Origin of the sequence: Micromonospora sp. NPDC050980, from assembly GCF_040653835.1 — a bacterium.
Classification (GTDB): Bacteria; Actinomycetota; Actinomycetes; order Mycobacteriales; family Micromonosporaceae; genus Micromonospora.
Window position 1 is genome coordinate 1 of record NZ_JBFAGS010000012.1, and the last position, 114,040, is coordinate 114,040.

Consider the following 114,040-nt stretch of genomic DNA (forward strand, 5'->3'; position numbering starts at 1 on the left):
GCGAGGAACACATCCCAGTGCTCGTCACCGGTGGACGCCGGTTCCTGGTCCAGCAGACCGGCGCGCATCTCGGCTGGTTCCCATCGGTACTCCTCAAGGAACTCTGCCACCAGCCGCCACCGGCGCGTCTCGTCGGATCCAACGAGCAGAGCACCTAGGCGTGCCACCGTCAGTGGCTCATACCTCGCAGCGCGGTCCCTCATTCCCCCGACGCTAGTACATTCGGCGCCGGATGCGTGGCCAGCCGCAACCCGCGTCGAGCAGCCGCGCAGAGCGTCGCGACGCGCGGGGCCAGCGGGTTCGCACGAAAGATCAACAAAGTGGAGCCCAGGGGACTCGAACCCCTAACCCCTGCCTTGCAAAGGCAGTGCTCTGCCAGTTGAGCTAGGGCCCCGTGCCGGGCGGGCGACCCGCCCGGTGCCGCGCTCAGCGCAGGTCGGGCGCGGTGGTCGCCTCGTGCCACAGGGCACGCTCGTCGTTGGAGGCCTTGACCTTCTTGGCCACGACGGCGGCGACGCCGACGATGCCGGCAAGGATCAGGAGCTTCTTGACCATGGGCTTGACCCCTCGCGCTCGACTGGCGTCGGACGATGTGCGGTGGGGCTAGCTGGAATCGAACCAGCGACCTCAGAGTTATCAGCTCTGCGCTCTAACCGACTGAGCTATAGCCCCGCGTAGCGACGAGCAAGGTTAACCCATCGCCGCCAGCGCGCCCAAATCGGGGGGCCCGTGGCGGAAAAACCCTGTCGTCATCACGAACCTACCCGGACGCGCGACGCCGGGGCGACCGCTTTACGCGGCGCCCCGGCGTCGTCGACTCAGTCCCGCTCGGCGAGCGTCAGCTCGATCCCGCCGACCAGATCGGCGCAGACGTTGTAGACGAACGCGCTCAACGTGGCCAGCGCGGTGAACAGCACGACGTTGACCAGACCGATCAGCGCCGACGTCAGGATCACGCCCTTGGCCGTGACGCGGAAGCCACCGCCACCGCTCTGACCGCCGGCGTTCACCAGGTCGGTCAGGCTGTCGTTGACGCTCGCGAACACACCCATCGCGTCGAGCGCGAGGTAGAGCACCGAGGTGGCGACGACCACCACGATGAACAGCACTACCGACACCGCGAACGCGAACTTCATCACGGACCAGGGGTCGATCCGCTTCAGGTTCAGCCGGGCCCGGCGCGGTCCGCGCGACGCGGCCGAGCTGACCGAGGTACGCGCGGCGCGTACCGCCTCACCCACGCGCGCGGCACCGACCGCCGCCGCTCCGCTGATGCCCGGCGGCAGTCCCCCGCCGTTGGCGGGGCGGCCCTGGGGCGTGCCGACGCCGGTCGGGCGGGCGGCCTCGGGTGCCCCGTTCGGAGCGGTGCCCAGGCCGCCGCCGATGCGCGGCTGCGTGCCGGTCGTCCCGGTGGACGGGCGGGCGGCGGTCGCTGTCGCCGTGGTCGGCGCTGTGCTCGTGGCGGGCTTCGCCGCGGCCGGAGCCGCAAGGCCGTTGGCCGATGTCGGCGCGTCGACCTTGGTGTCGGTCGACTCGCGGGATCCCGAGCCCTCGGCCGGCTTGTCGGGGGGCGGGGCCATGCCGGGGGCCCTGGTGAACTTCGGGGCAGGCGCGTCGGCGGGGACCGTGGCCCGGCCCACAGCCGCGCGGCCGGTAGCTGGTGTACCGCCCTGCGCGGCCTCCTCCTCGACCGGGGTGGCCGAGGTCCCCGTGTTCCCCGACTTCGCCTGTGTCTCCGTCATCAACTAGTCCTGTTCGTCAGGCTCGTCGGCATTGCGAGCAATCGCCACGATAGTCACGCCGTCCGGGAGGTCCATCAGCTTGACCCCCATTGTGTTCCGGTCACGCGTACGGCGTACAGGCTTCACCGGAGTCCGGATGACGCCGCCGTTGCTCGTGATGGCGAACAGCTCGTCCTCCGGATCGATCACGACCGCGCCGACCAGACCACCGCGTCGCTCGGTGATCTTCGCAGTCAGCACGCCCTTACCTCCCCGGCCCTGGACCGGGTATTCCTCGATCGGGGTACGTTTCGCGTATCCCCCGTTCGTCGCGACGAGGACGTCCAGACCCTCCCGGACGACCTCGACGGCGAGCAACTCGTCCTCGCCGCTGAAGCGCATGCCGATCACCCCCGAGGTGGCCCGGCCCATCGGGCGCAGCGCCTCGTCGGTGGCGTTGAAGCGGATCGCCTGCGCGTTCTTGGAAACCAGCAACAGATCATCCTCCGGCGCCACCAGGACCGCACCGACCAGTTCGTCCTCATCACGCAGGTTGACCGCGATGATGCCGCCGGAACGGTTGGAGTCGAACTCCTCGAGCCGCGTCTTCTTCACCAGGCCGTTCTTCGTGGCCAGTACCAGGTAGGGCGCCACCTGGTAGTTCGGAATTTCGATGATCTGCGCGATCTGCTCGTCCGGTTGGAACGCGAGCAGGTTGGCCACGTGCTGGCCCTTGGCCACCCTACTGGCCTCGGGAAGCTCGTACGCCTTCGCCCGGTAGACCCGACCCTTGTTCGTGAAGAACAGGATCCAGTCGTGGGTAGAGCATACGAAGAAGTGGCTCACGATGTCGTCCTGCCGGAGCGTCGCCCCGCTCACGCCCTTGCCACCACGGCGCTGCGACCGGTAGAGGTCGGCCTTGGTCCGCTTCGCGTACCCGGTGCGGGTGATCGTCACGACCACGTCCTCGCGGGCGATGAGGTCCTCCATCGAGACCTCACCGTCGAACGGCACGATCTTGGTGCGGCGCTCGTCACCCCACTTCGCGACGATCTCGCCCAGCTCGTCCGAGACGATCTTCCGCTGCCGCTCCGGCTTGGCCAGGATGTCCTTCAGGTCGGCGATCTCCACCTCGAGCTTGGCCAGGTCGTCAAGGATCCGCTGCCGCTCCAGCGCGGCCAGCCGGCGCAGCTGCATGTCGAGGATCGCGGTCGCCTGGACCTCGTCGATCTCCAGCAGCCGGATCAGGCCCTGCCGCGCGTCCTCCACGGTGGGCGAGCGCCGGATCAGGGCGATCACCTCGTCCAGCGCGTCCAGCGCCTTGGCCAGACCGCGCAGGATGTGCGCCCGCTCCTCCGCCTTGCGCAGCCGGAACGCGGTCCGCCGGCGGATCACCTCGATCTGGTGCTCCACGTAGTAGCGGATGAACTGCGCCAGGTTGAGCGTGCGCGGCACCCCGTCGACAAGCGCCAGCATGTTGGCGCCGAACGTCTCCTGGAGCTGCGTGTGCTTGTAGAGGTTGTTCAACACCACCTTGGCGACCGCGTCGCGCTTGAGCACCAGCACGATCCGCATGCCGGTACGCCCGGAGGACTCGTCGCGGATGTCGGCGATCCCGGCGAGCTTGCCCTCCTTGATCAGCTCGGCGATCCGCTCGGCGAGATTGTCCGGGTTGACCTGGTAGGGCAGCTCGCTGACCACCAGCGCCGGCCGGCCCCGCTTGTCCTCCTCCACCTCGACCACGGCGCGCATCCGGATCGAGCCGCGCCCGGTCCGGTAGGCGTCCTGGATCGCCTGCTGCCCGACGATCAGACCGTGGGTCGGGAAGTCCGGACCCTTGACGATCTCCAGCAGGGCTTCCAGCGTGGTCGCCTCGTCGGCCTCCGGGTGCTCCAGGCACCACTGCACCGCCGCGCCGATCTCGCGCAGGTTGTGCGGCGGGATCTTGGTGGCCATGCCGACCGCGATGCCCTCGGAGCCGTTGATCAGCAGGTTCGGGATCCGCGACGGCAGGATGGTGGGCTCCTTGGCCCGGCCGTCGTAGTTGTCCTGGAGGTCGACGGTGTCCTCGTCGATGTCCCGCAGCATTTCCATCGCCAGCGGGTCGAGCTTGCACTCGGTGTTGTGGCTGACGAAGCCGTCGGAGATGAAGGAGTGGTCGTCGGTGTCGACCCGGATGCTGTAGACCGGCTGGACCCCCGCGTCGGTGACGTCGGTCACCTCGGCGTAGTAGAACCGACCGTCGACCAACGGCTCGACCACGTCGAGGATCCCCGGCTCGGTGATCCGGGCCGCGATCTCGTCGCGGTCCCGCTCCCACCGCTCCACCCGGTCGACGTTGTGCCGACGCAGCCAGTCGCGCTCGGTCCAGCGCGTCGCAGCGTGCTCCCGGATGAAGTCACCGACGAACGGCACGAAGTCGCCGGCGAGCGCCCGGTTGGTCGCTGGCACCTGGGCCAGCTCCGACTCCAGCTTGGTCTGCTTACGACCAAGGAAGCCGACGTGGGCGGCGAAGATACGCGCGTCCCGGCGGTTGGTCACGACGACCTTGATCTCGCCGTCGTCGTACCGGCACTGCTTGCTGACGACGCCGAACTCCAGCAGGAGTTGCTGCACCTCGCGGGCCAGGCGCTCACTGCGGGTGGAGTACGAGACCTGGATGGTGTGGCGCGGCAGCAACGACGAGGAGCCGTCGCCCTCGAACAGCGCCTGGAGGAAGGCTCGTTTCACCGCGGCCGGCCCGCGCCACACGAACTCCGGCACGAACTTGGCGGCGCTGCGCGCACCCACCATCTCGCCCAGCACGCTCGCCCGCAGCGCGGAGAGGTTCTGCACGTCGAGTTCATGCAGCGTGCTGCCAGAGGCGATGCCCCGCTCGGCGACATACCGGGGACCGCCAACCACGAGGTCGTAGGCGGCGAGGACTCGGACGAAGAACTCCCGGTCCACGTTGTTGAAGCCGGCCCGATCCTCGGAGACCCAGCCCTCGCTAACGAGCGCGCCGGCCAGCACGGCCGCCTCGACGTGCTCCAGCATCGGGTAGCCGATCTCGTCCGGCACGCTGCGCTGGAGGACCACGCGGTCGCCGGGAGAGATCTCGGCGAGCAGCTTCCACAGCAGGGTCGGCACGCCGGCCACGTTCACCAGGCAGAGCACCGGGTGGTTGTGGGTGCCGGTCAGCTCGTACCCCTCGCGGGTGCGCAGCCGCAGCGTGGGGTGTTCGCCGGAGTGGAAGAACTTGGAGGCGCGGACCAGGTCGCCGTTGCGGTCGCGGACCTTCAGCTCGACGTCGGTCTCGCTGCTCGGCGTCGCATCCGGGACTATGTCGGCAATCCGCACGCTGCCATCAATGGTACGAATCCGGGCATCTGCGGTCAGACAATATCTCATGGCGGCGGCCGGATCGTTTCCGGGCGAACCGAAGTTGCCGTTGCCGTCGACCAGCGGATAGCGCAGCGACCACGGCTGGGCCATCCGGACCAGGGCGTCGTAGATGGCCGAGTCGCCGTGCGGGTGGAACTGACCCATCACGTCGCCGACGACGCGGGAGCACTTGACGTAGCCGCGGTCCGGCCGGTAGCCGGAGTCGAACATGGCGTAGAGGATCTTGCGGTGGACCGGCTTGAGCCCGTCCCGGACGTCCGGCAGGGCCCGCCCGACGATGACGCTCATCGCGTAGTCGAGATACGAGCGCTGCATCTCGACCTCGAGGCCGACCGGCTCGATCCGGTCGTGCTGGACGACCGCGGCCAGTGCCTCCGGGGTCTCCGGCTCGGTCGGGGTGGACTCGGGAGTATCGGTCACTGTTAACCCTTATCAGACTCTTCAGTCGTGGTCTCGCTGTGGATAACGGCTGTGGAAAGCGTTCAGGCTGTGGATAACTCTGTGGACCGCCGGGCCGGCCGGTGGATCTCCGACCGGCCCGGGCGCGCGTCCGTCAGATGTCCAGGAACCGCACGTCCTTGGCGTTGCGCTGGATGAACGACCGGCGGGCCTCGACGTCCTCACCCATCAGCACGCTGAACAGCTCGTCCGCGGTGGCGGCGTCGTCCAGCGTGACCTGACGCAGCGTGCGGGTGGCCGGGTTCATCGTGGTCTCCCAGAGCTCGGGGTAGTTCATCTCGCCGAGGCCCTTGAACCGCTGGATGTCGTCCGGCTTGGCGTTGGGCTTCTTCTGCTGGCGCAGCGTGATCAGCCCGTCGCGCTCCCGGTCGGAGTACGCGTACTGGGCGTCGTCGCCCTTCCGGTTCCACTTGATCTTGTAGAGCGGCGGGGCGGCCAGGTAGACGTGGCCCAACTCCACCAGCGGTCGCATGAAGCGGAACAGCAGGGTGAGCAGCAGCGTCTGGATGTGCTGGCCGTCCACGTCGGCGTCGGCCATCAGCACGATCTTGTGGTAGCGCAGCTTCTCGATGTCGAAGTCGTCGTGGATGCCGGTGCCGAGCGCGGTGATCAGCGCCTGCACCTCGTTGTTCTTCAGCACCCGGTCGATCCGGGCCTTCTCCACGTTGAGGATCTTGCCGCGGATCGGCAGGATCGCCTGGGTCCGCGGGTCGCGCCCCTGCTTGGCCGAGCCGCCGGCCGAGTCGCCCTCGACGATGAAGACCTCGGACTCGCGCGGGTCGGTGGACTGGCAGTCGGCCAGCTTGCCCGGCATCGAGCCGGACTCCAGCAGCGACTTGCGCCGGGCCAGCTTGCGCGCCTGCTGGGCGGCGATGCGGGCGCGGGCGGCCTGGGACGCCTTGGTAATGATGATCTTCGCCTCGGCCGGGTTCCGGTCGAACCAGTCGACCAGCGACTCGTTGCAGACCCGCTGGACGAAGCCCTTGACCGGGGTGTTGCCCAGCTTGGTCTTGGTCTGCCCCTCGAACTGCGGGTCGGTCAGCTTCACCGAGATGATCGCGGCCAGGCCCTCGCGGATGTCCTCCCCGGAGAGCCGCTCGTCGCCCTTGAGCAGCTTGCGGTCGGTGCCGTAGCGGTTCACCACGCTGGTCAGCGCCGCCCGGAAGCCCTCCTCGTGGGTGCCGCCCTCGTGGGTGTTGATGTTGTTGGCGAAGGTGTAGACCGACTCGCCGTAGGACTCGTTCCACTGCATGGCGATCTCGACCGACATGCTCGTCTCCTCGGCACCGAACTCGACCACCGTCTTGTGGATCGGGCTCTTCGAGGCGTTGAGGTGCCGCACGAAGTCGGCGATGCCGCCCTCGTAGTGGAAGGTGACCTCGCGGGGCTTGCCCTCCTCGTCCTCCGGCACCCGCTCGTCGAGCAGGTGGATGGTGAGGCCGCGGGTGAGGAAGGCCATCTCCTGGAGGCGCCGGTAGATGGTGTGGAAGTCGAAGTCGACGGTCTCGAAGACGTTCGGGTCGGGCCAGAAGGAGACCGCGGAGCCGGTGCGGTCGGTCGGCTCACCCTTCTCCAACGGGGTCGGCTTGGAGTGGTCGTAGCGCTGCCGCCAGACGAAGCCGTCCTTGTGGATCTCCACGGCCATCCGGGTGGAGAGCGCGTTGACCACGGAGACGCCGACGCCGTGCAGGCCGCCGGAGACCGCGTACGCCTTGCCGTCGAACTTGCCGCCCGCGTGCAGTACGGTCAGCGCGACCTCGACACCCGGCTTCTTCAGCTTGGGGTGCAGGTCGACCGGGAAGCCTCGGCCGTTGTCGGTGACCCGGACGCCCCCGTCGGCCAGCAGCACCACGTCGATGGTGTCGCAGTGTCCGGCCAGCGCCTCGTCCACCGCGTTGTCGACGACCTCCCACACCAGGTGGTGCAGGCCGCGCTCGCCGGTGGACCCGATGTACATACCGGGCCGCTTCCGGACCGCTTCCAGGCCCTCGAGCACGGTGATGGACTCGGCACCGTACTTCTTGTTGTCCTCCGCTGCCACGCTCGGCCACTTTCTCGCACCGGCCGCGCGTGGGCGCGGGGCGCGGGTTCGGCGGACAGGACGCGACGTCGGCGTGCACGGTCCGCCCCCGGGATCGCCAGGTCACGGATCGTGTGCGTCGGGCGCCGCGGTTGCCCGCGGATCGCGATCGGCTCGGACCCGATGCGGGACAATGATCAAGGGCCCGGGGGCCCGTGTCCGTCGCTCCGTGTCGGGTCTTTCGTCTCGCCTCCAATCTTACTGTGCGCAGCCGACCAAACCGCCACTCGGCACCCCTTGAGGGCGGCTGAGAATGCCGTAGCCGCGCGAACCTCGCTGCCTGCGACTCCCCCTACACGCCAACGACGCCGCGCCGCGCCATCGGCCCCAGTGAGCGGTGGACGTCCGGCCGCCCACGATCGCCGGACGTCCCGCCCGGGGGTCGCGGTGGAACGCGACGTGCCGTACCTTTTGCGGCGTCGCCGTTGCGGTCTTGATCTTTTGCGCCCGGACCGGGGACCATCGGCGGAGATGGTCCGACAGACGCTTGGTGAGAGGTGACGCAGATGGGGCTGGACAACGTCGCGGTGCACTGGCCGCGGACCGGCCGCTTCTACGATCCGGTCGCGCCGGCCGAGTTCGTGGACTTCGGCGAGATCGTGGACGTGCCACGCATCTCCCCCCCCACGGCCGCGCTCGCCGAGCTGATCGCGAAGACCGGCACGGTGCGCGCGACCGCCTACACCGAGCTGGTCGACCTGATCCTCGGGCTGGAAAATGTGCTCTACGCCACGGAGAACGCCGCCGAGGACGAGGATCCGGTGATCGATCCGGACGGCTGCTCCTGGATCGCCGAGGGCGTGGAGAAGTTCGTCGCCCGGCACCGGCCCCACGGCGAGGCGGTGACGTTCGAGTCGGTCAGCGAGGTGCTGCGCGCGCTGCTCGGCGACGGGCGCCTGGCCGAGCAGCAGCTCCGCTGGCTGGACAGCCGGCTGGACAAGCTGCGCGACGACAGCGGCGATCCGCCGCAGTGGAACTTCACCTGCGCCGAGCTGAGCGTGCTGGCCGCGTTCTACCGGCGCTGCGCGGAGCGCGGCTTCGCCGTCTACGCGGACGTGTGAGGCCCGCTCAGCCGTAGGTGTCACGCGGGCCGCGCCCGCGTACCCGCCGGGGGCCGCGCGACCACGACGGCGCGGCCGGGCCGTGGATGTGCAGCTTGCGCACCACGTTGTGGCCGACCTCGCTGGCGATCTGCTTGAGCAGCGAGCCGGCCAGCAGCCGCAACTGGGTGGCCCAGGCCGTCGACCTGGCCTCCACGGTCAGCTCGCCGTTCTCCAGCTTCACCGGGCGGCTGTGCTGGGCGACCTCCGGGCCGACCACCTTCTCCCAGGCGCCGAAGACGGTCGCCTCGGCCGCCGGCTGCTGCCAGCCCCGCGCCTTGACCAGCTTGTCGAGCACCGCGCCGAGCGGCTGCGGGTCACGCGGGTCCGGGCCCGCGCCGGAATAGCCGCGCAGCCGCCGCTCACCGTCACCGCGGACCGCGCTGCGCCGCCGGGTGCCGGCCGCCGCCTGACGTTTGGCCTTCGCCGCGTCCAGCACCGCCCGGGCCAGCTCCGGCCCGGCCGCGCCGTCCGGCGCCGCCGGTCCCGGCTCGCCGTCCGCCGGCTTCCCCTGCCGCGCCGCGGCCCGCTCGCCGTCGGCGGGCTTCCCGGGGGTACGCGCCGCAGTCCGCTCGCCGTCCGCCGGCTTCCCGGGGGTACGCGGCGCGGGTCCGCCGCGGCCGGCTCGTGCGGCCGGCCCGCCGTCGCGTCCCGGCCCGAGCCGGGCGGGCGGCAGTCGCACCCCGTCGTCATCCGGCACGTCGTACCGTCCCTTCGCCGACCGTCCAGTGGGTGCCGCGCAGCCTCGCCGGCACGTCGTCGTCCACCGCGCAGGTGACCAGGAGCTGGCTGGCCCCGCCGACCAGCTCGGCCAGGCGGTCCCGCCGGCCGGTGTCCAGCTCGGCGAAGACGTCATCCAGCACCAGCACCGGTTCGATCCCGTCGGCGCGCAGCAGGTCGTACCCGGCCAGCCGCAGGGCCAGCGCGTACGACCAGGACTCGCCGTGGCTGGCGTACCCCTTGGCGGGCAGCGGGCCGAGGGTGAGGGCCAGGTCGTCGCGGTGCGGGCCGACCAGCGTGGTGCCCCGTTCGATCTCCGCGGTGCGGTTCGCGGCGAGCGCGGCGGCCAGCGCCTCGGCCAACGCCGACCGGTCGGTCGTCGTTTCGGGCAGGTCCACCGAGGGCCGGTAGGAGATGCCGGCCGCGCCACGACCGGCCGCCACCGCGTCGTACGCCTTCGCCACGTGCGGGGTGAGCGCGGCGACCAACTCCAGCCGGCCGGCGAGCAGGTCGGCCCCGTGCTGCGCCAGGTGGGTGTCCCAGACCGCGAGCGTGGACAGGTCGCCGCCGCGCGAACCGCCGGTCTTGCGGGCGAGGTACGAGGTGCGCAGCAGCGCGTTGCGCTGCTTGACCACGCGCTCGTAGTCCGCGCGCACACCGGCGTAGCGGGGCTGGCGGTTGACCAACAGGTCGTCGAGGTAGCGGCGCCGTTCGGCCGGGTCGCCGCGGACGAGTTCCAGATCCTCCGGAGCGAACAGCACCAGCCGCAGCGCGCCGAGCACGTCGCGGGCGCGGCGGGCCGGGGAGCGCCCGAGCCGGGCCCGGTTGGCCTTGCCCGGGACGATCTCCAGCTCGACGAGCAGCTCCCGCCCCTCGTGCACCACGGCGCAGCGGATCACCGCCGACATGGCGCCCATCCGGACCAGCGGGGCGTCCGTGGCGACCCGGTGCGAGTCCAGGGTCGCCACGTAGCCCAGCGCCTCGACCAGGTTGGTCTTGCCGACGCCGTTCGCGCCGACCAGCACGTTCGGGCCGGGCTCCAGGTCGACGCCGACCCGCTCGTAGGAGCGGAAGTCGACCAGTTCGAGCCGGCGGACGTACACAGGCGCGTGGATCCGTCAGCGCTTGTGGACGGCGTGGCCGCCGAACTGCTGGCGCAGCGCGGCGACGGCCTTCATGGCGGGCGAGTCGTCCTGCCGGGAGGCGAACCGGGCGAAGAGCGAGGCGCTGATGACGTTGAGCGGCACGGCGAGCCGGACCGCCTCGTCGACAGTCCACCGGCCCTCGCCGGTGTCGTCGGTGTATTCGCTCAGCTCGGCCAGCTCCGGGTCCTCGTCGAGTGCCCGGTCGAGCAGGTCGAGCAGCCAGGACCGGACGACCGTGCCCTCACGCCAGGACTTGAACACGCCGGGGACGTTGGTGACGATCTCGGACTTCGACAGCAGCTCGAAGCCCTCGGCGTAGGCGTGCATCAGGCCGTACTCGATGCCGTTGTGCACCATCTTCGCGTAGTGGCCGGCGCCGACCGGGCCGGCGTGCACGAGGCCGAACTCGCCGGCCGGCTTGAGTGCCTCCAGGATCGGCATGAGCCGGTCCACGTGCTGCTGGGCGCCGCCGACCATCAGCCCGTAGCCGTTCTCCCGGCCCCAGACGCCGCCGGAGACGCCGACGTCGACGTAGCCGATGCCCCGCTCGTTGAGGCGCTCGGCGCGGGGTGCGTCGTCGCTGAACCGGGAGTTGCCGCCGTCGATGATGATGTCGCCCTCGCCGAGCACGCCGGCGAGTTCGTCGATGGTGGCGTCGGTGACGCCGGCCGGGACCATGACCCAGACGGCGCGGGGCGAATCGAGCTTCTCGGCCAGCTCCGCGAGACTCGCGGCGTCGCTGAGTTCCGGGTTGCGGTCGTAGCCGACCACCTCGTGCCCGGCGGCGCGCAACCGTTCGCGCATGTTGCCGCCCATCCGGCCGAGTCCTACCAGGCCGAGCTGCATGTGCTGCTACCTCCGTACGTCAGGGTGGTGCTGCCTGCGATCAGCGGGAGACGCGGATCGGCATGATGAGGTACCGGTACCCCGGAATGACCTCGCCATCCTCGCCGGCCGGAGAAAGGACCGCGGGCTTGAAGGCGTCGACGAAGCGCAGCAGGGCGTATTGCGCGCCCAGGTTGGTCAGGCCGTCGATCAGATACTGCGGGTTGAAGCCGATGGTGAGCGGGTCACCGGTGAAGGTGGCCTCCATGGCCTCGCTGGCCCGGGCCTCCTCGGTGCCGCCGGCCTCCACCACGAGACCGTCCGAGCTGAAGCTGAGCAGCACCGGCGTGGTGCGTTCAGCGACCAGCGCCACCCGCTTGACCACCTCGACGAGGGTGGCGACCGCGACCCGGGCCTCGGCGTTGTGGTCGGCCGGGAACAGCGAGCGCACCGGCGGGTAGTTGGCGCCGTCGAGCAGCCGGCTGGTGGTCCGGCGGGTGCCGCCGGAGAAGCCGATCATGCCCTCACCCGCGCCGCCGGCGGAGAGCGCCATGGTCACGTGGCCGCCGAGCGGGCCGAGCGCCTTGGCGGTGTCGTTGAGCGTGCGGGCCGGCACCAGCGCGTTGAGGCTGATCTCCGGGTCGTCCGGGTGCCACTCCATCTCCCGCAGCGCGAGGCGGTAGCGGTCGGTGGCGAGCATGGCCATGGTGCTGCCGGACAGCTCGATCCGCACGCCGGTCATCATCGGCAGCGTCTCGTCCCGGCCGGCGGCCACGGCGACCTGGGCCACGGCGGCGGCGAAGGCGGCGGCGTCGACGGTGCCGGCGCTCTCCGGCATCTCCGGCAGGGTCGGATAGTCCTCCACCGGCATGGTGGGGAGGGTGAACCGGGCGCTGCCGCAGACCAGCTCCAGGTGGGCGCCGACGGCGGCGATGTCGACCGGCTTGGCCGGCAGCGCCTTGGTGATCTCGGCGAGCAGCCGGCCGGAGACCAGGGCGGCGCCGTCCGCGTCACCCTGCACCTCGACGGTCACCTGGCTGGAGACCTCGTAGTCGAAGCCGGAGACCTGGAGGTTGCCGTCGGTCACCCGGAGCATCACCCCGGCCAGCACCGGCACGGAGGGTCGGTTGGGCAGGCTCTTGGCGGTCCACGCGACCGCCTCGGCGAGCGCGTCGCGCTCCACTCGGAACTTCATCAATGCCTCCGCGTCGACGTCAGCGACAACTCTCTCATGCCGACCGCTGCCACCCGCCCCGCCCGACCGTGCGGGTACCCCTCGCACCTTAGGGCGCGAGGGCATCGGCTGTGCGCCCGACCCCGTTGGATCCAGGTGCCCGGGCGACTGCCGACGGCAGTGCTTCGGCCCGATCCACAGGAAGTCCAACGGTGATGATTGGTTTTTGTTGTTTAGAAGAGATAACTCATCGTCTTCATCGCACCTGTGCAAACTGTGGAGAACCCGCGTCTGCCCAGGTCAGACACCTTATCTACAGGTGGGTTGGCTGTGGAGAACCAGGGGTACAACTCGTGCCCCGGTCCACAGCCGTCGCCGGCCGCCGGGTTTTCCACCGCTGTCCACCGGTTGTCCACCGGTTATCCACGGGGTTTCTCCCCAAGGTTGTGGACGACGCGGGCGTGGTCGATCGCCGTCATCCCCAGAACCTTCAACAGGTTGCCCACAGGCGGACCGTCGTCGGTGGACAACGCGGCCGTCGTCCCCAGGCGTCCACAGGGTCGTCCCCAGGAGTTGTCCACAGTCTGTGGGTAACCGGCCAAGTGCAGACGGTGTTATCCACTGCCTGTGACACAGGGGGTGTGGACAAGTGGCGCGAGCTGTGGATGAACACGACACCGATCCTGCGCCCTGCACCGGGTCGAGGGTCAACCGGAGCGCCTGCAGGGTGCCGTCCGCCGTCCGCCGCGCCCCGCCGTGGAGACGAAAAAGCCCGGCCGGAAGCATCCGGCCGGGCTTTCGTGACGACGTACGGGAGACGAGCGTCTCAGGTGTTCTGCTTGATCCGGTTGGTCAGCTCGGCGATCTGGTTGTAGAGCGAGCGCCGCTCCGCCATCTGCTGACGGATCTTGCGGTCGGCGTGCATCACGGTGGTGTGGTCGCGACCGCCGAACGCCTGCCCGATCCGGGGCAGCGACAGGTCGGTCAACTCGCGGCACAGGTACATGGCCACCTGGCGGGCGTTGACCAGCACCCGGGACCGGGAGTGCCCCCGCAGGTCCTCCAGGCTCACCCCGAAGTACTCGGACGTCGAGGCCATGATCTGGTCAGCGTTGATCTCCGGGCCGGCGCCGTCCGGCATGAAGTCCCGCAGCACCTCCTCGGCCAGCGACAACTCGACCGAGGAACGGGTGAGGCTGGCGAACGCGGTGACCCGGATCAGCGCGCCCTCAAGCTCGCGGATCGAGTTCGACACCCGGGACGCGATGAACTCCAGCACGTCCGGCGGGGCGTACATCCGCTCCTGCGCCGCCTTCTTCTGCAGGATCGCGATCCGGGTCTCCAGGTCCGGCGGCTGGATGTCCGCCAGCAGCCCCCACTCGAACCGGGTCCGCATCCGGTCCTCCAGCGTGGCGAGCTGACGCGGCGACCGGTCGGAGGTGATCACGATCTGTTTGTTGGCGTTGTGCAGCGTGTTGAAGGTGTGGAAGAACTCCTCCTGCGTCCGCTCCCGGTTCTCCAGGAACTGGATGTCGTCGATCAGGAGGATGTCCACGTCGCGGTAGCGGCGCTGGAAGGCGCTGGTCTTGTCGTCCCGCAGCGAGTTGATGAAGTCGTTGGTGAACTCCTCGGTCGAGACGTACCGGACCGAGCGGGCGTTGCCGAGCGTGGTGGCGTAGTGCCCGATGGCGTGCAGCAGGTGGGTCTTGCCCAGCCCGGAGTGGCCGTAGATGAACAGCGGGTTGTACGCCTTGGCCGGCGACTCGGCCACCGCCACGCTGGCCGCGTGGGCGAAGCGGTTGGACGAGCCGATGACGAACGTCTCGAACATGTACTTCGGGTTGAGCCGGTTGCCGCCGCTCTCCGTGCCGCCGGGCAGCCGACGCTCGCCCGGTCCGGGGCGGTGGTGGTCGAGCCCGCCGCGCCCCGGGCCGTTGTCCGTCGCGCCTTCGCGGGGCAGGCCGCGCAGGGGCGGGGTGTCGGCCGGCCCGGGCGCCTCCCGGTAGCGCGGCTCGTAGCCGCCGGCGGGGGCGGCCTGCTCGCTGCCGGGGCGTTCGTCGAAGGTGCGGCGTTCGGGCGCGGCCCGAAGCGGCTCGGCGAAGGCGGCGCCGAAGAGCGTGTCCTGCGCGTCCCGGCCGGCCGGGATCAGGTGCGGCCGGCCGCCGTCGGTGCTCCGCTGGCGCGGGGCGGGTTCCTCCGCCTCGCGCTCGGGCCGCGGGTCGGCGTACCCCGGTTCGCCACGGGAGGTGGGGAAGTCGTGCGGGTGGCCGACCCGGTCGAACCCCGGCAGCAGGTCGGTCGGTCCGTTCGGGTCGGGTGGCGCCTCCGGACCGCTGCGGTAGACCGTGCCGGCCGGCCGGCCGGCCGGGTCCTCGGCCACCCGCACCGTGACGGCCACCTGGATGTCGCGGCCGAGCCGGCGGCTCAACGCCTCGGTGATGGCCGGGCGGAGCCTCGACTCGATCACGTCCCGGGTGAACGCGTCCGGCACGGAGAGCAGTGCGGTGTCCTCGACGATCGCCCGCAGCCGGGTGAGGCGCAGGTACGCGCGTTGCTGCGCGGAGATGATCTCGTCGGCGAGTTCCTCGGTGGCCGCCGCCCACACCGCGGCAAGGTCTGTCGCTCCGGTCACGTCGTGCCACCCCCTCGCCTGGTCCTCACGCCCGCCCGGACGGCTGACCGGTCGTCATCCACAAGTTATCCACAGCCTGTGTGTACCGACCGATTGTGGCCGCCCACCGGACGTGGGTCGGACCTGCCCCCTGGATCTGGATTCGTGGAGGCGCTGAAGCGGGTTCACCGTGCCGAACGATTCAACAGCTTGTCCGGTCTTGCCGGCCGGCGACAAACCCGGACCCCCGACGCCGACCGCAATCGCGCACGCTAACAGCGGGGACCCCACGCCATCAACCGTCGACACCCGCCCGGTGCCGACGACATCGGGGAAATCCGCCGCTGCGGTCCGGGTGGCGGCGCAGGTCGGGGACCGAAGTGGGAGGTTTGACGGTCATTGCGCCCCTGCGTAGGCTGGAGCGGATGCTCTCTCGCCCTCTGCTAGGGTGATAGATGTTCGCTGTCCGTGGCCACTCGCCGGGGCAGCGCCGATCGGAGGTCACCGTCGAGGTGATCTGGACCAGCACAGGACCCCGGGCGATCCGCCGCGCGGGGCGTACCACAACGGAGAGCCTGACGTGAGCAAGCGCACCTACCAGCCGAACAACCGCCGGCGCGCGAAGACCCACGGCTTCCGGCTGCGCATGCGCACCCGTGCCGGCCGCGCCATCCTGTCGACCCGTCGCGCCAAGGGCCGCACCCGCCTGGCGGCCTGAGGCCGTCCGGTCCGGTACGGGGACGTGGGCTGTCGTGCTGGCCGCCGCACAGCGACTGCGGCGCAGTAGCGACTTCGCCGCAGCGGTTCGCGGTGGCCGGCGTGTCGGCCGCGGCGCCATCGTGGTGCACCTGACGCTCCCGGAGCCGACCGACACCGTGACACCCTCGCCGGAGCCGGCGCGGAGCAGGGGCGCGGAGAATTCCGCACCCCGCCGCGCCGGCTTCGTCGTGTCCAAGGCCGTCGGCGGCGCGGTGGTCCGCAACAAGGTCCGCCGTCGGCTCCGGCACCTGGTCCGGGACCGGCTGGCCGAACTGCCCGCCGGGACCACCCTTGTCGTACGCGCCCTGCCGCCGGCCGCCGACGCGACGTACGCGCGGCTCGGGGCCGACCTGGACGCCGCCCTGACCGCCGCGCGCGCATCCCGGGGACGGCGGTCGCGATGACCGGCGGGACCGCGACTCCGTCGCCGACTACCGGTGCCCGCATGCTGCTGGCACCCATCATCGCGTACCGTCGGTGGATAAGTCCGGCTCTGCCGGCCCGCTGCCGGTTCTACCCGTCGTGCAGTGCCTACGCCGTCGAGGCGGTGTCCCGGCACGGTGCGATGCGGGGGGCCTGGCTGACGGTCCGGCGGCTGTCGCGCTGCCACCCCTTTCACCCAGGTGGACACGACCCGGTGCCGGAGCCGGGCGGTCACCGCCGTGCCGACGTGACTGGAGTCTGAGAATTGAGTCTCGACTGGATCTACTACGCGATCTCGTGGATCCTGCTGACCTGGCACTCGGCCTGGGACGCCATCGGGGTGCCGGTCGGCGCGGTCATCGGGACGAACTGGGCCTGGATCCTCGCCATCATCTTCCTGGTGGTGACCGTCCGGGTGATCCTGTTCCCGGTCTTCGTCAAGCAGATCAAGTCCCAGCGGGCCATGCAGGCGCTCCAGCCGAAGGTGAAGGAGCTCCAGGAGAAGCACAAGGGTGACCGGGAAACGCTCCAGAAGGAGATGATGGAGCTCTACCGGAAGGAAAAAGCCAACCCCCTGATGGGCTGCCTTCCGATGTTCCTCCAGATTCCCGTCTTCCTGGGCCTGTTCCACACGCTCAAGCGGCTCAACCCGGAGAACGGCGGCAAGACCCTCTACGGCTGGACCGTCGACCAGTTCAACAGCGCCTCCAGCGCGAAGCTCTTCACCGCCCCCATCTCCGGCCGGTTCGGCTCCACCGCCGCGGAACTGGCCCCGCTGGGCGCCAACACCGGCACGGTGAAGGCGATCGCCGGCGTCCTGGTGCTCATCATGATCGCCACGACCTATCTGACCAGCCGGCAGATGATCCTCAAGACCGGCTGGGCGGAGGACCCGCAGCAGCGCATGGTGCAGCGGCTGATGCTCTACGGCATCCCGCTCTCGCTGCTGGTCTCCGGCTCGATCTTCCCGATCGGCGTGATCATCTACTGGGTCACCAACAACCTCTTCACGCTCGGCCAGCAGCAGTGGGTGCTGCGGAAGTTCCCGCCGCTGGTGCCGCCGAAGAAGGCCGCCACCACCGGTGGCAAGAGCCCGGTCCAGCCGGCGAAGACCGGCCTGCTCGGCCGCAAGACGGCCCAGCCGGTGGCCAAGGCGCCGGCCGCGCCGAAGGTGGCCGGGCCGAAGCCGGGCGCCAAGCCGGTCAACCCGAAGAAGGCCGGCAACCGCCCCGCCAAGCGGCAGGGCTGACCCCACCCCGTCCGGCCACCGAGCCGCCACCCGAGGGGTAGGCGCCGGGCCGGAACCGCCGCGCACCGCGCGGTCGCGGGCGAAACTGGCCCGTACGGACGTGCCCGAGAGGCATCCGGCGAACCTCCCGCCGGCTCCCGGGAGACCAGCGGACCTCGACGGTCCGGCCGAGCGAGTACGGAGATGAGACCGTGACCGACACCAGCATCCCCAGCGCCGACCAGTCCGTGGACGAGGAGACCCCGGCCGCCACCGAGAGCGGGGCGGGCACGTCCGAGACGCGGGAGAAGAAGGGCTCGGCCGACAGCGACCTGTTCCGGCAGAGCGAGATCGCCGCCGACTACGTCGAGGGCCTGCTCGACATCCTCGACTACGACGGCGACATCGACGAGCTGGTCTCCGCCGGCCGCCCGGTCGTCGAGGTGGTCGGCTCCCGCCTGCAGAACCTGGTCGGCCAGCGCGGCGCCACCCTGGAGGCGCTGCAGGAACTCACCCGACTGGCGGTGTTCCGGCAGACCGGGACGCCCAGCCGCCTGTTGCTCGACGTCGGCGGTTACCGGGCCGCCCGGCGCAAGGAACTGGCCGCGGTCGCCAAGAACGCGGTGGAGAAGGTCAAGGAGCACGGCGAGGCGGTGCGCCTGGAGCCGATGTCCGCGTTCGAGCGCAAGTGCGTGCACGACGTGGTCAACGCGATGAGCGGCGTGGAGAGCGAGTCGGAGGGCGTCGAGCCCAACCGCCGCATCGTCGTCCGGCCGGTGGGTGACTGAGGTCAGTGACTTCCGACGACACGGCGGCGGACGCCGTTGCCGGCCCGGGCGGTACGCCGCCCGGGCCGTCGGCTGTACGCCCCGAACCGATCTTCTCGAACGAGGAGCCGCCGGCCGACCCGTACCCGGCCGGGACCGCTGCCGAGCCCGACTTCTCCGACGAGCTGCCGGCCGACCCGAGCGCTGTCGAGCCGGCCGCGACGCCGGTGACGCCGGCGTTCTCCGGCGAGCCGACGGCGGACGCCGGGCCGGTCGAGCCCGAGGTGCCGGCCGGCGCGGCCGAGCCGGTCTTCGCCGAGCCGGACGCCGTGGCCGAGCCGGCGTTCGCCGGGCCGGAGGCTGTCGCTGACCTGTCCGGCGTGGACGGTGTGCGTGCGTCGGCACCCGGTGCCGGGCCCGATCCGGCCGAGGCATCCCTGCCGACGGAGTTGGCCGAGGCCGCGCGGACGCTCTTCGGTGACCGACTCGACCTCGCCGCCGCGTACGCCGAACTCCTGGCTACGGAGGGCGTCGTGCGCGGTCTGATCGGGCCCCGCGAGGCGCCCCGACTCTGGGACCGGCATCTGCTCAACTGCGCGGTGGCGGCGGAGCGGATCCCGGAGGGTGCCAGTGTGATCGACGTCGGCTCCGGGGCCGGGCTGCCCGGCCTGGTGCTGGCGATCGCGCGACCCGACCTCTCCGTGACGCTCGTCGAACCCCTCGCCCGCCGGGTCGCCTTCCTGGTCGAGGCGGTGCAACGGCTCGGTCTGACCCGCTCGGTGCGGGTATTCCGCGGGCGGGCCGAGGAAGCGGCTGCCGGGTCCCGGGACCGGGACCCGCTGGCCGCCGACATCGTCACGGCGCGAGCCGTGGCCCCGCTGGACCGGCTCGCCACCTGGTGCCTGCCGCTGACGAGGCCGGGCGGGCGGTTGCTGGCGTTCAAGGGCGCGTCCGCGGCCGAGGAGATCGCCGAGCACGGCGATGCCGTGGGCCGGCTCGGTGGTGGGGTGCCGGAGGTGCACCGGTGCGGCGTCGGGGTGATCGAGCCCGCCGCCACAGTGGTCGAGGTGGTCCGGGAGCGGGTGGTCAACCAGCGCAAGCCGAAGGGCCCGAAGCGCTCACGCGGTGGTCGCCGTCGAGGCGGCCGGAACCGGGATCGCTGACCCGGTAAGGCTTCCGGACGCTCCGCCGGTCGTTGGACCGGACGGGGCGTGACCGGATCGATCGCAACCCGACATGGACCCGCCGCGCCCGTCGGCCGTAGGCTGACCGCGCGTCGATAGTGTGGAGCGGCGGTGCCGGGTGGCACCCGACCCCGACCGTTCCCGCCGGGCCGGTGACGCCGCGCGAGTGCGGGGCCCGACTGACGGGTGCGGACCGACCATCCGGAGCGGGTAGGGATGACAGGTGCATGACGACGGCAGGTACGACGATCCACGGCTGACCGGGGCCGGCGGGCGACCACCCGGCGATCCCGTTTCACGTGAAACCAGCTACCAGGAGTGGGCGGTGGACGATCCCCGTGACGCATCCCCGCACCATCCGGATCCGGCCCCGCGGCCGGAGACGTCGTCGACAGGTGCCGTGCGGCCGGTCTCTTCCGCACCGGCCAACGTGCCGCCGCTGCGGGACCCGCACGACCCGAGCGACGGCCCGGTGAACGCCCCGACCCCCCGGCCGGCGGCGGCGCGCGCGAACGTGGCGGTTTCCGCCCGCTTCGAGCCGCAGGCACCGGTCTCCGCCGTTCCGCACCAGCCCGGTGCGGCCGCCGTCGAGACGCCGGCCGACACGCCACCGGCGGCCGGGTACCCGGAGGAGACCGACCCCGACACGTACGTTTCACGTGAAACCCCGACGCGCGAAGAGGATGACCCACCGTTGGCTATGGAGGCGATGCGCGCCGTGCAGATCCTTAATCCCAGTGGCGAGGTCTCCATGCCCCGCCCCGACCGGACCCGGGTGATGTGCGTCGCCAACCAGAAGGGTGGCGTGGGCAAGACCACCACCACCGTGAACCTCGCGGTGGCGCTCGCGCTGCATGGCAATCGAGTGCTCGTGGTCGACCTCGACCCGCAGGGCAACGCGTCCACCGGGCTCAACGTGCCGCACCACACCGGGGTGCCGGACGTCTACGACTGCCTGATCGACAGCGTGCCGCTCGCGGAGGTGGCCCAGACGGTCGAAGGCATCCCCAACCTGTGGTGCGTTCCGGCGACCATAGACCTGGCCGGCGCGGAGATCGAGCTGGTCTCGGTGGTCGCCCGCGAATCTCGCCTGTCGCGTGCCATCGAGGCTTACCCGGGTCACTTCGACTACGTCTTCATCGACTGCCCGCCCTCGCTGGGGCTGCTGACCGTCAACGCGCTGGTCGCCGCGCAGGAGGTGCTGATTCCCATCCAGTGCGAGTACTACGCGCTGGAAGGGCTCAACCAGTTGATAAACAACATCAACCTGGTACGCCAGCACCTGAACCCGAAGCTGGAGGTCTCCACCATCCTGCTGACCATGTACGACCGGCGTACCCGGCTGGCCGACGCGGTGGAGCAGGACGTGCGGAACCACTTCGGCGACAAGGTGCTCCAAGCCGTCATCCCGCGCAACGTGCGAGTCTCCGAGGCACCGAGCTACGGCCAGTCGGTGATGACCTACGATCCCGGTTCGCGGGGCGCCACGAGCTACTTCGAGGCCGCCCAGGAGATCGCTGAGCGCGGGGTCAAGGAGCCGGTGAGCCGGAATGCGTAGCACGGAGAAGTTGCTGGGAGGCGTCGCATGAAGAACCGTCCCCGCGGCGGCCTGGGTCGAGGGCTCGGCGCCCTCATCCCCACCGGCCCCCCGCCGGACGCGGTACCGGCGGGCGTCGAGACGGAAGCCGCGCCGACGGTGCCCTCGCCGGCTCCGCCCGCGACCGGCGCGACCGCTGCCGTGGCCGGCGGGCTCGGCAGCGGCACGGCGCCGGTCGCCGAGCCCGAGATCGAGCTGAGCCCGGTGCCCGGTGCCCGCTTCGCCGAGATTTCGGTCGACGCGATCGTGCCGAACCCGAAACAGCCCCGGCACGTCTTCGACGAGGAGGCGCTGGAGGAGCTGAAGACCTCGATCCAGGAGGTCGGCTTCCTCCAGCCGATCGTCGTGCGGCAGCTCGACAGCGAGAAGTACGAACTCGTCATGGGTGAACGGCGTTGGCGCGCCGCCCAGGCGGTGGGCCGGGAGAGCATCCCCGCCATCGTCCGGGACACCAAGGACGACGCGATGCTCCGGGACGCGCTGCTGGAGAACATCCACCGCGCCAACCTGAATCCGCTCGAAGAGGCGGCGGCCTACCAGCAGTTGCTGGAGGAGTTCGGCGCCACCCACGAGGAGTTGGCGCGGCGGATCGGGCGCAGTCGTCCGCAGATCTCCAACACCATCCGGCTGATGAACCTCCCCGCGGTCGTGCAACGGCGTGTCGCCGCCGGGGTGCTCTCCGCCGGTCACGCCCGGGCGCTGTTGAGCCTCGACGACACCGAGGCCCAGGAGCAGCTCGCCACGCGGATCGTCGCCGAGGGCATCTCCGTACGCGGCACCGAGGAACTCGTGGCGCTGGCGCTCGCTGACGGGCCGGCGAAGGCCCCTGCCGCGAAGCGCCGCACCAAGGCCCACGCACCGGCGCTCACCGACCTCGCCGATCGGCTCTCCGATCGGTTCGACACCCGGGTGAAGGTCGACATCGGTCGGAGCAAGGGGAAGATCACGATCGAGTTCGCCACGGTCGACGACCTGGAGCGGATCGTCGGCATCATCGGGGTGAGCGAAGAGGAACAGCTTCAGGAGTGACCCCGGCATCGGATCCGCCCCGGCCGCACCGCCTTCGGATGGTGCGGCCGGCGTCGTTCTCGGGGTCAGGCGCTCGGCGGGTGTACCCGGGAGGTATACCGGGGGCCGTCGGTTTCACGTGAAACAGGCCGACCCGGCTCGGTCATGTGACCTCACCAGGCCCGTCGCGGTCGCACCGACCCGCCATCACCCGCCCCGCTGCTCCGCGTTGCGGTGGCCTCCTGGGGGGCCGTTGCGCGGCAGGATGGCGCGTCCGTCGACGCAGACGGATTCCGGCCACGCCGGGCGAGGGCGTCAGCCGAGCCGCAGCGAGGCCGGTGCCGGGGTGCGGCACCGGAGCCGCAGCCTCGACCCCGATCAACAGGAGCATGCCCGCACCGACGGACGACATCGCCAGTGCCACGCTCCCGAGGTGCGCCTCCGGAACCCGGCCGGCTCCGACGCCTCTTGCCTGACGCCGGTAGGAGGGCTCATGCGCGTCACTGAGCCACCGGGGCGGTCGAGCGGCTCCGGCTCTACCCCGGTGTGGTCCCGGCGGCTCACGGCGGATCTGCGGGGGTCGCCCCGCCCCGTGAGGGAGCGTGTCGGCCTGACTGTCGACGCGATCCGGCAGCTCCCTCGGCGAGGAAGCCAGCCGCTGCTTCGCCGAACCGCTCTGAGGGGGCGGCGGGAGTGGGCCAGTGGGCAGGACGAAACCACCGGCCGGTGCGGCCTTCCCGGCAGCGGACTCGACGGACCGAGGTGTCCGAGTGGCGGGATCGCCCATGTCCGCCAACCACGGAGCCGAGCGGTTTCACGTGAAACGAGGCCGGACAGCCCCGCTGGCGCTCCGTTTCACGTGAAACGCGCCGGACCGGTTCGGCAGCGGATCGACCGCGGGTCGGTGGTGCGGACCACGGGACATTCGAGGGCTCGACCCGGTGCGGTAGCGACGACTCGATCGTTGGGAGGAAGGGGCCGGCGAACCCCGGAGTTATCCACAGCGGTTGTCCACAGGGTCGCACTGTTTCACGTGAAACAAGCGGCGAAAACCCTTACTGAGCTGTGGATGACGCGCTGTGGTGGTGATCTCGGCACCCTGTGGACAACGCGGTGGACAACACGTTGTGGATCATTTGGCGTCGGTGGATCTGCGGCGGACACAGGTAGGGACAGGCGTCGCCAACTCGGTTAGGGTCAGCGTCGTGCAGGACACCCCTCCCTCAGTCCCGGACTTCACCCAGTGGCCCTCCTTCCCGTTCGAGGGCGAGATCCGCGTCAAGCAGCTCGACGATCCCGTTCCGGTCGAGCCTCCCCGTCGGGGTGAGGCGGACCGGGAGTGCACCGCCTGCAACGCGCCCGACGAGGCGTACATCTGGGTCGGTGAGCGATGGCGGGTCCGCACCATGGACCGGCCCACCGGGCTACCCATGGTCCTGATTCTGGAGTCCCGCTCCCACCTCGACCTCGGCGACCTGCCGAACCTGCTCGCCGCCGAGCTGGGTGTGATGACCGTCCGCTTGGAGCGGGCCATCCGCTCGCTGGACGGTGTGGCCCGCGTGCACGTCAACCGATGGGGCGACGGCTCCGCGCACCTGCACATGTGGTTCCTGGCCCGGCCGTACGGGCGACTGCAACTGCGTGGCACGTTCCTGTCGCTCTGGGACTCGATCCTGCCGCCGATCAGCGAGGAGCAGTGGCGGGAGAATCTGGCCATGGTGGCCGCGTGGCTCGCCGAGTTCGGCGGTCGCCCGCTCGCCGAGCCCCCGCGCATCCGGTGGCAGGCGCCGTCGAGTCTCTCCTCGCCGTCACCGGCGAGCGCGGCCGAGGAGCCCGAGGAGGAGGTCGCGTCGGTGATCGAGGCGGCGGACGAGATCCCGGAAGCCGCCCCGACGGAGGAGGACACGGCGGGTGCCGAGCCGGGCCAGGTGACTACCGGGCCGGGCAACGCAGCCACGCGCGCTGCCGCGCAGGGCGGAACCGTGGGCGACGGCGATGGCGACGCCGCGGCGAGCGACGACGGAGGCGCAACCCGCGCCAGGCGCTCGACCAGCGGCGCGGTGCCGGATCCCGGCGCGGGCGCGCCCGGGAACGCGATGCCGACCGGGAACGCCGACTCGACCGGGAGCGCGATGCCGACCGGGAACGCGATGCCGACCGGGAACGCGGGCTCGGCCGGGGACGCGGGCTCGGCCGGGGACGCGGGCTCGGCCGGGGACAGGGAACCGGTCGGGGACAGGGAACCGGTCGGTGGCGGCGGCCCCGCCGGAACCGGCGGGACCGGGGCGGAGCGGGTCGGCGACCGGACTGAGCGCACCGCCGGACCGGGAGGTGCGCCGTCGAACGGTGCGGGTAGCGCGGTGCCCCGGACGAACCCCGCCGGCTGAGTCAGCTCGGCCGGCGGCGACCGGCGGCCCGACTCACCAGCGTGCCCAGGACCCGACCGAAGTCGAGGCCGGCCGCCTGGATCGCCAGCGGCAGCAGCGAGGTCTCGGTCATCCCGGGGGAGACATTGACCTCCAGCACGTGCGGTTGGCCCTCCGCGTCGACGATCAGGTCGACCCGGGACACGTCGCGCAGGCCGAGCGCGGTGTGCGCGGCCAACGCCACCTCGGTCACCCGCGCGGTGGCCGAGGCGTCCAGCCGGGCCGGCGCGTGCCAGGTGGTGCGCCCGGCCGTGTAGCGGGCGGCGTAGTCGTAGACGCCGTTACGGGGCACGATCTCGACCGGGGGCATAGCCTGCGGGCCCTCGCCCAGGTCGAGCACGGAGACCGCCACGTCCATCCCGGGCACGTAGCGTTCCACGAGCGCCGTCTGGTCGTACGCGAAACAGCCGACCATCGCGGCCGGCAGCGACGCGGCCTCCCGGACCACGGCGGCGCCCAACCCGGACCCGCCCTGTGCCGGCTTGACCATCAGCGGCAGGCCGAGGCGGTCGACGATCCGGTCCAGGACCGCGACCGCGCCCAGCTCGGAGAAGCGGTCGTGGGGCAGCGCCACCCAGTCGGGCGTGGGAATGCCGGCCTCGCGCAGCACGGCCTTGGCCGACGGCTTGTCCCAGGCGAGCCGGGAGGAGCGGGCGTCGCAGCCGACGTACGGCACATCGCAGAGGTCGAGCACCCCGCGCAGCGAGCCGTCCTCGCCTGTCGCACCGTGCAGCGCGATCACCACCGCGTCCGGCGGGTCAGCGGTCAACGCGGGCAGCAGCGCGACGTCGGCGTCCCGCAGCTCCGCCTCGACGCCGACCGCACGCAACGCGTCGAGCACCCGGCGGCCTGACCGGAGCGAGACGTCCCGCTCGTAGGAGAGACCGCCGGCGAGCACCAGCACGTGCAGCTCGTCGGTGGAGGATCCGGTCACGGGTGTCGGTGCGGCAGGGCTGACGGCCATGCGGGCATCATGCCAAGTCGGGGCCGGGCGTGTCCGAGCCGCCCTGGCGACGGCGCGGCCCGGTGCCGCCGATCGCCCCGAAGACCTTCCGCATGGCGATCTCCTGCTCCATCACCCCGGCCAGCCGGCGCACCCCCTCGCGGATCCGCTCCGGCGACGGGAAGGAGAAGTTGAGCCGCATGTTGCCGGTGCCCGTCCCGTCGGCGTAGAAGCCGGTGCCCGGCACGTACGCCACCCGGGCGGCGACCGCCCGCGGCATCATCGCCTTGGCGTCGAGCCCCTCCGGCAGGGTCGCCCAGACGAAGAGCCCGCCGGCGGGCGTGGTCCAGGTCGTCCCCTCGGGCATCAGGTCGGCCATCGCGTCGAGCAGCGCGTCCCGGCGCTCGCGGTAGACCTCCCGGTAGATCTTGAGCTGCTCCCGCCAGGGCATGGTGGCGAGGTACGTCGAGACGGCGGACTGGGCGAAGACGCTGGGGCAGAGGATCTGCGCCTCGCTGGCGATGACCAGCTTGTCGCGGACCGCGTGCGGGGCGAGGATCCAGCCCACCCGCAGGCCGGGCGCGAACGTCTTGGAGAACGTGCTCAGGTAGAAGACCCCGTCGCGGCGCCGGGCCCGCAGCGGCGCGGGCGCCTCGCCGGAGAACCCGAGCTGACCGTACGGGTCGTCCTCCACCACGAGCAGCCCGGCGCGCTCGCAGATGTCGAGCACCCGCTCCCGCCGCTCCTCGCTCAGCGTCACGCCGGCCGGGTTCTGGTAGGTCGGGATGGTGTAGAGGAACTTCACCCGCCGGCCGGCCCGGGCCAGGTCGGCGATGGCGACCTCCAGCGCCTCCGGAATGAGACCCTCGTCGTCCATCGGCACATGGGCCACCTGGGCCTGGGCGGCCTGGAACACCCCGAGCGCGCCGACGTACGTCGGGCCCTCGGCGAGCACCACGTCACCCGGATCCAGGAAGAGGCGGGCCACCAGGTCGAGCGCCTGCTGGCCGCCGACGGTCACCACCACGTCCTCCGGGGACGCGCCGCAGGCCGCGTCGATCCCGGAGAGGGCCATCACCTCGCAGATCCGCTCCCGCAGCTCCAGGGTGCCCTGGCCGATGCCGTACTGGAGGGTGGTGGCGCCGTGCTCGGCGCCGAGCCGGCCGAGCATCTCGCCGACCGCGTCGAGCGGCAGCGCGGCGATGTACGGAGCCCCGCCGGCGAGTGACACGACCTCCGGCCGGCTGGCCACCGCGAAGAGCGCCCGGATCTCGGAGGCGGTCATCCCCCGCACACGCCGGGCGTACCGGTCGGTGTAGTCGTCGAGCGTCGTGCCGGTCATGACATCACCTCGATCGGGTGTCGGCGGGGCTGCCGCCCGGTGTGGTACCCGCGATGCCGGCGTCCAATGGCGGCACGCGGCCGATTGGTCGATCGTAGTCCCTGGTGACCGGCGCGGAACCCGCCGAGTGGACACGTCCATATCCCGGACCGTCGGTCCGCCGTCCGGGTGGGCGTTCGCGCGTCCTCTCCCGCGCCGCCGGGCGGGAGCGTACGATCGCTCGTCGGGAGCAGGAGGGCGGCGGGTCACCGCGGTGGCCGACGCTCCGAGACTGTTTGGTGGGTGCGCTCATGTCGCGACGTCTGGTCAGCCTGACCCTGGACACCCTGGAGGACCTCCCTCGATCCTGCCGCGACTGCGTCTACTGGGAGCTGGATCCGGTCTCCGCCGAGCGGGCCTGCGCGGCGGGCGACCCCGGCCTGGAAAAGGAGGCATGGGTCTCCCAGACGCTGCTGGAGTGGGGCTCCTGCGGCAAGTTGGTCTACGTCGACGGGATGCCGGCCGGTTACGTCATGTACGCCCCGCCGGCGTACGTTCCGCGTTCGATGGCGTTTCCCACCTCGCCGGTCTCGGCGGACGCGGCGCTGCTGACGACGGCGCACGTGGTGCCCGCGTTCGCCGACGGGGGCCTGGGTCGGATGCTGGTGCAGGGCGTCGCCCGCGACCTGACCAAGCGGGGCATCAAGGCGATCGAGGCGTTCGGTGACGCCAAGTTCGGCGACGACGCCGACGCTCCGAACCGGGCCTGCCTCGCGCCGGCCGACTTCTTCCTGTCGGTGGGCTTCAAGACGGTCCGGCCGCATCCCCGCTACCCGCGCCTGCGCCTGGAGCTGCGCACGGCGCTGAGCTGGAAGTCCGACGTCGAGTACGCGCTGGAGAAGCTGCTCGGCTCGATGAGCCCGGAGACGCTGCTGCGCCCGGTCCGGCCGGCGCCGGCCACCCGCTCGGCGATCTGACCGGCTCAGTCGACAACGGTGCCGGCGGCCACGATCGCCCGCAGTTCGCGCACGTCGATCGAGCCGGTCGGCACGTCCCGCTCGATCGGCAGGTACATCCGCTGCACCCCGGCCACTATCGCCTCGACCACCCGGTCCCGGAACCGGGGGTCGACCAGCCGGCTGCGGTCCCGCGGTGAGGTCAGGTAGCCCAGCTCGACGCGGACCGCCGGCATCCGGGTGAGCCGGAGCAGGTCCCACGCCTTGGCGTGGGTGCGGCAGTCGCGTAGCCCGGTGCGGGCCACGATCTCCCGCTGCACCAGCCCGGCCAGGCGCTCCCCGGTGGCCGAGGTGACGCCGTTGTCGGTGCCGTAGTGGTAGGTGGCGACCCCGTCGGCCTCCGGATTGGCGTACCCGTCGGTGTGCAGGGAGATGAACACGTCGGCGCCGAGCGAGTTGGCGAGCTGGGCCCGGTCCGCGTCCGGCAGGCAGGTCAGCGGCGCCGGGCCGCGGGTCAGCTGCACCCGGACGCCGGCCGCCGCGAGCCGGCCCTCCAGCCGGCTGGCCAGGTCGTGCACGAGGTCGGCCTCGCTCCAGCGCAGCGCACCGTCGGGCACCACCACGCCCGGGTCGGTGCCGCCGTGGCCCGGGTCGATCACCACCGTGCGGCCGACAAGCGCCGGCCCGGCCTGGCGGATGGCGTCGGACTCGCGCAGCCACTGCGGCCGGCCACCGACCACCTTGCGGCCGAGGCGGCGCAGCGCGTTGACGGTGTGCGGGCCACACGAACCGTCCGGCTTCAGCCCCATCTCGCGTTGGAACTGGGCCACCGCGCGGGAGGTGCGGATGCCGTAGACGGCGTCGGCGCGGCCCACGTCGTACCCCATCTCGAGCAGGCGTTCCTGGAGTGCGCGCACGTCCTCGCCGGTCAGCGGCTCGCCGATGGCGTGGTAGAGGGCGCGGGCGCCGAACCGCCAGCGGGCCGCGTCCAGCGCCCGCCAGGTCTCCGCACCGACGCGTCCGTCGACGCTCAGGCCGCGCGACTGTTGGAAGGCGCGGACCGCGCGTTCCGTCTGGGCGTCGTAGTCGTCGGCCCGGCCGTCGGCGGCAAGGAGTTCCAGGCCGGCGAGGACGGTGCGGATCTCGGCCACCGCGGGGCCCCGGTCACCGGGTCGGATCGGACGCACGACGACCCCCTCTGCTCGGAAGCTGGTGGACCGGAACTCCGACGGACGCCTACGGAGCGTACCGTGACCGGTCACTCCCCGGATCGGGTTCGCGCAGGTCAGGAAGCCCGGAACCCCCGTCACCCGGGCGGGGTGACGGGGGTTCCGGCGGTGTCGGGGTACGGCCTCAGAGCGCCGATTCGATGAGCTTGACCAGCTCGCCCTTCGGCTTGGCGCCGGCGATCGACTGCACCGGCTCGCCGTTCTTGAAGATGGTGAGCGTCGGCACGGACATCACCCGGTAGGTGCGCGCGGTCTCGGGGTTCTCGTCGATGTTGAGCTTCACGATGGTGACCTGGTCGCTCATCTCGCCGGCGATCTCCTCCAGCAGCGGCGAGACCTTGCGGCACGGACCGCACCACTCCGCCCAGAAGTCGACCAGGACCGGCTTGTCGGACTTCAGCACGTCGCTCGCGAAGCTCGCGTCCGTGACCGCCTTGGTTGCTCCCACTGTGACCCCTTCTCCTCGTGAAAATTCTCAGCCGTGCAGGGTGGCGATGAACCGCTCGGCGTCCAGCGCCGCGGCGCATCCGGTGCCGGCGGCCGTGATGGCCTGCCGGTAGGTGTGGTCGACCACGTCGCCGGCGGCGAACACGCCCGGCACGTTGGTGCGGGTGCTCGGCGCCTGGACCTTGACGTAACCCTCGTCGTCCATCTCGACCTGGCCACGGAACAGCTCGCTGCGCGGGTCGTGGCCGATCGCCACGAAGACGCCGGTGACGTCGAGAACCTTGTTCTCGCCGGTGTGCACGTTACGCACCCGTACGCCGCTGACCTTGCCGTCGTCGCCGAGGATCTCCTCGACGGTGGTGTTCCACTCGACCTTGATCTTCTCGTTGCCCAGCGCCCGCTCCGCCATGATCTTGCTGGCCCGGAACGAGTCGCGGCGGTGGATGATCGTCACCGACTCGGCGAAACGGGTGAGGAAGCTCGCCTCCTCCATGGCCGAGTCGCCGCCGCCGACCACCACGATGTGCTGGTTGCGGAAGAAGAAGCCGTCACAGGTGGCGCAGGACGACACCCCGTGGCCGAGGTATTCCTGCTCGCCCGGCACCCCGAGCGGACGCCAGGCAGAGCCGGTGGAGAGGATCACGGCGTGCGCCCGGTAGGCGGTCTCGCCCACCCAGACGGTGCTCACCGCGTCGGAACCGATCTCGCCGGTGTCCTTCAACTCGACCCGCGTCGCGTCGTCGGTGAGGAACTCGGCGCCGAACCGCTCGGCCTGCTTGCGCATGTTGTCCATCAGCTCGGGGCCGAGGATGCCGTCGGCGAAGCCGGGGAAGTTCTCCACCTCGGTCGTGGTCATCAGCGCGCCACCGGACTGCACTCCCTCGATCACCAGCGGCTTGAGGTTGGCGCGTGCCGCGTAGACCGCGGCGGTGTAGCCGGCCGGCCCGGAGCCGATGATGATCAGGTTGCGGACCTCGTCCACTGCCGTCTCCCGATGTGTGTGTTCGTCACCGGCGCGCACCGATGTCGATCCCGTGCCGGCGGCTCGCGAGGCGCCGGCGCCTGACTTGCTGAACGTCATCGTACGAAGCGGGGATTCCCGAGCCGGTCCTGCGGTGGGTCAGGTCACGCGGCGGGACGGGCCCCGATGACCGCGGTTTCACCCTACCCGCGTGCGGAACCGGGTGTCCGCGCCGGACCCGGGTACGCCGCATTCGGGGCCGCTCACCCAGCCCCAGCGGGTGCCGCCGGCGTCGGAGAACGTGACCACCAGCGCGGGTTCGCCCCGGAACCGGGCGTAGTCGATCAGGTCGATGGTGAGCGGCGTGGCACCGTGCTCGACGCCGATCGCCGTCAGGCAGGCGGCCAGCGCCTCGGGCCGGTCGAGTCGGTCCAGCCGGGGGGCGCTCAGGCGGTTCTTCTGGGAGGTGGCGAAGGGGGTTTCCAGGTCTCGGCCCGCCGCACCCGACGGCCCGGCCATGTCCGGCCGGATCGAGCCCTTCGTGGGAGCGCCCGAGGCGAACCGTTCCGGCGTCCAGTCCGTGCCGCTGCGCACGGCCGGCCCGGTGGTCCGGTACGGGGCGCCGGCGGCCGGTGCGGCCCCGCCGGCCGGCTGATCGGCCGTGCTGCTGCCCCGGTCGCCCGCGTTCGTCAACCAGCCGACGCCGAGGCCCGCCGCGGCGACCGAGGCGGCGGCCAGCGCCACCGGCCCGGCGACCCTTGCCCAGCGCCGCGACCGCCGTCCCGGCCCGGTGCGGTGCTCGGGGCGGGACGAGGGGCGGGTCGACCGGGTGGGTTGCGCCGGCACGGCGGCCCTGGTCGCCTCCCGGCCGGTCGGGTCGGGCACCTGGTCGGCGGTCGGAGCGGGACCGGCGCCGGCGAGCGCGGCCACGATCCGGTCGGCGACCGCCACCGGCAGCTCCGGTGCGGGTTCCGCCGCCCAGGCGGCCAGATCGGTGTGGACCAGGTCCAGCGCGCGGGACAGGGCGTCGTGCGCCTCGCCCCAGGCCGGGTCCTGGTCGATCAGCCGGGCCACGGTGGCCTGCTCGGGGGTGCCGTCCAGCGCACCGCCGAGATAGTCGGCGAGCAGGTCGTGGTCGACCTCGCTGAACTGGCGGGAACTCACGGCTCCTCCTGGCTGGCGTCCGGTCGGGCACGCCCCGACGAGGATCCGACGCCCTCGGGCGGTCGGCGGTTCCCGGCCGTGACCCGGGGCACGTCCGTCGGTTCGTCCGAGCCGGTACGCAGGTGCCCGAGGACCACGGCGAGCCGGGCCCTCCCGCGGGCGCACCGGCTCTTCACCGTCCCCTCGGCGACGCCGAGGATCCGGGCCACCTCGGCCACCGGGTAGCCCTGCACGTCCACCAGGACCAGCGCCGCGCGCTGCTCCGCCGGCAGGGCCGCGAGGGCCTGCCGGACCACGAGCGCGGTGTCATGGTCACGGACCGGTGCGGCCGGTTCCACCCCGCCGGTGTGCCCTGCGTCGTCGTGCACCCCGTCGGGGAGCGGGACGGTGGCGTGGGTCTGGCGCCGCCGCATCCGGTCCAGGCACGCGTTCACCACGATCCGGTGCATCCAGGTGGTGACCGCCGAGTCACCGCGGAAGCGGGCCGCGGCGCGGTGCGCCGACAGCATCGCGTCCTGGAGCGCGTCGGCCGCCTCCTCGCGGTCGGCTATGGTCCGCAGGGCCACCGCCCAGAGCCGGTCGCGGTGCCGATGGAACAGCTCGGTGAAGGCGTCCCGGTCGCCGTCGACGTGGGCCCGCAGCAGTTCCAGGTCGGACCGGGCCGGCGGCCCGTCGCCGGCCGCCGGTCCGGAGGTACGCGCGCCGGGACCCGCCATCACCACGTCCGGGGGAGGTGGCGCGGGGGGTACGGCGGGCGGCTCACGAGCCCTGGACCGTGATCTCCTGGACACCGAGCTTCCACCCGCCGCTGTCCTTCTCCGGCAGCTCGGTGATCCAGAAAAGCAGGTACTGATAACTCTTGTCCGGGTCGAACCCGCTGAAGGTCACGACCGAACCGGAGTCGTCGGAGGGCTGACCGATGACCGTGCCGTAGGCCGCGAGGAGATCCTTGTCGCCCTTCGAGGTGGACGGGAACTCCTTGGTGCCGGCGCGCACTTCGCACGAGGCGCCGCTGGACGACAGCGTGGCCTGGACCGACTTCACCGTGTGCGGGGAGCCCAGGTCGATCCAGACGCCCATGCCCTGCTTGAAGTTGCCGAACTTGGCCGTCGTGTAGGTGTCGGTTTCCCAACCTTTGTCGGGGTCGCCGTCGATCACCTTCTCGACGCCGTCCAGTTCGTCCCGCTTGCTGCTGTCCGGGTCGACGATCCGGACGTCCTGGATGGTGAGCTTGCGGGCCACCGGCGGGGCGGGCTCGGCGCTGCCGCCGCCGGTGGTGGGGGCGGTGGACGGTTGGGACACCGGCTCCTTGTCACCGTCGCCGCCACCACCGAGCACGTTGATCCCGATGAACAGCCCGACCAGGGCCACCGCCAGCAGACCGGCAATGCCCAACGCCACCTTGCGGCCACCGGCCGCGGCCAGCGGCGACGGCTCCTCGCCGGGGTCGGCGGTGAAGCGCAGCGGGCCGGCCTGCTCCAGGAACTGCTCGTCGGCCGGGATGTCGAGCCGGCTCAACTCGGCGGACAGCACGTCCGACGAGGGCGGGGCGATCTCCGGGTCGAGCAGGTCCATGGTGAGGTCGTCGAGGTAGGCCGGCACGCCGGCGCGCACCTGTCGGGGCGCCGCGATGCCGCCCGCGGAGTCCCGGACGGCATCGGGCAGGGCGGCCCGGCCGTGCCCGGCGGTGGCGCCGTGCAGCGGCGCCTCCCCGTGCGGCCAGTGCCCGGTCAGGGCGTAGTAGAGCACCCCGCCGACGGCCCGCAGGTCGCTCTCCTGGCTGTCCGCACCGTCGGTGCGCGCGTCGGCCACCACCACCCGGCCGTCGTCGCTGATCATCACGGTGCCGGGGTGGAGATTGCCGTGCACCATGCCGGTGGCGTGCACGGCGGCCAGGGCGCTGGCGACGGCGTTGCCGATCGCGGTGGCGCGGGCGGGGTCGAGCGGGCCGTCGGCGGCCACCATCTCCCGCAGCGACTGGCCGTCGACCCACTCGCGGACCACGTAGGCCCGGTCGTCCTCGTCGATGGCGTCGTAGACGCCGACCAGGTTGGGGTGGATGACCCGGCTCGCGGCGACCGCGGCCTGGAGCATCTCGGTGGCGGAGTCGCCACCCGGATAGCGGAGGACCACCGCGACGGGCCGGCGCAGCACCACGTCGACGCCGCGCCAGACCAGCCGGCCGGCGCTGTCGTTGTTGATGTGCTCGACCAGCTCGTAGCGCTCGGCAAGGAGCTCACCGACGGTGGGAGCACCGAGGGTCACGACCGCCGGAGAGGTTTCCTCCGCTTCCTGACCCTCGCCGACCTGGGTCACCCGTCCTCCCTCGGTGATCGTGTCGATCGATGAACCCGTGTTGCTGGGCATGTCGTTTCCCGCTCTGGCTTCGGTGGAACCGGCACGGTCGACGTCGACGCCGGACGTACCCGTCGAGTGCGACCTTACCCGGGATGCCCGGTTCTCCGACATGTCATCTTCCCGCCGCAGCCGGCGGGTAGCCAGTCACCGCGGACACGCACCGCCAATCTAGAGGTTGACGGCAAGTGCTCGGCGCACCGGCGTGCCGGTGCGCCGCGCCGGTGCTTTCCCCGTCCCGGCCTGGGCACCCTCGTCCGTACGGTTGGTTGTCCACAGGCCGAGAGGCCCACTGGACGGCGGAATCCCGAGTTATCCACAGCCGTATCCCCAGCCTGGTGATCCTCGTTCACCGTCGGTCACGAGGGACCCGGCGCCGGTTCAGCGCCCGAGCCGCCGCCGCACCATCCCCACCACCTCGGTGATCTCGCCGATCCGCAGCAGCATGGCCAGCCCGAGGTAGGTCCCGCCGATCGCCGCGCCGCCGATCACCAGTTGGACCGCCGCGGCCGGCCGGCTCAGGCCCTCCGGGTCGCCGGGAAGCACCGCCACCACCAGCGCGCCGACCAGCGCGGCGCCCAGCGCGGCGACCACCACCCGACCGAGGGTCTTCATGATCCGACCCAGCCCGATCCGGCCCACCCGGGGCCGCAGCAGCATCGCCGAGATGATCGCCGCGGCCAGGTACGACACGGCGTTGCCGAGCATCATCCCGGCCGCCGCGAACGTGTTCGAGAAGATCAGGAAGAGGCCCACCTGGAGCAGCACCCGCAGGATCACCACCGGGATGTTGACCAGCGCGGGGGTGCGGGTGTCCGGCAGCGCGTAGAAGGCGAACGTGAAGAGCTGGCTGACTGCGAACGGCACCAGGCCGAGCGCCGCCACCAGCAGCACCGTCGAGGTGGCCACCGCGTTGTCGCCGTTGAACGCGCCGTAGCGGAACACCATCACGGAGATCGGCCCGGCCAGCACCGCGTAGCAGACCGCGATCGGGGCGAGCACCGCGGTGACCATCCGGGTGCCCCGGGACAGGTCGGCGGTGACGTCGGCGAAGCGGCCCTCGGCGGCGGCGGCGCTCATCCGGGGCATCAGCGCGGTGATGATCGAAACCGCGATGATGCCGTGCGCCATCATCAGCAGCAGGAAGACGTTGTTGTAGATCAGCAGGCCGGCGTTGTTGCCACCGGCGGCGCGGGTGAGCAGGTTGACCACCACGAAGAGGCCGAGCTGGTTGACCCCGACGTAGCAGAACATCCAGCCTCCGAGCCGGGCCAGCTCGCGTAGCCCGAGCGCCCGGAAGTCGAACCGCCACTTCCAGCGGAAGCCGACCTTGCGCAGCGCCGGCAGCAGGCCGGCGGTCTGCACCGCGACGCCGAGCAGCGTGCCGCCGCCGATCAGCAGGATCCGTTCCCCGCTCATTTCGCCGGGCTGGATGATGTTGGCGCCGAAGACCGCGATGTAGATGCCGCAGACCGCGATGACCACGAGGTTGTTCAGGATCGGCGCCCACATCGGGGCGGCGAAGTGCCCGCGGGTGTTCAGCACCGCGGCGATCAGCGCGCTCACGCCGGTGAAGAACAGCATCGGCAGCATCAGGTAGGACAGGCCGGTGACCAGGTCCTGGTAGTTCTGGTCCTTGCCGCCCGCGTAGATGGCGGTCAACACCGACGCCCCGGCCATGGCGATCAGCGCCACGGCGGCCAGCGCCAGCACGGCCAGGGTGAGCAGCCGCTGGGAGTATGCCTCGCCCCGGTCCGGGTCGGCCTTGCGCCGCCGAACCAGCACCGGGATCAGCACGCTGGTGAGCACGCCGCCGAGCAGGAACTCGTAGACCTGGTTCGGCAGGAAGATCGCCGTGGTGTAGGCGTCACCGACCAGCGCGCCGCCCAGCGCCGCGCCGATCATCAGGTTGCGGATGAAGCCCGTACCCCGGCTGACCAGGCTGCCGATCGCCATCACCGCGCTGTTCGCCGCGGCGCTGGTCTCGCCGACCACCTCCTGGGGCGGCGCGACCGCCTCGACGCCGGGCTGGTTCAGCGGCTCGGCCGAGATGAAGGTGGCACCGTCGTCCGGCGGCCGGCCGCCGCCGTGCGCGTTCGCGCTGCGGTAGAGCCCGCCGCCGCTCATCTGCCAGCCTCCAAGGGGGTACGCCGGAACCGGGCCCGCCGGCCCCGCCAACCGGAACCTTAGTCACCCCGGGCCCGTTACCCGCGCCCGGCGCGGTCGATCCACCCTCGGCCCGATAGGCTGGCGCTCCCATGTCCGAAGCCTCCGCCTCCGCGTCCGCCGCCGAACGCCACGAGCTGACCGCCGCGCAGCGCAACGCCGTCGCCGAACTGCTCCGCGTCTCCCCGGTCGCCGACGAGCTGGGTCGGCGCTTTGCCCGCGCCGGTCACGAACTGCACCTGGTGGGCGGGTCCGTCCGGGACGCGCTGCTCGGTCGGCTCGGCAACGACCTCGACTTCTGCACCGACGCCCACCCGGACGAGACCGTGCGGGTGGTCCGGGGTTGGGCCGAGTCGATCTGGGAGACCGGGCGCGAGTTCGGCACCATCGCCTGCCAGCGCGACGGGCTCACCCTGGAGATCACCACCTTCCGGGCGGAGGTCTACGACCAGGTCAGCCGCAACCCGGTGGTGCGGTACGGGACCAGCCTCGTCGAGGACCTGAAGCGGCGCGACTTCACCGTCAACGCGATGGCGGTGAGCCTTCCCGAGCACGGGTTCACCGACCCGTACGGCGGCCTGGCCGACCTGGCCGCCAAGATCATCCGTACCCCGGGGACGCCGCAGGAGTCGTTCCGCGACGACCCGCTGCGGATGCTGCGGGCGGCCCGGTTCGCCGCCCAGCTCCGCTTCGCCGTCCACCCCGACGTCCGTGCGGCGATGACCGCGATGGCCGCCGACCTCGACCGGATCACCGCCGAGCGGATCCGGGACGAGTTCACCAAGCTGCTGTGCGGCGCCGACCCGGTGACCGGGCTGCGGCTGCTCGTCGACACTGGCCTGGCCGAGCGTTTCCTGCCGGAGCTGACCGGCCTCAAGCTCACCATCGACGAGCACGCCCAGCACAAGGACGTCTACGAGCACACGCTCACCGTGGTCACCAACGCCATGTCGATGGAGCCCGACGGCTGCGACTTCGTGCTGCGGATGGCCGCGTTGATGCACGACGTCGGCAAGCCCGACACCAAGGCGGTCGGCGCGGACGGCCGGGTCAGCTTCCACCACCACGAGGTGGTGGGCGCCCGGCTCACCAAGGCCCGGATGAAGGCGCTGCGCTATCCCAAGGACGTCACCTCCCAGGTGGTCAAGCTGGTCGGGCTGCACCTGCGCTTCTACGGGTACGGGCGGGGCGAGTGGACCGACTCGGCGGTGCGCCGGTACGTCACCGATGCCGGTGACCTGCTGTCCCGGCTGCACAAGTTGACCCGCTCCGACTGCACCACCCGCAACCGGCGCAAGGCGGCCCAGCTCGCCGCCGACTACGACGCGCTGGAGGAGCGGATCGCCCGGATCGCGGCCGAGGAGGACCTGGCCCGGGTCCGGCCGGACCTGGACGGCAACGCGATCATGGAGCTGCTCGGCGTGCCGCCGGGGCCGGTGGTCGGCCGCGCCTGGGCGCACCTCAAGGAGCTGCGCCTGGAGCGCGGGCCGCTGGACCGCGACGAGGCCGAGGCGGAGCTGCTGCGCTGGGCGCGCGCCGAGGGCATCGTCGGCTGACCGCCCGGTCCCGGCGAAAAGTTGACGACGATACGCCGGCGTGTCGACCGAACGGATGACGTGTTCCGGTCGATCTCTCCCGCATGATGTTGGTCATCACCAGCCCCCCGACCCGACGGGCGCGGCTGTCCTGATCGCATCCGCCCGTCCACCCCGGACGGCCGCTGGACACGGGGAGACCATTCAGTGTCACGTCACGGCGCCCTGCGCCGCTCCGCGCTCGTGGGGCTCGCCCTCACCTCCGCCACCTCCATCCTCTGCGCCGCCACCGGCGGACCCGCCCTGGCCGCGCCGGACGGGCCGAGGCGTGCCCCGGTCCGGGGCGCCGACACGGCCCAGGCGGTGCCCGGCCGCTACATCGTCGTCCTCAAGGACGGCAAGGCCAGCCCGGCCAAGGTGAAGTCCGCCGCGTCGGCCCTCGCCGGCGAGCACGGCGGCTCCGTCCGCCGGGTGTTCGGCAGGGCGCTGCACGGCTACTCCGCCAGCATGGACCGCCGGCAGGCCGAGCGACTCGCCGCGGACCCCGACGTCGCGTACGTCGAGCAGGTCCAGCGGGCGACGGCCACCGGCAGCCAGACCACCCCGCCGTGGGGCCTGGACCGGATCGACCAGGCCAAGCCGAAAGCCGACGGTCGCTACACCTACCCGGCGACCGGTGCCGGGGTGACCGCGTACGTCATCGACACCGGCATCGACGTCGACCATCAGGACTTCGGCGGGCGGGCCGTCAACGGCTACGACGCGATCGAGTCCGACGACGTCGCGCAGGACTGCGACGGGCACGGCACGCACGTGGCCGGCACCATCGGCGGCACGAAGTACGGCGTGGCCAAGGACGTCAAGCTGGTCGCGGTCCGGGTGCTCGACTGCACCGGCAGCGGCGACAGCGAGCAGGTGATCGCCGGCATCGACTGGGTCACCGCGCACGCCACCGGGCCGTCCGTGGCCAACATGAGCCTGGGCTTCCCCGGTGTTAACCAGGCGGTCGACGACGCGGTCGAGCGTTCCGTCGCCGCCGGCGTCACCTACACGCTCGCAGCCGGCAACGACTGGAAGAACGCCTGCTCCTCCTCGCCGGCACGAGTGCCGGCCGCCATCACCGTCGGCGCCACCGACCGGATCGACCTGCGGGCCTGGTTCTCCAACTTCGGCCCGTGCCTGGACACCTACGCGCCGGGCACCGGCATCGTGTCGGCGAAGGCCGGCACCGCCGCCGGCACGGAGTCGATGAGCGGCACCTCGATGGCCTCCCCGCACGTCGCGGGCGCCGCCGCGCTGCTGCTCGAAGCGCATCCGGGCTGGACCCCGCAGCAGGTCCGCGACTCGATCGTGGACACCAGCATCGCCGGCGCGGTGCACGACACCATGGGCTCGGTCGACCGGCTCCTGCACGTCGGCGACGCCGTGGTCGCCCGCGAGTCCTACGGGCTCAAGGCCCGGGGCAACGGCCGCTACGTGACGGCGGAGAGCAGTGGCACCAAGCCGTTGGTCGCCCGCGGCACCGAGGCCGGCGCCTGGGAGAGGTACGACGTGGTGGACGCCGGCAGCGGCTTCTACGCGCTGCGCGCGAAGGCCAACAACAAGTACGTGACCGCCGAGAGCAGCGGCACCAAGCCGCTGATCGCCCGGTCCGCCGCGATCGGCGCCTGGGAGAAGTTCCAGATCGTCGCCAACAACGACGGCAGTATCAGCCTGAAGGCCGCGGTCAACGGCCGGTACGTCACCGCACCGAGCACCACCAGCCCGCTGATCGCCAGCAAGACCGCCATCGGCACGGCGGAGAAGTTCGACTTCGACGCCGCCGCCCCGGTGGTCGGCATCAGGGCGGTGGCCAACGGCAGGTACGTGACCGCGGAGTCCAGTGGCACGAAGCCGCTGATCGCCCGGTCCGCGACCGTCGGCGCCTGGGAGAAGTACGAGGTCGTCAGCGTGGGCGACGGCTACTTCGCACTACGTGCCCTGGTCAACAAGAAGTTCGTCACCGCCGAGAGCGGCGGCGGCAAGCCGCTGATCGCCCGGGCCGCTACGGCCGGCGCCTGGGAGGTCTTCGACTTCCTCGACTACAACGCCGACGGCTCGGTCTACCTGCGGGCGAACGCCAACGGCAAGGCGGTCACCGCCGGCAGCACCGGGGGCAGCCAGCTCATCGCCGGCCGCGTCGTCAATTGGAACAGCGCGAACCTGGGCCTGGGCAACGGCGAGAAGTTCGTCGTCGCCGCGCTCTGAGCCGCACCACCCACATAACGGCGCCCGCCGGCTCCCCGAGGGGAGACCGGCGGGCGCCGTCGTTGGTCACGAGTTGACCGTGCTGCCGTCCACAGTGCTCTTGCCGTTGGTGTGCGCGCTGCCCAGCCGGGCGAGCAGACCGGCCAGGTCGATGCCGGTCAGGTCGCTGCCGAGCTGGAGACCCTGGGCGACGTTGCCGGCGACCGACTTGGTCAGCGACGAGGCACCGTCGGTGGAGATGACGGTCATCTTGTCGATCGCGCCGATCGGGGCGCTCGCCGCGCCGACCACCTCGGGTAGCACCTTGACCAGCAGGTCCAGCACCGCCGCCTCGCCGTACGCGGCGAACGCCTCGGCCTTGCGGGCCATCGCGTCGGCCTCCGCCTCACCCTTGGCCAGGATGGCCGCGGCCTCGGCCTGACCTTCCCGCTCGACCGCCTCGGCGATCGCAGACCGCCGGCGCTGCTCCGCCTCGCCCTCCTTGGCGCCCTCGATCGCGTTCGCCTCGGCCAGCGCGGCCCGGCGGGCCCGCTCACCCTCACCGGTGAGCCGGGACTGCTCGGCGACCGCCTGGGCGGCGGCGATGGTGGCCTGCCGCTCGGCGTCGGCGCGCAGCACCGCCGCGTTGCGGGCGGCCTCGGCCTCCTGCTCCACCTTGTACCGCTGGGCGTCGGCCGGCTTGCGCACCTCGGTGTCGAGCTGCCGCTGCTTCAGCTCGGCGTTGCGCTCGGCCACCTTCTGCTGCTCGGAGAGGATCGCCTGGTCCCGCTCGGCCTGGGCGAGCGGCCCGGCCGCGGCCGAGCGTGCCTTCGCCGCGTCGATCTCGGCCTGGATGCCGGCCTGCTTGAGCGACAGGTTCCGGTTCGCCTCGGCGATCGCCTCCTCGGCGAGCAGCCGCTCCTGTTCGGCGGCCTGCCGGGCGCGGGCTTCGGCGATGGCGGCGTCCTTGAGCACCCGGGCGGCCTCCGGCCGGCCCAGGTCGGCCAGGTAGGAGCCTTCGGCCAGGATGTCCTGGAGCTGGAACGTGTCCAGCACCAGCCCCTGGTTGGTCATCGAGTGCTCGGCCTCCTCGGCGACCGCGCTGGCGAACGCGGCGCGGTCCCGGATGACCTCCTCGACGGTGAGCCGGCCGACGATCGAGCGCAGCGCGCCGGCCAGCACCTCCCGGGTGAAGTTGTCGATCTCGTCCTGCTGGTGCAGGAAGCGCTGGGCGGCGGCCCGGATCGCGTCCTCGGTGCCGCCCACCTTGACGATGGCGACACCGTGCAGGTCGGCGCGGATGCCCTGCTTGCTCACCGCGCCGCGGATCCCGACGTCGATGCGGCGGCTGGACAGGTCGAGGGACTGCAGTTTCTGCACGACCGGCAGCACGAAGACCGAGGCGCCGAGCACGACCTTCTGGCCGGACATGTCGGTGGATCGGATGCCGTCGGCGGTCTGGGTGGTCCGGCCCTTGCGGCCGGTGACGATGAACGCCTCGTTCGGCCCGGCCACCTTGATCCGGGAGAGCACGAACAGGACGAGCAGGACGGCGAGGAGGACCGCGCCGCCGATGGCGACGAGCAGGGGCATGGGGGTTCCCGTCTGTTGTGGAGGAAGTCAGTAGGTTTCGACGTGCACGCTGGTCTCGCTGAGCGCTTCGACCACGAAGATGCGGGCGCCGATTCCGATGGGCCGGTCGGCCCGGGCGTTGAGCTTGACCGGCTGGCCGGCGAGACGCACCCGGACCTCGCCGTAGCCGCCGTTGGGGATCGGGGTCACCACCAGGCCGATCGCGCCGGTCAGGTGGTCCCGGGTGGGGGTGGCGTCGGTGCGCATGTTGCGGGCCGCGCGGCTCAACCGGGTCGCCAGCCAGCCGGTGGGCACGGCGGCGAGAACACCGCCGGCCGCCGCCGCCGCGATCACCCCGGGGGTACGCCCCCCGAGCATTTCGTTGACGATCGCGGCGCCGAAGCCGAACGCGCCGGTGAACCCGGCCACCGCCTCCAGCGACACCGGCCCGTCGACGTCCGGATGGCCGAGGTGCAGCACTCCCGAGCCGAGCAGGGCGAGCGTCAGCACACCGACACCGACCCCACCGATGATCAGGAAGATGAGCGTCCCGGTGGCCACGACCTGCACGGTAGCGGTGTCGCGCAACATCGACTACGTGCAGCGAACCGCCAGCTTCCGCCGGGCGACCGCTCAGCGCGGCACGATCGTCAGCTCGAAGCTGACCAGTTGCCTCGGTAGCGGCTGGCGGACCAGTTCCCGGCCGGTGGTGTCGGCGAGCACGAAGTCGCGCGCGCCGAGCGGCCGGCGGTAGAGCAACCGGTCGGCGGTGACCCAGGCGACGTCGGCGGTGGGCAGCGGGTTCACCACCCGGCCGGTCGTGGTCTCCACGAGCAACGGCTCCTGCTGGCCCTGGACCACCACCAGCGTCCCGTCCGGCGACCAGGCGTTCGGGCCGACCGGCGTCCCCGGCATGTCGATCAGGCGGGTGGGTCGGCCGTCGTCGGCCGACAGGAGCTGCACGCCCTTGGGGAGGTCCCGGGGCCAGGCCTCCGACTTCTGTTTGCTCAGCGCCAGGGCCACCTCCCGGCCGCTGCGCGTCCAGGTGAACTCGCACCGGTCTGCGCACGGCCAGCCGAGTTCGCCCACCGGATGCGTCTTCCTCGTGCCGTCGAGATCGAGCACGACGAAGCCGAAGTGGTCGACCTGCCTGGTGGTGAACAGCAGCCGCCGGCCGTCCGGCGACCAGCGTGGGGCGGTCAGCGCACGGCCCACCTCGTACCAGCGGGTCTTCCCGGTGGCGAGGTCGAACAGACCGATCTCCCGGGGCCGGCCGTCGTCCCGGACCGCGACGAGGGAGCCGGTCGGCGCCGGGAAGATGCCGTCGTAGCGGTCGGTGGCGAAGTACCGGCCGCGTCCACGGTCGAGCAGGAACCCGCTCCCGGAGCCATCCGCCGTCTGGGCCCGGGTGACCACCCAGTCGCCGGGGAGCACCAGTGGCCGTTCCGCCCAGTCCGGGCCGGGTGCGGCGCGGAGCGCGGGCGAGGGGGTGGCGGAGAGCCGCGGCGTCGTGGGCGTGGTGGGCGGCGGAGCCGGGCGGGGGCGCAGCAGCACGAACGGCAGGGTCACCGCGACCACCGCGACCAGCGCGGCGACGGTCGTGCCGATCCGCCGTCGGCGGCGCAGCCGCCGGCCCCGGCCGAGCGCCCGCGACGCCAGGTCCGGCGCGGGCGCGGCGTCGCTGGCGAGGTCGCGCACCGCCGTCCGCAGCGTCTCGTCCAGCGAGGTGCTCATCGGGTCACCTCCGTCGTGGTGGTCAGCTCGTCGAGCGCCGGCACGAGTTGCCGGAGCCGGGCCAGCGCCTTCGCGCTCTGGCTGGCCACGGTGCCGGGCCGGCAGCCGAGCATCGCCGCGGTCCGCTCGACGCTCAGGTCCTCCAGGTAGCGCAGCGTCAGCACGGCGCGCTGGCGGGGCGGCAGCGCGCGCAGCGCGTCGCGCAGCAGCAGCCGCAGGTCGCTGTCGTCACCCGCCGCCGGCCGTTCCGGCAGGTCCGCCACCGGCACCTCCGCGCGCCGCGCGCGCCGCCGCCAGCCGGAGACCTGGTCGTGGTAGAGGATCCGTTTCACGTACGGCTCCGCGTCGCCGCGGATCCGCGGCCACCGGGCGTACGCCTTGGCCAGCGCGTTCTGCAGCAGGTCCTCCGCCGCGTGCTGATTGCCCGCCAGCGCGTACGCGACCCGCAGCAGGACCGCTCCCCGTTCGTTGACGAACGCGGTGAACTCCCCGTCGACCTCGGCCACCGTCCACCTCCGTCTCTCCGACGCCCGGGGCGGGGGAAACTTTGCCCGCCGCGCGACAATGGGCGGCATGCGCTGGACCGTGCTCGACTCGCCGATCGGGGAGTTCTCCGTCGGCACCGACGCCGACGCCGTGCGCGGCGCGCACTTCGGCCGGGTGGCCTCGGCCGACGAAGAGCCCGGCGACGACCTGGCCCGGCGGGCCGTGGCGGAGTTGCGGGCCTACTTCGCCGGCGAGCTGACCGAGTTCGGCGTGCCGGTGTCGGCGCCCCGGGGGTCGGAGTTCGAGCGTGCGGTCTGGCGGGAGATGACCCGCATCCCCCACGGAGAGACGACCACCTACGGCGAGGTGGCCCGGGCGCTCGGTGACCCGGGCGCGGCCCGGGCGGTCGGGGTGGCCTGCAACCGCAACCCGGTGCCGGTGATCGTGCCCTGTCACCGGATCGTCGGGGCGGGCGGCAAGCTGGTCGGCTTCGGCGGCGGGCTGCCGCGCAAGGTGACCCTGCTGGAGTTGGAGGCGGCCGTGGCGCTGCGCCGTGCCTGGTCCTGACCTACCCGAGCGAGGAAGGCCGGGTCCGCGCGGACCCGGCCTTCCTGCATCTTTCTGCTCGGCGCGTCAGCGCTCGACCTCACCGGCGATGAACGCCTCGACGGCGGCGTGCGCGTCGTGGTCGGCGTACTGCTGCGGCGGGGACTTCATGAAGTAGGAGGAGGCGGAGAGGATCGGGCCGCCGATCTTCCGGTCCAGCGCGATCTTCGCGGCCCGGACGGCGTCGATGATGACGCCGGCCGAGTTCGGCGAGTCCCACACCTCGAGCTTCAGCTCCGCGTTGAGCGGGGTGTCGCCGAAGGAGCGGCCCTCCAGGCGGATGTACGCCCACTTGCGGTCGTCGAGCCACGGCACGTGGTCGGACGGCCCGATGTGCACGTCGCTCTTCTGCATCTCGTGCGGGATCTGGGAGGTCACCGACTGGGTCTTCGAGATCTTCTTGGAGACCAGGCGGTTGCGCTCCAGCATGTTCATGAAGTCCATGTTGCCGCCGAAGTTGAGTTGGTACGTGCGCAGCAGCTCGACCCCGCGGTCCTCGAAGAGCTTCGCCAGCGCGCGGTGCACGATGGTGGCGCCGACCTGGCTCTTGATGTCGTCACCGACGATCGGCAGGCCGGCGTCGGTGAACTTCTGCGCCCACTCCGGGTCCGAGGCGATGAAGACCGGCAGGGCGTTGACGAACGCGCAGCCGGCGTCGATCGCGGCCTGGGCGTAGAACTTGTCGGCCTGCTCGGAGCCCACCGGCAGGTAGGAGACGACCACGTCGACCTGCGCGTCGCGCAGCGCCTGGGCCACGTCGACCGGCTCGGCGTCCGACTCCTCGACGATCTCGCGGTAGTACTGGCCCAGACCGTCGAAGGTCGGGCCGCGCTGCACGCTGACGCCGGTCGGCGGCACGTCGCAGAGCTTGATGGTGTTGTTCTCGCTGGCGACGATCGCCTCCGCGAGGTCCATGCCCACCTTCTTGGCGTCCACGTCGAACGCCGCGACGAACTCCACGTCCGAGACGTGGTAGTCGCCGAAGGTGACGTGCATGAGACCCGGGACGCGGTCGTTCGGGTCGGCGTTCCGGTAGTACTCCACGCCCTGCACGAGGGACGAGGCGCAGTTACCCACACCGACGATGGCGACGCGGACGGAGCCCATAGCGTCTGCCTCCTTCTTCTTCATCACGGCCGCTCTGTCCTGGACGGGCCAGGCGTGGGCGGGCTGTCGTTGTCTCCTCGGCCACCGGCCGCACCGGGTTGCGGAGCGGTCGGGGCCCGGCCGGAGCGCTCGTTGGCGATGAGCTCCTCCAGCCAGCGGACCTCGCGCTCACAGGCGTCGAGCCCGTGGCGTTGCAGTTCCAGGGTGTACGCGTCGAGGCGCTCGGCTGCCCGGCCGAGCACGTCACGAAGACCCTCGCGACGTTCCTCGATCTTGCGACGACGACCTTCCAGGATCCGGAGCCGGGTGGCCTGGTCGGTCCGGGCGAAGAACGCGAAGTGCACGCCGAAGCCCGTGTCGTCGTACGTCTCGGGTCCAGCCTGCGCTATCAGCTGGGCGAAGCGTTCCTTGCCCTCCGCGGTAATGGTGTAGACCACCCGACCACGTCGGCTGGTCAGCGCGGGAACCTCCTCGGCGGTCGCGGGTGTCTCGGCGGCCTCGGTGATCCACCCCGCCGCCTGCAACCTGCGCAGGGTCGGGTAGAGCGAGCCGTAGCTGATCGCCGCCCGGATGGCGCCGAGCTTGGCGGTCAACTCCTTGCGCAGCTCGTAGCCGTGCATCGGAGCCTCCTGGAGGAGGCCCAGGATGGCGAATTCGAGCACGGGCGCGCCATCCCTTCTTTCCCCCTGCGCGGAGCGCTAACCACCGCGATGTATCGGGCCGATACATCGCACGTTAGCGGACGGGGGTGGCCAGGGCAAACCCCCGGTTACGCGACGCGGTCATCACCGATCGTGACCGTGGTCGCCTCGGTTCGCCGGAGCGCGTACCCTTTGCCGCATGCGTACGCAGCGCCAGATGGTCGACTACTCGCTCCAGAAGCGAGCGGTGCTGCGTGAACTCCTCGCCGGGCGGATCGGCACGTACGACGTCTGCGACGCCTCGCCGTACCTGAAGAACGCCGCCCGCTTCCACGGCGAGCCGACCGACCACCGTTGCCCGATCTGCCGTAGCGAGAACCTGATCCACGTCCACTACATTTACGGTGACGAACTCAAGCAGTCGGCCGGCCAGGCGCGTACCCGGGCGGAGCTGCCCGTCCTGGCCATGACGCTGCGTGAGTTCCAGGTGTTCGTGGTGGAGGTCTGCCCCGGCTGCGACTGGAACCATCTCGTCGAGCAGTTCCTGCTCGGTCGGGACGGCCTCGCGGGCGAGGCGGCGGACGCGGCCGGGGCGGCCGTGGCCGACGGCTCCACCCCTCGGCGAAGGCGAGAGGCGCAACGGTGAACGCGGCTGTCCCGATCGTCGCCGGCCCGTTGTCCGGGCGGCGCGAGTGGCAGCCGTTAAGCGTTATTGGTCCGAATAGGTCGGATTTGACGGACGCGCGCCGGCACGGCCGGCAGATGGCGTCCCGTGTTTCAGCTCACGGCAACCCGGTGGCGACGCCCCCGCGTCCCACCGCGACCGGCAGGGTGTGAGGAATGAACTACGGCGATTCCAGTTCTTCGCGTGGGCGGGCCCAGATCCCGGGCCCGAACGGCGACCCCGGCTCCGAGCGGAGCCCGCGCGGGAACGGCTGGTCCGGCGCCCCGGAGGGCGGTGCCTCGGCGAGGGCCTCGGTCACGCCGCGCGGCACCAGCGGCCGAGCCCCGGTCAGCGGCGTCCCGCCGGCCCCCCGCGCAGCCGCGGGCGCGGTCCCGGTCGGCCGGGCCGGCGCGGGCCGGGCCTCGGTACCCGTCTCGCCGGCCCCCGGCGTCTCCGGACGCGCGGGCACCGGGCGGGCGTCGGTCCCGGTCTCCCCGGCCGGCCCGGCGGGGCGTGCCTCGGTGGGCGCGGCCCGGGTCGGCGCGGCGAGCGTGGGCGGCGCCGGCCGGGCGAGCGTCGGCGCGGCGCCGGCCGGTGGCCGTGCCGCGGTGGCCCGGGCCGGCGTGCCCGGCTTCAACGGCGGCGGTCCCGGCGGCCCGGGCGGCCCGCCCGGCCCCGGGCGGGGTGGCCGCGGTGACGGCTCGGCCCGGGCGAAGAAGCGCCGGCGGCTCAACATGCTGATCGCCGGCTTCGCCGTGTTCATCATGCTCGCCGGCATCGGCGTGGTGAGCTTCACCTGGTACTCGCAGAAGGTGCTGCTCCCGGAGGACACCATTCCGCCGCTGTCCACCACCATCTACGACCGGACCGGCAAGACGCCCATCGCCCGGATCGGCGACCAGAACCGGCAACTGGTCACCATCGAGCAGATCCCGGTGTGGGTCCAGCACGCGGTCGCCGCGGCGGAGGACCGGAACTTCTACCGCCACTCCGGTGTGGACTACAAGGGCATCGCGCGGGCCGCCTGGAACAACGTCAGCGGCGGCGACAAGCAGGGTGCCTCGACCATCACCCAGCAGTACGCGCGCAACGCGTTCGACAACCTGAACCAGGACACGTACGGCCGCAAGGTGAAGGAGGCGATCCTCGCCTCCAAGCTGAACGACAAGTACGACAAGAGCGTGATCATGCAGCACTACCTGAACGTGATCTACTTCGGCCGCGGCGCGTACGGCATCCAGGCGGCGGCGCGGACCTACTTCGGCAAGGACGTCGCCAAGCTGACCGTGGCCGAGGGCGCGGTGCTGGCCGCGCTGATCAAGCAGCCCGAGCCGAGCGCGACGCACCAGGGCTACGACCCGGCGATCAACCAGCAGGCCGCGGTGGACCGGTGGAACTACGTCATCAACGGCATGATCACCGAGAAGTGGCTCGACGCGCCGAACATGCCGCCGCACCCCACCGAATATCCCCTCAAGTCGCTCCAGAAGCCGTCAAAGAACAGCGCCGGCGGCTTCGGCATCGACACGCCGTACGGCAACGTCGTCAACTACGTCTCGCAGGAGTTGCGCGAGATGGACCTCTGCACCGACGACGAGGCCGAGGCGACCGACGCCAGGCCGCTCTGCTCGAAGGCGTTGAGCCGCGGTGGTTACAAGATCACCACCACCATCGACCGGAAGATGCAGGAGGCGGCGCTCGACGCGGCCCAGCGGGCCAAGAAGGGCTCCGAACTCAACGGGCAGCCGAAGAACCTGATGGCCGCCGTGGTGTCGATCGAGCCGAAGACCGGGGCGGTGCGGGCCTACTACGGCGGGGACAACGGCACCGGCACCGACTACGCCGGCAAGAACGTCGACAACGGTGTGATCAGCGGCGGGCACTCGCCGGGTTCGACCTTCAAGATCTACACGCTGGCGGCGGCACTGAAGGAAGGCATCTCGATCAAGTCCCGCTGGAAGGGCTCGGCGTTCACCCCGAAGGGCACCAAGTTCAAGGTGAGCAACGCCGGCGCGGACAAGGTCTCCTGCGGCGACTCCTGCACGCTCGAGGTGTCGACGCTCAAATCGCTGAACGTGCCGTTCTACTACATCACCGAGAAGATCGGCCCGGACAAGGTGCTCGACATGGCCAAGCAGGCCGGCGTCACCACCATGTGGCGGACCGACACCAACCCGGCCCAGGCGTACGACCTCACCAAGGTGAAGGACATGAACGAGGTCGCGCCCGATCCGTTCTTCAATGTGGTCGGCTACGGCCAGTACCCGATCACGGTGCTCGACCACGCCAACGGCGTCGCCACGTTCGCCAACCAGGGCGTCTACAACAAGGCGCACTTCGTGAAGCTGGTGCAGAAGCAGAACCCGAACACCGGCAAGTGGGACACCGTCGGCGGCGAGAAGCTCAAGCCGCAGCCGAGGATCGACAAGGACGTCGTCGCCGACGTCACCTCCGTGCTGGAGAAATACCCCGCCGCGGTGGGTCACCGGCTCGACGACGGGCGCCAGGCCGCCGAGAAGACCGGCACCTGGGAGCTCGGCGACGGCAGCACCGACAACGGTGACGCCTGGATGATCGGTTACACGCCGCAGCTCGCCACCGCCGTCTGGGTCGGCAACGTCGGAGACCGCAAGGCGATCAAGTACAAGGGCGGCGGGAGCATCAGCGGCGCCAAGATGCCCGGTGACATCTTCGAGCGCGTCATGAACGACGCGCTCAAGGGCGAGGAGAAGGAGGAGTTCCCGCCGGCCGCGAACATCGGCAAGGACGACGTCGGTAACGGCGAGATGCCGGCCGCGCCGCCCCCGCCGACCGGCCAGAACTGCGACCCGCTCGGCCTGTTCTGCCCCGACGGCAACCAGGGCGGCGGGAACCCCGGTGGCGGGAACCCCGGTGGCGGGAACCCCGGCGGCGGCAACCCCGGCGGCGGAGGTGACCAGGGCGGCGGTCTTCCCGGCTTCCCCGGTAACGGCGGCCGGGGCGGTGGCGTGTTGCCCACCACGCCGCCGACCAGACAGGCGAACTGACGCGCGTAGCACCTGACGGCGGCGGCCGGACCCGAGCGGTCCGGCCGCCGCCGCGTTTCGCGGACCGGAATTTCTCCGCGCGGGGCGGGACGGACACCCCCGACGTACGGCAGGATGCCTCTCCATGAGCACCCAGTCGACCGCAGGCATCGATGAGCCCGGCTCGTCCGGGGAGGCGCCCCCGCCCGCGGTGGCCGCCGACCACCCGTCCCGTTCGGACTGGTTCGTACGCGGCACGTCCGGCCTGATCGGCGGACCGCTCGGGGACCACGCCGCCGCCCTGGACCGGCCGGCCGGCCGCGACGGTCGGTTCCGGACCGCCGCGCGGATCGTGCTGGCCCTGGTCTGCCTCACGCTCGCCCTGCACTGGGTGCAGAAGTCACCCTGCCAGGACGGCGCCTGGCAGGACAACGTGCAGTACACCCGGATGTGCTACACCGACGTGCTGGCGCTCTATTACGCCGAAGGGCTCAACGAGGGCAAGGTCCCCTACGCCGACCACCCGGTGGAATATCCGGTGCTGACCGGCTACTTCATGGGTGCGATCGGCCTGCCGGTGCACGCCGTCGGCGTCGACACCCCCGGCATGAACCAGGGGCAGTGGTTCTACAACCTGACCGCGCTGGTGCTCGGCGCGCTCGCGGTCGCCACCGTCGCGGTCATCCTCAACCTCCGGCGCCGACGACCCTGGGACGCGGCGCTGTTCGCGCTCTCCCCGGCGCTGGTGCTCACCGCCACCGTCAACTGGGACCTGCTCGCCGTCGGCCTGGCCGCGTTCGGGCTGCTGGCCTGGGCGCGCACCCGACCCGAGCGGTACGGCATGCTGCTGCCCGGGCTGGCCGGCGTGCTGCTCGGGCTCGGCGGCGCGGCGAAGATGTGGCCGCTGTTCCTCCTCGGCCCGATCCTGGTGCTCACGCTGCGGGCCGGTCGGCTGGTGGCCGGGCTCGTCACCACGGCCACCGCACTGGTGACACTGGTCGCGGTGAACCTGCCGGCGGCGATCCGATACCCGGAGAGCTGGGGCCGGTTCTTCGACCTGAACACCACCCGGCCCATCGACTGGGGCACGCTCTGGTACATCGGCCGCTACCTCGACGGCCGGATCAGCCCGTCCGCCCCCGGCGAACTCGGCCCGGTCGAGTGGCTCAACGCCAACATCTCCACCCTCAACTGGGTGTCGTACCTGCTCTTCGGGCTGGCCTGCCTCGGCGTGGCCGCGCTCGCGCTGCTCGCCCCGCGCCGGCCCCGGCTGGCCCAGCTCGCCTTCCTGATCGTCGCCGCCTTTCTGATCTTCAGCAAGGTCTGGTCGCAGCAGTTCGTGCTCTGGCTGCTGCCGCTCGCGGTGCTCGCCCGCCCGCGCTGGGGCGCGTTCCTCGCTTGGCAGTTCGCCGAGGTCTGCTACTTCGCCGCCTTCTACGGCGAACTGCTCGGCACCGCCACCTCCCGGCCGGTCTTCCCCGAGGGCGTCTTCGTGTTGGCATCCACCCTGCGCCTGGTCACCGTGGCGGTGCTCTGCGGGTTCGTGATCCGGGACATCCTGCGACCGGAGCAGGACGCGGTGCGCCAGACCTACGCCGACGATCCCGACGGCGGGCTGCTCGACGGCGCACCCGACGCGCCCTGGCACCAACGATGGCGCTCCGGCTCCGCCGCCGACCGCCCCGTCGAGCCGGTGCCCGCCTGACCGGAGCGGGTCGGCGCTACAGGCGGTAGACGACCGCCTCGCCGACCTGTTCCCGGGTCACGCCCAGCCCTTCCACCGGCCGGTCGAGCATCCCCTCCCACGGGGTGCCGCCGAGTTGGTCGCGGAGCACCACCACGTTCTTGACCCCGATCCGCCGCAGGTAGTCGACGCTGGCGTAGTCGGGGAAGCTGACCGTGGCCTCGCGGACCTGGGCCTGGGAGTCCGGGGTGAAGCCGCTGCCACCGTTGACCATCCGCTGGAACCGGTCGGTCGACCAGAGCATCACCGGCTGGTCCAGGTTCTGGCTGCTGGGCAGCACCAGCATCGGGCCGTCGACGGTGCGCATCGCCGCCGGCTGCAACGGCACCACCGGGTGCGGGGTGACGTTCAAGCCCTCGGCCAGCACCAGCAGCAGCGGCACCAGCGTGGCCAGCCGCAGCCACGGACCCGGCCACGGCGGGACCCGTTCGGCGGCGAGTTCACGCACGCGCATGCAGAACGCGGTGACCGCGCCGGCCGCGAGCAGGCCGAGCAGCAGCGTGGTCCACAGCATCATCCGGCCCGGCGTCCGCAGCCCGTTCCAGCCCGGCAGGTAGTCGAAGAGCGGCACGTAGGTGAACCGGCCCTCGAAGAACCGGGTGCCCATCGCCAGGGCCATCGTCACCAGCACCCCGGCGAGCAGGTAGAGCCGGTGACGGACCCGCCAGACCGAGAAGAACAACCCGCCGGCGGCCAGCGCGTAGAGCGCGAAGCCCGGCAGCAAGGTCATCTCCGGGTGCCAGGGCAGCACCGCCCGCGCCCCCTCGTGCAGTTCCCCCCAGACCAGGGACTCGGCCGGCGCGGTGAAGAAACCACTGGCCGGCGGCGAGTAGAGCTGGATCTCACCGAGCGTGCGTGCCGCGTTCGGGTGCAGCTCGGCGACCTTGAAGAACGGAATCGCCAGCGCCCCGCCCACCGCGGCGAAGACGAACGCGCCGACCAGGTCGGCCAGCAGCAGTCGCCGGCCGAACGGGCGCTTCACCCGCCGCCGCCGGACGAACCACCGCACCACCGCGACCAGCCCGACGCCGGCCAGCAGGTAGGCGAACGGCAACCCGATGCCGAAGCCGAGGCTGAGCTGCCAGGCGGCCACCAGCCAACCGGCCAACGCCCAGCCCGCGTGCCGGCGACGCGGACGGTAGCCGTAGCGCAGCGACCAGCCGTGCCCACGGGCGAGCATGGCCAGCGCCAGCGGGATGCCGCCGTTGGAGATGATGTGCAGGTGCCCGGCCTGGGCCAGCAGCCACGGCGCGTAGGCGAAGCTCGCGCCGGCCACCGCGCCGCCGATCCGGCCCGCACCGAGCTGCCGGGCCAGCGCGTACGCCCCGAACGCGGCGAGCGCGTGCGCCAGCACGAACATGATGTTGTAGCGGAGCATGGCGTGCTCCGGGCCGACCCCGATCAGGCCGGCCGGGGCGTAGCCGAGCAGGGTGTCGGAGAAGGCGAAGCTCCAGTTCTCCGGGAAGAACGTGTTGGCGTGCCAGAGCATCGCCGGGTCGGTGCGCAGGATGTGCCCGGACCACGCCATCTGCCACGCCTGCAGGCTCGGGTCCCAGTAGTCCTGCGGCAGCGTGTAGCGCGGGTAGCGCAGCGTGGGCCAGGTCATCGCCGCGGCCACCACCAGCGTCGCGACGGCGGCGAGCGTCCACTCGTGCACCAGGAACCGGCTCACCGCGCGGGTGGCGCGGCGGGCCCGGCTCAGTACCGGCTCGGGTGCCGGCCCGAACGCCGACCATGGGTCAGCGGGCTCGCCCTCGCCCGTACCGGCGGGCTTGTCCTTGCCGTCGTCGGCCGTACCGGCGGGCTTGTCCTTGCCGTCGTCGCCGGCCGCGTCGGACTTGTTCCTGTGCTCGGTACCGACCTTGTCGCCGGGTCCGCGCTTCTCGTCGGCGCCGCCCTCGTTCCGGCCGCCGTCGACGTCGGCCACGGCGCCACCCGCCGGAGGTTCGCCGTCGGCCCGGCCCGGGTCGGTGCCGGACCGGCCGCCGGTCGTGCCGGACTGCTCCGTGGTCATGCCGCGGCGCCCAGCTGGCTGCGCAGGAACGCGATGTCGGACGCCTGGCCCTCGACGCCGCCCGGGGTCTCGACGATCACCGGCGCGCCGGCCGCCCGGATCACCGCCACCAGCAACTCCGGGTCGATCGTGCCGCCGGTGAGGTTGTCGTGGCGGTCCTGGCCCGAGTTGAAGGCGCCCTTGGAGTTGTTGGCGTGGATCAGGTCGATCCGGCCGGTGATCGCCTTCACCCGGTCGACCAGGCCGAGCAGTTCCTCGCCACCGGCGTGCGCGTGGCAGGTGTCCAGGCAGAAGCCGACCTCGTGGTCGCCGAGCGCGTCCCAGAGCCGGGCCAGCGCGTCGAGGTGCCGGGCACAGGCGTTGTCGCCACCGGCGGTGTTCTCGATCAGCACCGGCAGCGGGAAACCACCGGAGTCGGCAGCGTAGGCGAACGTCTTGCGCCAGTTGTCGAAACCCTTGGCGAGGTCGTCCCCGGCGTTGACGTGGCCGCCGTGCACGATCAGCCCCTTGGCGCCGACGGTCGCCGCCGCGGTGGCGTGACCGAGGAGCAGCTTGCGGCTGGGGATGCGGATCCGGTTGTTGAGCGTGGCCACGTTGATCACGTACGGCGCGTGGACGTAGAGGTCGACGTCGGCGTCGCGCAGGCGTTCGGCGTCCTCGCGCGGTTTCGGCGCCTTCCAACCCTGCGGGTCGGCGAGGAAGAACTGCACCGCGTCCGCCTCCCGGGCGGTCGCCTCGGCCAGCGGGTCGGCCGGATCGACGTGGGCTCCGATTCGCATGCAGGGCAGCCTACGTCGCGGCTGCGACGCGCGCGGCATGCGCGCGGGGTAGGGCTCCGGATGCGCGTCACCACCCGGCCTGGCGGTCGTTGTCCGAGGTGGGATCGATGGTCGACGCTCCGCCCGGACGTGGTCCACAGCACGGACGGGTGAGGCAAGGCCCCCGGCAACGGGACGCCCCGCCGTGCGGCCCGGCACGACGGGGCGCGATCCGCTCACACCGGCACCACGATCGGCCAGCGGGACTAATTCCAGCATTTACCCCAAGCGGTGACGAGAGCCGCTGTATGGTCAGACCAGGTAACAACATGATAAAGCTCCGCGGGGCGTCTTCGATCCAACCTCATCGGTGTGGTCGTTCCTCCCCAGGTCCCACCCAAGGAATGCGGACGGGACGCCCCGCGGCCCCGTGGACAGGGGTCCACCTTCTCGGCGCCCGCCGCTGGAGGTGGGCCCCTGTCGTCGCCCTCCGGGACCGCCCGGACCACCGGTCCCGGCATGATCGTCGGGACCGGCTATCCTGGTCCGGTTGTCCGCGTCCGGCCGGGTTCCCCCGGCACCGGGCTGGCAACGACGCACGACCTCCTGCCACGGAAGGACCGTGGCCGCCTAGCCCACAGGAGGTGAGCACGTCTTGCGTCACTATGAAGTCATGGTGATCCTCGATCCCAGCCTCGAGGAGCGCACCGTCGCCCCGTCTCTCGACACGTACCTGAACGTGATCCGGACCGCGGGTGGCTCGGTGGAGAAGACCGACGTGTGGGGCCGCCGGCGCCTCGCGTACGAGATCAACAAGAAGGCCGAGGGCATCTACGCCGTCGTCGACCTCCAGGCGACGCCGGAGGCCGTGGCCGAGCTGGACCGTCAGCTCCGACTCAACGAGTCGGTGCTGCGCACCAAGGTCATTCGCCCGGAGATGCGCTGAGCATCTAGACCCGGCACGTCCGGATCAAGCCTCATCCGCGCTGTCGGAGGGCTCTGAGAGCCTGTACGACACAACGATGAGTGCGCGAGGAGATGGTCATGGCAGGAGACACCACCATCACGGTCATCGGCAACCTGACCGATGACCCCGAGTTGCGGTTCACCCCCTCCGGTGCCGCGGTCGCCAAGTTCCGGGTCGCCTCGACGCCCCGGTTCATGGACAAGGCGTCCGGCGAGTGGAAGGACGGCGAGCCGCTGTTCCTCTCGTGCACGGTCTGGCGCCAGGCCGCCGAGAACGTCGCCGAGTCGCTGCAACGCGGCGCCCGGGTGATCGTGTCCGGCCGGCTGCGTCAGCGGTCGTACGAGACCCGCGAGGGTGAGAAGCGCACCGTCATCGAGCTGGAGGTCGACGAGATCGGCCCGTCCCTGCGCTACGCCACGGCGAAGGTGCAGAAGATGTCCCGCTCCGGTGGCGGAGGCGGCGGCTTCGGCGGTGGTGGCGGTGGTGGCCAGGGTGGCGGCGGAGGCAACTTCGACGACCCCTGGGCCTCGGCTGCCCCGGCCCCCTCCCGCGCTGGTTCGGGCGGCGGAAACTTCGACGAGGAGCCCCCGTTCTGATGGCGCCGAGCGCCCGCGATCGCAAACCAGGAGCAAGAGCAATGGCGAAGGCTGCGGCACTGCGCAAGCCGAAGAAGAAGGTGAACCCGCTCGACAAGGACGGGATCACCTATATCGATTACAAGGACACCGCGCTGCTGCGCAAGTTCATCTCCGACCGCGGCAAGATCCGCGCTCGACGGGTGACCGGCGTGACCTCGCAGCAGCAGCGGCAGATCGCCCGTGCGGTCAAGAACGCCCGTGAGATGGCGCTCCTGCCCTACACGGCCACGGCGCGCTGAGGGGAGGCACGGACATGAAGATCATCCTTACCCAGGAGGTGTCCGGCCTCGGCTCTCCGGGCGACATCGTCGAGGTGAAGGACGGCTTCGGCCGTAACTACCTGCTGCCGCAGGGCTTCGCGATCGCCTGGACCAAGGGCGCCGAGAAGCAGGTCACGGTCATCAAGCGGGCCCGCTCGGCCCGCGAGGTCCGCGACCTCGACCACGCCAACGAGATCAAGGGCCAGCTCGAGGGCCTGAAGGTCAACCTGAAGGCGCGCGCCGGCGACGGCGGCCGGCTCTTCGGCTCGGTCACCCCGGCCGAGATCGTCGACGCCGTCAAGGCCGCCGGCGGTCCGACCCTGGACCGCCGCCGGCTGGAGACGCCCGGCCACATCAAGTCGCTCGGCGCCTACCCGGTCAGCATCCGGCTGCACCCCGAGGTGACCGCCAAGTTCGACCTGCACGTGGTCAACGGCTGACACCCACCGCACCACGGAAGGGCCCGCACCGGTCGACCGGTGCGGGCCCTTCCCGCTTCCCGTCGACCGAACCCCGCACGAGCGTCAGCCGATCGCCTGACCGGTCACCGCGCTGATCACCACCGTGGACAACCCGCCACCCACCACGGCCGCCGCCAACGCCACCGTCGCCGAGCGCCACGTCGTCCCGACCTGCCGCAGCAGCACCGCCACCACGAGACTGCTCACCAACGCGAGCCCGAACCGCGGCGCCGCCGTCGACAACGACGCGAACGCGTGCGCCCGGGGCGAGTCGCAGCCACCGCCGCTGATGTCGGTCACGCACCCCGGCGGCGGCTGCCCGTCGAGGAACACCAGACCGAAGAAGAGCAGCACCGCCGGCACCAGGTAGCAGGCCGCCGTGTAGACCAACGGTCGCAGCGGACCACCCGGGTCCGGGTCCAGCAGGTCGTCCTCCAGCCGCCGGCCCCACGAGCCGCCGACCGTGTCCCTCCCCCGCCGCAACGCGGCGCCGCCCGACCCGACCGGCTCCACCGGCCGGCGACGGGGCGCGGGCCGCGGACGCGGAGCGGGATACGCCACCATCGGCGACCGTGGCGCCGACGTCGGCGTCTCCATCCAGCGGGGATCGTCACCCGCCAGGCGGGTGCCCGACCAGAACTCCTCCATCCGCTCCGGCGACGCCCAACCCTCCCGGACCGGGGGCGTCGTACGGTCCCACGAGTCGACCTCCGGGTAGCGGTCGCCGGCGTCCCGCACCCGGTCGAGGTGACCGGTGTCGGTGAAGCGGTCCCACTCGCCGGTGTGCTCCGTCCGGTCCCACCGGTCCTCCGGCCGCTCCCACCCGTTGCCGGTGGCGGCCCGACCCCAGGCGTGCACGCCCGACGCGTCCCACGGGTCGACCGCAGGCTGCTCCACCGGCGCCGGCTCGACCGCCCGGCCCCGCTCCCACGGGTCGACCGCGGGCGGGGGCCAGGAGGAACCCGACGTCGACCGCCCGGTCCGCCGGGTCGGCCGTTCGGCCTGCCACCCGCCGGCCGCACCGTCCGGGCTCGCCTCCTCCGGCAGCCCCGACCAGGTCACCTCCGGCCTGCGGGTCGCCGCCCGGCGAGGACGGCTCCGTGGCGCCGTGCCCGACACCGGCTCGTCCTCGCCCTCGGCCCGCCTGCTCCCGACGTACCCCCGCTCCTGCGGTGCGTCCAGGGTCCACTCGGCGGTGTGGTCCGACACCGGCCCGGCGCCGATCGCCCGCAGCTCGCGGCGGTCGTCGTCGCGACGACGACCGCCGGCGGACCGCCGACCACCGCCCGAGGACGGCGACCCGACCTCGTCGCCGTCGTCGTCCGGCGCGGCGTGCCGACCACCGCCGTCGGCCCGGCTGATCCCCGATTCGACCGCCCACCGTGGCAGGTAGGCGTCCACCGGCTCCTCCTGGCCACGCTCGATCGCCCGCCGCCGGCTCGGAGTGCGGTGGCGCTCCGGCGCATACGAGTCGACCCGACGCGGAGCGGCGGAGGTGTCCCAGGAACCGCCCGGCCGGCGCTCGCGCGGGGTGTCCTCCCCGCCTGCCCAGTCCCGGTGTCTCACGGCCGGAGCGTGACCCTTCTCAACCCGAAAGTGCAATCCGCTGGCCAGGTGCAGCCGTTCGCAGCGATAGTACGGGACGAACGGCGACAAGGCTCGACCTGAAATCTTCCGTCCACAGGGTGGGGATGGGAAAAGCCCAGGTCAGGAGCGAGAGCGTCGGAATTCCCCATCACTTTTCCACACCCTGTGCACACCCTGCGCACATGCCGCTCCCCCTGCGTCCACAGGTTGTCCCGAGGCTCGTCCACCGGCCCGGTTGGTGGCTGACCTCGGGTTCCGTATCGTGGCCAGCGACCGCCGGGCGATGACCCCCGATCGACCGGAGGGGTCGGCGGAAGTTGTCACACCCCGGCGATAGAGCTGGACTCGATCCGACGCAGCAAGGGGGGAACCCGTGTCGGTCACCGACGAGACGCGCGCGGAACGGACTGGGGGGCAACCGTCCGAGCCGCCGCACCGGGACGCCTCCTTCGAGAAGACCCCACCCCAGGACGTCGCCGCCGAGCAGTGCGTCCTCGGCGGGATGCTGCTCTCCAAGGACGCCATCGCGGATGTCGTGGAGATCCTCAAGACCAACGACTTCTACCGCCCGGTGCACGCCACCATCTTCGACGCGATCCTCGACATCTACGGCCGGGGCGAGCCCGCCGACCCGATCACCGTGGCGGCGGCGCTCGCCGACTCCGGCGATCTCGCCCGGATTGGCGGCGCGCCCTACCTGCACACCCTGATCGCGAGCGTGCCCACCGCCGCCAACGCCGCCTACTACGCCCGCATCGTCGGCGAGCGGGCCGTGCTCCGCCGGCTGGTCGAGGCGGGCACCCGGATCGTGCAGCTCGGCTACGGCACCGGGCCGAGCGGCAGCCGCGACGTGGACGACATCGTCGACCTCGCCCAGCAGGCCGTCTACGAGATCACCGAGAAGCGGGTCAGCGAGGACTTCGCCGTCCTGGCCGACATGCTCCAGCCGACACTCGACGAGATCGAGGCGGTCGGCGCCCAGGGCGGCGTGATGACCGGCGTGCCGACCGGCTTCACCGACCTCGACCGCCTGCTCAACGGCCTGCACGCGGGGCAATTGATCATTGTGGCCGGCCGGCCTGGTTTGGGCAAGGCGCTCGCCCTCGACACCCCCCTGCCCACGCCGGAAGGCTGGACCACCATGGGCACGGTACGCGCGGGCGACCGGCTGCTCGCGGCGGACGGCACGCCGACCACCATCACCGACGTCTTCGACGTGATGTACGACCGCCCCTGCTACGAGGTCGAGTTCTCCGACGGCTCCGTCATCGTGGCGGACGCCGAGCACCTGTGGAAGACCACCACCCGAGCCAGTCGCCGGCAGCCCGAGTCGGGTCCCCGCCGACACTGGCCCGAGGCGGCGCTGTCGAGAGTGCGTGCGGTCGAAGCGGCGGCGTCCGTCGAGCCGCAGCGCCTGGTCACTCTCGCGGAGACGTTGCAGCAGGTCGGCCCCGAGTTCCGAAACGTGCTGCACACCGTGGCCCGCCAGGTCGGCCCGAACGGCCGGGTCGCCCGGCCGGTGACCCGGGCCGGCAAGGTACGCAACCGGACAGCGCCCGGCTACCCGGTGGGTGCGCTCGTCCCTGGACTCCGCCAGCGGGCCGAGAAGCAGGTGGACGACGGCTCCCGGACGGTGCACGGCGGAGTCGTCACGACTGCGCAGATCGCCGCCACACTTCGCACGGACACTGCGGACCGACGCCTCAACCATGCTGTGGAGAACTGCGCCCCCCTCCAACTTCCGGAACGCGAGCTGGTGGTTCCCCCGTACACCCTCGGGGTGTGGCTCGGCGACGGCCACACCGGCGCCAGCCGGTTCACCAGCGCGGACGCCGAGATGGTCGACCTGGTGGCCCGGGACGGCTTCCTGGTGCGGCCGAGTGGCCCGATGGTCTACACGGTCCTGCTGTCCACCGTCGCGCCCACGACGGACCGCACCTGTGTCGACTGCGGCGGCTCCACCCGAGCGCTGCGCGAGAACGGGACGGTCCGCCGCTGCGCTGAGTGCCACGACCGGGGCGGCTCGTTCCTGGCACTGCTCCGCCGGGTCGGGGTGGCCTTCGACAAGCACATCCCGCAGGACTATCTACGAGCCTCCGAGGCTCAGCGTCGGGCGCTCCTCGCCGGGCTGATGGACACCGACGGCACCGTGGCACCGACCGGGAACCTCCAGTACACGTCCACCTCGAAGCGGTTGATCGAGGGGGTGCGGGAGCTCGTGGTCAGTCTGGGCTACCGATGCACGCTCGCCGAGCGGAGGGTGCCTGGCCGAACCGAGGACTCGTCGATCGCCTACACGGTCAACTTCGCGACCCCGGAGCCGGTCTTCCGGCTGGAACGGAAGCGGGCTGCGCACCTGGCCCGGCGACGGACGTCCTCGGACGTGTGTTCCCACTCCCGCTTTGTCGTGGCCGTCCGACCGGTAGCCAGTGTTCCGGTGCGTTGCGTGACCGTCGACAATCCCGCCCATCTCTACCTGGCGGGCCGGTCGATGATCCCGACCCACAACAGCACGGCGAGCATGGACTTCGCCCGGAACGCAGCGATTCGCGCCAACCAGGCCGCGGCCATCTTCTCGCTGGAGATGAGCAAGGTCGAGATCGTCATGCGACTCCTCTCGGCCGAGGCGCGGGTGCCGCTGCACGTGCTGCGCAGTGGGCAGCTCTCCGACGACGACTGGACCAAGCTGGCCCGCTGCATGGGAGAGATCAGCGAGGCGCCGCTCTTCGTCGACGACACCCCGAGCATGAACCTGATGGAGATCCGGGCGAAGGCGCGCCGGCTCAAGCAGAAGCACGACCTGAAGCTGATCGTCGTCGACTATCTCCAGCTGATGACCTCGCCGAAGCGCACCGAGAGCCGGCAGCAGGAGGTCGCGGACCTGTCCCGTGGCTTGAAGCTGCTGGCCAAGGAGGTCGAGTGCCCGGTGATCGCGGTGAGTCAGCTGAACCGTGGCCCCGAGCAGCGTACCGACAAACGACCGCAACTGTCCGATTTGCGGGAATCGGGCTGCCTCACGGCGGAGACGAGACTGATCAGGGCCGACAACAACTCTGAGGTGACGCTCGGTGAGCTCCTAGCCGACAAGACGAAGGAAATCCCGGTATGGGCCTTGGACGACAGTCTCCGTTACACAGCTCGAACACTGACCCACGCTTTCCCCAGTGGAACGCGGGAGGTGTTCCGGATGACCCTCGCTTCCGGCAAGCAGATCGAGGCCACCGCGAATCACCCCTTCCTCACGTTCGGCGGGTGGACGCCGTTGGCTGAGCTCGCGGCGGGGTCGCGGATCGCCGCTCCCCGGCACATCCCGCCGCCCTTGGCCGTCCAGCCCTGGAACGAATCCGAGGTGGTCCTGCTGGCTCACCTGCTGGGGGACGGCTCGTTCGTCCGACGTCAGCCGATCCGTTACGCCAGTTGCGACGAGACCAACCTGACGGCCGTGACGGAGGCCGCCCGGCGCTTCGGGATCACGGCCGTACGTGACGACTACGCGGCTGCCCGAGTAACCACCCTCCGCCTACCAGCTCCTTTCCGACTCGCCCGAGGGCGGCGGAATCCGATCGCCGAGTGGCTGGACGGGTTGGGTCTGTTCGGGCTTCGGTCCCACGAGAAGTTCGTACCCGCAGCGGTGTTCGGCCTGCCGAAGGAGCAGATCACTCTCTTCCTGAAGCACCTGTGGGCCACTGACGGGTCGGTGACCGTGAACAAGTCCGGTCGAGGCGGACGCATCTACTTCTCCTCCACCTCACGGCGAATGCTGGAGGACATCTCACGCCTGTTGCTCCGCTTCGGGATCTCATCGCGACTCAGGGAGGTTCCGGTAGCACGGCACCGGCCGCAGTACACGCTCGACGTCTCCGGTCGCGATGACCAGCTCCGTTTCCTTCGTGAGATCGGCGTGCGCGGTGAGCGCGCCAACGGTTGCGCCGCGTTGCTGGCAAGCCTCGAGGTCATGGTGAGCAATCCGAACGTGGACACCGTGCCCAGGGAGGTGTGGACGCGGGTACGAGAGGTGCTGACCGAGCGGAAGATGAGCCACCGGCAGTTCGCGGCTGCTGTCGGCACCAAGTTCTGCGGCAGCACGATGTGGAAGCGCGCACCCAGCCGATCACGCCTAGCCAGGATCGCGACGGTGTTGGACTCGGCCGACCTCGATCTGCACGCGACGAACGACGTCTTCTGGGACGAGATCGTCTCGATCGAGCCGGTTGGTGAAAAGGATGTCTTCGACGCGACGGTGCTGGGCACGCACAACTTCATCGCCAACGGCATCGCCGCTCACAACTCGATCGAGCAGGATGCCGACGTGGTGATTCTGCTGCACCGTGACGACTACTACGACAAGGAGTCGCCCCGAGCGGGCGAGGCGGACTTCATCGTCGCCAAGCACCGGAACGGGCCGACCGACACGGTGACGGTCGCGGCTCAGCTGCACCTGTCGCGATTCGTGGACATGGCCATCGTCTGACCGACGTCGGTCACCGACCCACTCCTACCCAACGGCTCGATCTGAACCCGGGCCGGTCAGCCGAGCAGCGGGAACCAGCCCGCCGCCTCGCCCAGCTCGAACCGGTCCCGGTCGGTCAGCGGCACCCGCCCGGTGGCCTTGAGCAGATACTCGTGTTCGTCCCAGCCGACCGGGCGTACCGCCTCGTCGGGCAGCAGACCGTCCATCGTGGTCACTGCCACCCGGGTCGGGCCGGCCGCCGGCCGCGGCGCGCCCGGCAGATCCACCACCAGGTCGAGGTGGTGCACGACCGCCTCGGTGGTCAGGGTGGCGAGCAGATCGGGTACGCGCAGCACGTGCCCCTGGGTGGTGACGTGCCCGTCCGGGTCCGCGGCTGCGGCCGCGCGCGCGGCGGCCGGGGCGGTGTCGGACCAGATCCGCACCACACCGGTGGGCCGGTCGAAGGCGGCGGCCGACCGGCGGGCCCACCACGCGTGCTTCGCGTCGGCCCCGTCGTCGCCGCCGGGCGTGAACGACCGCCAGTAGCTGACGTCGTCCACGTCGGCCGGGCCGGGTGCCGGGCTGGCCAGGGCGACAAGCGCGCGCTGGGCGTCGCACAGCACGTGGAAGAGCAGGTCGGCGACGAGCCAGCCCCGGCAGCGGGTGGGTCGTTGCAGACCGGCGTCGTCGAGCGGGGCGACGGTCGCGGTGATGCCGTCGTACGCCTGGGCCAGCGCCTCGTGCTGCCGGATCGGGCTCATGCGGTGCAGCCTGCCACGACGCGCGACGGTCGGCACCGTGAGAAGGGGCCCCTTCTAGCGCCCAGGCGTTAACAGGGGGCCCCTCCTTACTCGCTCAGTCGAACAGCTCGCCGAGGAAGCCGTGCTTCTTCTTCTTGCGGTAGTGGCCGTGGTAGCCGTAGTGCTGCTGCCCGTGGCCGTACGCGGGCTGCGGGTAGCCGTGGCCGGGCGGCGGCGGAGGCGGCGGGGGAACGGCGCCGTAGCCGGGCTGCTGCGGGGCGGGCGGGGGCGGGTAGCCGGCTCCGGCGGGGGCGGCCTGCGGGGCGCCGCCGTGCTGCCGGTTCCAGTTCGCCTCGGCCTCGAACAGCTTCTCGAGTTCGCCGCGGTCGAGGAAGATGCCGCGGCACTCGCCGCACTGGTCGATGATCACTCCGCTGCGCTCGTACTGGCGCATCTCTCCGTGGCATTTGGGACAAGTGAGCTGCATGGCATCGACGGTACCGGGTGTTCTCACGCGGTGGCGGTCAGCGCGTGCGTCACCTCGTCGTCGGAGACCTCGTGGAAGTCGTCGTAGTAGGCCCCGACGGCGGCGAAGTCGGGCGGGAGTTGGCTGCTCACCACCGTGTCGGCGGTGGCGGCCAGCATCTCGTACGCCGGTGGGGAGCCGACCGGGACGGCGACGAGCACCCGGACGGCCCCGAGGCGGCGGGCGACCTGGACGGCGGCGCGGGCGGTGGCGCCGGTGGCGAGCCCGTCGTCGACGACGACCGCGGTGCGGCCGGTCAGGTCCAGCGGCGGCCGGCCCTGCCGGTAGCGCTGTTCGCGGCGTTCCAGCTCGGCCTGTTCGCGACGGCGCACCTGGGCACGGTCGTTCTCGCTGATCCGGCCGGCGACCGCGTCGTTGAGGACCTGCACGCCGCCGGGGCCCAGCGCGCCGTAGGCGACCTCGGGCGCCCACGGCACCCCGAGCTTGCGCACGACCAGCACGTCGAGGGGGGCGTGGAGGCGGTCGGCGATCACCCGGGCGACCGGTACGCCGCCGCGGACCAGACCGAGCACGATGACGTCGGGCCGGCCGACGAGGTCGGTGAGTCGCTCGGCGAGGTCCCGTCCCGCTTCGGTCCGGTCACGATAGGTGGTCATCCCTCAGGTGTACGCCTTCCCGCCGGGTCCCGCCGGGCGGTTGCCGCTAATGCCGGCCGCCCGGTTTTCCCCGGTCGAGGTCTCGGCGAGCGCCAGCGCCGGGGCGAGCACCAGCAGGGCGACCGGGTAGAGCAGGTAGCCGAAGCGGGTGGAGGGCATCAGACCGATCGCGGCGAGCAGCCCGTACCCGCAGATGAGGGCGGTGGCGGCGGCGGTGCGGGGCGGGCGGCGCAGCAGCCGGACGGCGATCGCCAGGCCGACCGCGACGAGCAGCGCGGCGGCGACCGCCCGCCCGGCGGGCAGCGTCTCGGCGATCAGGTGCCCGGGGAGCGGGGACTGGGCCGGGCTGGTGACCAGGCCGTGGCCGAGCGGGAAGCGCAGCACGTTCTCGACAAGCGCGTCGGAGTCGACGAGCAGCACCGGGAGCAGGGCGAGGACGGGCAGGCCGAGGGCGCCGAGCGCGGTGCGGGTGCCGGCCCGTCGGGTGGCGGCCCAGCAGACCAGCACGAGCGCGACCGGCCAGGCGAAGAGTTTCAGGGCGCCGGCGGCTCCGACCGCGAGGCCGGCGCGGCCGGGCCGGCCGGCGGCGGCGAGCGCGAGGGCGAGCAGGCAGAGCGCGAGTACGGGGAGGTCGTCGCCGCCGGTCGCGAGCGTGAGCGCGCTGACGGGCAGGACGGTGGCGGCCTGGACGGCGCGCAGCACGGCGGCGCGGCGGCGCGGCGTGGTCGCACCCCCGTCGGCGCGCAGCGTGGCGACCAGAGTGGCGAGGGCGAGCGCGGTGGCCACGGCGAACCAGACGCGGGCGTCGGTCCACCAGGCGTCGGCGGCGGCCCGGGGCAGCCCGAACAGCGCCATGCCCGGCTGGTAGGGGGTGTAGCCGAGGAGCTGCTCACCGGGGGGCAGGGCGGTGATCGCGTCTGGCCCGAGGTAGGGCGTGCCGTGTTCGGCGAGGCGGATGCCCGCGTGTTCGACCACGATCACCTCCTCCTGGGCCCGGTCGGTGCGGCCGGCCGCCCGCTGGACGCTCTGCACGACGACCGGCAGCAGCGCGGTGGTGGCCCAGGTGAGACCGGTGACCGCCCAGCGGGCGGGCAGCCCGGCCAACGGTGTGCGAGGGTCGCGGTGGCGGGCGAGGAGCTGGGCGGTCGCGGCGAGCGTGGCGAGGGCGTACCCGACGGTCGCGACCGCGCCCCAGGCGCGGTGCGGGGACAGCGTGGAGGTGGCGGCGGTGACCGCGGCGAAGGCGGCGGCGGTGGCGTAGAGGGCCAGGTCGAGGGCGAGCCCATCGGCGGCGGTGTCGAGCCTCGACAGGCGGCGGGTGGCGGGGCTGGCCGGCTCGGCCTTGGCGGTCACGCGGGCCAGTCTGGCAGACCGGCGGGCTGGCCCGGCCGGGTCGTCAGGGGTGGCGGGCGTCGGTCGCGGCGGGCGGGCCGGGGCGGTTGCGGGCGTTGCCGGCGCGGCGGCCGGGCAGGCGGATGACGGCGCCGGCGTCGTGCAGCGGCCGGGCAAGCGCGCCCGGGCGACCGCCGGCGCCGCGCTGGAGCGCGGCGAGCAGCGCACCGGCGGACAGCGGCCGGGCGAACAGGTGGCCCTGCCCGGCCGCGCAGCCCAGTTCCCACAACGCGCGGCGTTGCGGCTCGCTCTCCACGCCCTCGGCGACCACCGTGAGGTCGAGGCTGCGGCCCAGGTCGAGGGTGGAGCGGATGACGGCGGCGGCCTCGGGCGCGGCCTCCATGGCGGTGACGAAACTGCGGTCGATCTTGAGTTCGTGGACCGGGATGCGGGAGAGCAGCGACAGCGACGAGTAGCCGGTGCCGAAGTCGTCGAGGGCCAGCCGGACGCCGGAGTCGCGCAGCCGGCTGAGCACCCGGTCGACCACGTCGAGCTGGCTGAGGGTGAGCGTCTCGGTGAGTTCCAGCACCAGCCGGTCCGGAGGGATGTCGTGGGCCCGCAGCCGGGCCAGCACCGCGCCGGGGAAGCGGGCGTCGAGGAGGCTGCGAGGTGACACGTTCACCGAGACGGGCAGGTCGAAACCGGCGTCGCGCCACGAGCCGGCGGCGATCAGCGCCTGGTCGAGGATGGCTTCGGCGAACGCGGGCAGCAGCCCGGAGCGTTCCACCGCTTCGAGGAAGCGCAGCGGGTCGATCAGACCGTGGGTGGGATGGTGCCAGCGGGCCAGCGCCTCGGCGCCGACGACCTGGCCGCTGCCCAACTCGACGATGGGCTGGAAATTGACAGTGAACTCGTGGTCGGCGACGGCCCGGGGCAGTTCCCCGCCGAGGGTGAGCCGGTTCAGGTCGGCGGTGTCGCGCGTCGCCGCGTACGTGGCGGTCCGCTGGCCGGCGCGTTTGGCCTGGTACATCGCCACGTCCGCGCGGCGGAGCAGTTCCGGCATCCCGCCGGTGGCGGGGGCGGCGGCGATACCGCCGCTGGCTTCCACACTGATCCGCATGCCGTCCAGGTCGAGCGGGTCGTGCAGGGTGGCGAGCAGGGCCTCGGCGCGGTGCGCGGCGACCGCCGGGGCGGGCAGGCCACGCAGGAGCACGGCGAACTCGTCGCCGCCGAGCCGGGCGACCAGGTCGTCCGGGCGGGCCGCGTCGCGCAGCCGGCCGGCGACCTGGATGAGCACCTGGTCGCCGGCACCGTGCCCCAGGGTGTCGTTGACCTCCTTGAAATGGTTGAGGTCGATCAGCACCAGAGCGGTGACGCCCTCGGCGTGCCGGGTGGTGAGCTGCGCGGTGCCCTCGTCGAGCAGGTGGCGGCGGTTGGACAGGCCGGTGAGGGCGTCGTGGGTGGCGGCGTAGGCGTTGTCGGCGGCGATGCGGGCGAGTTCGGCGTACGCCTGGGCGTTGCGGACCGCCGTGCACAGGGCGGAGGCGAAGGTACGCAGGGTGTACTGCTCCCGCTCGGAGAGCTCGACCGGCCCGGCGAAGCGGAGCCGCAGCTCGCCGGTGTTCTCGGTGCGGTCGTGGCCCTCCAGCGAGACCGGCACGATCCGGCCGGCCGTCTCGCTGGGCCGCGGCGCGGTCCCGTCGTAGGTGATCCCGGCCGCGCCGCCCCGCACGGTGCGTCCGCCCTCGCGCAGCTCGATCTCCACCTCGTCGGCGGAGAAGAGTTCGGCCGCCTCGGTGACGGCGGTGGTCAGCACCTGGTCGAGGTCGACCACGTTGAGCGCGTCGGTGGTGCGGGCGAGCCGCTGCCAGGCCTGCTGCTCGGTGCGGGTGCGAATCCGGGTGGAGTAGGCCAGGTGCAGGCTGAGCACCAGGGGCGGCACGGCGAGCAGTAGCCGGGGGTCGATCGACAGGATCGCCAAAGTGCATACGGCGACTACGAAGCGCACCACGAAGCCGGCTATGCGCAGGTCGAGATTCGTGAGGAACTGCCGGCGCACGTGGGTGCCGGAGGCAAGCGCGATGACCGGGATGGCGAGCAGGTCGTCGATGACCGCGACGGCCAGGTAGGCGATGGCGAGCGGTGCGAGCATGCCGAACGGGTGAAGCGGAGGCCACGTCCATTGCAGGAGTGTGAGGGTGAGACCTGCGCCGAAGGCCACCAGGACGTTCTTGCCGATCCCGAAGGCGATCTTGATCGGCGAGAGTTGGAGCGAGGCGAGCGCGATTCCGACGACGGTGCACAGCACCACCCAGGGCAGCGGGATGACCGCGGCACCGATGACGATGGCGGTCTCGTTCCAACTGATGGACTGCGTGGTGGATCGGATCCGGATGCGGGCCTTCACCAGAGTGCCGACCGCGATCATGAAGGTCAGCATCACCAGGATGGCGACGTCGTAAGCCGAGGCGGGAATCGAGTCGACGAGTGCGCCGGGAAGTGATGTCAGCACCACCACTGCTGCCGCCACGACGACGAGACCGACTAGCAGCCGTAGCCGCCTGTCGGTCTCGATCTCGCGTCGCTGGGAAGAATTCACGCCGCTCCCAGGTGCTGCGCCGGCTGTGGCAAGAGCCTACCTCGGACGCCCTGTGATGCTGGTTCTGCTTTCAGTTCCAGTCGGTCCCACGCATGTTCCTGCCTCCTCCGATCGTCGGCGCCCGGGATTTTCCGGCGCGGCTTCTGACGAAGAAAGATTAAGTCAGGAACGTGGTGTTTAGAAAAAAATATGTAACTATATGCAATATGCGCAAATAGGTTGGCTTGTCGCAACTATCCGTTTGCAGAAGAGTGCGGAGCGCGTCTAATCCTTTCCTTTCCGTACCGACTCCATCGCGGACCGCAACTGTCCCTACCTGCCCCGCCGTTGGGCTTCATCAGTCTCACCGCAATGCGTCGACATCTCATCCGCACTTCAGCCGGGTTTGACTCCGGTTCAGGGGAAGGTACCCCGTGCATGGCCGGTCGGCGGGCAGGCGTAGGGGTGGGCCTAGGGGCCGCGAGGAGATTCGTGGCGGAGCCGGAAATCAGCGCAATCCCTTTCCGCTGGGCCAGGTCGAGATGCCAGTCGAGCGGCGCTAATCGGGCCTGCTCCGTCCGAATGGCCCGGGCGCACAGCCGGTATGCTGCTTGCGTCGTACCCGCCGGATAGGGTCGGGCGGTGACCGAACCCGCGCAGCTCACCCACGTCGATCCGGCCGGCGCGGCCCGGATGGTCGATGTCTCCGCCAAGCCGGTCTCCGGCCGGCTCGCGGTCGCCGCTGGCCGGCTCCGCACCACCGCCGAGGTGGTCGACCTGTTGCGCCGCGACGGCCTGCCCAAGGGCGACGCGCTCGCGGTCGGCCGGCTCGCCGGGATCATGGGGGCGAAGCGCACCCCCGACCTGATCCCGCTCTGCCACCCGATCGCACTGCACGGCGTCACCGTCGACCTGCACCTCACCGACGACACCGTGGAGATCACCGCGACCGCGCGGACGGCCGACCGCACCGGGGTGGAGATGGAGGCGCTGACCGCCGTGGCCGTCGCCGGGCTGGCCCTGGTCGACATGGTCAAGGCGGTCGACCCGGCCGCCTCGGTGGACGCCGTCCGGGTGCTCCGCAAGTCCGGCGGCAAGACCGGCGAGTGGGCCCGGCCGGAGGACCGGCCGTGATCCGGGCGCGGGTGGTCGTGGCGTCGAACCGGGCCGCCGCCGGGGTCTACGAGGACACCAGTGGCCCGCTGCTCGTCGCCGGCCTGCGGGAGTTCGGTTGCACGGTGGACGCGCCGGTGGTGGTGCCCGACGGCGACCCGGTCGGCGACGCTCTGCGCGCCGCCCGGGACGAGGGTGTCGACGTGGTGTTGACCAGCGGTGGCACCGGCATCACCCCGACCGACCGCACCCCCGAGGTGACCGGTGCGCTGCTCGACTACGAGATCCCCGGCATCGCCGAGGCGATCCGGGCGCACAGCCGCGACGCGGTGCCCACCGCCGCGCTGTCCCGTGGCCTGGCCGGGGTCTGCGGTCGGATGCTCGTGGTCAACCTGCCGGGCTCGCGCGGCGGGGCGCGGGACGGGCTGGCCGTGCTCGGGCCGATCCTGCGGCACGCGGTCGACCAGCTTCGCGGCGGCGACCACTGAACCCCCGAGCGGCGTGCCCCGGCGTTAGGCTCGCCGGATGAGCACGGAAACCGAAGCCGCCGCGGCCGAGGTGGGCGCGCCCCCGCCGGCCGGGTGGGAGGAGGCCCGCTCCCGGGTGTACGCGGTAGGTCTCTCCGCCGCGCTCCCGGCGGTCGCCCGGCCGCTGGCCGACACCGACGGGCAGACCCTGGCCGAGCCGCTGACCACGCGGACCGACCTGCCGGCGTTCCCCACCTCCAGCGTGGATGGCTGGGCGGTGCGCGGGGCGGGGCCGTGGCAGGTGGTCGGCCGCGTGCTCGCCGGGCACACCGCGCCCCCGCTGGCGGCGGACGGCACCACCGTGGAGATCGCCACCGGCGCGATGGTCCCCGCCGGCACGACCGCGATCCTGCGGATCGAGGAGTCGACCCGGGCGGCGGACGGCCGGGTGGCGGGCACGCCCCGGCCGCATCCGGAGTGGCGCGAGCCGGGCGAGGAGGCACACCTCGGCGAGGAGCTGTTGCCCGCCGGCACACCTGTCGACCCGGCGGTGATCGGCCTGGCCGCGTCCTGCGGGCACGACACCCTGCGGGTCCGCCGTGCCCCCCGGGCCGCGCTGCTGGTCTTCGGCGACGAGCTGCTCACCTCGGGCACGCCGGGCGCCGGCCGGGTTCGTGACGCGCTCGGCCCGTCGGTGCCCGCCTGGCTGCGCCGCTACGGCTGCCAGGTGCGGGCCGGCGACGTGGTGGGGCCGGTCGCCGACACCCTGCCCGCGCACGTCGCGGCGTTGCGCGGCGCGCTCGCCAACGCCGACCTGGTCTGCACCACCGGCGGCACCATGCACGGCCCGGTCGACCACCTGCACCCGACGCTGGAGGCGCTCGGCGCGGACTACGTGGTCAACACCGTGGCGGTGCGCCCCGGCTTCCCGATGCTGCTCGCCCGGCTGGTCGACGGCGACGGCCGGGTGCGCTTCGTCGCCGGCCTGCCGGGCAACCCGCAGTCGGCGGTGGTGGCCCTGGTTTCCCTCGTCGCCCCCCTGCTGGCCGGTCTCACCGGCCGGCCGATGCCGGTGCTGCCGCAGGTCACCCTGGCGGAGCCGATCCCCGGGCGCGGGGACCACACCCACCTCGCGCTGGCCCGCTGGGACCGGGTCGCCGGCACCGCCCACCCGGTGCGGCACGTCGGCTCGGCGATGCTGCGCGGCCTGGCCGGCGCGGACGGCTTCGCGGTGATCCGGCCCGGCACCAGCGGCGCGGTGGGCGACCGGGTTCCGCTCGTGCCACTGCCGTTGACCTCGGGGGAGCGCTCATGACCGTGGAGGCTCGCGTGGTGCTCGGCACGGTCACCGACCGGCCGCTCGACCTGGCCGCGCACGAGGCGGCGGTCGCCGACCGCCGCGCCGGTGCGGTGGTCTCCTTCCAGGGCGTGGTCCGCGACCACGACCACGGGCGGGCGGTCACCCGACTGGAATACGAGGGTCACCCCTCCGCGGAGGCGGTGCTGCGTGAGGTGGCGGCCGAGATCGCCGCCGACCCGGCGGTCCACGCGGTGGCGGTGTCGCACCGGGTCGGCCCGCTGGAGATCGGGGACGTAGCCCTGGCCGCGGCCGTCAGCACCGCGCACCGGGCGGCGGCGTTCGCGGCCTGCGCCCGGCTTGTCGACGAGGTGAAGGCGCGGCTGCCGATCTGGAAACGGCAGGTCTTCGACGACGGCACCGAGGAATGGGTGAACTGCCCCTGAGTCGGGCCGCCGCTCAGCGCCGGGCGGCGGGCTGGGCGGTGCGGGGCAGCCGGTCGGCATGGAAGGCCGGTTCGGCGCCGGGGCGCCAGGGCAGCGCCGCGACCAGCAGGATCAGCGCGATGGCCAGGGAGTTCTCCATCAACGCGCCGAACAGGCCGTCCTGATAGTGGGACACCTCGGGGAGTTGGTGCTCGTACGGCCAGATCGGCGAGATCAGGAACAGCAGGTAGAGCCCGAGCGCGCCGGCCGCGTGCCGGAGCCCGGTCAGCGTGGGATACCAGATCGGCGGGCGTAGCGCGGGTACACCGTTCGTCACCGGCGGCGCGTTGCCGCGCAGCGGCAGGCCACGGCTGGCGTCGCGGCGGCGTACCGCGGCGTCGGCCAGCACCACGACCGCCGGGATCACCCAGACCAGATGGTGCGACCAGGAGATCGGGCTGATCACGTTGGCTGTGAGCCCGACCAGCGTGAACGCGGTCAGCTCGTCGCCGTCGGCGCGGGCGCTGATCGCCCGGGACAGACCCAGCGCCAGCACCAGCACCGAGAACGCGAGCCAGAGCAGCCCGGGCGTCTCGATCGAGTCGTAGAGCCGGGCCAGCAGGCCGGCGAGGGACTGGTTGGCGGTCATGTCGGCGGCGCCGACCCGCTCGGTCTGCCACAGCACGTCGGTGAAGTAGGTGCGGGACTCCGCGCCGACCACGCCGAACGTCCCGAGTGTCACGCCGACCGCGGTGGCGACCGCGATCCACGCCGCCCGCCACTGGCGGGTGAGCATCAGGTAGCCGATGAACAGCGCCGGGGTGAGCTTGACGGCGGTGGCGAGCCCGATGCCGACCCCGGCCCAGGCGCCGCTGTAGACGAAGCGGGCCAGCGGCGTCTGGGCGGTCTCGTGGTGGGTGCCGCGCCTGGCCCGCCAGCGCAGACCCACGAGGTCCGCCATGATCAGTGCGAACAGCAGCAGGTTGACCTGGCCGTAGCCGAGGGTCTCCCGGGACGGCTCGATGGCCACGGCGAGCGGGGTGGCGATGCCGACGGTGAACCAGAGCGACCAGCCGAGCCGGTCCACGATGGGACGCAGCAACGCCGCCAGCACGACGGCGAGCACACCGATGCTGGCCAGCGCGTTGACGAACCCGGCGGCGTCCACCGGCAGCCAGGACATCGGCAGCATGACCAGGCCGGCGAACGGCGGGTAGGTGAAGCCGAGGGTGGTCGAGGGCGCGACGAAGTCGTACAGCTCGTTGCCGTTCGCCCACCACACCACAGCGCCGTGGTAGATCTTCATGTCGAAGAAGTTGTACGGCCGGCCGAAGGCGCCGATGGCGAGCCAGGCGGCGTACGCCACGGCGGCCACGACGCCGGCGCGTACGGCGATCCGTTGGTCGACCCCGAGGACGACGCGGGGGGCCGGTGTGAGGCGGTTGGTCCGTCTACCGACTGTCGTCGGCATGGCGTGGCCACCCCCGTACCAAGGTCGTCGTGCCCGTCCAGGTCCGGAACGGAGCCTAGAACGGTGCCTCACGATGCTGCCTCCCGCGTTACGCGACCGTGTCCGATCCCACACGTGTTTGCGACATTTCCGCCGCGTTAACGGGTCTCGGACGGTTCAGGTGATTGGTGGCCTTGCGGGGGGTGGTGGCCGTGCGGGTGCAGGTCAGCCGGGCATCCGGCGCGCGGTTGCCGCGGAGCGTACGGCGATCTTCGCCTCGCGGCGGGCGGTGCGGACCGCGCGCTTGACCGACCGGCGCGAGTGGTCGATCCGGTGGCCGGCGCGCCAGCGCAGGCCCGGCCTGCCCTCGGTGTCCGCGGCGGCGAGGAGGAGCCCACCGAGCAGGCCGAGGTTCTTCAGGAAGTGGATCTGGTTGTTGTTGCGCGCGCTCGGGTCGTCGTCGTTCCAGAACGGATGGCCGGCGGCGGTCGTCGGCAGCAGGGTGCCGGCGAGCACGAGCGCGGCCGGGCGGCTGAACCGGCCGGTGGCCAGCATCAGACCGCCGACCAGTTGCGTCGCGGCGTTGGCCCGGATCAGCGTCTCGGTGTCGGTCGGGATGCGCGGGTGCAGGTTCCGGATCAGCGGGGCGATCTTGTCGGTGACCGGTTCGGAGGCGGGCACCAGCCGTTCCGGGTTGCGCAGGTTGCGGGCGCCGCTGACCACGAAGATGCCGCTCAACATGACTCGGGCGAGGGAGCGCACGGGCTTCATGCTTTCAGTCATACCCCGTCGTCGGCCCCGTCACCCCTGCAACACACGAAAGGAATCGACGTCCGTCCGGCATCGATTTCAGCGACCGTCGCTGATGGGCCGGCCGTGTTCGGTAAGGTCGCGCGGGTGACGACGCTGCGACTACGCCCGGAGGACCCGGCGGACGAGGCGCCGGTGGCCCGGGTGCTCGCTGCCGCGTTCGCCCGACCCGACGTGGCCACCCCGCCGGAGGTGGGCCTGGTCGAGGAGTTGCGGCACAGCGCCGCGTGGATCCCGGAACTGGCCATGATCGCCGAGTACGGTGGCGAGGTGGTGGGGTTCGCGCTGCTCAGCCGCGTGCGGGTCCGCACCGAGGCGGGCGGCTGGCCGGCGCTGGCGCTCGGTCCGGTGGCGGTGGCCCCGCACCGCCGCCGCGTCGGGCACGGCACCGCCGTGGTGCAGGCGGCGCTCGACGCCGCCACCGAGCTGGGCGAGCGGCTGGTGGTGGTGCTGGGCGACCCGGCATACTACCGGCGGTTCGGCTTCGGCCCGGCGGACCGGCTGGGGCTGACCAGCCCCTGGTCCGGGCTGGGCGAGCCGTGGCAGGCGCTGGTGCTGCCGCCGTCGGTCGCCGAGGAGCCACCGCCCCCGGCCGGCGAGGTGGTCTTCCCGCCGCCCTGGTCGCGGGTCTGACAGGGTGACACCGCCGACGCTCAGGCCGGTTGGGTGCGCAGGTAGCGGCCGAAGTGCGGCACGGTGAAGGCGACCGTCCCCCGCTCACCCGAATAGATCAGGCCCTTCTTGATCAGCGCGTCCCGGGCCGGGGAGAGGCTGGCCGGCTTGCGGCCGAGCGCCCGCGCGATCTCGGCGGTGGGCACCGCGGCGTCCATGTCGTCCCGGACGCCCTCCTCGCCGTCCACCAGCGCCAACGTGGCCATGGCGCGCATGTATTCGCGTTCGGCCGGGGTGGCCCGCTCGAACCGGGAGCCGAAGAAGCCCACCGCCAGCTCGGCTTCCGCCTCCGGAGCGGCGACCCGGACGTCGGCCGCCGTGATCGGTGAGCGGGGCGCGTGGTCCCAGGTGGCCTTCCCGTACGCCTGGACGAAGTAGGGGTAGCCGCCGGACTTCTCGTAGAGCAGGTCGAGCGCCTTCTGCTCGTACTCGACCTCCTCCCGCTCGGCCGGCGCGCAGAGCGCCTGGTCGGCGGCGATCCGGTCCAGCCGGTCGATCCGCTGGTAGCGGTAGAGCCGTTCGGAGTACGACTTCGCGGCGCTGAGCACGGCCGGCAGGTGCGGCAGGCCGGCGCCCACCACGATCAGGGGCGCGCCGAGCTGGGACAGCTCGTGGCAGGCGGCGCACAGCGCGGAGACGTCCTCGGCGCCGACGTCCTGCATCTCGTCGATGAAGATCGCGATGCCGGTGCCGACGTCGGTGGCGACCGCCGCCGCGTCGCTGAGCAGCTCGACCAGGTCGATCTCGATGTCGCCGGAGTCGGCCCGGCCGCTGGCGGCGGGCACGTCGATGCCGGGCTGCCACCGGTCGCGCAGTTTCGGCGCCGCGCCGGCACGCCCGGTCGGCGTGGAGCGCTGGGCGAACGCCTTGAGCACGCCGAGGAAGCCGTCGATGCGGTCCGGCGCGCGGTGTCGCGGGGCCAGCTCCCGGACCGCCATGTGCAGTGCGGCGGCGATCGGTCGGCGCAGGGACTGGTCCGGCCGGGCCTCGATCTTGCCGGTGCCCCAGAGGTGGTTGATCGCCTCCGAGCGGAGCGTGTTGAGCAGGACCGTCTTGCCCACCCCGCGCAGCCCGGTGAGCATCAGGCTGCGTTCCGGCCGGCCCCGGGCGATGCGTTCCAACACCACGTCGAAGACGTCCAGCTCCCGCCCCCGCCCGGCAAGTTCGGGCGGGCGCTGGCCGGCGCCCGGGGCGTACGGGTTGCGGACGGGATCCACGAATCGCACAGTATCGGCTCGTCTAGCGGTCAGGCTAGACATGCGTAGAGGCGGCTACCGCGTGTCGGCCTCGACCTTAAGCTAGGGCTGTCTAGCGTGGATGCTAGACAGCCCTAGTTTTACCTACCGTCGCTTGAGGCAGAGCACGAAGTCGAGCGTGTCCAGCTCACTGTCGAAGAAGTACCAGTCGGTGTAGCCGGCCACCTTGCCGCACTTCGCCTCGGCGTCCTTCTTGCCGCTGGTCGCGCCGTCGATCCGGCGCAGCACCTCGTAGGTCTTCGGGGCACAGTCGGCGATCACCAGCTTCGGCTGGCCGCTCCCGCCCTCGTTGGCCACGCACTGACCCGCCTTGACGAAGCGCGGATCGGTCGACGAGGCCGGGGCCGCCGCCGTGGGCGTCGCCTCCGCCGCGTCGCTCGGCGCCGCCGTCGGATCCGCGGCCGGCGCGGTGGCGGCCGTCGTCCCGGCCGGCGGGCTCTCCCCGTCCCGGCCGAGCAGCCAGTATGCCCCGGCACCGCCGAGCAGCAGCACCGCCAGCACGATCACCACCACCAGTAACGGGCCCCGGCCCCGCTTGGGCGGCGTCGGCTCGTCGTAGGGCCCCGGCCCGGCGAGATACGGCGGTGGGCCGCCCGGGTACGGCGACTGCCCTCCGGCGTACGGCAACTGTCCGCCCGGGTACGTGGGCTGCCCGGCGTACGTGGGCTGCCCGGCGTCGTACCCGGGCTGCCCGGCATACGTGGGCTGCCCGGCGTCGTACGCCGGTTGTCCGGCGGGGTGGCCGGGGCCGGCCGGGTAGCCCTGGTGCGGCGGCGCGTCGGCCCACTCCGGCGCCGGCCCGTACTGCTGGGGTGGGCCGTACTGCTGCGGTGGGCCGCCGTACTGCGGGCCGCCCGGCCCCGGCCCGCGATGCGGGTCGTGGGCGTAGCCGTCATCGGGGCGTCGTGCTCCCCACGGCTCGGGTGCTCCGCCGCCCGGTGGTCCGAAGTTCGACATGAACGCCTCCTGCGTACGCCAGTGCTGAGCGGCCGGCCACCGAAGGGCAACGCCGACGCCGTGGCCACCGTAGCGTGGTCCACCGATGAGCTCACGCCCCACGAGTGCGACGGACGCCACCGGAACCCCGGCGCCGCCGGCCCGCACCGCCCTGATCTGGACCGCACTGGCACTGGTCTACCTGTTCTGGGGCTCGACCTACCTGGGCATCCGGATCGCGGTCGAGTCGCTGCCACCCCTCACCTCCGCCGCGATGCGGTTCGCCGCCGCCGCCGGAGTGCTCGCACTGGTGCTGCGACTGCGGCGCGGGCCCGGGTCGCTGCGCGTGCCGCCCCGCCGCCTCGGCTCGGCCGCGCTGGTCGGCGTCCTGCTGCTGGCCGGGGGCAACGGGCTGGTGGTGGTCGCCGAGTCCGGCCCGCCCGGCGACGCGGTGCCCTCCGGCGTCGCCGCGCTGCTGGTCGCCACCGTTCCGCTCCTCGTGGTGGTGCTGCGCACCGCCGGCGGGGACCGCCCCCGCCCGTGGACCTTCGCCGGGGTGGCGCTCGGCTTCGCCGGTCTCGTCCTGCTCGTGCTGCCCCGCGACGGTGTCGACGGCGTGCCGCTGGCCGGCGCGCTGACCGTCGTCACGGGCGCGGTCAGCTGGTCGGTCGGCTCGTACCTGGCCGGCCGGATCCGGATGCCGGCCGACCCGTTCGTGGCGACCGTCTACGAGATGGTGGCCGGCGCGGTGGCGCTCACCGGGATCGCCGCCGCCCGCGGCGAACTGCGCGACTTCAGCCCGGCCGAGGTGACCGGACGGTCCTGGGCGGCGCTGGCGTACCTGATGGTGGCCGGCTCCCTGATCGCCTTCACCGCGTACGTCTGGCTGCTCGCCCACGCGCCGATCTCCCTGGTCTCCACGTACGCGTACGTGAACCCGGCGGTCGCGGTGGCGCTCGGCGCCCTGTTCGTCGCCGAGCCGGTCACCGCGCAGGTGCTGCTCGGCGGCGTGGTGATCGTGGCCGGCGTGGCGGTGGTGGTGCGCACCGAACGTCCGCGCCGGACCACGCCGGCAGCCGGGAACGGGGCGACCCGGAGGGCGGCCGGGCGGTAGCGTCCCGGCCCGTGTCGGTGGCGTCGGTGGCGGGGGCGGCGCTCCTGGGCGCGCCGGCCGGCCTGGTCGCGGTGCCGCTCGGCCGCCTCCTCGTCGGCCCCTCGCCCGACGGCACCGTTGGCGGTGGCGCTTCCTGCGGTGGGGCCGCGGTCGGCGGTGGCGTGCCTCCCGACGGCACCGTCGGCGGTGGCGCTCCTTGCGGTGGGGCCGCGGTCGGCGGTGGCGTGGGTCCCGAACGGGCGACGCGAGCGTGCGCCGCCCCGAGCCGGGGCGGCGTGAGCGGGGTCGGAGCCGTGGTGTTCGGCGGGCTGGCCGCCACGCACGGCACCGGGCCCGCGCTGCCGGTGCTGCTGCTGATCGCGGCTGCCGGCCTGGTTCTCCTGGTGACCGACCTGGTGGCGTTACGACTGCCCGATGCGCTGGTCGGCGCGGTGGCGCTCGGCGGGCTGGGCCTGGTCGCGACCACGCCGATCACCGGCGACACGAGCCGTGCGGCAACCGCGCTGGCCGGTGCCGGCCTGTCCCTGGGCGGATACGCGCTGCTCGCGCTGCTGCCGGGCGCCCGGCTCGGCTTCGGCGACGTGAAGCTCGCCGCCGCCCTCGGACTCCCGCTGGGTTGGCTCGGCTGGCCGACGCTCCGGCTCGGGCTGCTTCTCCCGCACGTGCTCGCCGGGCTGACGGTGCTCGTGCTGCTCGCCGCCGGCCGGATACGCCGGGACACCCCGCTGCCGTTCGGCCCGGCGATCCTCGCCGGCGCGTGGCTCGCCGCCGTGCTCACCTGAGCATGCGGTTGTTAATAGGGGGCCCCTCCTATACCGAATGCGTTAACAGGGGGCCCCTCCTTTCACATCAAGCGGAGCTGGTGATCGCGCGGGCGGCGGGGTTCGGTGGCGCCGAGGCGGTCGAACAGGGCCGGGTCGATCACGTCGAGGAACGGCGTCGGCCGGGTCTCCCGCTCGGTGCCGTGCCGGCTGCGCCGGGCGGCGTGGCTGACGTAGAGCCGGTCCTGCGCCCGGGTCAGCCCGACGAAGAAGAGCCGGCGCTCCTCGGCCACCGCGTCCTCGTCCGGCTCGGTGCCCGGCCAGCGCAGCGGCAACAGGCCGTCCTCCGCCCCGACCAGGAACACCACCGGGAACTCCAGGCCCTTCGCCGCGTGCAGGGTGAGCAGCGTGACCGCCTCGGCGCGCGGGTCCAGCGCGTCCACCTCGGCGCCGGTGGCGAGCTGGCTGAGGAAGGACCCGAGGTCGTCGTCGCAGCGTCGGGCCAGCGGCGTGAGCAGGTCCACCGCCGTGCGGACGTCCTCGGGGCGTACCGCGCCGGAGCCGTCGAGCGTCGGCACGGCGAAGCGTTCCGCCACGATCCGGCCGGCTTCGCGTACCCGGGTGGTCAGCGGACCGTCGAGGCCGGCGTGGCGCAATTCGCGGGCGATGGCGGCCACACCGGGACGGTCGCGCAGCCGGTCGTGCGAGCGCTTCTGCACCGGGATGTTCGCCCGGGCCAGCGCGTCCACGATCGGCGCGGCCTGCGAGTCGGTGCGGTAGAGCACGGCGATGTCGGAGAAGGAGAGCGAGGTCGCCCGCCCGTCGACCCGACCGGAGTCGAACGACCGGTGGGACAGGCCGCCGACCAGCTCGTCGACGGTGCGGACCACGAAGTCGGCCTCGTCGGCGACCGTGGACGCGGCGTACCGGCCGACAAGCGGGGCCTCCGGGTCGAGCCGGGCCGGGTCGAGCCGGCGACCCCGGACCAGCGACGACGGCGCGATCGCCTGCACGGCGGCGGCCAGGATCGGCGCGGAGGAGCGGTAGTTGCGGTTCAGCCGGACCAGCCGGGCGTCGGTGAAATCCTGCGAGAAGCGCAGGAAGTAGCCGACGTCGGCGCCGCGGAACGAGTAGATCGCCTGGTCCGGGTCGCCGATCGCGCACAGGTTGCCGTCGGCGGGGCTGAGCAGCCGCAGCAGCTCGTACTGGACCGCGTCGACGTCCTGGTACTCGTCGACGAAGATCCACTTCCACCGCTCCCGGTAGTCCCGGACCAGCTTCCGGTCGCCCTTCAGCAACGCCACCGGCAGCGTGAGCAGTTCGTCCAGGTCCACCAGGTCCCGCTTGCGCAGCAGCGCGGCATACCGCTCGTCGTCGTCGCCGGCCTCCGCGCGGGCCGCCGCCCGCTCGGCGTCGTCGGCGATCCGGAAGTCCGCCGGCAGCCCGGCCGCCGCCGCGTTCTCCCGCAGCACGGTCAGGCCGAGCGCGTGGAACGTGCCCACCGTGACGTCCTCGGCGACCGGCCCGAGCAGCCCGTCCAGACGGTGCCGCAGCTCCTCCGCCGCCCGGCGGGTGAACGTGATCGCCAGACACTGGTCCGGGAAGACGTTCAACTCCGCGCACAGGTAGGCGATCCGGTGGGTCAGCGTCCGGGTCTTCCCGGTGCCCGGCCCGGCCACGATGAGCAGCGGACCACCCGGCGCCGACGCGGCCACCCGCTGCATCGCGTCCAGGCGGTCGAGCAGGCCGGTGCCCACCTCCTCCATGCCGGCCAGCATCGGCTCGAACGGCTCGTGCGGGGACGGCGGCGGTGCGAGCGGGGGCGCGGGCGGCTTGCGCGCGGGCTCCGGCCGCGCCTCCGCCGGGCGCCTGGCCTTCGGCTTCGCCGCCGCCTCCGCGGGCCGCCGCGGCGCGGGCACGGGTACGTCGAAGAGCGCCTCCTGCCCGCCGCCACCCGATCCGTCCAGTTCCGCCGGATCGAACAGCGTGATCACCCCGTACTCACCGTCGTAACCCGGCACCCGGCGCACCTCGCCGCGGCGCAGCCGGCCGATGCCCTCCGCGAGCAGCTCGCCGCCGACGCGGCCGATCTCCTCCACCGGGGTACGGGTCAGGATCTCCAGCTCCGGGCCGAGCGCCGCGACCAGCTCGTTGAGCTTGCCCTCGACCTTCTTCGACCGCGCTCCCACCCGGTTCAGCTCACCGAGTATCTCGGCCAGCGGCACCAGGTGGGCCACCTCGCGGGCGTGCGCCGGCCGGTGCCCCGCCGGCCGGTCGGCGAGCGCCTCGACCCGGCTGAGCACACCGACGGTCAGCGGCTTGCCGCACTCCGGGCAGCGCCCGCCCGCCTCGCGGGTCCGCTCCGGCGACCAGTTCACCCCGCAGAGGCGGTGGCCGTCGGCGTGGTACTTGCCCTCCTCGGGAAAGAACTCGACGGTGCCGGCCAGCCCGTCCCCGGTGCGCAGCGCCTCGCGGATCGCGAAGTAGTCGCGCGCCGCGGTGAGGACGGTCGCCTCCCGGGCCAGCGCCGGCGGCGAGTGGGCGTCCGAGTTCGACACCAACTGGTAGCGGTCCAGGCTGCCGACCCGCCAGTTCATCTCCGGGTCGGAGGAGAGCCCGGTCTCCACCGCGAAGATGTGCTCGGCCAGGTCGGCGTAGCAGTCGGCGATCGCGTCGAAGCCGGACTTCGAGCCGAGCGCGGAGAACCAGGGCGTCCAGATGTGCGCCGGCACGAGGTAGCCGTCTCCGCTGGCCTCAAGGGTGATCTCCAGCAGGTCGCGGGAGTCCAGCCCGAGGATCGGCCGCCCGTCCGAGCCGAGGTTGCCGATCCGGCCCAACGCGGCGTTGAACCGGCCCACCGCGTCCAGGTCCGGGAGGTAGATCAGGTGGTGCACCTTGCGGGTCCGGTCGTCCCGCTTGTAGATGGTGGAGATCTCCACGCTCAGCATGAACCGGACCGGGTCCGCCTCCGCCTCGCTGGCCAGCCGGGGCGGGAGTCGCCGGGCGATGTCCCGTTCCGCCTCCGGCGACAGCCGGTAGAGGCCGGGCTCGGCCGGGTGCAGCGTCTCGCGCAGGTGGTCGTACCAGGCGGGATGGGTGAAGTCGCCGGTGCCGAGCACCCCGATGCCCTTGCGCCGGGCCCACCAGCCGAGGTTCGGCAGGGTCAGGTCACGGCTGCACGCGCGCGAGTATTTCGAGTGGATGTGCAGATCCGCGACGTAGGGCGGGAGGCCACCGGGGGGTGCGGCGCTGAACGGAGGCACGCCGCATCCTGTCATGCCCGGTTGGCTACCCGCCCGCCGCCACGCGTACTCGTGACCTGAGCAATGCGGTGCCGGACGCGGCAGCCCTCACCCGCTACGGGGCGCGCAGCTCGACCAGCGTCACCTGCGGCGGAGCGCCGACCCGCACCGGTGGGCCCCAGAAGCCGGCGCCGTTGGTGACGTAGACCTTGGTGCCGTCCACCTCGCCCAGACCGGAGACCACCGGTTGCTGGAGCTTCACCGCCAGGTTGAACGGTGCCATCTGGCCGCCGTGGGTGTGCCCGGACAGTTGCAGGTCGACGCCGAACTTCGCCGCCTCGTGCGCGGCCACCGGCTGATGGGCCAGCAGCACCACCGGGCGGCTCGGGTCGCGGTCGGCGAGCGCGGCGGCGTAGTCGGCGGGTGCGGCCAGCCCGGTGCCGGCGGCGGTCACGTCGTTGACGCCGGCCAGGTCCAGCACCCCGCCCCGGGCCCGGATCTCCTGCCGCTCGTTCTGGAGCACCCGCAGGCCGAGCCGGTCCACCTCGCGGACCCACTCCTCGACGCCGGAGTAGTACTCGTGGTTGCCGGTGACGAAGAAGCTGCCGTACCGGGAGCGCAGGTCGCGCAGCGGCTCCGCCGCGGCGCCCAGCTCCGCCACCGAGCCGTCCACCAGGTCACCGACCACCGCGACCAGGTCGGCGTCCAGCCGATTGATCATCGCGACGATCCGTTCGGTGTGCGCCCGGCCGCGCAGCGGCCCGAGGTGGATGTCGGAGACGGTCGCGATCCGCAACCCGTCCATGCTGCGGGGCAGCTTCGCGAGCGGGATCCGCACCCGGTCCAGCCGGGGTGGCCCCATCGCGGTGCGGACGCCGTACCCGGTCACGCCGGCGGCGGTGAGCCCGGCGAAGATCGCCGCGCCGCGCGCGAGCAGCAACCGGCGGGACGGGTCGTGGTCCGCCGCAGCCGTCGGCCCGGCGGCGTCGCCGATGCGGGCCGGCGGGCGGGCGCCGCCGGACCGGGCCGGGGTGCCGGTGCCGACAAGCGCCGGCTCGCGCTCCGGCCCCGCGGTCGTGGCCCGGCGGGCGCGCCGGCGCAGGACCAACCGGAGCACCGCGGTCGGCGCCTCCAGCACCAGCAGCAGCACCAGCAGGTAGAACATCACAGCCAGCCAGAGGTAGCCCGGCCAGGCCAGCCAGTAGAAGCCGTTCTGGGTGCCGGCCATGGTCGCCGGCACGAGCAGCGCGAGCAGGATCGCTGCCGCCGCCCCCACCCGGCGCACCCGCCCCGGGCGGGTGGTGTCCCGGACCATCCGCTTCCACAGGTAGAAGTGGATCAGGCCGATGACGAGCACGACGAAACCCACGAATGTCGCCATCGCCAGCACGTCGGCCTCCCTCAGCCGCCCGCGAAGGGTGGCAGCACGTCCACCGTCACCCCGGCCGGCAACGGCGTCTGACGATCATGACAGGCGACGCCGTCGACCAGGAAACTCGCCGCCTTGAGCACCACGGCCAGCCGGTCGCCGTGCCGGGCGGCCAGGTCGTCGAGAAGTTCGTCCAGCGACCGGCCGGCGGATGCGGTCTCCTCGGCACGACCGGCGGCGGCCCGGGCGCCGGCGAAATAGCGGACGGTCAACTCCACCGTCAACCGCCGATCGCGGACATCGGCCGGACGGGTTGCAGGAACGCCGGGTCGTCGATGCCGTGCCCGGCGCGCTTGCCCCACATCGCGACGCGCCAGCGGCGGGCCAGTTCCTCGTCGTCGACGCCGGCCCGTAGCGCGGCCCGCAGGTCGGACTCGTCGGTGGCGAAGAGACAGTTGCGCACCTGGCCGTCGGCGGTGAGCCGGGTGCGGTCACAGTCACCGCAGAACGGCCGGGTCACGCTCGCGATCACCCCCACCCGGGCCGGCCCGTCGTCCACCAGCCAGGTCTCCGCCGGCGCGGCGCCCCGGTCGGCCGGGTCGGGCCGCAGCGCGAACTCGGCACGCAGGGCGGCCAGGATCTCGTCGGCGGTGACCATTGTCGACCGGTCCCAGCCGTGCTGGGCGTCCAGCGGCATCTGCTCGATGAACCGCAGCTCGTAGGCGTGGGCCAGGGCGAACCGCAGCAGGGCCGGCGCCTCGTCGTCGTTGACGCCGCGCATCAGCACAGCGTTGATCTTCACCGGGGTCAGCCCGGCGGTCGCCGCGCCGGCCAGCCCGGCGAGCACGTCGTCGTGCCGGTCCCGCCGGGTCAGGGCGGCGAACCGGTCCCGGTCGAGCGTGTCCAGCGAGACGTTCACCCGGTCCAGCCCGGCCGCGCGCAGCGCCGGCGCGAGGCGGGCCAGGCCGATGCCGTTGGTGGTCAACGAGATGCGCGGCCGGGGCGACAGCGCGGCCACGGCCGCCACGATGCCGGGCAGCCCGGGCCGGATGAGCGGCTCGCCGCCGGTGAACCGCACCTCGGTGACGCCGAGCCGGCGCACCGCGACGCCGACCAGGCGGACGATCTCGTCGTCGGTCAGCAGTTGGGGGCCGGCGAGCCAGGGCAGGCCCTCCGCCGGCATGCAGTAGGTGCAGCGCAGGTTGCACTTGTCGGTCAGCGAGACCCGCAGGTCCCGGGCGACACGACCGTAGCGGTCGGCGAGAGGCCCGTCGGCCGTCGTCCGGGAGGCGGTCATCCGTCGACCGTAGCGCGTCCGGAGGCCCGGAGCGCAGCCCGTGCGGCGGCGGCCACCGCTTCCGCGTACGCCTCGCCGAACAGCGCGGTGTGCACCAGCAGCAGGTGCAGTTGGTGCAGCGGCACCCGCTCGCGCCAGCCGTCGGCGAGCGGCCAGGTCTCCCGGTAGGCGGCCAGGATCCGGTCGAGGTGAGGTGGGCCGCCGAAGAGCGCGAGCTGGGCGAGGTCGGTCTCGCGGTGGCCGCCGTGCGCCGCCGGGTCGACCAGCCAGACCCGGCCGTCGGCACCCCACAGCAGGTTGCCCGGCCAGAGATCGCCGTGGACCCGGGACGGTGGCTCGTCGCCACCGAACTCGCCGACCCGGTCGATGACCTGCTCGACCAGCGCCACCGCGGCTGCGGTGAGCGCGCCCCGGTCGACCGACGCCCGCAGGTGCGGCAGCAGCCGGCACCTGGCGAACCAGCTCGACCACGGCCCGGGTGCGGGCGTGTTGTCCTGCGGAAGCGCGCCGATGAACCCGGTCCACTCCGCGCCGAAGGCGCTCGCGCCGGCCCGGTGCAGCCCGGCCAGGCCGCGGCCGAACTCCTCTGCCGCCGCCGGCCCCGGTTCGCCCGGCTCCACCCAGTCGAGCGCCAGCAGCTCCGGCAGCGCGACCAGCACCTCGGGCACCGGCACCGCGTCGGCCTCGCGCAGCCACCGCAGACCGGCCGCCTCGGTGGCGAAGAAGCCGTCGGGCACCGGCCGCGCCGCCCGTTCCGGCCAGCTCTTGGTGAAGACGGAGTGCCCGTCGTCCAGGGTGAGTCGCGAGGCGGCGCAGATGTCGCCGCCCGCGACCGGGGTCTCCCGGATCCGCTGGTGGGTCAGGAAGGTCGGCAGGTGCGCCGGGTGTGCCCGCAGGTACGCCAGGTCCATGACCGCAAGGTAGCCGCTACCGGGGACATTCGGGGGTCGTGCCGGACCCTGGTCGTCGCCGATCGACCTCGACCTGGGCCGATACGCTGCGTGTCTGTGGATGGACGGCGTGTCGTCCACAGGGCCCCCCGTGGCTGCCGTCCGCCACGGACGCTCCCGACATGAACTCGACCGAGCGCCCCCGCCTCTCCGTCCGTTCCCCGGCCGACCTGGTCGCCGCCGTGCCCTACCTGATCGGCTTCCACCCGGCCGACAGCGTCGTGGTGGTCGCGATGCGGGGCCGGCGTGTCGTCTTCGCCGCCCGGTGCGACCTGCCCGAACGAGGGGCCGACCCGGGCCCGGCGGCCCGGCACCTGGCACAGGTGGTGGTGCGGCAGGACGCCGACGCCGCCACGGTCATCGGCTACGGCCCGGCTGCCCGGGTCACCGGCGTCGTGGACGCGGTCGGCGAGGCGCTGGACGGGGCCGGGCTGATCGTCCTCGACGCCCTCCGGGTGACGGAGGGCCGCTGGTGGTCCTACCTCTGCGACGAGCCGGCCTGCTGCCCGGCCGACGGCACCCCGTACGACCCGGCCGCCAGCCAGGTCAGCGCCGCGGCTGTCTTCGCCGGTCAGGTGGCCCTGCCCGACCGTGCCGCGTTGGCCGCGCAGGTGGCACCGCTCGACGGTCCGGTCCGACTCGCCATGCGCCGCGCCACCGGGCGGGCCCGACGCCGGTTGGCCGCGCTCACCGGCGTGCCGCCCGGCGACGGGTCGCCCGAGGGCGCTCCGGTGGGCCGGGCCGAGCGCGGCGATGCGGCGGGTCGCGCCCGGGCGGACGGCCCTCCGTCCGGTGGCCGGCCGGCCGGAGCGTCCCCCGGCGAGCGGCGCGAGGAGGCTCGGGCCGTGCGCTCGGCCGGCACGGCGGCGGTGCGCGCCGCGTTCCGTCGGCAGCGGCGCGGCGAGCGGCTCGACGACGACGAGGTGGCGTGGCTGACCGTGCTCCTCACCCACGTCGCGGTGCGGGACCACGCCTGGTCCCGCACCGACGGCCGGGACGCCGACATCAGTCTCTGGACCGACGTCTTCCGCCGGGCCGAGCCGGACCTGACCGCGGCGCCGGGAACGCTGCTCTCGTTCGCCGCCTGGCGGGTCGGGGACGGCGCGCTGGCCGCCGTCGCCCTGGAGCGGGTGCTCGCGGCCCACCCCGAATACCCGCTGGCGGTGCTCCTCGACGACGTGCTGCGCCGCGGACTTCCCCCGTCCGAGCTCGACGGCTGGTCGGTCGGCGCCGGCGGGACCGTACTGCGCCGCCGCCGTCGTCGCCCGCCCGGCTGAGCCTGCGCCGCCCGCCCGGCTGAGCCGGTGTCGTCGCCGGGTGTGGTCAGCCGGGCACGCGCTGCGGGCCGGTGTAGACGTTCATGGTCGCCCCGCGCAGGAAGCCGACAAGCGTCATTCCGGCCTCCTCGGCCAGTTCGGCAGCGAGCGTGCTGGGCGCGGAGACCGCCGCCAGCAGCGGCACTCCGGCCATCCACGCCTTCTGGGTGAGCTCGAAGCTGGCCCGACCGGAGACGAGCAGCAGGTGGCCGGCCAGCGGCAACCGGTCGGCCCGGGCGGCCCAGCCGACCACCTTGTCCACGGCGTTGTGCCGGCCCACGTCCTCCCGCAGCACCAGCAGTTCGCCGTCGGCGTCGAAGAGCCCGGCCGCGTGGAGGCCACCGGTGCGGTCGAAGGCGCGTTGCGCGGCGCGCAACCGGTCGGGCAGCCCGGCCAGCAGCTCGGCGGTGACCTCCAGCGGGTCCTCCCGCACGGCGAACCGGGAGCGGGTGCGCACGGACTCGATGCTCGCCTTCCCGCACACCCCGCACGAGCTGGTGGTGTAGAAGTTCCGAGCCGGGTCGGTGACCGGCTCCGGCACCCCGGGGGAGAGCACCACGTCGACCACGTTGTAGGTGTTGGGGGTGTCCGCCCCGGCGCAGAGCTGCGCGGTGTGCACGTCCTCCGCCGACCGGATCAGCCCCTCGGTGAGCAGGAAACCGATCGCCAGGTCCAGATCGTCGCCCGGAGTGCGCATGGTCACCGCGAGCGGTCGGCGCCGCCCGGAGCCGGCGGGCCCGACCCGGATCTCCAGCGGCTCCTCCCCGGCCAGGGTGTCCTGCCGGTGGACCCGGGTCCGCCGGTCGCCCGTCGCCGCCAGGTCGATCCGCAGCACGCCACGCCGGTCTGTCGCCCGTCCCATGCCGCCATCCTCTCCCGCACCCGCCCCCACCCGCACCTCGATGCTGCCGGCCGCGCATGGGCCGATCGCTGCCAGGGCCGGCCCGGCCGGCGTTCCCACGACCAGCGAGCCGGTGATTCACACCAGTGCGGCGAGGTGGCTGCGTCGGACGCGGCGGATACCGCCAGTGCGGCGGGCCGCAGTCGATCAAGGGCCGGCAGGCGGTGCGAGCGCGGCGACCCTGGGTAGGGTGAGGCGGTGACCGGGTACGCGGCGGTGCTGCTCGCCGGCGGCGCGGCCCGGCGGATGGGTGGGGTGGACAAGCCCGGCCGCCCGGTCGGTGGCCGGCCGATGCTGCACCGGGTGCTGGCGGCCGTGGCCGACGCGAGCGAACGGGTCGTGGTCGGCTCGTCCGGTCCGGTGCCCCCAGGGGTGCTCGTGACCCGCGAGGAACCCCCCGGTGGCGGCCCGGTGGCCGCTGCGGCGGCGGGGCTGGCCCGGCTGCGCTCCGATGTTCCCACGGTCGCCCTGCTCGCCGCCGATCTGCCCCTGCTCACCGCCGAGGCGGTGGCCGAGCTGCGGCACGCGCTCGACAGGTCGACCGACGGGCTGGCCTGCTACCTGGACGGCGACGGTCGGCGGCAGCAGCTCTGCGGGGTCTGGCGTGTCTCGGCGCTGCGGGCCGCCCTCGACCGGCTGGCGGCGCACCGGGGCGGGACGGTCGACGGAGCCCCGGTACGCGAGCTGCTGGCCGGCACCACGGTCCGGGAGGTGGCCTGGTCCGGTGCCGGGGCGCCGCCCTGGTTCGACTGCGACACTGACGAGGACGTACGCCGGGCCGAGGAGTGGACGACATGACGGTGATGGACGACTGGCTCACCGCGGCCTGTGCCGAGCTGGGCCTGGACCCGGCGCAGGTGCCGGTGTCGGCGGTGCTCGACCTGGCCCGGGACGTGGCGCACCAGGTGCTCCGGCCGGGCGCGCCGGTCAGCGCGTACCTGCTGGGGGTGGCCGTGGGGCGCGGCGCCGATCCGGCCGCGGCGGCTGCCCGGCTCAGCGCCCTGGCCGGTTCCTGGCCGGTGGAGTTGGGCGGGACGACCGAGGCGCGGTAGCCGGGTCGGGTGTGATCCGGCCCGCACCGACCGTGGGTAGGGTGGCGGGGACGGACGGAGGCGATCATGACGGCAGACCACCCCTCGGCGCCGGTCGACAGGCCTTCCGGCGGCACGCCGGAGCAGCACGATTCGATCCTGCTGGACGAGCCGACCACGGCCGATCTGCGGGCCAAGGTGACCGAGGCCTGGCGGGAGTTCGCCCGGGCGCTCGCCGACCGGCTGCGCGGGCTGCCCACCGGCGGGCACCTGGAGGTCACGCTGGACCCGACGGCCTCCGGGACCGGGGACGCCGTCTACTCGGTCAGCGCGGACGCCGGCGACGAGGGCGGCCTGTCGGCCCGGGCGGTCGGCAACGCCACGCTTCCGCCGGGTTACCGGCTGGATCGGGCGGCGGTGGCCGACATGGTGGCGCTGGGCTGGTCGCCGCCGGGGGTGGTGCCGGGCTCCGGCGAGCAGTTCGGCCTGGACTGCGGCGTCGACGAGGCGACCCGCCTCTCCGCCGTGCTGTCCCGGACGCTGCGTGACGTCTACGGCGCCCCGCATCCCGCGTTCCTGGTCTACCTGGTGCACGACGCCGACGGTGAGCCGCTGCCGGCGGAGCCGCTCGGCACCGCCCGCAGCGAGTCCGGCCCGGACCGGGACGTGGAGGCCGACCTGGACGAGGCGTTGGCCGCCGCGGCGGCCGCGCAGGCGGGTGAGAACGACGTGCTGGCCCTGGCGGAGCGGGTCCGCACGGTCGTCTCGACGATGTTGAAGTCGAACTCCGATCAGGTGCAGGTCGACTCCGACGGCGACATCAACATCCGAGCCGGCTCGGCCATGGTCTTCGTGCGGGTCCGGGACAATCCGCCGCTCGTCGACGTCTTCTCGCCGGTGTTGACCGAGGTCGAGCCGACCGAGCGGCTCTACGTGAAGCTCTCCGAGCTGACCAACCGGATGCCGATCGGTCGGCTCTACTGCGCCGACGACACGGTCTGGGCCTCGATCCCGGTCTTCGGCCGCAACTTCCAGGCCACCCACCTGATGCTGGCCGTGCAGGTGATGACCGGCCTCGCCGACGAGCTGGACGATCGGCTGCACGGCGAGTTCGGCGGCAAGCGGTTCTTCGGCGAGGGCGACAAGCCGGCCCGGGCGCAGGAGCACCGCACCGGCATGTACCTCTGAGGTGCCTCAACCGTCAGCCGGTGGACGGTCCGACGCCGGGCGACTCGACCAGTCGGGACAGCACGATGGTGCTGCGGGACGAGGTGACGAACGGTTCGGCCCGCAGCCGTTCCAGCGCCTCCTCCAGGTGGGCGATGTCGGCGGCGCGCAGGTGGACCAGCGCGTCGGCCTCGCCGGAGACGGTGTAGGCGCCGACCACCTCGGGGTGCCGGCGGGTGGCGACGCCGATCTGCGTCGGGGTGGTCCGGCCGGCGCAGAACAGCTCGACGAACGCCTCGGTGGTCCATCCGACGGCGGCCGGGTCGACGACGGCGGTGAAGCCGCGGATCACCCCGGTGGCGCGTAGGCGGTCGACCCGGCGCTTGACGGCCGGGGCGGAGAGTGACACCCGGCTGCCGATGTCCGCGTACGAGGCGCGAGCGTCCGCCACGAGCAACGCAATGATTCGCTGGTCGACTGCGTCTATCTGCAACGTTCCGCCTCGGGGAAGCAATGGTTGTGGCTGTTACCAAAGTTCTACCGTACCTACTCTTGGTGACCGTGAACCAGCAGCGAGTCTCGCGAAAGCGGACATATCTCATGTGCTCGCCCGAGTACTTCGCGGTCGAGTACGCGATCAACCCGTGGATGGACGTGACCACGGCGGTCGACGCCGACCTGGCGGTCAAGCAGTGGGACCGGCTGCGCGAGACGCTGCTCGGGCTCGGCCACGAGGTGCACACCCTCGCCCCCGAGGCGGGCCTGCCGGACATGGTCTTCGCGGCCAACGGGGCCTTCGTGGTCGACGGCACGGTCTACGGCGCGCGGTTCAAGCACGAGCAGCGGGTCGGCGAGGCCGCCGCGCACCGGGCGTTCTACGAGGCGCAGGGCTGGCACTTCATCGCGCCGAGCGAGACGAACGAGGGCGAGGGCGACTTCGCGTACCTGCCGGAGGCGCACGGCGGGCTGATCCTCGCCGGCCACGGCTTCCGCACCGAGTTGGCCGCGCACGCCGAGGCGCAGGAGGCGCTCGGCCGGCCGGTGGTCTCGCTGCGCCTGGTCGACCCGCGCTTCTATCACCTGGACGTGGCGCTCGCGTCGATCGACGACGGGAACGTCGTCTACTACCCGGGCGCCTTCTCCGCGGCCAGCCAGCGGGTGCTGCACCAGCTCTTCCCGGACGCGGTCGTGGCGGACGACGAGGACGCCCTGGCCTTCGGCCTGAATCTGGTCAGCGACGGGCTCAACGTGGTGCTGAACAGCGAGGCCACCCGGTTGGCCGGCACGTTGAAGGCGGCCGGCTACCAGCCGGTGCCGGTGGAGCTGGCCGAGCTGAAGAAGGGCGGCGGCAGCGTGAAGTGCTGCATCGCCGAACTGCGGCACTGACGGCGCGCGCATCCGAGGGCGGTCCTCCGGTCGCCGGGGCCGCCCCGCGTCGCGTCAGCCGAGCGTGGCCAGTTCGTTGATCACCACGTTGGAGAGCATCCGGCCGTCCAACTGCACCTTGCGCAGGTACCACTTCTGCTGCGGCGTGCGCGGCTGGTTGAACTGCCAGGAACCGCGCGGGCTGTCGATCTGGCCGATCTTGCCGAGCGCCAGGTTGAGCTGCGTCGGCGACGGCGCGTCGTCGACCAGCCGGATCGCCTTGTCCAGCACCTGCGCGGCGTCGTACGAGGCCATCGCATACGTGGTCGGCGAGGTGTTGAACGTCTTGCGGTAGGCGGAGGCGAAGACCCGGTTGGGCGGGTTGTTCAGATCGGCCGAGTAGTTCAGCGCGGTCTCGATGCCGTATTCCTCGATCAGCTTCCGGTCGCGGCCCTTCTCGCCGTCGTCGAGCTGTTCGAGGACGGTGCCCTCGGTGAGGAACCCGGGCGCGTAGATCGGCCCCCGGTAGCCCTCGTCGTAGAGCTGCTTGATGAACTGCACCGCCTGTGCGCCGGTGTAGTGGCAGAAGACCGCGTCCGGCTTGCGGGCCAGCGCCTTGCGGATCGGCCCGGCGTAGGCGCTCTTGCCGGGGTTGGGGTAGTTGGGGGTGTAGATCGGGTCCTCGGTGAGCCGGCGGCCCTTCTCGTAGCCGCGCCGCAGCCCGGCGACGACGTCCTGGCTGCCCGTCCCCTGGGTGCCGAAGATGGCGATCCGGCTGGACGGGTCCAGGATCTGGCGCAGGTACTCGCCGAGCGCGAAGCCCGGCTCGTCGAGCACGTACGAGGTGCGCCAGATGTAGACGACGCCCTGGAGTTCCTTGGGCGAGGCGTTGGAGCCGATGAGCGGCACCCGGGCCTGCTCCACGGTGTTCCGGATGCCGGTCATGACGACCGGGCTGACCACGCCGGTGAGCGCGAGCACGCCCTCCTTGAGCAGCCGGTCGACGGCGGCCTTGCCGGTCGCCTCGCTGTCGCCCTCCTCGGCCTGCACCACCGTCACCGGGTGCCCGCCGAGCTGCTGTTCGTGGGTGCTGAGGAAGAGTTGGAAGCCGTTGGTGATCTCTTCACCGATGGCCTTGTTCGGGCCGCTGCCGGGCACGATCAACCCGATCTTGATCGGGCTGCCGGGCGTGCCCTCCGCCGTGTCGTCCCCGGAGCCGCAACCGGCCACGAGTCCGGTGGTGCCGAGCGCGGCCAGCAGTTGCAGGGCACGCCTGCGGTTCATCTGTGCCACCGAACTTCCTTCCCGCCGGGGTGGCCATGGTGCACACCCCTTCGGCGTTCTACCTGGTCGGCGACGCTGCGTCAATGCCCGGAAGATCATCGTGAAGGGACCGCAACGCCTCGACAACCCGGGGCCAGGCGGCCGAATCCGGCGCGATCAGCCCGAAGTGTTCGCATTCCGGCAGCTCAATCAGCGTGGCGTCGCCTCCGGCGGCCCGGTCGGCGGCCACCCAGGAGCGGCTCGTCGACACCGGAACCTGCTGGTCGAGGACCCCGTGCACGACTACTGTGCGTACCCGGATCGGCACCAACGCCGATGGATCAGCGGCGGCGTACCGGTCCGGCACGTCGGCCGGGCCGCCGCCGAGCAGCGCGGCCACCGCCCCCGCGTCCAGATCCAGCCGGTACGCCTCGGCGAGGTCCGCGACCGGCGCCAGCGCGAGGACGCCACCGACGGAGTCCGGTGCGTGCGCGGCGGCGTACAGCGCCAGGTGCCCGCCGGCGGAGTGGCCGACCAGGACCGGCGGCGCGGACGCCACCCGGCCGGGCAGCGCGGCGGCGGCCAGCCCCGGCAGGGCGGCCACCCCGGCGAGCACGTCGGTGAGCGGGCGCGGCCAGCCACCGTCGGGCCGGCCGGTACGGCGGTATTCGAGCTGGGCCACCGGGTGGCCGAGCGCGGCCAGCGCGACCGCCATCGGCCCGGTGTGGGTGCGGTCGTACTCCGCCCGCCAGAACCCGCCGTGCACCACGACGACGAGCGGCCGGGCGGGTCCGTCGCCGGCCGGGTGGCGCAGGTCGGCGCACTGGTCCGGGTGGCCGCCGTAGGCGACGGTGGCGTCCGGCGGCGGAGCCGGCCGGGTCAGCACGTCGCGGGGGTCGCTGGGCATGCGGGGACGGTAGCCTGCCCGGTCCTGGGCGCGTGTGCGTGGTCGGGGTGGGTAAAGATGGTTGCCATGACCGAAGCACACTCCGGCGGACACGACGGCGAACAGGGCAACGACGGCATCCCGGGCACCGTGGTGGTGGTCGGGCCGGACGGCCGACCGGTCGGCGCGATGCAGACCGAGGAGGGCGGGGGCGAGGACCCGACCCGTCTGGTCGAGCAGCCGGCCAAGGTGATGCGGATCGGCAGCATGATCAAGCAGCTCCTGGAGGAGGTGAAGGCCGCCCCGCTGGACGACGCCAGCCGGCACCGGATGCGCGAGATCCACGAACGCTCGATCGTCGAGCTGAAGGACGGGCTCGCCCCCGAGCTGCGCGAGGAGCTGGAGCGGATCTCGTTGCCGTTCACCGAGCAGCAGGCACCAAGCGAGGGCGAGCTGCGCATCGCGCACGCCCAGCTCGTCGGCTGGCTGGAGGGCCTGTTCCACGGCATCCAGGCCGCGCTGGTGGCCCAGCAGATGGCCGCCCGCGTCCAACTGGAGCAGATGCGCTCCGGCCGGCAGGCGCTGCCCAGCGGCCCGGGCGGGATGGTCCCGGGCATGCCGGGGATGCCCGGCGGCCACGAGGGCCACGCCCCCGGTCAGTACCTGTGATCCGGGCCGGCCGGGGCGCGTCGCGCCCCGGCCGGTCAGTCCAGCTCGAAGACCCGCTCCAGGTAGGCGGCGACGCCGTCGGCGGTGTTCGCGCCGGTGACCTCGTCCGCGATCTCCCGCACCGCCGGGTGGGCGTTGGCCACCGCCACGGCCCGGCCGGCCCAGGTCAGCATCGGCACGTCGTTGGGCATGTCGCCGAACGCCAGCACGTCCCGCTCGTCGATGCCCAGTCGGGCCGCGAACCAGGCCAGGCCGGCCGCCTTGGTCACCCCGGCGGCGGAGATCTCGATCAGCCCGCTGTACGACGAGTGGGTCGCCTCGGCCAGCCCTTCGAGCGCGCCGGCCACCACCCGGACGAACACGTCCGGATCCTGCTCCCCGGCCCGGGCCAGCAGCTTCACCGCGGGCGCGGCGAGCAGCTCCTCCGGCGACTCGACGGCCCGGATCGCGTCCGCGTCGGCGTCCCAGCGCAGCGGGTAGTGCGCCTCGTGCCGCATCTGCCGGCTGTCCACGATCTCCACCGCGAAGCTCACCCCGGGCACCTCGGCCCGCAGCCGCCGGGCCACCTCGGCCAGCAGCTCCGGGGCGAGCGGGTCGGCGCGCAGCACCTCGTCGGCCACCGGGTCGTACACCACCGCGCCGTTGGCGCAGATCGCCGGCAGCGGCTCGGCGAGCTGCTCGTACACGAGATTCAGCCAGCGGATCGGCCGGCCGGTGACCAGCACGACCGGCGTGCCCGCGGCGGTGAGCCGGGCCAGCGTCGACGCGGTACGCGGGCTGAGCGTCCGATCGTCCGCCAGCAGCGTGCCGTCGATGTCGGTCGCGACGAGTCGAGGTGGATCTTCCATCAGCGGGACAGTAGTCGGTCCAGGTAGACCGCGACGCCGTCGTCGTCGTTGCGCAGGGTGACCTCGTCGGCGGCGGTGCGGACCTCCGGGTGGGCGTTCGCCACGGCCACCCGCGACCAGCCGGCCCAGCCGAACATCGGCAGGTCGTTGGGCTGGTCGCCGAAGACCAGCACGTCCGCCGGGTCCACGCCGAGCCGCTCGGCGACCACGCTCAACCCGGTGGCCTTGTCGACCCCGGGCGGGCAGATCTCGACGAAACCGAGCCCGGCCTGGGTGAGCGAGGCCACCTCCGGCGGCACGATCCGGCGGGCCGTCGCGAGCAGCTCGTCGACGTGGTGGTCCTCGGTCCGGGCGAACGCCTTGACCGCGTCGCAGGAGAGACACTCGGCCCGGCTGCGCGCCTCGAACCGGTCCGGGTAGGGCCAGCTCGGGTGGTAGTCGCCCCAGAGCGGCGCGTCGTGCTCGCCGGACGCCTCCACCATCACGGTGAGCGGCCCGACGGCGGCCTCCAGGTCGGCGAGGATGCGGGCGAGCACCTCACCGCGCAGCCGCTCGTCCCGCAGCACCAGCGGGCCGGCCGGGTCGCTCTGGTCGACCACCCACCCGCCGCCGGCCATCACCAGGAAGTCGGCGGCGCGGATGTCGTTGCGGCTCAGCTCGGCCAGCCGCGGCCCGCGCCCGGTCGCGCCGACGACCGGGATCCCGGCCGCCCGCACCCGGTCCAGCACGCCGTGCGTGTACGCGGAGACGGTGTCGTCGCTTCGGACGAGCGTGCCGTCGAGGTCGGTGGCGATCAGCTTGGGCAGGCCCGGGCGGGTCATGGTTCCTCCTTCGCCCGCCACCGTCGCGCCGGCCGACCAGTCCTCGGTGCCGTGGCCACCGGACGGTGGGCAGGCAACCGTATCTCGCGCGGCCGGGAGCGACCATGGCATTCCGGCGAATCGGTCACGAATCCGAGGCGGCGATCCGGTGGCCGGCGAACGGGTCCGCCGGCCCGCTCAGCGGGAGCGTTCGGGGCCGGCGAACGGCAACGTCGGTTCCACCGTCAGGTCGGCCGGCCCCGGGGGCGCCTCGTCGTCGCGACCCCACCGACGTCGGGCGCGCCGCTCGTCGGGCCCTTCGTCGTCCGGCGTCGCCTCGTCGTCCGCCCGGTCGGCGGCCCGGCCCCCGGCCCGCCCGGCCAGGTGCAGCGTGGCCGCCAGCAGCGCGACGGCGAGGAAGGCGGTGACCAGGCCGCGGCCGTGCTCCACCTGGAGGCGCTGCTCGGTCGGGAAGAACAGGACGCGCCGGGCGAGCTGCTGGAGGGAGGCGGCAGCCGCGGCCAGCACGCCGATCAGGGTCGCGGCGAGGCCCAGCCCGGCGATCCGGGCGTGCTGCCGCACGGCCGGGGCGCCACGCAACGCCAGCGCCACCGCGATCGACAGGCCGAGCAGGCCGACGAGGTACGCCGCGCCGAAACCGCCGACCTCGGCGACGCCGCTGGGCAGCCGCAGCGTGGTGTTCCCGTCCTCACCCTCGTTCGGCACCGTGATCACCAGCCACTCGCCGATCAGCGAGGCGAGCCCGGCGACCGCGCCGAGGCCGGCGAGCACCGGCGGCAGGCGGTGGTCGCGGCCCAGGCCGGCCAGTGACCGGCTCACCCGGCCGGACGGTGCCGCCTCGGTGTCGGCGTCGCCCCACTCCACCACTGTGGTGCCGTCGGAGCGGTTGTCCTGCCTGGGAATCGGGAGATCCTGCGACATCGGCCACCCTTCGGGGTTCGCGGGCCTGCGTCGAATTCTGGCACAACCGGCATCCGGTCACCGGGAGTGCGATGCGGCCGGGCGGTGCGGGGCGGCCCGCTTTCAGTTAGCGTCGGTGCCATGCCTATCCGTACCGCTTCCGCTCGTTGGCAGGGCGACCTCGCCGAGGGGTCGGGCACCGTCCGCACCGGCAAGGGCGGCCTGTCCGGCAACTACTCCTTCAAGTCGCGTTTCGAGGAGGGTGAGGGCACGAACCCCGAGGAGCTGATCGGCGCCGCGCACGCGAGCTGCTTCTCGATGGCCCTCTCCAAGCAGCTCGCCGACTCGGGTGCCACCGGCACCTCGGTGGAGACGACCGCCAAGGTGCACTTCGACAAGACCGACGCCGGCATGACCGTGACCCGCATCGACCTGGAGACCGTCGGCCAGGCCCCGGGTCTCGACGAGGCGGGCTTCACCAAGCTGGCCGAGGCGGCCAAGGAGAATTGCCCGATCTCCCGGCTGCTCTCCCCGGGCGCGCAGATCACCCTGACCGCCCGCCTGGCCTGACGAGCCCCTTCTTCGCCATCCTGGCCGCACTTTCCCGGAAAGAGGGCCCGTCGGGCCACCGATGGCCACTCTTTCCGGGAAAGTGTGTCGATCTTCGGTGGGTGGGTGGAGAGGATGCGGCGTGGCGGTGGAGATGAGCCGGGACCGGTTCGAGGAACTGGTCGGCGAGGCGCTCGACGAGGTGCCCGAGGAGCTGCTCGGGCTGATGAGCAACGTGGTCATCCTGGTGGAGGACGACCCGCCGCCCGGTGAGAACCTGCTCGGGCTCTACGAGGGGCACGCCCTCACCACGCGCGGCTGGGACTACGCCGGCGTGCTGCCCGACCGCATCCTGATCTACCGGAACCCGATCCTGGCGATCTGCGACACCGACGACGATGTCGTCGACGAGGTCGCCGTGACCGTGGTGCACGAGATCGCCCACCACTTCGGCATCGACGACGAGCGCCTGCACGCCCTCGGCTGGGGCTGACCGGGCCCCGGCCGTCCCTGCTCGGCCGATCCCCACGGTTGCGCCCGTCCCCTAATCTGGCGGATCAGGCACACCCCGATGCAGGAGGAAACCCCATGCGCAGCGCGCTGTTCTCCGCGGAGAACCTTGAGAAGGAGTCCCAGCAGCCGGGCATGCGGCTGCAGAACTCCAAGATGCTGAAGATCGAACTGAACGGCGAGGCGATGGCCCGGGTCGGGTCGATGGTCGCCTACCAGGGGCAGGTGCAGTTCCAGGCCCTCGGTTCGGGCGGCATCGGCAAGTTCATCAAGCAGCGGCTCACCGGCGAGGGCGTGCCGCTGATGAAGCTCTCCGGGCGCGGTGACGTGTTCCTGGCCGAGCTGGCCAAGGACGTGCACATCATCGACCTGGAGCCCGGCGACGCCCTGTCCATCAACGGCTCCAGCGTGCTGGCCTTCGACTCCACCCTCCAGTACGACATCAAGATGGTCAGCGGCATGGGCATGGCATCCTCGTCGGGCCTGTTCAACTGCGTCTTCACCGGGCACGGCCGGATCGCCGTCACCACCAAGGGCACCCCGGTGGTGCTGAACGTGGACGCCCCGACGTACGTCGACCCGCAGGCGGCGGTCTGCTGGTCGGCCAACCTCCAGACCGGCTACCACCGGGCCGAGCAGCTCGGCCTCGGCACGCTGCTGGGGCGCAGCACCGGTGAGGCGTTCACGATGAGCTTCGCCGGTCAGGGCTTCGTGGTGGTCCAGCCCTCGGAGGAGCCGCCGGTGGCCGGCAGCGGGGCCCAGCAGCAACAGCAGGGCGGCCTGCTCGGCGGCCTGTTGCAGTGAGCCCCGGGCCGGGTGCGTTCCTGGGGAACGCACCCGGCCCGGTTCAGGTCAGCTCGCCGGCGCGCAGCCGGGCCAGCCAGGCCGCCGCGTCGGCGTAGTCGGCGTCGGAGAGACCGGCCGGCGCGGGCGTCGGCCGGTCGCCCGCCGCCGTGCTCCAGCGGTGCCGGGGATACGACCCGAGGAAGCGCACGTCGGCGCAGACCCGGCGCAGCCCGCGCAGCGCCTCGCCGAGGCGTACGTCGGCGACGTGCCCGGTGCAGTCCAGGAAGAACACGTAACGCCCGAGCGCCTCGCCGGTGGGGCGGGACTCGATCCGGGTCAGGTTGACCCCGCGGACGGCCAGTTCCATCAGCACGGACAGCAGCGCGCCCACTCGGTCGTGCGCGATGTAGACCGCGAGCGAGGTGAGGTCGTCGCCGGTCGGCGGCGGGGGCGGCCCGGGGCGGGACACCAGCGCGAACCGGGTCACCGCGTCAGGGTGGTCGGCGATCTTGTCGGCGAGGACGGTCAACCGGTGCCGGGTGGCGCCGATGGGGGCGCAGATGGCGGCGTCGTACTCACCGCTCGCCGCGCCGGCCGCGGCAGCGCCGTTGGAGAGCACGTCGACCACCGTGGCGTCGGGCAGGTGGTCGCGGAGCCAGCCACGGCACTGGGTGGACGCCTGCGGGTGGGCCGCCACGCTGCGCACCGAGGCCGGCGTGACGCCGGACCGGCCGGCGAGCACGAACTCCACCGGCAGGACCACCTCCCGCGTGATCGCCAGTGGATCGCCCTCGGCCAGTTCGTCGAGCGTCACCCCCACCGCGCCGCCGATGGAGTTCTCCAGCGGCACCAGCGCGGCGTCCGCCTCGCCGGCCCGTACCGCGTCGAGCGCCTCGCCCACACTGCGGGCCGGCGTGCGGTCGCCCCGCTCGGCGGCGGGCACGCTCCGGAGCGCCTGTTCGGCGAAGGTGCCTTCGGGACCGAGGTAGACGAAGCGGGTGGGCGGTGTTCCCGGCATGGCGACCAGCCTACGCACCCGGGAGGCCGTCGCAGGCCAGGGTGCGGATGCCCGGCGGGGCGGTGGCCCGCACCTCGACCCCGCACACGTCCGTGCCGGCGGTCACCAGGACGGGTGTGTCGCTCCGGCCGCGCGTGACCACCTGGAGTTCCTCGTGCCCGACGACCGCCAGCACGGTGTAGTGCCAGCCCTCGGCGCAGAGCGGCCCTTCCCGGACCGTGGCCCGTACGTTGCGGGGGAGCACGCCGGCGGAGCCGCGCAGCAGCGCGACGATCCGGCCGCCGGACGGCGCGCCCCGGCAGGGCGTGGCGGCCGGAGCGGGTGCCGGGACGATCGGCGCGGGCGGCACGGCCGGCGCGCTCGCATCGGCCGGCGCGCTCGCGGTGGGCGTCGCGTTCGAGGGCGTGGCCGACGCCGAGGGGCGGGGGCCGGTCGTGCCGGCGGGCGGCTCGCGCAGCTCGGGCGGCTGGCCGCAGGCGCCGAGCACGAGCAGCGCGAGCAGGGTCGCCGGGAGGGGCCGGCGGCGGGCGGGGGTGCGGGGCACGGGCAGTCCTCGACATCGACGGGCGTCGTCGCGGCCCGGGGGCCGAGCCCATCGTAGGAGGCGCGCCCGCTCGGGTGAACCCGGGTGCTCGACCCGATGCCCCGACGGGTCAGAGCACGGAGAAGAACGTGAGCGAGCCGGCGACGGCGGGACCGCTGAGCACCGGGGTGGAGATCGCGTCGACAGTCGTGCCGGCGTCGGAGCCGGGCCCCTGGACCCGGAGCAGCCCGCGGGCGAGCCGGCCGGAGAGCAGCGCGAGCAGCGGCGGGATCTTGTCGGTCTCCTGCTCGGTCAGCTCGCTCGGGCTGGCGGTGAAGTCGACCAGGCGCAGGCCACCCTCGAGCAGCGGCAGGCCGACCACGTCTTCCGGCGCACCGAGGCAGAGCAGGTCGCAACCGGACGAGGAGATGGCTACCACCGTGGTGTCGGCATCGATCAACAGGCATGGTTCGGCGGCCCGGGAAACGGTCCCGGACCACTGCGCGAAGTTGTCGGACTCCTGCTCGGCGGGGTTCTCCGTCGGGGACGCGAACACTTCCGAGAGTGAGAGCTCGACGTGGGCCACCGCGCCTCCTATATACACCGACGGTCCGTCCACGCTAGCCGGTCGGCACGGCGACCTTCCGGCCGCGCGGCACCTCCCGGTCTCCGTCGCCACCCGAGGGGCCGGGCGGCTCGATGACCAGGGGACATGGGTCGGTGCGGCGGGAGCCCCGGGGGTCGGGCGGCCGGCGACGACGCGGACCGACGAACCGGTCGGGGGCGATGTCGCGGACCGCGTGGCGTCGTCGCAGACGTTACCGCCGGGCGGCCCGCTTGTCAGCGGCCGTTCGGCCCTCGTCATACCACCGGTAGTCGGCTGATGGACGGTACGTGCCGTTCAGCCACGTCGACGGCGCCTGCGCGACCCGGGACAGCTTCTCGGCGGTGGCCGGAGTGATCCGGTTGCCGGCGGCCACGAGCAGCCGGTCCAGCTCCCGGTGGGTGGCCATGAGGCAGTCCTTGGGCAGGCCGTAGACGCTGATGACGCCGGAACCGACGAAGGTCAGCACCGGCGTCACCGGGATCGGCAGGCCGACCGCGTCGGACAGCGCCTTGCTGGCCCGCTTGGCATCGCGGCGTGCCTCGGCCACATAGGGCGGACGCTTCCCGTTGATCTGCACGACGTCGCCGGCGACCAGCACGCGGGCTCGGCCGTGGTCGGCGATGGTGACCGCGAAGAGCCCACTCGGCCCGATCGCGAGGAAACCGGCCCGGTCGTCCTCACCGCTGTCGAACAGCGCGTCGGCCGGATCCGTCCGGGGCCACTCGATGACGTGCCAGGCGGGACCGAGGTGGTCGAGTTGCCCCAGGGCCCGGGCCCCGGCGGCTTCCAACCGGCGGGCCCCCCGCTCGGCCCGACGACGGCGGGCCCACTCCAGCGGAGTCGGCCGGGCCGGTTCGAGCACCGAGGTGGCCTCCACCCGGGGTGGTGCCGCCCGGGGCGGCAGCGCCCGGGGCGGTACGGCTCGGCGAGCAGGAAAGACAGTCATCGCGACCTCCGGCAAAAGGTCTCTCGAAGTTATGTCTCCACTACCCTACGTTGCACACCCGGGGGCTCGGCAAGTTGGACCGCCGGAGTGAGTGCGGATGAATGCCATATTCATTCACACTTCTTTTCCGGATGGTGCGGAAGCCTGCCCTAGGCTGCGGGGGTGACGCACTACGTGGACAGCGAAGTGGCCCGACTCGGCACGGTGCTGCTGCACCGCCCGGGACCGGAACTCGCCCGCCTCACCCCACGCAACAACGACTCCCTCCTCTTTGACGCTATCCCATGGGTGGGACGGGCGCAGGAGGAGCACGACGCGTTCGCGGCCGCCCTGCGCTCGCGCGGCGTGGAGGTGCTCTATCTCGCCGACCTGCTGGCCGAGACGCTCGCCGTGCCGGACGCCCGAGCCGAGCTGACCGAACAGGTGCTGCGGTCCCGCCGCCTCGGCGACACCCTCCGCGCCCGCGTCGCCGACCACCTGGCATACCTCGATCCGGCCGCCCTGGCCGACGTGTTCACCGCCGGCCTCGCGCACGAGGAGCTGCGCATCGGCGCCGACCGTCCGGGCGGTCTGGTGTGGACCCTGATGGACCGGCACGACTTCGTCATCGACCCGCTGCCCAACCTGCTCTTCACCCGCGACTCGTCGGTCTGGATCGGCGACCGGGTCGGCGTCACCAGCCTGGCCATGCCGGCGCGGCGGCGGGAGACCACGCTGACCGACGCGATCTACCGCTACCACCCGCGCTTCGCCGGCACCGAGTTCGTCTACCACCCCGGGCTGGAGCACCTGGAGGGCGGCGACGTGCTGCTGCTCGCGCCGGGCGTGCTCGCCGTGGGGGTCGGGGAACGCACCACCCCGGCCGGCGCCGAGCGGCTGGCCCGCCAGGTCTTCGCCGCCGGGCTGGCGCACACCATCCTGGTGGTGCCGATCGCCCAGGAACGCGCCACCATGCACCTGGACACCGTCTGCACCATGGTCGACGTGGACGCCGTGCTGATGTATCCGAACATCGCCAGCGAGCTGTCCGCGTACACTGTCGTGGCCGGCGCGGACGGCGAGCCACGGGTCGACGGGCCCGCCCCGTTCCTGCGGGCCGCCGCGGACGCGATGGACCTCGACCAGCTCCGGGTGATCGACACCGGCCTGGACCCGGTCACCGCCGAGCGCGAGCAGTGGGACGACGGCAACAACACGCTCGCCCTCGCGCCACGCCTGTGCGTGGGCTACGAACGCAACGTGGAGACCAACGCGCAGCTGGAACGGGCCGGCATCGAGGTGATCGCCATCGCCGGCTCGGAGCTGGGCTCCGGCCGGGGCGGCCCCCGCTGCATGTCCTGCCCCCTGGTCCGGGAGAAAGGCGGGGCCCCTTCTTAACGCCTCAGGTAGAGATGGGGCCCCCTCTAGCGCTGAGGCGTTAACAGGGGGCCCCTCCTTACCAGCGGTTCAGCGGAGGGTGAGTTGGCGGCCGAGCAGGCCCTGGCGGGCGCGGCGACCGGCCGCGTCCAGCGGCTCCCGCTCCCCCAGCGCCTCGGCGTAGCGCTTGGCGAACGCGGCGACCGGCCCCTCCCACTCGGCGGCCGGCGTGTCCTCCGGCAGGTCCCAGACCGGCGTCAGACGGCCGTGCGCCCGGAACATGCCGGCGAACTTCGTGTCGTCGCCCAGGGTCAGCGTCCCGGCCGCGCCCAGCCGGGACAGGGCGTCCAACGCGGCGTCCTCGTCGTCGGGCAGCACCCAGCGCACGTGGGCCTTCTCCGGCACCTGGCACCAGTACGCGGCCCGGGCCGCGTCCAGCTTCACCGTCGGGTAGATCGCCGCGTTGGCCCGCTCCAGGGATGCCTGCACGGTCGGGTCGTCGCCGGCGCCCGGGTCGAGCCAGAAGTCGAACCCGTCGTGCATGCTGATCTCCAGCGGCCCGTCGACGAGGATGTCCTGGAGCCGGGGGCCCGGCCCGGGCAGCGGCGGCACGCCCACCTGCCGGCCGGGCTCGGTGCGCAGCGCGCAGAGCAGCGCGTCGGCCAGGTCCCGCGAGACGTCGCCGGACTGCTGGTGCCGTTGCAGGCCGACGAGCACCCGCCCGTCCGGCTTCGCGACCGCCGGGGCGGCCATCGGCAGGACGGTGGCCAGGACGACCGGCCGGTCGCCGTACTCCTCGACCAGCTCCGGGGTCAGCCGCAGCGGCGCGGACGCGGCCGGCACCAGCTCCCGCAGGGCGATCCACTCCGGCTCGTCGATCAGGCCCTCGAACGGTCGGGGCACGAAGACGTCGCGCACCTTCTCCCGCTTCGGGGTGGTCTCGGCCCGCTGGTTCTTTCGACGCTTGCTCACGGCGAGACAGCCTAGAGGCCCGGCGGGACCGCCGGGGCAGGACCCGCCCGCCGGTCAGCCGGTGGCGACCAGGTCGGGCCGGTGCGACCGGGCCGGGTCGAACTCCGCCCAGACGCTCTGGCCCAAGCCGTCCCGTTCGACGCCCCACCGGCTGGAGAGCCCGGCGACGATGTGCAGGCCCCGCCCGTCGACCGCGTCCGGGGCGGCGACCCGCATCCGAGGGCCGGCGCCGGCGCCGCCGTCGGTCACCCGGAGCTGGACGCTCGGCCCCCGGTCGGTGGTGCGCAGCCGCCAGGCCACCCGCACCACGCCGCCGGGCAGCGCCTCGGCGTGCCGGACCGCGTTGCCGACCAGCTCGGCGAGGACCGCCACCAGGTCGGCCAACAGAACCGGGGGTACGAGGCCGGCCAGCTCGTCGGCGAGCCGGTGCCGCGCCACGCGCGCGCCGGTCGCGTGGTGCGGCACCACCACGCACCACGAACGTTCGGCCGGTCGCGTCGACACATCGTCCCTTCCATTCGCGGCACCGGTTCACCCCCGGGGCAGCCGCACCTCCGCGACCGTACCCCCGCCGGTCCTCGGTCGGAGGGATACCCACCCGTTCTGCTGTTCAACGATCTGCCGGACGAGATAGAGGCCCAGCCCGGCGCCGGGGTAGCGCCGGCGGTCGCCGGACTCGCCCTGCCAGAACCGGTCGAAGGCGCGCTCCACGTGTTCCGGCCGGATGCCGATGCCCCGGTCGGCGACCCGGAACGAGACGGTGCGTTCGTTCGCGTCGGCGCTGATCTCGATCGGTGTGTCCGGCAGCGAGTACTTTCCGGCGTTGGTGCCCAGCTCGGTCAGCACGGTGGCCAGGCTGTGCCGGTCGCCGAGCGCCTTCGGCAGGTCGGCGGGCAGGTCGAGCACGATCCGGTGCCGGAGGTCGGCCGGCAGGTCGAGCACCGCGGCCCGCAGCGCGTCGACCAGGTCGAACGGGGCGGCCGGTTCCTCGCCGGGCCGGCTCTCGGTGGCGGCGGTGAGCAGCCGGTCGACCAGCCGGGCCAGTTCGTTGGCGCGCTGCCCGATGATTCGGGCGGCCTGCCGCCGGTCGCCGTCGCTGAGCGACTCCCAGTGGTCGGTGAGCGTGTCCGCGTACCCCTTGATCACGGTGACCGGGGTGCGCAGCTCGTGGCTGGTCACCGCGACGAAGAGGTCCCGGTCGTGGTCGCGGCGCTGCTGGTCGGTGATGTCGCGGAAGGTCACCACCCGCAGGGCGTTCGGGCCGGGCAGCTCGCCGGAGGTGATCCGCAGCCAGCGGCCGTCCGGCAGCCGGTGGTCCAGCACCTGCCCGGACGGGGGAAGCGGGAACGGCAGCGGCCGGCTCAGCGCCTCGTCCGCGGTCCGGCCGGTCACCTGCGCGGCGGCCGGGTTCCAGAGCCGGACCCGATGGTCGCGGTCCACCACCGCCAGGCCGTCGGCGAGCGCTGCCACGACCGGGCCGTCGCCGTGCACCGGCAGGCCGGTCTGGTCGCCGTACATGTGCGCGATGCAGGCGGCCACGTATCCGACGACGGCGCGCTGCGAGGCGTCCAGCGGCTCACCCGTCGGATAGAGGGCGTGCAGGCTGCCGACGGTGAGCCCGGCGATCTCGGCGCGCGCCACGATCATCCGGCGCAGCCCGCGGCCGGCGACCTCGTCGGCGAGCGCGCCGGGGATCGCGTCGACCCGGACCTCCCGCACCGGCGGGCCGGCCAGCAGGCAGACGGTGGCCGGGTCGGTGGCCGGCAGCGGCCGGCCGATCACGAACTCGGCGCTGCCGGTCGCCGCGATCACCCGGCCTCCGGCGGGAGTGAACTCGACGAAGACGAGGCCCGCCGCGCCGACCGCCGGCTCGACCTCGCGGAGCAGGCGGGCGAGCACGGACAGACCCGCCTCGCCGGAGTTGACCATCTTGATCACGCTGGTGTGCCCGGCGATGAGGGCGAGGTAGTCGGTTCGCTCCGGCATGTCCCGAGTGTGCCGCGCCGTCCGCCCCGGTGACACCCCCGGCCGGTCGACCGCCCACCGGACGGGTCGACGGGAGTCACCGGCCCAACCGGCTCAACATGCGGGCGGGCCGGTCCGTGATCACCCCGTCCACCCCGGCGGCGAGGACGAACTCCACGTCCTCGGGCTCGTTCACCGTCCAGACGTAGACCGAGTGGCCGGCGGCCCGCAGCGCGGGCACCAGCCCCGGTCGGGCCCGGACCAGCTCCACCCCGGGGCCGGCGATCCGGCAGCCGAAGGGCAGCCGGCTCAGCCGCAGCCAGCGCGGCAGCACCTCCAGCAGCAGCACCGTGGGCAGCGCGGGCGCGAGTTCGTGGACCCGGCGCACGGCCAGCGGTGAGAAGGACATCACGGTGACCTGGACCGGATCGTCCGGGCCGGGGTCGGCGAGGCCGTACCGGCGCAGCAGCTCGACCAGCCGGCGTTCGACGTCGCCCCGGTAGCGCGACGGGTGCTTCGTCTCGATCAGCAGCCGGACCGGCCGGCCGGCGGCGAGCACGGCGTCGAGCAGCCGTGCCAGCGTGAGCAGCCGGGTGTGTGACTCGTCGAGCCGCCCGACCCCGGCGGGCAGCGCCGCCGCCGGGTGCCAGGAGCCGAAGTCGAGCGTCTCCAGTTCGGCGAGCGTACGCGCGCTGACCAGGCCGTGGCCGTTGCTGGTCCGGTCCAGCCGGCGGTCGTGCACGCAGACCAGGTGCCCGTCGCGGGTCAGCCGGACGTCGCACTCCAGCCCGTCCGCGCCCTCGTCGAGCGCGCGCAGGTAGGCGGCGAGGGTGTGCTCCGGCAGGTCGTACGAGGAGCCGCGGTGGGCGAAGACCAGCGGGTCGGTCATGGCCGGGACGTGCCTCAGACGACCCGGCCCGGCTGCCCGTCGTCGGTGACCACGGGACGGCCGGCGGCGGCCCAGTCGCCCATCCCGCCCTCGACGTTGCGGACCTGGTCCCACCCGTTGCGCAGCAGGTAGCCGACCACCTGCCCGGATCGGCCGCCGGAGCGGCAGATCACCGCCACCTCGCGGTCGTCGGGCACCTCGGCGAGCCGGGCCGGCAGTTCGGTCATCGGCAGGTGGTGGGCGGCCGGCGCGTGGCCGGCGGTCCACTCGTCGTCCTCGCGGACGTCGAGCAGGTAGACGTCGTCGGGCACGGCCGACGCGGGCACGCTGGGAAGTTGGGCTCCGAACACGGTGAGAGCCTAGTCGCCCGCGCCGTTCAGAGCCGATCGACCCAGCGGGGATTGGCGTCGGCCCAGGCCGGCACCCGGGCGTCGCGAACCGCGGTGAAGAGGTCGCCGCCGCCGGTGTCCAGCACCACGTACGACACCTGGTCGATGGTCTGCGGATAGGAGGGCACGCGCACCCCGCGCAGGGCGTCCGCCGGCAGCGTGCGGAGCGCGAAGACCAGTTCGTCCAGGGGTACGCCGTTGGTGTCGACGGTCAGCGCCCCGCCGACCGCTCGCAGCACCCGGTCCAGTTTCACCGGGTCGCCGCGCAGGTTCGTCTCGCCGGCCCGGTCCAGCACCGCCCGCAGCATCTGCTGCTGGTGTCGCTGCCGGTCGTAGTCGCCGTTCGGCAGGTCGTAGCGCTGCCGGACGTAGTCGAGCGTCCGGGCGCCGTCCATCTGCTGGCAGCCCGGCTCGAACCGGGTCTTGGTGTGGATCGAGCGGACCGGCGTGTCCACGCACATGCGGATGCCGCCGAGTTGGTCGATCACCTGGGTGAAGCCGGAGAAGTCGATCAGCGCGGCGCCGTCGAAGCGGACGCCGGTGAGTCGGGTGAGGGTGGCGCTGAGCAGCCGGGCGCCGCCGGTGCCGCCGCCGCCGTGCTCGTAGGCGGCGTTGACCTTGTCCTGGCCGCCGGGGAAGCCGGGCGCCGCCGGGATGGCCACCAGCAGGTCGCGCGGCACGGAGATCAGGTACGCCTGCCGCATCCCGGCCGGCACGTGCACGATCAGGATGGTGTCGGAGCGTTGGTCCTCGGCGTTCGCGCCGGGCCGGTGGTCGGAGCCGATCAGCAGATAGTTGAGCGGCTGATCCAGTTTCGTCCGCTTTTTCCGGGCGGCCGGGTCGAGCAGTTGCTCCTTGGTCACCGTGCGGTCGTACCGGTGGGTGAGCGAGCGCAGCCCGACGACGCCGAGCGTGGCGAGCAGGACCAGCGCGAGCCCGGTGCCGAGCAGGAACCGGGGCCAGCGGGCCGGTCGAGCCCGCCCGCGTCGGTTCCGTGCTGGCCTGGACGTGACGATCCCCCCGTGGCGCCGACATGAGACCCGCTCACGTCAGGCTACGGGGGGATCGGCCGGCTGAGGCCGGCTTCCGTCATTTCCGGGTGGACAGCACGCTCGGGTTGTTGACGACGAACTCGGCGAGCTTGTCGTCCTTGACCGCCTGGAACATGTCCATGCTGAGCTGGTTGAGCACCTCGCGGTTGTTGCCGTTGCCGTTGAAGGTGCCGCCGTTGGTGCGGAGCGTGACGAGGTCGTTGCCGGTCACGCCCTTCATGGTGAAGATGAAGTCCTCGATCGACGAGCCGCCGGTGTCCAGGACGAAGGCCTTTCCGGCGGCCTTGATCAGCGCGTTCAGCTTGAGCGGGTTGCTCAGCGTCCCGTTCTGGGACGCCTTCTTCGCCATCGCCTTGATCAACTGCTGCTGGTTCTGCTGCCGGTCGTAGTCACCGTTGCGGAGGGTCTTGCGCTGCCGGGAGTAGTCCAGCGCCTGCCAGCCCTCCATCTCCTGGCAGCCCTTCTTGTACGTCACCGGCTTCATCGTCTTGCCGGTCTTCTTCGCGTCCGCGTTCCACATCGGCTTGCCGTCGACCATCGACATGTGCAGCGAGGAGACCTCTTCGGTCACGCAGATCCGCACCGTGCCGATCGCGTCGATGACATTCTTGAAGCCGCCGAAATTGATGATCGCGGCGCCGTCGAAGCTGATCCCGGTCATCCCCTTGATGGTCCTGGCCATCATCTGGGCGCCGCCCTCCCAGCCGCCGCCGTTGCGCGCACCGACCTGGAAGGCTGCGTTGATCTTGTCGGTGCCGCCCTTCCAGCCGGCCTTCTCGGAGGCCGGGATGTGCGCCTCGGTGTCCCGGGGGATCGAGATCAGGTATGCCTGGTCGTGGCTGGCCGGGATGTGCAGGATGATGATCGAGTCGGAACGGACGTCGTCGGCGGCCCAGCGGGCCCGGGCGTCCACGCCGAGCAGCAGCATGTCGATCGGGCCCTCCAGGCTGGCCCCGCCCTCGGCGTCCGTCTTGCCCGCCTCGCCGAGCAGGTTGCGCTGGGCGATGTTGCTGGTCGCCTGGCCGATCACGGCCTTGCTGCCGACGATCGCGACGCCGCTGGTCACCATCAGCACGGCGCCGAGCACGAGCGTCAGCTTCGCCCACAGCGGGTCCTTGCGCCTGGTGCGCTTCTTCTTCCCGCCGCCGGGCCCACGGCCACCGGGGCCGGGCTGCGTGGGAATGACCGGGGGAACCCGCCCGGATGAACCGGGTGCCGGTGCGTGCGGGCGACGACTGGTCTGGACCGACATTCGTGCTCCAGCTCGGTGATCGGGGGCGGGACCACTTTACGTATCTGTTCCCGTTCTCGCGACCTCTTGAGGCGGATAATCCCGTCAATCCCGGCCGATGTGCCCGAGATATGGCCGAACGGGCGAGGGCGAGAACCCCTCGCGTCGGCGGTCGTGACCCGGTGCCGTCAGCCGCCCGCGGTGTCGCCCGAGCCCTTCTGGTTGGCCCGGACCCACTCGGCCATCTTGTCCGCCACGATGGCCTGGTACATCGCCAGCGCCTTCTCCCGGTCGGAGACCACCACCGACTGGCCGTCGATGGTCTGGCCGCCCAGGTTCGGGCTGGTGACGAACGTCAGGTTCTCGCCACGCAGGCCGCGGAACTGCACCGCCATGTCGGTCAACGAAAATCCCTGGTCGACCGTGACGGCGGCGGTCACCGCCTTGAGGAAGTCGTTCAGCTTCTTCGGGTTGGCCAGCGTCCCGGTGCTGGCGGCCTTGTCCATCAGCGCCTTCAGGAACTCCTGCTGGTGGCGCATCCGGGCGAAGTCGCCGTCCGGGAACTGCTTGCGCTGCCGCACCCAGTCCAGCGCCTCGGCGCCGTTCATGTGGTTCACGCCCTTGGTGAACGTCCGGTACGGCTTGTGGATCGAGGTGACGGTCCGCTCCACCTTGAGATCGACCCCGCCCAGCGCGTCGGTGACGTCCTTGAAGCCGGCGAAGTCGATGGCCATCACGTGGTCGATCCGTACATCGGTGAAGCACTCCACGGTCTTCACCGCGAGCGGCAGCCCACCGAACGCGAACGCCGCGTTGATCTTGTTGCGCGAGCCGGAGTCGCAGGCGGCGCCCGCGCTCTCCGGGATCGGCACGTACAGGTCACGCGGCACGGAGACCAGGTAGGCGCTCTTGTGGTCGGCCGGGACGTGCATGACGATCAGCGTGTCCGCCCGCCACTTGCCGGCGCCGTCGACAGGTGCGTCCGGGTCCCGCGAGTCGCTGCCGACCAGCAGGATGTTGAACGCGCCCTCGACCTGCTTGGCCGGCCGGCCCCCGGTGATCTCCGAGAACGGGTCGGTGCGGGCCAGGTCGCTGTTGAGATTGCGGGCGTAGAGCCAGCCGCCGACGCCGCCGAGCAGCGCGAGCGCGAGCACCACCACGCCCGCCACCAGGCCGATGCGCCCCCAGCGCGGGCTCCGCCGCCGCCCCGACCCACCGCCGCCGCCACCCGGGCGACCCGGGCCGGCCGGCCCGCCCGGACCGCCGGGCCCACCCGCGCGGGGGGCATCGTCGTACGGCGGGTACCAGCGGGTGTCACGGGGGGCACGCGCGGCGGCACCCCGGCCGGAGCCGGGCACCTGGGCGCGGCCCGCGCCCCGGTTCAGGGGGCGAGGCAGGGGAGCGCCGGCAGACGAGGTCGCTGACATGTAACCGAGGGTAGGTCGGTCGGTCCAGCGCCGCCCTCAGGCGCGCACGGCTGACAGTCGGTTGACAGCCGGGCTCAGTACCCTAACCGCCCGCGGAAGTACGCGATCGTGCGTCCGAGGCCGTCTTCGGGCGTCACGGCCGGCTCGTAGCCCAGCAGCTCACGGGCGAGCGTCAGGTCGGGGCGGCGCATCTCGGGGTCGTCGGACGCGCGGGTGATGTAGCTCACCTCGGAGCTGCTTCCGGTGAGTGACACGATCGTCTCGGCCAGTTGCCGCATCGACATCTCGTGCTCGGTGCCGCAGTTGATCGGGCCGGTCTGCGTCGAGTCGAGCAGCAGCAGGATGCCCCGCACCAGATCGTCGACGTAACAGATGGACCGGGTCTGGTTGCCGGTGCCGTGCACGGTGATCGGCTCGCCGCGCAGCGCCTGGGAGATGAACGTCGGGATGGCCCGGCCGTCGTCCGGACGCATCCGCGGGCCGTACGTGTTGAAGATCCGCACGATCGCGGTGTCCGTGCCCCGGCTGCGGTGGTAGGCCATGGTGGCCGCCTCGGAGAAGCGCTTCGCCTCGTCGTAGACGCTCCGGATGCCGATCGGGTTGACGTTGCCCCAGTACGTCTCGCGCTGCGGGTGCTCCTTCGGGTCCCCGTACGCCTCCGAGGTGGAGGCCATCAGGAACCGCGCGCCGTCGGCGGTGGCCCGCTCCAGCAGGGCCAGGGTGGCCACCGAACCGACCCGGAGGATCTCCACCGGGAGCTTCTCGAAGTCGGTCGGGCTGGCCGGGGACGCCATGTGCAGGATCGCGTCGAACCGCTCGGCCATGGCCGGGTGGTCGGTGGGCAGGCCGTCGGAGATGTCCGTCTCGATCAGCGTGAACGCCGGCTTCTCCAGCAGGTGGGCCACGTTCTCCTTGGCGCCGGTGACGAAGTTGTCCAGCACCACCACGGTGCAGCCGCGCTCGACGAGCCGGTCGACCAGGTGGGACGGGACGAATCCGGCGCCGCCGGTGACGAGGATGCGGTGACCGGCGCCGAACCGGGGAGCGACCTTCATGCCCGCCACCCTATACAGGTAAGGCGGGGCCCCCTGTTAACGCCTCCGGTAGAGGCGGGGGCCCCGCTCAACAACTACCCGTCAGTGCGCGCCCGCGCCGGTGAGCGAGCGCACCTCCAGCTCCGCGTACTTCTCGTCGTCACTCTCCTTGGACAGGATCGTGCCGAGCCAGCCGCACAGGAAGCCGAACGGGATCGAGATGATGCCCGGGTTCGACAGCGGGAACCAGTGCCAGTCGTGGTCGGGGAACATCGCCGTCGGCGCGCCGGAGACGACCGGGGAGAAGAAGACCAGCACCACTGCCGCGAGCAGGCCGCCGTAGATCGCCCAGACCGCGCCCGAGGTGTTGAACCGCTTCCAGAACAGGCTGTAGAGGATCGCCGGCAGGTTGCCGGAGGCGGCGACCGCGAAGGCCAACGCGACAAGGAACGCCACGTTGAGGCTCTGCGCGAAGATCGACAGTACGATCGAGACCGCGCCGATCACCAGTGCGGAGATCCGGGCGACGTTCACCTCCTGCCGCTCCGACGCCTGCCCGTTCTTGATGACGTTGGCATAGAAGTCGTGCGCCAGGCTGGACGACGACGCCAGCGTCAATCCGGCCACCACGGCGAGGATCGTGGCGAACGCGACCGCCGCGATGATCGCCAGCAGTGTCGCGCCGCCCAGGCTTCCGCCGAGGAAGTCCACGCCGAGCGCCTCGGCCAACTGCGGTGCGGCGGTGTTGCCGGCCTTGTCCTGCGCGGTGATCGCCTCGCCGCCGACGAGCGCCGCCGCACCGAAGCCGAGGGCCAGGGTGAGCAGGTAGAACGCGCCGATGATGCCGATCGCCCAGAGCACGCTCTTGCGGGCCGCCCGTGCGGTCGGCACGGTGTAGAAGCGGATCAGGATGTGCGGCAGACCGGCGGTGCCGAGCACCAGCGCGATGCCCAGTGAGAGCAGGTCCATCTTGCTGTAGAACGTCTTCAGCCCGTCGCCTGACTCCACGCCGTAGCGCAGCCCGGGTTCGAGGAAGGCCGCTCCCTTGCCCGAGGCGTCGGCCGCGTCGCCGAGCAGCGAGGACAGGTTGAACTTGTACTTGGCGAGCACCAGCAGCGTCATCACGATCGCGCCGCTCATCAGCAGGAACGCCTTGACGATCTGGACGTACGTGGTGCCCTTCATGCCGCCGACGGTGACGTAGATGATCATCAGGGCGCCGACCATGATGATGGTGGCCACCTTGGCGGTGTCGGCGTCCATGCCGAGGAACGTCGTGCCCGGCTTGATGCCGAGCAGCAGCGCCACCAGCGCGCCGGCGCCGACCATCTGGGCCAGCAGATAGAAGATCGACACGGTGATGGTGGAGACCGCCGCCGCGGTCCGGACCGGCCGCTGCCGCATCCGGAACGCCAGCACGTCCGCCATCGTGTACCGGCCGGAGTTGCGCAGCAGTTCGGCGACGAGCAGCAACGCCACCAGCCAGGCGACCAGGAAGCCGATCGAGTAGAGGAAGCCGTCGTAGCCGTAGAGGGCGATGATGCCGGCGATGCCCAGGAAGGACGCCGCGGACATGTAGTCGCCGCCGATCGCCATGCCGTTCTGGAAGCCGGAGAAGGAGCGTCCGCCGGCGTAGAAGTCGGTGGCGGTCTTGGTCTGGCGGCTGGCCCACACCGTGATCGCCAGCGTGATCGCCACGAAGATCAGGAACAGCGTGATGGTGAGGTTCCGGGCGGTGGTGCTGCCCGCCTCAGCCGCGAGGACCGTGTTCATGGGTCACCTCCCCCATCTCGGCGCGGATCCGGTCGGCGACCGGGTCGATCCGCCGGTTGGCGAACCGCGAGTAGAGCCAGGCGATGACGAATGTCGAGACGAACTGGAGCAGACCGAAGACCAGGGCGACGTTGATGTTGCTGATCAGCTTCGTGCCCATGAAACCCCGCGCGTACGCGGAGAGGATGACGTAGAGCGCGTACCACAGGAAGAACGCGACGGTCATCGGGAAGACGAAGCCGCGCAGCGTGCGCCGCAACCCGGCGAACTCGTCCGACCGCTGGAC

The 114,040-nt window shown here is 72.4% G+C and carries 102 protein-coding genes and 2 tRNA genes (1 of these 104 cut by a window edge); 39 read left to right on the forward strand and 65 right to left on the reverse strand.

The features are described from left to right. Window positions 1-321: 321 nt before the first annotated feature. The 6 genes from AB0H28_RS18955 to gyrB all read right to left on the reverse strand — a co-directional run bounded on the left by AB0H28_RS18955 (window position 322) and on the right by gyrB (window position 7,605). Window positions 322-394: transfer RNA gene (locus tag AB0H28_RS18955), tRNA-Ala, on the reverse strand. Window positions 395-426: 32 nt separating this feature from the next. Further along, window positions 427-555 carry a DLW-39 family protein gene (locus tag AB0H28_RS18960; RefSeq protein WP_358041447.1) on the reverse strand — a complete coding sequence of 43 codons (129 nt, stop codon included), beginning with the start codon at window positions 553-555 and terminating at the stop codon, window positions 427-429. A 43-nt stretch (window positions 556-598) separates the two neighbouring features. Continuing rightward, window positions 599-672: transfer RNA gene (locus AB0H28_RS18965), tRNA-Ile, on the reverse strand. Between the two features lie 146 nt (window positions 673-818). Then, entirely contained in the window at window positions 819-1,742 is a 924-nt protein-coding gene (locus AB0H28_RS18970; RefSeq protein ID WP_358041450.1) for a DUF3566 domain-containing protein, read from the reverse strand. A 3-nt stretch (window positions 1,743-1,745) separates the two neighbouring features. After that, on the reverse strand, window positions 1,746-5,525 hold the full coding sequence (gyrA, locus tag AB0H28_RS18975; RefSeq protein WP_358041453.1) for an intein-containing DNA gyrase subunit A: 3,780 nt from the start codon (window positions 5,523-5,525) through the stop codon (window positions 1,746-1,748). Window positions 5,526-5,658: 133 nt separating this feature from the next. After that, entirely contained in the window at window positions 5,659-7,605 is a 1,947-nt protein-coding gene (gene gyrB / locus AB0H28_RS18980; protein WP_358041456.1) for a DNA topoisomerase (ATP-hydrolyzing) subunit B, read from the reverse strand. 545 nt (window positions 7,606-8,150) lie between these two features. Here gyrB and AB0H28_RS18985 point away from each other — a divergent pair. Next, window positions 8,151-8,705, forward strand: coding sequence for a hypothetical protein (locus tag AB0H28_RS18985; protein WP_358041459.1), 555 nt, complete (start codon window positions 8,151-8,153; stop codon window positions 8,703-8,705). A gap of 7 nt (window positions 8,706-8,712) precedes the next feature. On the opposite strand, the gene AB0H28_RS18990 is transcribed toward AB0H28_RS18985, so the two are convergent. The 5 genes from AB0H28_RS18990 to dnaA all read right to left on the reverse strand — a co-directional run bounded on the left by AB0H28_RS18990 (window position 8,713) and on the right by dnaA (window position 15,240). Then, the gene (locus tag AB0H28_RS18990; RefSeq protein ID WP_358041463.1) at window positions 8,713-9,444 is read right to left on the reverse strand and encodes a DciA family protein; all 732 of its coding nucleotides are present in this window, start codon (window positions 9,442-9,444) and stop codon (window positions 8,713-8,715) included. Then, entirely contained in the window at window positions 9,434-10,567 is a 1,134-nt protein-coding gene (gene recF / locus AB0H28_RS18995; protein WP_358041466.1) for a DNA replication/repair protein RecF, read from the reverse strand. The genes AB0H28_RS18990 and recF overlap by 11 nt, the downstream gene beginning before the upstream one ends. A gap of 15 nt (window positions 10,568-10,582) precedes the next feature. Beyond that, a complete protein-coding gene (gene gnd, locus AB0H28_RS19000) occupies window positions 10,583-11,455 on the reverse strand; it encodes a phosphogluconate dehydrogenase (NAD(+)-dependent, decarboxylating) (RefSeq protein ID WP_358041469.1) in 873 nt (290 codons plus the stop codon). Window positions 11,456-11,495: 40 nt separating this feature from the next. Continuing rightward, entirely contained in the window at window positions 11,496-12,629 is a 1,134-nt protein-coding gene (gene dnaN / locus AB0H28_RS19005) for a DNA polymerase III subunit beta (protein ID WP_358041472.1), read from the reverse strand. A gap of 805 nt (window positions 12,630-13,434) precedes the next feature. Further along, window positions 13,435-15,240: a chromosomal replication initiator protein DnaA gene (dnaA, locus tag AB0H28_RS19010; RefSeq protein ID WP_358041475.1), complete on the reverse strand. Its 1,806-nt coding sequence runs from the start codon at window positions 15,238-15,240 to the stop codon at window positions 13,435-13,437. A 559-nt stretch (window positions 15,241-15,799) separates the two neighbouring features. On the opposite strand from dnaA, the gene rpmH reads away from it, so the two are divergent. The 9 genes from rpmH to AB0H28_RS19055 all read left to right on the forward strand — a co-directional run bounded on the left by rpmH (window position 15,800) and on the right by AB0H28_RS19055 (window position 24,572). After that, window positions 15,800-15,937 (forward strand): 50S ribosomal protein L34, encoded by a 138-nt coding sequence (rpmH, locus tag AB0H28_RS19015; RefSeq protein ID WP_091061882.1) that lies wholly within the window; start codon window positions 15,800-15,802, stop codon window positions 15,935-15,937. Window positions 15,938-15,971: 34 nt separating this feature from the next. After that, a complete protein-coding gene (gene rnpA, locus AB0H28_RS19020; protein WP_358041479.1) occupies window positions 15,972-16,382 on the forward strand; it encodes a ribonuclease P protein component in 411 nt (136 codons plus the stop codon). 41 nt (window positions 16,383-16,423) lie between these two features. Further along, window positions 16,424-16,663, forward strand: a complete 240-nt coding sequence (gene yidD / locus AB0H28_RS19025) for a membrane protein insertion efficiency factor YidD (RefSeq protein ID WP_358041482.1) — start codon at window positions 16,424-16,426, stop codon at window positions 16,661-16,663. A gap of 3 nt (window positions 16,664-16,666) precedes the next feature. After that, window positions 16,667-17,650: a membrane protein insertase YidC gene (gene yidC, locus AB0H28_RS19030; protein ID WP_358041485.1), complete on the forward strand. Its 984-nt coding sequence runs from the start codon at window positions 16,667-16,669 to the stop codon at window positions 17,648-17,650. Between the two features lie 191 nt (window positions 17,651-17,841). After that, the gene (locus tag AB0H28_RS19035) at window positions 17,842-18,417 is read left to right on the forward strand and encodes a R3H domain-containing nucleic acid-binding protein (protein ID WP_358041488.1); all 576 of its coding nucleotides are present in this window, start codon (window positions 17,842-17,844) and stop codon (window positions 18,415-18,417) included. A gap of 368 nt (window positions 18,418-18,785) precedes the next feature. Further along, complete coding sequence (gene rsmG / locus AB0H28_RS19040) at window positions 18,786-19,559, forward strand: 16S rRNA (guanine(527)-N(7))-methyltransferase RsmG (RefSeq protein WP_358041876.1); 774 nt, start codon at window positions 18,786-18,788, stop codon at window positions 19,557-19,559. Between the two features lie 244 nt (window positions 19,560-19,803). Next, a complete protein-coding gene (locus AB0H28_RS19045) occupies window positions 19,804-21,138 on the forward strand; it encodes an AAA family ATPase (protein ID WP_358041491.1) in 1,335 nt (444 codons plus the stop codon). A 27-nt stretch (window positions 21,139-21,165) separates the two neighbouring features. Further along, window positions 21,166-22,206 carry a ParB/RepB/Spo0J family partition protein gene (locus tag AB0H28_RS19050; RefSeq protein WP_358041494.1) on the forward strand — a complete coding sequence of 347 codons (1,041 nt, stop codon included), beginning with the start codon at window positions 21,166-21,168 and terminating at the stop codon, window positions 22,204-22,206. 1,409 nt (window positions 22,207-23,615) lie between these two features. Further along, window positions 23,616-24,572, forward strand: a complete 957-nt coding sequence (locus AB0H28_RS19055) for a hypothetical protein (RefSeq protein WP_358041879.1) — start codon at window positions 23,616-23,618, stop codon at window positions 24,570-24,572. 1 nt (window position 24,573) lies between these two features. On the opposite strand, the gene AB0H28_RS19060 is transcribed toward AB0H28_RS19055, so the two are convergent. After that, on the reverse strand, window positions 24,574-25,575 hold the full coding sequence (locus AB0H28_RS19060; protein WP_358041497.1) for a D-alanine--D-alanine ligase: 1,002 nt from the start codon (window positions 25,573-25,575) through the stop codon (window positions 24,574-24,576). Window positions 25,576-25,582: 7 nt separating this feature from the next. Beyond that, window positions 25,583-26,896 carry a PLP-dependent aminotransferase family protein gene (locus AB0H28_RS19065; RefSeq protein ID WP_358041500.1) on the reverse strand — a complete coding sequence of 438 codons (1,314 nt, stop codon included), beginning with the start codon at window positions 26,894-26,896 and terminating at the stop codon, window positions 25,583-25,585. Window positions 26,897-27,186: 290 nt separating this feature from the next. On the opposite strand from AB0H28_RS19065, the gene AB0H28_RS19070 reads away from it, so the two are divergent. Further along, window positions 27,187-27,852, forward strand: coding sequence for a GNAT family N-acetyltransferase (locus tag AB0H28_RS19070; RefSeq protein ID WP_358041503.1), 666 nt, complete (start codon window positions 27,187-27,189; stop codon window positions 27,850-27,852). A 5-nt stretch (window positions 27,853-27,857) separates the two neighbouring features. Here the strand turns inward: AB0H28_RS19070 and AB0H28_RS19075 are convergent, their stop codons facing one another. The 7 genes from AB0H28_RS19075 to murJ all read right to left on the reverse strand — a co-directional run bounded on the left by AB0H28_RS19075 (window position 27,858) and on the right by murJ (window position 36,114). Then, the gene (locus AB0H28_RS19075; RefSeq protein ID WP_358041506.1) at window positions 27,858-29,018 is read right to left on the reverse strand and encodes an N-acetylmuramoyl-L-alanine amidase; all 1,161 of its coding nucleotides are present in this window, start codon (window positions 29,016-29,018) and stop codon (window positions 27,858-27,860) included. 166 nt (window positions 29,019-29,184) lie between these two features. Further along, entirely contained in the window at window positions 29,185-29,508 is a 324-nt protein-coding gene (gene trxA / locus AB0H28_RS19080; RefSeq protein ID WP_181570986.1) for a thioredoxin, read from the reverse strand. Between the two features lie 27 nt (window positions 29,509-29,535). Continuing rightward, window positions 29,536-30,489, reverse strand: coding sequence for a thioredoxin-disulfide reductase (trxB, locus tag AB0H28_RS19085; protein ID WP_358041509.1), 954 nt, complete (start codon window positions 30,487-30,489; stop codon window positions 29,536-29,538). 177 nt (window positions 30,490-30,666) lie between these two features. Then, window positions 30,667-31,632, reverse strand: coding sequence for a hypothetical protein (locus AB0H28_RS19090; RefSeq protein ID WP_358041512.1), 966 nt, complete (start codon window positions 31,630-31,632; stop codon window positions 30,667-30,669). After that, a complete protein-coding gene (gene sigM / locus AB0H28_RS19095) occupies window positions 31,629-32,348 on the reverse strand; it encodes an RNA polymerase sigma factor SigM (RefSeq protein ID WP_358041515.1) in 720 nt (239 codons plus the stop codon). The genes AB0H28_RS19090 and sigM overlap by 4 nt, the downstream gene beginning before the upstream one ends. A gap of 43 nt (window positions 32,349-32,391) precedes the next feature. Beyond that, window positions 32,392-33,999, reverse strand: a complete 1,608-nt coding sequence (locus tag AB0H28_RS19100; protein WP_358041517.1) for a protein kinase family protein — start codon at window positions 33,997-33,999, stop codon at window positions 32,392-32,394. A gap of 369 nt (window positions 34,000-34,368) precedes the next feature. Further along, window positions 34,369-36,114: a murein biosynthesis integral membrane protein MurJ gene (murJ, locus tag AB0H28_RS19105; RefSeq protein ID WP_358041520.1), complete on the reverse strand. Its 1,746-nt coding sequence runs from the start codon at window positions 36,112-36,114 to the stop codon at window positions 34,369-34,371. A gap of 131 nt (window positions 36,115-36,245) precedes the next feature. On the opposite strand from murJ, the gene AB0H28_RS19110 reads away from it, so the two are divergent. Continuing rightward, window positions 36,246-37,709, forward strand: coding sequence for a CCA tRNA nucleotidyltransferase (locus AB0H28_RS19110; protein WP_358041522.1), 1,464 nt, complete (start codon window positions 36,246-36,248; stop codon window positions 37,707-37,709). 186 nt (window positions 37,710-37,895) lie between these two features. After that, the gene (locus AB0H28_RS19115; protein ID WP_358041524.1) at window positions 37,896-39,935 is read left to right on the forward strand and encodes a S8 family serine peptidase; all 2,040 of its coding nucleotides are present in this window, start codon (window positions 37,896-37,898) and stop codon (window positions 39,933-39,935) included. Between the two features lie 66 nt (window positions 39,936-40,001). Here AB0H28_RS19115 and AB0H28_RS19120 read toward each other — a convergent pair whose 3' ends face one another. From AB0H28_RS19120 to AB0H28_RS19135, 4 genes are read right to left on the reverse strand one after another with little or no spacing between them, the layout of a single operon-like run. Further along, the gene (locus tag AB0H28_RS19120) at window positions 40,002-41,507 is read right to left on the reverse strand and encodes an SPFH domain-containing protein (protein WP_358041527.1); all 1,506 of its coding nucleotides are present in this window, start codon (window positions 41,505-41,507) and stop codon (window positions 40,002-40,004) included. Window positions 41,508-41,534: 27 nt separating this feature from the next. After that, entirely contained in the window at window positions 41,535-42,077 is a 543-nt protein-coding gene (locus AB0H28_RS19125; RefSeq protein WP_358041530.1) for a hypothetical protein, read from the reverse strand. A 42-nt stretch (window positions 42,078-42,119) separates the two neighbouring features. Continuing rightward, the gene (locus AB0H28_RS19130; protein ID WP_358041533.1) at window positions 42,120-43,220 is read right to left on the reverse strand and encodes a hypothetical protein; all 1,101 of its coding nucleotides are present in this window, start codon (window positions 43,218-43,220) and stop codon (window positions 42,120-42,122) included. After that, window positions 43,217-43,726: a SigE family RNA polymerase sigma factor gene (locus tag AB0H28_RS19135; protein ID WP_358041536.1), complete on the reverse strand. Its 510-nt coding sequence runs from the start codon at window positions 43,724-43,726 to the stop codon at window positions 43,217-43,219. Before AB0H28_RS19135 ends, AB0H28_RS19130 begins: the two co-directional genes overlap by 4 nt. A gap of 67 nt (window positions 43,727-43,793) precedes the next feature. Between AB0H28_RS19135 and AB0H28_RS19140 the strand changes: the two genes are divergently transcribed. Further along, window positions 43,794-44,273 carry a methylated-DNA--[protein]-cysteine S-methyltransferase gene (locus AB0H28_RS19140; protein ID WP_358041539.1) on the forward strand — a complete coding sequence of 160 codons (480 nt, stop codon included), beginning with the start codon at window positions 43,794-43,796 and terminating at the stop codon, window positions 44,271-44,273. Between the two features lie 66 nt (window positions 44,274-44,339). On the opposite strand, the gene AB0H28_RS19145 is transcribed toward AB0H28_RS19140, so the two are convergent. Together AB0H28_RS19145 and AB0H28_RS19150 are read right to left on the reverse strand one after the other, a co-directional pair. Beyond that, window positions 44,340-45,419, reverse strand: coding sequence for an inositol-3-phosphate synthase (locus AB0H28_RS19145; protein ID WP_358041542.1), 1,080 nt, complete (start codon window positions 45,417-45,419; stop codon window positions 44,340-44,342). Window positions 45,420-45,442: 23 nt separating this feature from the next. Beyond that, complete coding sequence (locus AB0H28_RS19150; protein WP_358041545.1) at window positions 45,443-46,081, reverse strand: PadR family transcriptional regulator; 639 nt, start codon at window positions 46,079-46,081, stop codon at window positions 45,443-45,445. Window positions 46,082-46,259: 178 nt separating this feature from the next. Here AB0H28_RS19150 and AB0H28_RS19155 point away from each other — a divergent pair, with 178 nt between their 5' ends. The 3 genes from AB0H28_RS19155 (at window position 46,260) to AB0H28_RS19165 (ending at window position 51,434) form a co-directional block, all read left to right on the forward strand. Then, window positions 46,260-46,706, forward strand: coding sequence for a DUF5318 domain-containing protein (locus AB0H28_RS19155; RefSeq protein WP_358041548.1), 447 nt, complete (start codon window positions 46,260-46,262; stop codon window positions 46,704-46,706). 194 nt (window positions 46,707-46,900) lie between these two features. After that, entirely contained in the window at window positions 46,901-49,750 is a 2,850-nt protein-coding gene (locus tag AB0H28_RS19160) for a transglycosylase domain-containing protein (RefSeq protein WP_358041551.1), read from the forward strand. Between the two features lie 124 nt (window positions 49,751-49,874). Further along, the gene (locus AB0H28_RS19165; RefSeq protein WP_358041553.1) at window positions 49,875-51,434 is read left to right on the forward strand and encodes a glycosyltransferase 87 family protein; all 1,560 of its coding nucleotides are present in this window, start codon (window positions 49,875-49,877) and stop codon (window positions 51,432-51,434) included. A gap of 16 nt (window positions 51,435-51,450) precedes the next feature. Here the strand turns inward: AB0H28_RS19165 and AB0H28_RS19170 are convergent, their stop codons facing one another. Both AB0H28_RS19170 and AB0H28_RS19175 read right to left on the reverse strand, forming a co-directional pair. Then, window positions 51,451-53,487, reverse strand: coding sequence for a hypothetical protein (locus tag AB0H28_RS19170; protein ID WP_358041556.1), 2,037 nt, complete (start codon window positions 53,485-53,487; stop codon window positions 51,451-51,453). Then, window positions 53,484-54,266 (reverse strand): deoxyribonuclease IV, encoded by a 783-nt coding sequence (locus tag AB0H28_RS19175; protein ID WP_358041559.1) that lies wholly within the window; start codon window positions 54,264-54,266, stop codon window positions 53,484-53,486. The genes AB0H28_RS19170 and AB0H28_RS19175 overlap by 4 nt, the downstream gene beginning before the upstream one ends. 634 nt (window positions 54,267-54,900) lie before the next feature. Here AB0H28_RS19175 and rpsF point away from each other — a divergent pair. The 4 genes from rpsF (at window position 54,901) to rplI (ending at window position 56,550) form a co-directional block, all read left to right on the forward strand. Next, complete coding sequence (rpsF, locus tag AB0H28_RS19180; protein WP_088643630.1) at window positions 54,901-55,191, forward strand: 30S ribosomal protein S6; 291 nt, start codon at window positions 54,901-54,903, stop codon at window positions 55,189-55,191. Window positions 55,192-55,271: 80 nt separating this feature from the next. Continuing rightward, window positions 55,272-55,808, forward strand: coding sequence for a single-stranded DNA-binding protein (locus AB0H28_RS19185; protein WP_175441301.1), 537 nt, complete (start codon window positions 55,272-55,274; stop codon window positions 55,806-55,808). Window positions 55,809-55,849: 41 nt separating this feature from the next. Further along, entirely contained in the window at window positions 55,850-56,089 is a 240-nt protein-coding gene (rpsR, locus tag AB0H28_RS19190; RefSeq protein WP_007073789.1) for a 30S ribosomal protein S18, read from the forward strand. 14 nt (window positions 56,090-56,103) lie between these two features. Next, the gene (gene rplI, locus AB0H28_RS19195; RefSeq protein ID WP_358041562.1) at window positions 56,104-56,550 is read left to right on the forward strand and encodes a 50S ribosomal protein L9; all 447 of its coding nucleotides are present in this window, start codon (window positions 56,104-56,106) and stop codon (window positions 56,548-56,550) included. A gap of 84 nt (window positions 56,551-56,634) precedes the next feature. On the opposite strand, the gene AB0H28_RS19200 is transcribed toward rplI, so the two are convergent. Continuing rightward, on the reverse strand, window positions 56,635-58,137 hold the full coding sequence (locus AB0H28_RS19200) for a hypothetical protein (RefSeq protein WP_358041565.1): 1,503 nt from the start codon (window positions 58,135-58,137) through the stop codon (window positions 56,635-56,637). A gap of 394 nt (window positions 58,138-58,531) precedes the next feature. On the opposite strand from AB0H28_RS19200, the gene AB0H28_RS19205 reads away from it, so the two are divergent. Further along, window positions 58,532-62,629, forward strand: coding sequence for a replicative DNA helicase (locus AB0H28_RS19205; protein ID WP_358041567.1), 4,098 nt, complete (start codon window positions 58,532-58,534; stop codon window positions 62,627-62,629). A gap of 56 nt (window positions 62,630-62,685) precedes the next feature. Here the strand turns inward: AB0H28_RS19205 and AB0H28_RS19210 are convergent, their stop codons facing one another. The 5 genes from AB0H28_RS19210 to AB0H28_RS19230 all read right to left on the reverse strand — a co-directional run bounded on the left by AB0H28_RS19210 (window position 62,686) and on the right by AB0H28_RS19230 (window position 68,422). Next, on the reverse strand, window positions 62,686-63,369 hold the full coding sequence (locus AB0H28_RS19210) for a maleylpyruvate isomerase N-terminal domain-containing protein (RefSeq protein WP_358041570.1): 684 nt from the start codon (window positions 63,367-63,369) through the stop codon (window positions 62,686-62,688). 94 nt (window positions 63,370-63,463) lie between these two features. Continuing rightward, window positions 63,464-63,835 carry a zf-TFIIB domain-containing protein gene (locus tag AB0H28_RS19215; protein ID WP_358041573.1) on the reverse strand — a complete coding sequence of 124 codons (372 nt, stop codon included), beginning with the start codon at window positions 63,833-63,835 and terminating at the stop codon, window positions 63,464-63,466. A 23-nt stretch (window positions 63,836-63,858) separates the two neighbouring features. Beyond that, window positions 63,859-64,491, reverse strand: a complete 633-nt coding sequence (locus tag AB0H28_RS19220; protein WP_358041576.1) for a phosphoribosyltransferase family protein — start codon at window positions 64,489-64,491, stop codon at window positions 63,859-63,861. Between the two features lie 3 nt (window positions 64,492-64,494). Then, a complete protein-coding gene (locus tag AB0H28_RS19225; protein ID WP_358041579.1) occupies window positions 64,495-65,844 on the reverse strand; it encodes a glycosyltransferase 87 family protein in 1,350 nt (449 codons plus the stop codon). A 43-nt stretch (window positions 65,845-65,887) separates the two neighbouring features. After that, the gene (locus tag AB0H28_RS19230) at window positions 65,888-68,422 is read right to left on the reverse strand and encodes a bifunctional diguanylate cyclase/phosphodiesterase (RefSeq protein ID WP_358041582.1); all 2,535 of its coding nucleotides are present in this window, start codon (window positions 68,420-68,422) and stop codon (window positions 65,888-65,890) included. Window positions 68,423-69,043: 621 nt separating this feature from the next. Here AB0H28_RS19230 and moaC point away from each other — a divergent pair. The 4 genes from moaC to AB0H28_RS19250 are packed head-to-tail and all read left to right on the forward strand — an operon-like array spanning window position 69,044 to window position 71,724. Then, entirely contained in the window at window positions 69,044-69,535 is a 492-nt protein-coding gene (gene moaC, locus AB0H28_RS19235; protein ID WP_358041585.1) for a cyclic pyranopterin monophosphate synthase MoaC, read from the forward strand. After that, on the forward strand, window positions 69,532-70,002 hold the full coding sequence (locus AB0H28_RS19240) for a MogA/MoaB family molybdenum cofactor biosynthesis protein (protein WP_358041588.1): 471 nt from the start codon (window positions 69,532-69,534) through the stop codon (window positions 70,000-70,002). Before moaC ends, AB0H28_RS19240 begins: the two co-directional genes overlap by 4 nt. A 37-nt stretch (window positions 70,003-70,039) precedes the next feature. Beyond that, window positions 70,040-71,296 (forward strand): molybdopterin molybdotransferase MoeA, encoded by a 1,257-nt coding sequence (locus AB0H28_RS19245; RefSeq protein WP_358041591.1) that lies wholly within the window; start codon window positions 70,040-70,042, stop codon window positions 71,294-71,296. Continuing rightward, the gene (locus AB0H28_RS19250; protein ID WP_358041593.1) at window positions 71,293-71,724 is read left to right on the forward strand and encodes a molybdenum cofactor biosynthesis protein MoaE; all 432 of its coding nucleotides are present in this window, start codon (window positions 71,293-71,295) and stop codon (window positions 71,722-71,724) included. The genes AB0H28_RS19245 and AB0H28_RS19250 overlap by 4 nt, the downstream gene beginning before the upstream one ends. Before the next feature lie 13 nt (window positions 71,725-71,737). Here AB0H28_RS19250 and AB0H28_RS19255 read toward each other — a convergent pair whose 3' ends face one another. Then, window positions 71,738-73,174 carry a glycosyltransferase 87 family protein gene (locus AB0H28_RS19255; protein WP_358041596.1) on the reverse strand — a complete coding sequence of 479 codons (1,437 nt, stop codon included), beginning with the start codon at window positions 73,172-73,174 and terminating at the stop codon, window positions 71,738-71,740. A gap of 204 nt (window positions 73,175-73,378) precedes the next feature. Then, complete coding sequence (locus AB0H28_RS19260; protein ID WP_358041599.1) at window positions 73,379-73,924, reverse strand: DoxX family protein; 546 nt, start codon at window positions 73,922-73,924, stop codon at window positions 73,379-73,381. Window positions 73,925-74,050: 126 nt separating this feature from the next. On the opposite strand from AB0H28_RS19260, the gene AB0H28_RS19265 reads away from it, so the two are divergent. Further along, window positions 74,051-74,596 carry an N-acetyltransferase gene (locus AB0H28_RS19265; protein WP_358041602.1) on the forward strand — a complete coding sequence of 182 codons (546 nt, stop codon included), beginning with the start codon at window positions 74,051-74,053 and terminating at the stop codon, window positions 74,594-74,596. A 20-nt stretch (window positions 74,597-74,616) separates the two neighbouring features. Here AB0H28_RS19265 and AB0H28_RS19270 read toward each other — a convergent pair whose 3' ends face one another. Continuing rightward, window positions 74,617-75,852, reverse strand: coding sequence for an ATP-binding protein (locus AB0H28_RS19270; protein WP_358041605.1), 1,236 nt, complete (start codon window positions 75,850-75,852; stop codon window positions 74,617-74,619). Between the two features lie 123 nt (window positions 75,853-75,975). Further along, the gene (locus AB0H28_RS19275; RefSeq protein ID WP_358041608.1) at window positions 75,976-76,848 is read right to left on the reverse strand and encodes a flagellar basal body protein FliL; all 873 of its coding nucleotides are present in this window, start codon (window positions 76,846-76,848) and stop codon (window positions 75,976-75,978) included. An 85-nt stretch (window positions 76,849-76,933) separates the two neighbouring features. Between AB0H28_RS19275 and AB0H28_RS19280 the strand changes: the two genes are divergently transcribed. Together AB0H28_RS19280 and AB0H28_RS19285 are read left to right on the forward strand one after the other, a co-directional pair. Then, window positions 76,934-77,941 carry an EamA family transporter gene (locus AB0H28_RS19280; RefSeq protein ID WP_358041610.1) on the forward strand — a complete coding sequence of 336 codons (1,008 nt, stop codon included), beginning with the start codon at window positions 76,934-76,936 and terminating at the stop codon, window positions 77,939-77,941. A gap of 275 nt (window positions 77,942-78,216) precedes the next feature. Continuing rightward, window positions 78,217-78,723, forward strand: coding sequence for an A24 family peptidase (locus AB0H28_RS19285; protein WP_358041612.1), 507 nt, complete (start codon window positions 78,217-78,219; stop codon window positions 78,721-78,723). 62 nt (window positions 78,724-78,785) lie between these two features. Here AB0H28_RS19285 and AB0H28_RS19290 read toward each other — a convergent pair whose 3' ends face one another. From AB0H28_RS19290 to AB0H28_RS19310, 5 genes are all read right to left on the reverse strand, one after another. Beyond that, window positions 78,786-81,965: a UvrD-helicase domain-containing protein gene (locus AB0H28_RS19290; RefSeq protein ID WP_358041614.1), complete on the reverse strand. Its 3,180-nt coding sequence runs from the start codon at window positions 81,963-81,965 to the stop codon at window positions 78,786-78,788. A 94-nt stretch (window positions 81,966-82,059) separates the two neighbouring features. After that, window positions 82,060-83,334 carry a metallophosphoesterase gene (locus AB0H28_RS19295; protein WP_358041616.1) on the reverse strand — a complete coding sequence of 425 codons (1,275 nt, stop codon included), beginning with the start codon at window positions 83,332-83,334 and terminating at the stop codon, window positions 82,060-82,062. Between the two features lie 11 nt (window positions 83,335-83,345). Further along, on the reverse strand, window positions 83,346-83,591 hold the full coding sequence (locus AB0H28_RS19300) for a MoaD/ThiS family protein (protein WP_358041882.1): 246 nt from the start codon (window positions 83,589-83,591) through the stop codon (window positions 83,346-83,348). 2 nt (window positions 83,592-83,593) lie between these two features. Beyond that, complete coding sequence (moaA, locus tag AB0H28_RS19305; RefSeq protein WP_358041619.1) at window positions 83,594-84,610, reverse strand: GTP 3',8-cyclase MoaA; 1,017 nt, start codon at window positions 84,608-84,610, stop codon at window positions 83,594-83,596. Then, on the reverse strand, window positions 84,607-85,521 hold the full coding sequence (locus AB0H28_RS19310; RefSeq protein ID WP_358041622.1) for a fructosamine kinase family protein: 915 nt from the start codon (window positions 85,519-85,521) through the stop codon (window positions 84,607-84,609). The genes moaA and AB0H28_RS19310 overlap by 4 nt, the downstream gene beginning before the upstream one ends. A 161-nt stretch (window positions 85,522-85,682) precedes the next feature. On the opposite strand from AB0H28_RS19310, the gene AB0H28_RS19315 reads away from it, so the two are divergent. Continuing rightward, entirely contained in the window at window positions 85,683-86,837 is a 1,155-nt protein-coding gene (locus AB0H28_RS19315) for a DUF4192 domain-containing protein (RefSeq protein ID WP_358041625.1), read from the forward strand. A 46-nt stretch (window positions 86,838-86,883) separates the two neighbouring features. On the opposite strand, the gene fdhD is transcribed toward AB0H28_RS19315, so the two are convergent. Further along, complete coding sequence (gene fdhD / locus AB0H28_RS19320) at window positions 86,884-87,738, reverse strand: formate dehydrogenase accessory sulfurtransferase FdhD (RefSeq protein ID WP_358041628.1); 855 nt, start codon at window positions 87,736-87,738, stop codon at window positions 86,884-86,886. A 237-nt stretch (window positions 87,739-87,975) separates the two neighbouring features. Here fdhD and AB0H28_RS19325 point away from each other — a divergent pair, with 237 nt between their 5' ends. The 3 genes from AB0H28_RS19325 to AB0H28_RS19335 all read left to right on the forward strand — a co-directional run bounded on the left by AB0H28_RS19325 (window position 87,976) and on the right by AB0H28_RS19335 (window position 89,996). Beyond that, window positions 87,976-88,575: an NTP transferase domain-containing protein gene (locus AB0H28_RS19325; protein WP_358041630.1), complete on the forward strand. Its 600-nt coding sequence runs from the start codon at window positions 87,976-87,978 to the stop codon at window positions 88,573-88,575. Then, window positions 88,572-88,829: a DUF6457 domain-containing protein gene (locus AB0H28_RS19330; RefSeq protein ID WP_358041633.1), complete on the forward strand. Its 258-nt coding sequence runs from the start codon at window positions 88,572-88,574 to the stop codon at window positions 88,827-88,829. The genes AB0H28_RS19325 and AB0H28_RS19330 overlap by 4 nt, the downstream gene beginning before the upstream one ends. Window positions 88,830-88,895: 66 nt before the next feature. Continuing rightward, the gene (locus AB0H28_RS19335) at window positions 88,896-89,996 is read left to right on the forward strand and encodes a hypothetical protein (protein WP_358041637.1); all 1,101 of its coding nucleotides are present in this window, start codon (window positions 88,896-88,898) and stop codon (window positions 89,994-89,996) included. A gap of 13 nt (window positions 89,997-90,009) precedes the next feature. Here the strand turns inward: AB0H28_RS19335 and AB0H28_RS19340 are convergent, their stop codons facing one another. Then, window positions 90,010-90,468 (reverse strand): Lrp/AsnC family transcriptional regulator, encoded by a 459-nt coding sequence (locus tag AB0H28_RS19340; protein ID WP_358041639.1) that lies wholly within the window; start codon window positions 90,466-90,468, stop codon window positions 90,010-90,012. Between the two features lie 59 nt (window positions 90,469-90,527). Here AB0H28_RS19340 and ddaH point away from each other — a divergent pair, with 59 nt between their 5' ends. Continuing rightward, window positions 90,528-91,361: a dimethylargininase gene (ddaH, locus tag AB0H28_RS19345; protein ID WP_358041641.1), complete on the forward strand. Its 834-nt coding sequence runs from the start codon at window positions 90,528-90,530 to the stop codon at window positions 91,359-91,361. 54 nt (window positions 91,362-91,415) lie between these two features. Here the strand turns inward: ddaH and AB0H28_RS19350 are convergent, their stop codons facing one another. Together AB0H28_RS19350 and AB0H28_RS19355 are read right to left on the reverse strand one after the other, a co-directional pair. Beyond that, window positions 91,416-92,633: an ABC transporter substrate-binding protein gene (locus AB0H28_RS19350; protein ID WP_358041643.1), complete on the reverse strand. Its 1,218-nt coding sequence runs from the start codon at window positions 92,631-92,633 to the stop codon at window positions 91,416-91,418. Window positions 92,634-92,682: 49 nt separating this feature from the next. Then, on the reverse strand, window positions 92,683-93,510 hold the full coding sequence (locus AB0H28_RS19355; RefSeq protein WP_358041646.1) for a prolyl oligopeptidase family serine peptidase: 828 nt from the start codon (window positions 93,508-93,510) through the stop codon (window positions 92,683-92,685). A 57-nt stretch (window positions 93,511-93,567) separates the two neighbouring features. On the opposite strand from AB0H28_RS19355, the gene AB0H28_RS19360 reads away from it, so the two are divergent. Continuing rightward, window positions 93,568-94,158, forward strand: coding sequence for a bacterial proteasome activator family protein (locus AB0H28_RS19360; RefSeq protein ID WP_358041649.1), 591 nt, complete (start codon window positions 93,568-93,570; stop codon window positions 94,156-94,158). A gap of 35 nt (window positions 94,159-94,193) precedes the next feature. Here the strand turns inward: AB0H28_RS19360 and AB0H28_RS19365 are convergent, their stop codons facing one another. The 3 genes from AB0H28_RS19365 to AB0H28_RS19375 form a co-directional block, all read right to left on the reverse strand. After that, the gene (locus tag AB0H28_RS19365) at window positions 94,194-95,006 is read right to left on the reverse strand and encodes an HAD family hydrolase (RefSeq protein WP_358041652.1); all 813 of its coding nucleotides are present in this window, start codon (window positions 95,004-95,006) and stop codon (window positions 94,194-94,196) included. Then, entirely contained in the window at window positions 95,006-95,827 is an 822-nt protein-coding gene (locus tag AB0H28_RS19370; protein ID WP_358041655.1) for an HAD family hydrolase, read from the reverse strand. Before AB0H28_RS19370 ends, AB0H28_RS19365 begins: the two co-directional genes overlap by 1 nt. 177 nt (window positions 95,828-96,004) lie before the next feature. Beyond that, window positions 96,005-96,748: a hypothetical protein gene (locus tag AB0H28_RS19375; RefSeq protein ID WP_358041658.1), complete on the reverse strand. Its 744-nt coding sequence runs from the start codon at window positions 96,746-96,748 to the stop codon at window positions 96,005-96,007. 120 nt (window positions 96,749-96,868) lie between these two features. Here AB0H28_RS19375 and AB0H28_RS19380 point away from each other — a divergent pair, with 120 nt between their 5' ends. The 3 genes from AB0H28_RS19380 (at window position 96,869) to AB0H28_RS19390 (ending at window position 98,590) form a co-directional block, all read left to right on the forward strand. Continuing rightward, a complete protein-coding gene (locus AB0H28_RS19380) occupies window positions 96,869-97,297 on the forward strand; it encodes an OsmC family protein (RefSeq protein ID WP_181570928.1) in 429 nt (142 codons plus the stop codon). Window positions 97,298-97,424: 127 nt separating this feature from the next. Then, on the forward strand, window positions 97,425-97,769 hold the full coding sequence (locus AB0H28_RS19385; RefSeq protein WP_175441320.1) for a metallopeptidase family protein: 345 nt from the start codon (window positions 97,425-97,427) through the stop codon (window positions 97,767-97,769). A 95-nt stretch (window positions 97,770-97,864) separates the two neighbouring features. Next, on the forward strand, window positions 97,865-98,590 hold the full coding sequence (locus AB0H28_RS19390) for an AIM24 family protein (protein ID WP_358041661.1): 726 nt from the start codon (window positions 97,865-97,867) through the stop codon (window positions 98,588-98,590). Between the two features lie 43 nt (window positions 98,591-98,633). Here AB0H28_RS19390 and pheA read toward each other — a convergent pair whose 3' ends face one another. From pheA to AB0H28_RS19410, 4 genes are all read right to left on the reverse strand, one after another. Continuing rightward, window positions 98,634-99,590, reverse strand: a complete 957-nt coding sequence (gene pheA, locus AB0H28_RS19395) for a prephenate dehydratase (RefSeq protein WP_358041664.1) — start codon at window positions 99,588-99,590, stop codon at window positions 98,634-98,636. A gap of 10 nt (window positions 99,591-99,600) precedes the next feature. Continuing rightward, window positions 99,601-100,140, reverse strand: a complete 540-nt coding sequence (locus AB0H28_RS19400) for a hypothetical protein (protein ID WP_358041885.1) — start codon at window positions 100,138-100,140, stop codon at window positions 99,601-99,603. A 103-nt stretch (window positions 100,141-100,243) separates the two neighbouring features. Continuing rightward, window positions 100,244-100,699 carry a hypothetical protein gene (locus tag AB0H28_RS19405; RefSeq protein ID WP_358041666.1) on the reverse strand — a complete coding sequence of 152 codons (456 nt, stop codon included), beginning with the start codon at window positions 100,697-100,699 and terminating at the stop codon, window positions 100,244-100,246. 232 nt (window positions 100,700-100,931) lie between these two features. After that, complete coding sequence (locus tag AB0H28_RS19410) at window positions 100,932-101,666, reverse strand: hypothetical protein (RefSeq protein WP_358041668.1); 735 nt, start codon at window positions 101,664-101,666, stop codon at window positions 100,932-100,934. 162 nt (window positions 101,667-101,828) lie between these two features. On the opposite strand from AB0H28_RS19410, the gene AB0H28_RS19415 reads away from it, so the two are divergent. Further along, window positions 101,829-103,043 carry an arginine deiminase gene (locus AB0H28_RS19415; RefSeq protein ID WP_358041670.1) on the forward strand — a complete coding sequence of 405 codons (1,215 nt, stop codon included), beginning with the start codon at window positions 101,829-101,831 and terminating at the stop codon, window positions 103,041-103,043. A gap of 69 nt (window positions 103,044-103,112) precedes the next feature. Here AB0H28_RS19415 and AB0H28_RS19420 read toward each other — a convergent pair whose 3' ends face one another. The 11 genes from AB0H28_RS19420 to AB0H28_RS19470 form a co-directional block, all read right to left on the reverse strand. Beyond that, on the reverse strand, window positions 103,113-103,994 hold the full coding sequence (locus AB0H28_RS19420; protein WP_358041673.1) for a DUF5926 family protein: 882 nt from the start codon (window positions 103,992-103,994) through the stop codon (window positions 103,113-103,115). A 54-nt stretch (window positions 103,995-104,048) separates the two neighbouring features. Continuing rightward, a complete protein-coding gene (locus AB0H28_RS19425) occupies window positions 104,049-104,465 on the reverse strand; it encodes an ATP-binding protein (RefSeq protein WP_358041888.1) in 417 nt (138 codons plus the stop codon). Window positions 104,466-104,525: 60 nt separating this feature from the next. Continuing rightward, window positions 104,526-105,980 carry an ATP-binding protein gene (locus AB0H28_RS19430; RefSeq protein WP_358041676.1) on the reverse strand — a complete coding sequence of 485 codons (1,455 nt, stop codon included), beginning with the start codon at window positions 105,978-105,980 and terminating at the stop codon, window positions 104,526-104,528. 76 nt (window positions 105,981-106,056) lie between these two features. Next, window positions 106,057-106,848, reverse strand: a complete 792-nt coding sequence (locus AB0H28_RS19435; RefSeq protein WP_358041680.1) for a glycerophosphodiester phosphodiesterase family protein — start codon at window positions 106,846-106,848, stop codon at window positions 106,057-106,059. A 14-nt stretch (window positions 106,849-106,862) separates the two neighbouring features. Next, on the reverse strand, window positions 106,863-107,198 hold the full coding sequence (locus AB0H28_RS19440) for a rhodanese-like domain-containing protein (RefSeq protein WP_358041683.1): 336 nt from the start codon (window positions 107,196-107,198) through the stop codon (window positions 106,863-106,865). A 26-nt stretch (window positions 107,199-107,224) separates the two neighbouring features. Beyond that, a complete protein-coding gene (locus AB0H28_RS19445; protein WP_358041890.1) occupies window positions 107,225-108,160 on the reverse strand; it encodes an LCP family protein in 936 nt (311 codons plus the stop codon). A 166-nt stretch (window positions 108,161-108,326) separates the two neighbouring features. Next, entirely contained in the window at window positions 108,327-109,541 is a 1,215-nt protein-coding gene (locus AB0H28_RS19450; protein ID WP_358041686.1) for an LCP family protein, read from the reverse strand. A 167-nt stretch (window positions 109,542-109,708) separates the two neighbouring features. Continuing rightward, window positions 109,709-110,947: an LCP family protein gene (locus tag AB0H28_RS19455; RefSeq protein ID WP_358041688.1), complete on the reverse strand. Its 1,239-nt coding sequence runs from the start codon at window positions 110,945-110,947 to the stop codon at window positions 109,709-109,711. Window positions 110,948-111,021: 74 nt separating this feature from the next. Further along, window positions 111,022-112,002 carry an NAD-dependent epimerase/dehydratase family protein gene (locus AB0H28_RS19460; RefSeq protein WP_358041691.1) on the reverse strand — a complete coding sequence of 327 codons (981 nt, stop codon included), beginning with the start codon at window positions 112,000-112,002 and terminating at the stop codon, window positions 111,022-111,024. An 81-nt stretch (window positions 112,003-112,083) separates the two neighbouring features. Continuing rightward, a complete protein-coding gene (locus AB0H28_RS19465) occupies window positions 112,084-113,754 on the reverse strand; it encodes a cation acetate symporter (RefSeq protein ID WP_358041694.1) in 1,671 nt (556 codons plus the stop codon). Then, window positions 113,732-114,040 carry the 3' portion of a DUF485 domain-containing protein gene (locus AB0H28_RS19470; protein WP_358041697.1) on the reverse strand. It continues 60 nt past the right edge of the window, so only the last 309 of its 369 coding nucleotides appear in the window; its start codon lies beyond the right edge, outside the window; the stop codon is at window positions 113,732-113,734. The genes AB0H28_RS19465 and AB0H28_RS19470 overlap by 23 nt, the downstream gene beginning before the upstream one ends.

What these genes read in the sequence shown, in the direction of transcription:
- AB0H28_RS19430 (WP_358041676.1), bottom strand. Translation starts at nt 105,980, where the DNA reads ATGCCGGAGCGAACCGACTACCTCGCCCTCATCGCCGGGCACACCAGC.
- rplI (WP_358041562.1), top strand. Translation starts at nt 56,104, where the DNA reads ATGAAGATCATCCTTACCCAGGAGGTGTCCGGCCTCGGCTCTCCGGGC.
- AB0H28_RS19050 (WP_358041494.1), top strand. Translation starts at nt 21,166, where the DNA reads ATGAAGAACCGTCCCCGCGGCGGCCTGGGTCGAGGGCTCGGCGCCCTC.
- AB0H28_RS19170 (WP_358041556.1), bottom strand. Translation starts at nt 53,487, where the DNA reads ATGACCACGGAGCAGTCCGGCACGACCGGCGGCCGGTCCGGCACCGAC.
- AB0H28_RS19335 (WP_358041637.1), top strand. Translation starts at nt 88,896, where the DNA reads ATGACGGCAGACCACCCCTCGGCGCCGGTCGACAGGCCTTCCGGCGGC.
- dnaN (WP_358041472.1), bottom strand. Translation starts at nt 12,629, where the DNA reads ATGAAGTTCCGAGTGGAGCGCGACGCGCTCGCCGAGGCGGTCGCGTGG.
- AB0H28_RS19220 (WP_358041576.1), bottom strand. Translation starts at nt 64,491, where the DNA reads ATGACCACCTATCGTGACCGGACCGAAGCGGGACGGGACCTCGCCGAG.
- AB0H28_RS19410 (WP_358041668.1), bottom strand. Translation starts at nt 101,666, where the DNA reads ATGACTGTCTTTCCTGCTCGCCGAGCCGTACCGCCCCGGGCGCTGCCG.
- AB0H28_RS19210 (WP_358041570.1), bottom strand. Translation starts at nt 63,369, where the DNA reads ATGAGCCCGATCCGGCAGCACGAGGCGCTGGCCCAGGCGTACGACGGC.
- AB0H28_RS19160 (WP_358041551.1), top strand. Translation starts at nt 46,901, where the DNA reads ATGAACTACGGCGATTCCAGTTCTTCGCGTGGGCGGGCCCAGATCCCG.
- AB0H28_RS19060 (WP_358041497.1), bottom strand. Translation starts at nt 25,575, where the DNA reads ATGGCCGTCAGCCCTGCCGCACCGACACCCGTGACCGGATCCTCCACC.
- murJ (WP_358041520.1), bottom strand. Translation starts at nt 36,114, where the DNA reads ATGAGCGGCGGCGGGCTCTACCGCAGCGCGAACGCGCACGGCGGCGGC.
- AB0H28_RS19155 (WP_358041548.1), top strand. Translation starts at nt 46,260, where the DNA reads ATGCGTACGCAGCGCCAGATGGTCGACTACTCGCTCCAGAAGCGAGCG.
- AB0H28_RS19215 (WP_358041573.1), bottom strand. Translation starts at nt 63,835, where the DNA reads ATGCAGCTCACTTGTCCCAAATGCCACGGAGAGATGCGCCAGTACGAG.
- fdhD (WP_358041628.1), bottom strand. Translation starts at nt 87,738, where the DNA reads ATGGGACGGGCGACAGACCGGCGTGGCGTGCTGCGGATCGACCTGGCG.
- AB0H28_RS19450 (WP_358041686.1), bottom strand. Translation starts at nt 109,541, where the DNA reads ATGTCGGTCCAGACCAGTCGTCGCCCGCACGCACCGGCACCCGGTTCA.
- gnd (WP_358041469.1), bottom strand. Translation starts at nt 11,455, where the DNA reads ATGCAGCTCGGCCTGGTAGGACTCGGCCGGATGGGCGGCAACATGCGC.
- AB0H28_RS19365 (WP_358041652.1), bottom strand. Translation starts at nt 95,006, where the DNA reads ATGGAAGATCCACCTCGACTCGTCGCGACCGACATCGACGGCACGCTG.
- AB0H28_RS19055 (WP_358041879.1), top strand. Translation starts at nt 23,616, where the DNA reads ATGGTCCTGATTCTGGAGTCCCGCTCCCACCTCGACCTCGGCGACCTG.
- pheA (WP_358041664.1), bottom strand. Translation starts at nt 99,590, where the DNA reads ATGCCGGGAACACCGCCCACCCGCTTCGTCTACCTCGGTCCCGAAGGC.
- rpsR (WP_007073789.1), top strand. Translation starts at nt 55,850, where the DNA reads ATGGCGAAGGCTGCGGCACTGCGCAAGCCGAAGAAGAAGGTGAACCCG.
- AB0H28_RS19110 (WP_358041522.1), top strand. Translation starts at nt 36,246, where the DNA reads ATGTCCGAAGCCTCCGCCTCCGCGTCCGCCGCCGAACGCCACGAGCTG.
- AB0H28_RS19455 (WP_358041688.1), bottom strand. Translation starts at nt 110,947, where the DNA reads ATGTCAGCGACCTCGTCTGCCGGCGCTCCCCTGCCTCGCCCCCTGAAC.
- AB0H28_RS19280 (WP_358041610.1), top strand. Translation starts at nt 76,934, where the DNA reads ATGAGCTCACGCCCCACGAGTGCGACGGACGCCACCGGAACCCCGGCG.
- yidD (WP_358041482.1), top strand. Translation starts at nt 16,424, where the DNA reads ATGCTGCTGGCACCCATCATCGCGTACCGTCGGTGGATAAGTCCGGCT.
- AB0H28_RS19465 (WP_358041694.1), bottom strand. Translation starts at nt 113,754, where the DNA reads ATGAACACGGTCCTCGCGGCTGAGGCGGGCAGCACCACCGCCCGGAAC.
- AB0H28_RS19375 (WP_358041658.1), bottom strand. Translation starts at nt 96,748, where the DNA reads ATGTCGCAGGATCTCCCGATTCCCAGGCAGGACAACCGCTCCGACGGC.
- AB0H28_RS19250 (WP_358041593.1), top strand. Translation starts at nt 71,293, where the DNA reads ATGACCGTGGAGGCTCGCGTGGTGCTCGGCACGGTCACCGACCGGCCG.
- AB0H28_RS18960 (WP_358041447.1), bottom strand. Translation starts at nt 555, where the DNA reads ATGGTCAAGAAGCTCCTGATCCTTGCCGGCATCGTCGGCGTCGCCGCC.
- AB0H28_RS19315 (WP_358041625.1), top strand. Translation starts at nt 85,683, where the DNA reads ATGAACTCGACCGAGCGCCCCCGCCTCTCCGTCCGTTCCCCGGCCGAC.
- AB0H28_RS19355 (WP_358041646.1), bottom strand. Translation starts at nt 93,510, where the DNA reads ATGCCCAGCGACCCCCGCGACGTGCTGACCCGGCCGGCTCCGCCGCCG.
- AB0H28_RS19275 (WP_358041608.1), bottom strand. Translation starts at nt 76,848, where the DNA reads ATGTCGAACTTCGGACCACCGGGCGGCGGAGCACCCGAGCCGTGGGGA.
- AB0H28_RS19260 (WP_358041599.1), bottom strand. Translation starts at nt 73,924, where the DNA reads ATGAAGCCCGTGCGCTCCCTCGCCCGAGTCATGTTGAGCGGCATCTTC.
- AB0H28_RS19380 (WP_181570928.1), top strand. Translation starts at nt 96,869, where the DNA reads ATGCCTATCCGTACCGCTTCCGCTCGTTGGCAGGGCGACCTCGCCGAG.
- AB0H28_RS19390 (WP_358041661.1), top strand. Translation starts at nt 97,865, where the DNA reads ATGCGCAGCGCGCTGTTCTCCGCGGAGAACCTTGAGAAGGAGTCCCAG.
- AB0H28_RS19435 (WP_358041680.1), bottom strand. Translation starts at nt 106,848, where the DNA reads ATGACCGACCCGCTGGTCTTCGCCCACCGCGGCTCCTCGTACGACCTG.
- AB0H28_RS19460 (WP_358041691.1), bottom strand. Translation starts at nt 112,002, where the DNA reads ATGAAGGTCGCTCCCCGGTTCGGCGCCGGTCACCGCATCCTCGTCACC.
- sigM (WP_358041515.1), bottom strand. Translation starts at nt 32,348, where the DNA reads ATGGCGGGTCCCGGCGCGCGTACCTCCGGACCGGCGGCCGGCGACGGG.
- AB0H28_RS19125 (WP_358041530.1), bottom strand. Translation starts at nt 42,077, where the DNA reads ATGTTGCGCGACACCGCTACCGTGCAGGTCGTGGCCACCGGGACGCTC.
- AB0H28_RS19310 (WP_358041622.1), bottom strand. Translation starts at nt 85,521, where the DNA reads ATGGACCTGGCGTACCTGCGGGCACACCCGGCGCACCTGCCGACCTTC.
- AB0H28_RS19370 (WP_358041655.1), bottom strand. Translation starts at nt 95,827, where the DNA reads ATGACCCGCCCGGGCCTGCCCAAGCTGATCGCCACCGACCTCGACGGC.
- AB0H28_RS19070 (WP_358041503.1), top strand. Translation starts at nt 27,187, where the DNA reads ATGTCGCGACGTCTGGTCAGCCTGACCCTGGACACCCTGGAGGACCTC.
- AB0H28_RS19120 (WP_358041527.1), bottom strand. Translation starts at nt 41,507, where the DNA reads ATGCCCCTGCTCGTCGCCATCGGCGGCGCGGTCCTCCTCGCCGTCCTG.
- AB0H28_RS19100 (WP_358041517.1), bottom strand. Translation starts at nt 33,999, where the DNA reads ATGCCCAGCAACACGGGTTCATCGATCGACACGATCACCGAGGGAGGA.
- AB0H28_RS19175 (WP_358041559.1), bottom strand. Translation starts at nt 54,266, where the DNA reads ATGCGAATCGGAGCCCACGTCGATCCGGCCGACCCGCTGGCCGAGGCG.
- AB0H28_RS19140 (WP_358041539.1), top strand. Translation starts at nt 43,794, where the DNA reads ATGCGCTGGACCGTGCTCGACTCGCCGATCGGGGAGTTCTCCGTCGGC.
- AB0H28_RS19130 (WP_358041533.1), bottom strand. Translation starts at nt 43,220, where the DNA reads ATGAGCACCTCGCTGGACGAGACGCTGCGGACGGCGGTGCGCGACCTC.
- AB0H28_RS19145 (WP_358041542.1), bottom strand. Translation starts at nt 45,419, where the DNA reads ATGGGCTCCGTCCGCGTCGCCATCGTCGGTGTGGGTAACTGCGCCTCG.
- AB0H28_RS19255 (WP_358041596.1), bottom strand. Translation starts at nt 73,174, where the DNA reads ATGCCGACGACAGTCGGTAGACGGACCAACCGCCTCACACCGGCCCCC.
- AB0H28_RS19165 (WP_358041553.1), top strand. Translation starts at nt 49,875, where the DNA reads ATGAGCACCCAGTCGACCGCAGGCATCGATGAGCCCGGCTCGTCCGGG.
- moaA (WP_358041619.1), bottom strand. Translation starts at nt 84,610, where the DNA reads ATGACCGCCTCCCGGACGACGGCCGACGGGCCTCTCGCCGACCGCTAC.
- AB0H28_RS19245 (WP_358041591.1), top strand. Translation starts at nt 70,040, where the DNA reads ATGAGCACGGAAACCGAAGCCGCCGCGGCCGAGGTGGGCGCGCCCCCG.
- AB0H28_RS19065 (WP_358041500.1), bottom strand. Translation starts at nt 26,896, where the DNA reads ATGACCGGCACGACGCTCGACGACTACACCGACCGGTACGCCCGGCGT.
- AB0H28_RS19360 (WP_358041649.1), top strand. Translation starts at nt 93,568, where the DNA reads ATGGTTGCCATGACCGAAGCACACTCCGGCGGACACGACGGCGAACAG.
- AB0H28_RS18970 (WP_358041450.1), bottom strand. Translation starts at nt 1,742, where the DNA reads ATGACGGAGACACAGGCGAAGTCGGGGAACACGGGGACCTCGGCCACC.
- AB0H28_RS19330 (WP_358041633.1), top strand. Translation starts at nt 88,572, where the DNA reads ATGACGGTGATGGACGACTGGCTCACCGCGGCCTGTGCCGAGCTGGGC.
- AB0H28_RS18985 (WP_358041459.1), top strand. Translation starts at nt 8,151, where the DNA reads ATGGGGCTGGACAACGTCGCGGTGCACTGGCCGCGGACCGGCCGCTTC.